General features: G+C 70.6%; 113 protein-coding genes and 1 tRNA gene (1 of these 114 only partly in view). 47 read left to right on the top strand and 67 right to left on the bottom strand.

Annotated elements, in window-relative coordinates; genetic code table 11:
* Positions 1-786: chaperonin GroEL (groEL, locus tag BLW78_RS07945; RefSeq protein WP_139215661.1), on the top strand; the 786-nt coding region annotated here is incomplete at its 5' end.
* Between the two features lie 100 nt (positions 787-886).
* Here the strand turns inward: groEL and BLW78_RS07950 are convergent.
* The 8 genes from BLW78_RS07950 to BLW78_RS07985 form a co-directional block, all read right to left on the bottom strand.
* Positions 887-1,177 carry a hypothetical protein gene (locus tag BLW78_RS07950; protein WP_244526843.1) on the bottom strand — a complete coding sequence of 97 codons (291 nt, stop codon included), beginning with the start codon at positions 1,175-1,177 and terminating at the stop codon, positions 887-889.
* 295 nt (positions 1,178-1,472) lie between these two features.
* Positions 1,473-1,985: a 5,6,7,8-tetrahydromethanopterin hydro-lyase gene (fae, locus tag BLW78_RS07955; RefSeq protein WP_012317540.1), complete on the bottom strand. Its 513-nt coding sequence runs from the start codon at positions 1,983-1,985 to the stop codon at positions 1,473-1,475.
* Positions 1,986-2,223: 238 nt separating this feature from the next.
* The gene (locus tag BLW78_RS07960; protein ID WP_091678329.1) at positions 2,224-3,063 is read right to left on the bottom strand and encodes a triphosphoribosyl-dephospho-CoA synthase; all 840 of its coding nucleotides are present in this window, start codon (positions 3,061-3,063) and stop codon (positions 2,224-2,226) included.
* Entirely contained in the window at positions 3,060-3,968 is a 909-nt protein-coding gene (locus BLW78_RS07965) for an ATP-grasp domain-containing protein (protein WP_020091842.1), read from the bottom strand. Before BLW78_RS07965 ends, BLW78_RS07960 begins: the two co-directional genes overlap by 4 nt.
* Positions 3,969-4,089: 121 nt before the next feature.
* Positions 4,090-5,064, bottom strand: coding sequence for a methenyltetrahydromethanopterin cyclohydrolase (mch, locus tag BLW78_RS07970; RefSeq protein WP_091678331.1), 975 nt, complete (start codon positions 5,062-5,064; stop codon positions 4,090-4,092).
* Positions 5,061-6,212, bottom strand: coding sequence for an ATP-grasp domain-containing protein (locus BLW78_RS07975; protein ID WP_091678334.1), 1,152 nt, complete (start codon positions 6,210-6,212; stop codon positions 5,061-5,063). Before BLW78_RS07975 ends, mch begins: the two co-directional genes overlap by 4 nt.
* A gap of 22 nt (positions 6,213-6,234) precedes the next feature.
* Positions 6,235-7,128, bottom strand: a complete 894-nt coding sequence (locus tag BLW78_RS07980) for an NAD(P)-dependent methylenetetrahydromethanopterin dehydrogenase (protein ID WP_056521160.1) — start codon at positions 7,126-7,128, stop codon at positions 6,235-6,237.
* Positions 7,129-7,217: 89 nt separating this feature from the next.
* Complete coding sequence (locus BLW78_RS07985) at positions 7,218-8,195, bottom strand: beta-ribofuranosylaminobenzene 5'-phosphate synthase family protein (protein ID WP_056521163.1); 978 nt, start codon at positions 8,193-8,195, stop codon at positions 7,218-7,220.
* 398 nt (positions 8,196-8,593) lie between these two features.
* Here BLW78_RS07985 and BLW78_RS07990 point away from each other — a divergent pair, with 398 nt between their 5' ends.
* The 16 genes from BLW78_RS07990 to folK all read left to right on the top strand — a co-directional run bounded on the left by BLW78_RS07990 (position 8,594) and on the right by folK (position 22,313).
* Positions 8,594-9,664, top strand: a complete 1,071-nt coding sequence (locus BLW78_RS07990; protein ID WP_091678337.1) for a molybdopterin-binding domain-containing protein — start codon at positions 8,594-8,596, stop codon at positions 9,662-9,664.
* Positions 9,658-11,304, top strand: coding sequence for a formylmethanofuran dehydrogenase subunit A (locus tag BLW78_RS07995; RefSeq protein ID WP_091678339.1), 1,647 nt, complete (start codon positions 9,658-9,660; stop codon positions 11,302-11,304). The genes BLW78_RS07990 and BLW78_RS07995 overlap by 7 nt, the downstream gene beginning before the upstream one ends.
* Before the next feature lie 27 nt (positions 11,305-11,331).
* On the top strand, positions 11,332-12,279 hold the full coding sequence (gene fhcD, locus BLW78_RS08000) for a formylmethanofuran--tetrahydromethanopterin N-formyltransferase (RefSeq protein ID WP_020091835.1): 948 nt from the start codon (positions 11,332-11,334) through the stop codon (positions 12,277-12,279).
* A 3-nt stretch (positions 12,280-12,282) separates the two neighbouring features.
* Positions 12,283-13,077, top strand: coding sequence for a formylmethanofuran dehydrogenase subunit C (locus tag BLW78_RS08005; protein WP_056521171.1), 795 nt, complete (start codon positions 12,283-12,285; stop codon positions 13,075-13,077).
* 84 nt (positions 13,078-13,161) lie between these two features.
* On the top strand, positions 13,162-13,368 hold the full coding sequence (locus BLW78_RS08010) for a hypothetical protein (RefSeq protein ID WP_012317529.1): 207 nt from the start codon (positions 13,162-13,164) through the stop codon (positions 13,366-13,368).
* Between the two features lie 78 nt (positions 13,369-13,446).
* The gene (locus BLW78_RS08015; RefSeq protein WP_091678342.1) at positions 13,447-15,105 is read left to right on the top strand and encodes a sensor histidine kinase; all 1,659 of its coding nucleotides are present in this window, start codon (positions 13,447-13,449) and stop codon (positions 15,103-15,105) included.
* Positions 15,102-15,806, top strand: a complete 705-nt coding sequence (locus BLW78_RS08020; protein ID WP_020091831.1) for a response regulator transcription factor — start codon at positions 15,102-15,104, stop codon at positions 15,804-15,806. Before BLW78_RS08015 ends, BLW78_RS08020 begins: the two co-directional genes overlap by 4 nt.
* Positions 15,807-16,030: 224 nt before the next feature.
* Positions 16,031-16,120, top strand: a complete 90-nt coding sequence (gene pqqA, locus BLW78_RS08025) for a pyrroloquinoline quinone precursor peptide PqqA (RefSeq protein WP_012317526.1) — start codon at positions 16,031-16,033, stop codon at positions 16,118-16,120.
* Positions 16,121-16,153: 33 nt separating this feature from the next.
* Complete coding sequence (gene pqqB, locus BLW78_RS08030; protein WP_091678345.1) at positions 16,154-17,053, top strand: pyrroloquinoline quinone biosynthesis protein PqqB; 900 nt, start codon at positions 16,154-16,156, stop codon at positions 17,051-17,053.
* A 186-nt stretch (positions 17,054-17,239) separates the two neighbouring features.
* Positions 17,240-18,325 carry a pyrroloquinoline-quinone synthase PqqC gene (gene pqqC, locus BLW78_RS08035; RefSeq protein ID WP_091678348.1) on the top strand — a complete coding sequence of 362 codons (1,086 nt, stop codon included), beginning with the start codon at positions 17,240-17,242 and terminating at the stop codon, positions 18,323-18,325.
* Positions 18,322-19,467 carry a pyrroloquinoline quinone biosynthesis protein PqqE gene (gene pqqE / locus BLW78_RS08040; RefSeq protein ID WP_056521179.1) on the top strand — a complete coding sequence of 382 codons (1,146 nt, stop codon included), beginning with the start codon at positions 18,322-18,324 and terminating at the stop codon, positions 19,465-19,467. The genes pqqC and pqqE overlap by 4 nt, the downstream gene beginning before the upstream one ends.
* The gene (locus tag BLW78_RS08045; protein ID WP_056521183.1) at positions 19,464-20,189 is read left to right on the top strand and encodes a hypothetical protein; all 726 of its coding nucleotides are present in this window, start codon (positions 19,464-19,466) and stop codon (positions 20,187-20,189) included. Before pqqE ends, BLW78_RS08045 begins: the two co-directional genes overlap by 4 nt.
* Complete coding sequence (locus BLW78_RS08050; protein WP_091678351.1) at positions 20,170-20,532, top strand: hypothetical protein; 363 nt, start codon at positions 20,170-20,172, stop codon at positions 20,530-20,532. Before BLW78_RS08045 ends, BLW78_RS08050 begins: the two co-directional genes overlap by 20 nt.
* A gap of 97 nt (positions 20,533-20,629) precedes the next feature.
* Entirely contained in the window at positions 20,630-21,466 is an 837-nt protein-coding gene (folP, locus tag BLW78_RS08055) for a dihydropteroate synthase (protein WP_091678353.1), read from the top strand.
* A 2-nt stretch (positions 21,467-21,468) separates the two neighbouring features.
* Positions 21,469-21,846, top strand: coding sequence for a dihydroneopterin aldolase (gene folB, locus BLW78_RS08060; protein ID WP_091678357.1), 378 nt, complete (start codon positions 21,469-21,471; stop codon positions 21,844-21,846).
* A complete protein-coding gene (gene folK / locus BLW78_RS08065) occupies positions 21,843-22,313 on the top strand; it encodes a 2-amino-4-hydroxy-6-hydroxymethyldihydropteridine diphosphokinase (protein ID WP_091678360.1) in 471 nt (156 codons plus the stop codon). Before folB ends, folK begins: the two co-directional genes overlap by 4 nt.
* 27 nt (positions 22,314-22,340) lie before the next feature.
* Here folK and xoxJ read toward each other — a convergent pair whose 3' ends face one another.
* The 6 genes from xoxJ to BLW78_RS08095 all read right to left on the bottom strand — a co-directional run bounded on the left by xoxJ (position 22,341) and on the right by BLW78_RS08095 (position 28,517).
* Positions 22,341-23,186, bottom strand: a complete 846-nt coding sequence (gene xoxJ, locus BLW78_RS08070) for a rare earth element methanol dehydrogenase accessory protein XoxJ (protein ID WP_244526844.1) — start codon at positions 23,184-23,186, stop codon at positions 22,341-22,343.
* Complete coding sequence (locus tag BLW78_RS08075; RefSeq protein WP_091678363.1) at positions 23,186-23,797, bottom strand: c-type cytochrome, methanol metabolism-related; 612 nt, start codon at positions 23,795-23,797, stop codon at positions 23,186-23,188. The genes xoxJ and BLW78_RS08075 overlap by 1 nt, the downstream gene beginning before the upstream one ends.
* A 133-nt stretch (positions 23,798-23,930) precedes the next feature.
* A complete protein-coding gene (gene xoxF1 / locus BLW78_RS08080; RefSeq protein ID WP_026604740.1) occupies positions 23,931-25,736 on the bottom strand; it encodes a lanthanide-dependent methanol dehydrogenase XoxF1 in 1,806 nt (601 codons plus the stop codon).
* Positions 25,737-26,439: 703 nt separating this feature from the next.
* Complete coding sequence (locus tag BLW78_RS08085; RefSeq protein ID WP_020091819.1) at positions 26,440-26,727, bottom strand: hypothetical protein; 288 nt, start codon at positions 26,725-26,727, stop codon at positions 26,440-26,442.
* Positions 26,728-26,837: 110 nt separating this feature from the next.
* Positions 26,838-28,025, bottom strand: coding sequence for a ribonuclease D (gene rnd / locus BLW78_RS08090; protein WP_056522182.1), 1,188 nt, complete (start codon positions 28,023-28,025; stop codon positions 26,838-26,840).
* Between the two features lie 93 nt (positions 28,026-28,118).
* Positions 28,119-28,517 carry a hypothetical protein gene (locus BLW78_RS08095; RefSeq protein WP_170855122.1) on the bottom strand — a complete coding sequence of 133 codons (399 nt, stop codon included), beginning with the start codon at positions 28,515-28,517 and terminating at the stop codon, positions 28,119-28,121.
* 144 nt (positions 28,518-28,661) lie between these two features.
* On the opposite strand from BLW78_RS08095, the gene aspS reads away from it, so the two are divergent.
* From aspS to BLW78_RS08115, 4 genes are read left to right on the top strand one after another with little or no spacing between them, the layout of a single operon-like run.
* Complete coding sequence (gene aspS, locus BLW78_RS08100) at positions 28,662-30,506, top strand: aspartate--tRNA ligase (RefSeq protein WP_091678366.1); 1,845 nt, start codon at positions 28,662-28,664, stop codon at positions 30,504-30,506.
* A gap of 20 nt (positions 30,507-30,526) precedes the next feature.
* Entirely contained in the window at positions 30,527-31,399 is an 873-nt protein-coding gene (locus BLW78_RS08105) for a glycosyltransferase family 2 protein (RefSeq protein ID WP_091678368.1), read from the top strand.
* Positions 31,396-32,472 (top strand): acyltransferase family protein, encoded by a 1,077-nt coding sequence (locus BLW78_RS08110; RefSeq protein WP_091678371.1) that lies wholly within the window; start codon positions 31,396-31,398, stop codon positions 32,470-32,472. The genes BLW78_RS08105 and BLW78_RS08110 overlap by 4 nt, the downstream gene beginning before the upstream one ends.
* The gene (locus tag BLW78_RS08115; protein ID WP_091678373.1) at positions 32,469-32,801 is read left to right on the top strand and encodes a hypothetical protein; all 333 of its coding nucleotides are present in this window, start codon (positions 32,469-32,471) and stop codon (positions 32,799-32,801) included. Before BLW78_RS08110 ends, BLW78_RS08115 begins: the two co-directional genes overlap by 4 nt.
* Here BLW78_RS08115 and BLW78_RS08120 read toward each other — a convergent pair.
* On the bottom strand, positions 32,771-33,022 hold the full coding sequence (locus BLW78_RS08120; RefSeq protein WP_020091812.1) for a DUF3297 family protein: 252 nt from the start codon (positions 33,020-33,022) through the stop codon (positions 32,771-32,773). The genes BLW78_RS08115 and BLW78_RS08120 overlap by 31 nt on opposite strands.
* Positions 33,019-33,681 carry a CatB-related O-acetyltransferase gene (locus BLW78_RS08125; RefSeq protein ID WP_170855123.1) on the bottom strand — a complete coding sequence of 221 codons (663 nt, stop codon included), beginning with the start codon at positions 33,679-33,681 and terminating at the stop codon, positions 33,019-33,021. Before BLW78_RS08125 ends, BLW78_RS08120 begins: the two co-directional genes overlap by 4 nt.
* A 66-nt stretch (positions 33,682-33,747) precedes the next feature.
* Between BLW78_RS08125 and BLW78_RS08130 the strand changes: the two genes are divergently transcribed.
* The gene (locus BLW78_RS08130; protein ID WP_020091810.1) at positions 33,748-36,075 is read left to right on the top strand and encodes an NADP-dependent malic enzyme; all 2,328 of its coding nucleotides are present in this window, start codon (positions 33,748-33,750) and stop codon (positions 36,073-36,075) included.
* 82 nt (positions 36,076-36,157) lie between these two features.
* Positions 36,158-37,603: an acetamidase/formamidase family protein gene (locus tag BLW78_RS08135; RefSeq protein ID WP_020091809.1), complete on the top strand. Its 1,446-nt coding sequence runs from the start codon at positions 36,158-36,160 to the stop codon at positions 37,601-37,603.
* A gap of 12 nt (positions 37,604-37,615) precedes the next feature.
* Here the strand turns inward: BLW78_RS08135 and BLW78_RS08140 are convergent, their stop codons facing one another.
* The 5 genes from BLW78_RS08140 to BLW78_RS08160 all read right to left on the bottom strand — a co-directional run bounded on the left by BLW78_RS08140 (position 37,616) and on the right by BLW78_RS08160 (position 46,503).
* Complete coding sequence (locus BLW78_RS08140; RefSeq protein WP_091678376.1) at positions 37,616-40,132, bottom strand: methyl-accepting chemotaxis protein; 2,517 nt, start codon at positions 40,130-40,132, stop codon at positions 37,616-37,618.
* Positions 40,133-40,533: 401 nt separating this feature from the next.
* Positions 40,534-42,087, bottom strand: a complete 1,554-nt coding sequence (gene ppx, locus BLW78_RS08145) for an exopolyphosphatase (RefSeq protein WP_020091807.1) — start codon at positions 42,085-42,087, stop codon at positions 40,534-40,536.
* An 81-nt stretch (positions 42,088-42,168) separates the two neighbouring features.
* Positions 42,169-44,556 carry an RNA degradosome polyphosphate kinase gene (locus tag BLW78_RS08150; RefSeq protein WP_091678379.1) on the bottom strand — a complete coding sequence of 796 codons (2,388 nt, stop codon included), beginning with the start codon at positions 44,554-44,556 and terminating at the stop codon, positions 42,169-42,171.
* Between the two features lie 98 nt (positions 44,557-44,654).
* On the bottom strand, positions 44,655-45,365 hold the full coding sequence (locus tag BLW78_RS08155; RefSeq protein ID WP_020091805.1) for a P-loop NTPase family protein: 711 nt from the start codon (positions 45,363-45,365) through the stop codon (positions 44,655-44,657).
* A 13-nt stretch (positions 45,366-45,378) separates the two neighbouring features.
* Positions 45,379-46,503 carry an AI-2E family transporter gene (locus BLW78_RS08160; RefSeq protein ID WP_026604737.1) on the bottom strand — a complete coding sequence of 375 codons (1,125 nt, stop codon included), beginning with the start codon at positions 46,501-46,503 and terminating at the stop codon, positions 45,379-45,381.
* 143 nt (positions 46,504-46,646) lie between these two features.
* On the opposite strand from BLW78_RS08160, the gene purM reads away from it, so the two are divergent.
* Both purM and purN read left to right on the top strand, forming a co-directional pair.
* The gene (gene purM / locus BLW78_RS08165) at positions 46,647-47,726 is read left to right on the top strand and encodes a phosphoribosylformylglycinamidine cyclo-ligase (RefSeq protein WP_091678383.1); all 1,080 of its coding nucleotides are present in this window, start codon (positions 46,647-46,649) and stop codon (positions 47,724-47,726) included.
* On the top strand, positions 47,726-48,376 hold the full coding sequence (gene purN / locus BLW78_RS08170; RefSeq protein WP_056521218.1) for a phosphoribosylglycinamide formyltransferase: 651 nt from the start codon (positions 47,726-47,728) through the stop codon (positions 48,374-48,376). The genes purM and purN overlap by 1 nt, the downstream gene beginning before the upstream one ends.
* Before the next feature lie 141 nt (positions 48,377-48,517).
* Here the strand turns inward: purN and BLW78_RS08175 are convergent, their stop codons facing one another.
* Positions 48,518-48,883, bottom strand: coding sequence for a hypothetical protein (locus tag BLW78_RS08175; protein WP_020091801.1), 366 nt, complete (start codon positions 48,881-48,883; stop codon positions 48,518-48,520).
* A gap of 173 nt (positions 48,884-49,056) precedes the next feature.
* Positions 49,057-49,479 (bottom strand): nucleoside-diphosphate kinase, encoded by a 423-nt coding sequence (ndk, locus tag BLW78_RS08180; RefSeq protein WP_012317495.1) that lies wholly within the window; start codon positions 49,477-49,479, stop codon positions 49,057-49,059.
* Positions 49,480-49,747: 268 nt separating this feature from the next.
* Here ndk and BLW78_RS08185 point away from each other — a divergent pair, with 268 nt between their 5' ends.
* Positions 49,748-50,212 (top strand): DUF2147 domain-containing protein, encoded by a 465-nt coding sequence (locus tag BLW78_RS08185; RefSeq protein WP_020091800.1) that lies wholly within the window; start codon positions 49,748-49,750, stop codon positions 50,210-50,212.
* A gap of 6 nt (positions 50,213-50,218) precedes the next feature.
* Here the strand turns inward: BLW78_RS08185 and BLW78_RS08190 are convergent, their stop codons facing one another.
* Positions 50,219-50,854 (bottom strand): glutathione S-transferase N-terminal domain-containing protein, encoded by a 636-nt coding sequence (locus BLW78_RS08190; RefSeq protein WP_056521224.1) that lies wholly within the window; start codon positions 50,852-50,854, stop codon positions 50,219-50,221.
* 240 nt (positions 50,855-51,094) lie between these two features.
* On the opposite strand from BLW78_RS08190, the gene BLW78_RS08195 reads away from it, so the two are divergent.
* From BLW78_RS08195 to BLW78_RS08215, 5 genes are all read left to right on the top strand, one after another.
* Entirely contained in the window at positions 51,095-51,388 is a 294-nt protein-coding gene (locus tag BLW78_RS08195; protein ID WP_091678385.1) for a hypothetical protein, read from the top strand.
* A 126-nt stretch (positions 51,389-51,514) separates the two neighbouring features.
* Positions 51,515-53,554, top strand: coding sequence for an FUSC family protein (locus BLW78_RS08200; protein WP_091678388.1), 2,040 nt, complete (start codon positions 51,515-51,517; stop codon positions 53,552-53,554).
* A gap of 23 nt (positions 53,555-53,577) precedes the next feature.
* A complete protein-coding gene (locus BLW78_RS08205) occupies positions 53,578-53,772 on the top strand; it encodes a DUF1656 domain-containing protein (RefSeq protein ID WP_020091795.1) in 195 nt (64 codons plus the stop codon).
* Positions 53,772-54,827 carry an efflux RND transporter periplasmic adaptor subunit gene (locus tag BLW78_RS08210; protein WP_091678391.1) on the top strand — a complete coding sequence of 352 codons (1,056 nt, stop codon included), beginning with the start codon at positions 53,772-53,774 and terminating at the stop codon, positions 54,825-54,827. The genes BLW78_RS08205 and BLW78_RS08210 overlap by 1 nt, the downstream gene beginning before the upstream one ends.
* 71 nt (positions 54,828-54,898) lie before the next feature.
* Positions 54,899-55,381 carry a DUF3280 domain-containing protein gene (locus BLW78_RS08215; RefSeq protein ID WP_091678394.1) on the top strand — a complete coding sequence of 161 codons (483 nt, stop codon included), beginning with the start codon at positions 54,899-54,901 and terminating at the stop codon, positions 55,379-55,381.
* 592 nt (positions 55,382-55,973) lie between these two features.
* On the opposite strand, the gene gatB is transcribed toward BLW78_RS08215, so the two are convergent.
* From gatB to BLW78_RS08240, 5 genes are all read right to left on the bottom strand, one after another.
* Positions 55,974-57,446 (bottom strand): Asp-tRNA(Asn)/Glu-tRNA(Gln) amidotransferase subunit GatB, encoded by a 1,473-nt coding sequence (gene gatB, locus BLW78_RS08220; RefSeq protein WP_091678396.1) that lies wholly within the window; start codon positions 57,444-57,446, stop codon positions 55,974-55,976.
* 184 nt (positions 57,447-57,630) lie between these two features.
* The gene (locus tag BLW78_RS08225) at positions 57,631-57,930 is read right to left on the bottom strand and encodes a hypothetical protein (protein ID WP_020091791.1); all 300 of its coding nucleotides are present in this window, start codon (positions 57,928-57,930) and stop codon (positions 57,631-57,633) included.
* Complete coding sequence (gene gatA, locus BLW78_RS08230; protein WP_020091790.1) at positions 57,927-59,405, bottom strand: Asp-tRNA(Asn)/Glu-tRNA(Gln) amidotransferase subunit GatA; 1,479 nt, start codon at positions 59,403-59,405, stop codon at positions 57,927-57,929. The genes BLW78_RS08225 and gatA overlap by 4 nt, the downstream gene beginning before the upstream one ends.
* 78 nt (positions 59,406-59,483) lie before the next feature.
* Positions 59,484-59,771 carry an Asp-tRNA(Asn)/Glu-tRNA(Gln) amidotransferase subunit GatC gene (gene gatC / locus BLW78_RS08235; protein ID WP_091678398.1) on the bottom strand — a complete coding sequence of 96 codons (288 nt, stop codon included), beginning with the start codon at positions 59,769-59,771 and terminating at the stop codon, positions 59,484-59,486.
* Between the two features lie 169 nt (positions 59,772-59,940).
* A complete protein-coding gene (locus tag BLW78_RS08240; protein ID WP_012317484.1) occupies positions 59,941-60,081 on the bottom strand; it encodes a hypothetical protein in 141 nt (46 codons plus the stop codon).
* A gap of 172 nt (positions 60,082-60,253) precedes the next feature.
* On the opposite strand from BLW78_RS08240, the gene BLW78_RS08245 reads away from it, so the two are divergent.
* Positions 60,254-60,823 carry an SMI1/KNR4 family protein gene (locus BLW78_RS08245; protein WP_091678401.1) on the top strand — a complete coding sequence of 190 codons (570 nt, stop codon included), beginning with the start codon at positions 60,254-60,256 and terminating at the stop codon, positions 60,821-60,823.
* Complete coding sequence (gene ruvX, locus BLW78_RS08250) at positions 60,820-61,332, top strand: Holliday junction resolvase RuvX (RefSeq protein WP_020091786.1); 513 nt, start codon at positions 60,820-60,822, stop codon at positions 61,330-61,332. Before BLW78_RS08245 ends, ruvX begins: the two co-directional genes overlap by 4 nt.
* Here ruvX and dprA read toward each other — a convergent pair.
* The 21 genes from dprA to BLW78_RS08355 form a co-directional block, all read right to left on the bottom strand.
* Complete coding sequence (gene dprA, locus BLW78_RS08255; RefSeq protein ID WP_020091785.1) at positions 61,322-62,521, bottom strand: DNA-processing protein DprA; 1,200 nt, start codon at positions 62,519-62,521, stop codon at positions 61,322-61,324. The genes ruvX and dprA overlap by 11 nt on opposite strands.
* A 46-nt stretch (positions 62,522-62,567) precedes the next feature.
* Entirely contained in the window at positions 62,568-63,170 is a 603-nt protein-coding gene (gene plsY / locus BLW78_RS08260) for a glycerol-3-phosphate 1-O-acyltransferase PlsY (protein ID WP_026604735.1), read from the bottom strand.
* A complete protein-coding gene (locus BLW78_RS08265) occupies positions 63,170-64,474 on the bottom strand; it encodes a dihydroorotase (RefSeq protein ID WP_091678403.1) in 1,305 nt (434 codons plus the stop codon). The genes plsY and BLW78_RS08265 overlap by 1 nt, the downstream gene beginning before the upstream one ends.
* Positions 64,471-65,274, bottom strand: a complete 804-nt coding sequence (gene hisF, locus BLW78_RS08270; protein WP_091678406.1) for an imidazole glycerol phosphate synthase subunit HisF — start codon at positions 65,272-65,274, stop codon at positions 64,471-64,473. Before hisF ends, BLW78_RS08265 begins: the two co-directional genes overlap by 4 nt.
* 32 nt (positions 65,275-65,306) lie before the next feature.
* Complete coding sequence (gene hisA / locus BLW78_RS08275; protein WP_020091781.1) at positions 65,307-66,050, bottom strand: 1-(5-phosphoribosyl)-5-[(5-phosphoribosylamino)methylideneamino]imidazole-4-carboxamide isomerase; 744 nt, start codon at positions 66,048-66,050, stop codon at positions 65,307-65,309.
* A gap of 37 nt (positions 66,051-66,087) precedes the next feature.
* A complete protein-coding gene (hisH, locus tag BLW78_RS08280; RefSeq protein WP_056521252.1) occupies positions 66,088-66,747 on the bottom strand; it encodes an imidazole glycerol phosphate synthase subunit HisH in 660 nt (219 codons plus the stop codon).
* 19 nt (positions 66,748-66,766) lie between these two features.
* A complete protein-coding gene (locus BLW78_RS08285) occupies positions 66,767-67,252 on the bottom strand; it encodes a DUF2628 domain-containing protein (RefSeq protein ID WP_091678407.1) in 486 nt (161 codons plus the stop codon).
* 67 nt (positions 67,253-67,319) lie between these two features.
* Positions 67,320-67,907, bottom strand: coding sequence for an imidazoleglycerol-phosphate dehydratase HisB (gene hisB, locus BLW78_RS08290; RefSeq protein ID WP_091678410.1), 588 nt, complete (start codon positions 67,905-67,907; stop codon positions 67,320-67,322).
* Positions 67,908-67,991: 84 nt separating this feature from the next.
* Complete coding sequence (locus BLW78_RS08295; RefSeq protein WP_091678413.1) at positions 67,992-68,867, bottom strand: S-methyl-5'-thioadenosine phosphorylase; 876 nt, start codon at positions 68,865-68,867, stop codon at positions 67,992-67,994.
* A gap of 300 nt (positions 68,868-69,167) precedes the next feature.
* Positions 69,168-70,079, bottom strand: coding sequence for a cytochrome c1 (locus tag BLW78_RS08300; RefSeq protein WP_170855124.1), 912 nt, complete (start codon positions 70,077-70,079; stop codon positions 69,168-69,170).
* Positions 70,080-70,097: 18 nt separating this feature from the next.
* Positions 70,098-71,384 carry a cytochrome b gene (locus tag BLW78_RS08305; protein WP_020091775.1) on the bottom strand — a complete coding sequence of 429 codons (1,287 nt, stop codon included), beginning with the start codon at positions 71,382-71,384 and terminating at the stop codon, positions 70,098-70,100.
* Between the two features lie 13 nt (positions 71,385-71,397).
* Complete coding sequence (gene petA, locus BLW78_RS08310) at positions 71,398-71,967, bottom strand: ubiquinol-cytochrome c reductase iron-sulfur subunit (RefSeq protein ID WP_091678874.1); 570 nt, start codon at positions 71,965-71,967, stop codon at positions 71,398-71,400.
* A 197-nt stretch (positions 71,968-72,164) separates the two neighbouring features.
* Positions 72,165-74,030, bottom strand: a complete 1,866-nt coding sequence (locus BLW78_RS08315; RefSeq protein WP_091678415.1) for an ABC transporter ATP-binding protein — start codon at positions 74,028-74,030, stop codon at positions 72,165-72,167.
* A gap of 88 nt (positions 74,031-74,118) precedes the next feature.
* Entirely contained in the window at positions 74,119-74,706 is a 588-nt protein-coding gene (locus tag BLW78_RS08320; RefSeq protein WP_020091772.1) for an AprI/Inh family metalloprotease inhibitor, read from the bottom strand.
* A 171-nt stretch (positions 74,707-74,877) separates the two neighbouring features.
* Complete coding sequence (locus BLW78_RS08325; protein ID WP_091678418.1) at positions 74,878-75,702, bottom strand: succinate dehydrogenase iron-sulfur subunit; 825 nt, start codon at positions 75,700-75,702, stop codon at positions 74,878-74,880.
* Between the two features lie 85 nt (positions 75,703-75,787).
* A complete protein-coding gene (gene sdhA, locus BLW78_RS08330; RefSeq protein ID WP_056521268.1) occupies positions 75,788-77,605 on the bottom strand; it encodes a succinate dehydrogenase flavoprotein subunit in 1,818 nt (605 codons plus the stop codon).
* 31 nt (positions 77,606-77,636) lie between these two features.
* Complete coding sequence (sdhD, locus tag BLW78_RS08335) at positions 77,637-78,056, bottom strand: succinate dehydrogenase, hydrophobic membrane anchor protein (protein ID WP_042674306.1); 420 nt, start codon at positions 78,054-78,056, stop codon at positions 77,637-77,639.
* A gap of 10 nt (positions 78,057-78,066) precedes the next feature.
* Positions 78,067-78,468: a succinate dehydrogenase, cytochrome b556 subunit gene (gene sdhC / locus BLW78_RS08340; protein WP_026604731.1), complete on the bottom strand. Its 402-nt coding sequence runs from the start codon at positions 78,466-78,468 to the stop codon at positions 78,067-78,069.
* 129 nt (positions 78,469-78,597) lie between these two features.
* On the bottom strand, positions 78,598-79,899 hold the full coding sequence (locus tag BLW78_RS08345) for an SLC13 family permease (RefSeq protein ID WP_091678421.1): 1,302 nt from the start codon (positions 79,897-79,899) through the stop codon (positions 78,598-78,600).
* A gap of 224 nt (positions 79,900-80,123) precedes the next feature.
* On the bottom strand, positions 80,124-80,702 hold the full coding sequence (locus BLW78_RS08350) for a hypothetical protein (RefSeq protein WP_091678423.1): 579 nt from the start codon (positions 80,700-80,702) through the stop codon (positions 80,124-80,126).
* A gap of 155 nt (positions 80,703-80,857) precedes the next feature.
* The gene (locus tag BLW78_RS08355) at positions 80,858-82,351 is read right to left on the bottom strand and encodes an AMP nucleosidase (protein ID WP_091678427.1); all 1,494 of its coding nucleotides are present in this window, start codon (positions 82,349-82,351) and stop codon (positions 80,858-80,860) included.
* Positions 82,352-82,476: 125 nt separating this feature from the next.
* Here BLW78_RS08355 and tsaA point away from each other — a divergent pair, with 125 nt between their 5' ends.
* Together tsaA and BLW78_RS08365 are read left to right on the top strand one after the other, a co-directional pair.
* Entirely contained in the window at positions 82,477-82,986 is a 510-nt protein-coding gene (tsaA, locus tag BLW78_RS08360; RefSeq protein ID WP_091678876.1) for a tRNA (N6-threonylcarbamoyladenosine(37)-N6)-methyltransferase TrmO, read from the top strand.
* Positions 82,983-83,675, top strand: coding sequence for an SGNH/GDSL hydrolase family protein (locus BLW78_RS08365; protein WP_091678430.1), 693 nt, complete (start codon positions 82,983-82,985; stop codon positions 83,673-83,675). Before tsaA ends, BLW78_RS08365 begins: the two co-directional genes overlap by 4 nt.
* 130 nt (positions 83,676-83,805) lie before the next feature.
* Here BLW78_RS08365 and guaA read toward each other — a convergent pair whose 3' ends face one another.
* From guaA to BLW78_RS08405, 8 genes are all read right to left on the bottom strand, one after another.
* The gene (gene guaA / locus BLW78_RS08370; RefSeq protein ID WP_091678432.1) at positions 83,806-85,362 is read right to left on the bottom strand and encodes a glutamine-hydrolyzing GMP synthase; all 1,557 of its coding nucleotides are present in this window, start codon (positions 85,360-85,362) and stop codon (positions 83,806-83,808) included.
* A gap of 187 nt (positions 85,363-85,549) precedes the next feature.
* Positions 85,550-85,969, bottom strand: a complete 420-nt coding sequence (locus BLW78_RS08375; protein ID WP_020091761.1) for a hypothetical protein — start codon at positions 85,967-85,969, stop codon at positions 85,550-85,552.
* Positions 85,966-86,301 carry a hypothetical protein gene (locus BLW78_RS08380; protein ID WP_091678435.1) on the bottom strand — a complete coding sequence of 112 codons (336 nt, stop codon included), beginning with the start codon at positions 86,299-86,301 and terminating at the stop codon, positions 85,966-85,968. The genes BLW78_RS08375 and BLW78_RS08380 overlap by 4 nt, the downstream gene beginning before the upstream one ends.
* Before the next feature lie 296 nt (positions 86,302-86,597).
* Entirely contained in the window at positions 86,598-87,965 is a 1,368-nt protein-coding gene (locus tag BLW78_RS08385) for an NTP/NDP exchange transporter (protein ID WP_091678438.1), read from the bottom strand.
* A gap of 108 nt (positions 87,966-88,073) precedes the next feature.
* Positions 88,074-88,829 (bottom strand): NADPH-dependent F420 reductase, encoded by a 756-nt coding sequence (locus BLW78_RS08390; RefSeq protein WP_091678441.1) that lies wholly within the window; start codon positions 88,827-88,829, stop codon positions 88,074-88,076.
* Complete coding sequence (locus BLW78_RS08395) at positions 88,819-89,724, bottom strand: aldo/keto reductase (protein ID WP_091678444.1); 906 nt, start codon at positions 89,722-89,724, stop codon at positions 88,819-88,821. The genes BLW78_RS08390 and BLW78_RS08395 overlap by 11 nt, the downstream gene beginning before the upstream one ends.
* A gap of 113 nt (positions 89,725-89,837) precedes the next feature.
* Positions 89,838-90,176, bottom strand: coding sequence for a hypothetical protein (locus tag BLW78_RS08400; protein ID WP_091678447.1), 339 nt, complete (start codon positions 90,174-90,176; stop codon positions 89,838-89,840).
* A gap of 75 nt (positions 90,177-90,251) precedes the next feature.
* Entirely contained in the window at positions 90,252-90,707 is a 456-nt protein-coding gene (locus BLW78_RS08405) for a CHRD domain-containing protein (protein WP_056521304.1), read from the bottom strand.
* A 259-nt stretch (positions 90,708-90,966) separates the two neighbouring features.
* Between BLW78_RS08405 and BLW78_RS08410 the strand changes: the two genes are divergently transcribed.
* Positions 90,967-91,043 (top strand) — tRNA-Met (locus BLW78_RS08410).
* On the opposite strand, the gene BLW78_RS08415 is transcribed toward BLW78_RS08410, so the two are convergent.
* The 7 genes from BLW78_RS08415 to BLW78_RS08445 all read right to left on the bottom strand — a co-directional run bounded on the left by BLW78_RS08415 (position 91,022) and on the right by BLW78_RS08445 (position 96,022).
* Entirely contained in the window at positions 91,022-92,176 is a 1,155-nt protein-coding gene (locus BLW78_RS08415) for a tyrosine-type recombinase/integrase (RefSeq protein ID WP_210186881.1), read from the bottom strand. The two genes, BLW78_RS08410 and BLW78_RS08415, sit on opposite strands and share 22 nt — an antisense overlap.
* On the bottom strand, positions 92,173-92,436 hold the full coding sequence (locus tag BLW78_RS08420; RefSeq protein ID WP_170855125.1) for a helix-turn-helix transcriptional regulator: 264 nt from the start codon (positions 92,434-92,436) through the stop codon (positions 92,173-92,175). Before BLW78_RS08420 ends, BLW78_RS08415 begins: the two co-directional genes overlap by 4 nt.
* A 150-nt stretch (positions 92,437-92,586) precedes the next feature.
* A complete protein-coding gene (locus BLW78_RS08425) occupies positions 92,587-93,222 on the bottom strand; it encodes a lambda exonuclease family protein (protein ID WP_091678449.1) in 636 nt (211 codons plus the stop codon).
* Between the two features lies 1 nt (position 93,223).
* Positions 93,224-94,021, bottom strand: a complete 798-nt coding sequence (locus BLW78_RS08430) for an ERF family protein (protein ID WP_091678452.1) — start codon at positions 94,019-94,021, stop codon at positions 93,224-93,226.
* A gap of 33 nt (positions 94,022-94,054) precedes the next feature.
* Positions 94,055-94,360 carry a hypothetical protein gene (locus BLW78_RS08435; protein WP_244526848.1) on the bottom strand — a complete coding sequence of 102 codons (306 nt, stop codon included), beginning with the start codon at positions 94,358-94,360 and terminating at the stop codon, positions 94,055-94,057.
* A gap of 200 nt (positions 94,361-94,560) precedes the next feature.
* Positions 94,561-94,830, bottom strand: coding sequence for a hypothetical protein (locus BLW78_RS08440; RefSeq protein ID WP_139307685.1), 270 nt, complete (start codon positions 94,828-94,830; stop codon positions 94,561-94,563).
* Between the two features lie 343 nt (positions 94,831-95,173).
* Positions 95,174-96,022, bottom strand: a complete 849-nt coding sequence (locus BLW78_RS08445; RefSeq protein WP_091678457.1) for a helix-turn-helix domain-containing protein — start codon at positions 96,020-96,022, stop codon at positions 95,174-95,176.
* A 65-nt stretch (positions 96,023-96,087) separates the two neighbouring features.
* On the opposite strand from BLW78_RS08445, the gene BLW78_RS08450 reads away from it, so the two are divergent.
* Positions 96,088-96,282: a hypothetical protein gene (locus BLW78_RS08450; protein WP_091678460.1), complete on the top strand. Its 195-nt coding sequence runs from the start codon at positions 96,088-96,090 to the stop codon at positions 96,280-96,282.
* 29 nt (positions 96,283-96,311) lie between these two features.
* Here BLW78_RS08450 and BLW78_RS08455 read toward each other — a convergent pair whose 3' ends face one another.
* Positions 96,312-96,539: a hypothetical protein gene (locus BLW78_RS08455; RefSeq protein WP_091678463.1), complete on the bottom strand. Its 228-nt coding sequence runs from the start codon at positions 96,537-96,539 to the stop codon at positions 96,312-96,314.
* 293 nt (positions 96,540-96,832) lie between these two features.
* Here BLW78_RS08455 and BLW78_RS08460 point away from each other — a divergent pair, with 293 nt between their 5' ends.
* The 7 genes from BLW78_RS08460 (at position 96,833) to terL (ending at position 103,081) form a co-directional block, all read left to right on the top strand.
* Positions 96,833-97,234, top strand: a complete 402-nt coding sequence (locus BLW78_RS08460; RefSeq protein ID WP_091678466.1) for a hypothetical protein — start codon at positions 96,833-96,835, stop codon at positions 97,232-97,234.
* Positions 97,235-97,370: 136 nt separating this feature from the next.
* Positions 97,371-97,604 (top strand): hypothetical protein, encoded by a 234-nt coding sequence (locus BLW78_RS08465; RefSeq protein ID WP_091678468.1) that lies wholly within the window; start codon positions 97,371-97,373, stop codon positions 97,602-97,604.
* A complete protein-coding gene (locus BLW78_RS08470; protein WP_091678471.1) occupies positions 97,601-99,064 on the top strand; it encodes a DnaB-like helicase C-terminal domain-containing protein in 1,464 nt (487 codons plus the stop codon). The genes BLW78_RS08465 and BLW78_RS08470 overlap by 4 nt, the downstream gene beginning before the upstream one ends.
* A complete protein-coding gene (locus BLW78_RS31625) occupies positions 99,061-100,176 on the top strand; it encodes a DUF1376 domain-containing protein (RefSeq protein WP_091678473.1) in 1,116 nt (371 codons plus the stop codon). Before BLW78_RS08470 ends, BLW78_RS31625 begins: the two co-directional genes overlap by 4 nt.
* A gap of 66 nt (positions 100,177-100,242) precedes the next feature.
* The gene (locus BLW78_RS08480; protein WP_091678476.1) at positions 100,243-100,833 is read left to right on the top strand and encodes a transcription termination/antitermination protein NusG; all 591 of its coding nucleotides are present in this window, start codon (positions 100,243-100,245) and stop codon (positions 100,831-100,833) included.
* 315 nt (positions 100,834-101,148) lie between these two features.
* On the top strand, positions 101,149-101,412 hold the full coding sequence (locus BLW78_RS08485; RefSeq protein ID WP_139307686.1) for a hypothetical protein: 264 nt from the start codon (positions 101,149-101,151) through the stop codon (positions 101,410-101,412).
* Complete coding sequence (terL, locus tag BLW78_RS08490; protein ID WP_091678481.1) at positions 101,318-103,081, top strand: phage terminase large subunit; 1,764 nt, start codon at positions 101,318-101,320, stop codon at positions 103,079-103,081. The genes BLW78_RS08485 and terL overlap by 95 nt, the downstream gene beginning before the upstream one ends.
* Positions 103,082-103,192: 111 nt before the next feature.
* Here terL and BLW78_RS08495 read toward each other — a convergent pair whose 3' ends face one another.
* Positions 103,193-104,890, bottom strand: coding sequence for a methyl-accepting chemotaxis protein (locus BLW78_RS08495; RefSeq protein ID WP_091678884.1), 1,698 nt, complete (start codon positions 104,888-104,890; stop codon positions 103,193-103,195).
* A 307-nt stretch (positions 104,891-105,197) separates the two neighbouring features.
* Here BLW78_RS08495 and BLW78_RS31630 point away from each other — a divergent pair, with 307 nt between their 5' ends.
* From BLW78_RS31630 to BLW78_RS08510, 3 genes are all read left to right on the top strand, one after another.
* Entirely contained in the window at positions 105,198-108,086 is a 2,889-nt protein-coding gene (locus BLW78_RS31630) for a phage portal protein (protein ID WP_107645851.1), read from the top strand.
* Positions 108,087-108,215: 129 nt separating this feature from the next.
* The gene (locus BLW78_RS31635) at positions 108,216-109,940 is read left to right on the top strand and encodes a hypothetical protein (protein WP_210186882.1); all 1,725 of its coding nucleotides are present in this window, start codon (positions 108,216-108,218) and stop codon (positions 109,938-109,940) included.
* A 224-nt stretch (positions 109,941-110,164) separates the two neighbouring features.
* A protein-coding gene (locus tag BLW78_RS08510; protein ID WP_091678485.1) for a glutathione S-transferase family protein crosses the window boundary here: on the top strand, positions 110,165-110,610 show its 5' portion. 253 nt of this gene lie beyond the right edge of the window; only the first 446 of its 699 coding nucleotides appear in the window; it begins with the start codon at positions 110,165-110,167; its stop codon lies off the right edge, out of view.

The following is a 110,610-nucleotide window of genomic DNA, read 5'->3' on the forward strand; positions in this document are numbered from 1 at the left end:
AAGGCGATGCTCGAGGACATCGCGATCCTGACCAAGGGCCAGATGATCGCCGAGGACCTCGGCATCAAGCTCGAGAACGTGACGCTCCCCATGCTCGGCCGCGCCAAGCGCGTGCGCATCGAGAAGGAGAACACCACGATCATCGACGGCGTCGGCGAGAAGTCCGACATCGAGGGCCGCATCTCGCAGATCAAGGCGCAGATCGAGGAGACCACCTCGGACTACGACCGTGAGAAGCTCCAGGAGCGCCTGGCCAAGCTCGCGGGCGGCGTCGCGGTGATCCGCGTCGGCGGCGCGACCGAGGTCGAGGTGAAGGAGAAGAAGGACCGCGTCGACGACGCCCTCAACGCCACCCGCGCGGCGGTCGAGGAAGGCATCGTCCCGGGCGGCGGCACCGCGCTGCTGCGCGCCAAGAAGGCGGTCGCCGAGCTGAAGTCCGAGATCCCGGACGTGCAGGCCGGCATCAAGATCGTCCTGAAGGCGCTCGAGGCCCCGCTCCGCCAGATCGCCCAGAACGCGGGCGTGGAAGGCTCGATCGTGGTCGGCAAGATCACCGACAACACCTCCTCGGAGACCTTCGGCTTCAACGCCCAGACCGAAGAGTACGTCGACATGATCCAGGCCGGCATCGTCGACCCGGCCAAGGTGGTGCGCACCGCCCTGCAGGACGCGGCCTCGGTCGCCGGTCTGCTGGTGACCACCGAGGCGATGGTCGCCGACGCGCCGAAGAAGGACAGCCCCGCTCCGGCCATGCCGGGCGGCGGCATGGGCGGCATGGACTTCTAAGTCCGAGCCATCCGCTGAGACGAAGGAAGGGGGTCGCCGCGAGGCGGCCCCTTTTCTCTTGGCGCCGGCCTGCCGCGGTGGCCCGCGGGGCGCTGGCTGGTCAGAGGCCGCGACGCGACACTTCGGCCGCGAGACGCGCCCGCACGGTGGCGATCAAGGATTGCCGGACGCGCTCCGTCGCCTGGAACGGGATATCGAAGTTCAGGCTGTGGTAGATCAGGGATCGGATGCTGTCCTGATCGGGATCGTCCGCGCCTGTCTGCATGAAGTTGAGGATCCAGGCATGGATCGCCGCGTGGTCGGACGTGTCGGGATTCGCGGCGAGGACCAAGTGGCCGCCGTGAAACCAGTCATCGCGCAGGGTTGCGGACACTTCGTCCGATGCAGGCATGACCTCACCTCGCGGCTCTGCCCGGTGCGGCCGGGACGATAGAGTTTTCGCGCGCGCCGATCCCGTTCTCCACCGGCGACCGCGGAGCTTCGACGCCGCGTCACCCGTACGTCGGCGCCTCGCCCGGCCGCGATGTGGCGCGGCGGTCCGGGCGGTGGGCGATCAACAAAAAACGGGACGGCTCGCGCCGTCCCGTTCAGGGGCCTAATTATCGGCCAAGGAAGATCGAAGCCAGTCGCTGGAGCAGGCCCCGCGGTGCGGGCGGAGGCTCGCTCTGCCCAGGACCGTCCCCGATCTAAGCGTTGGCGGCGAAGGGGTGCTGCGCCGAGTTGCGCTGCTCGGTGACCGTCGAGGCCTTCGGCTCGCCGTTCACGGCGCGCTGGATCGACAGCTTGGTGGCCTCGTAGTTGTACTTCTGGATCTTGGCGTCGTCGGCCGCCTCCCAGTGGATGAACACGCCGACCAGGATGTACAGGTCGTCGGCCTCGTCCGCCGGGATGATGCCCTCGGCCACCGCGTCCTGCACGGCCTTGGCAACGCCGTGCTGGGCCGGGCCGAACATCTGGACGGCCTGACGGGCGTCGTTGATGGTGACCTTGTTGAACATCAGGGTGTTCGGCTTGCACGGCAGGTTCGGCGCGATGACCGCGAGCAGGCTGGTGAAGCCGTGCTTGTTGTTCACGAGGCCGTTGCAGAAAGCCGTCTCGGCCGGCGAACCGCGCGGTCCGATGATGAGGTCGATGTGGGCGACCTCGTTGCCGTCGCCGACGAGCGCTTCGCCGACCTGAACCTTGGTGATCTTCGCCATTCGGTGTCTCTCCCTGGATTCCGAAATAGAGCCGCGCGCCGGGCGGTGCCGCGGCCGGGAAGCCATCCTTGTTATCGGCGCCCGACCATGCCGGCCGAGCCGGTTGGGCCGAGCCGGTTGGGCCGGACAGCGCGGCGGACCCTACAGCGGGCCCCTGCGGCTCACAACCCGCGCAAGGCCCTGACACGAAGGAATTTCCATCCGCCCGGCGCTATGGACACCGGATCGTGCACGCGGCTCAGGCCAGCCGGGCGCCGGCGCCCGCGAGCGCGTCCCAGAACAGCGTCGCGACGGTGAAATCCGCGCTCGTGCCGGGATTGATCGACCGCGCCTTCAGCGACGCGTCGAGGGCCAGGAGCGCGTCGACCGGCCGCGCGGCGAGATCGATCCCGGCGAGTGCCGCCTCGACTTCCCGGCGGACGCCCTCGGCCGCGGCCGCGCCGTGCTTGCGCGCGACGTGGCTGTCCGGGACGGCGCGCAGGAAGGCGAGGTGGATCGCGGTCGTGCACCAGGTCGGGTCGAGCCCGGCGGCGCGGGCTTCGCGCAGGGCCGCGAGCCCGATCGCCGGCACGTCCGCGAAACCCGTGACGTAGGCGCGGGCGATCCGGTCCCGGTCGGCGGCCTCCGCCATGGCGTCGCGCAGGGCGCCGGGCGCCGCCTCGGCGACGTCGTGCCGGGCGGCCTCGCCGAGGCCGCCCGGATTAGCGCGGCGGATGCCCGCGAAGACGGCCTCCGAATCCGCGCCGTCCAGCGTGTCGAGCACCGCAGCGACGGTCCGATCCCCCTCGGCCGCGACCGCGAGCGGCGCGCAGAGCAGCAGGATGCCGAGATTGGTGTTCTGGCCCACCGCCGCCACGGTGGCGGCGACGCCGTCGCGGACCCGCGCCCCGACGCCCGCGCCCGCCCGGGCCAGGGGCGGGGCCGAGACGTCGGCGCTGGTGACGAAATCCGCCAGCACCATGCGGTGGCCGGGCGCGTAGGCGTGGACGTTGCCGGGCTTGAGGGCGTCGAGCTCCGCGAGGCAGGCCGCCCGGTAGAGCGTGCCGATCAGCGTCGCGTCGAGGCCGGTCCCGCTCATGCCACCACGAGCCGGGGGCGGCTGGCGCCGCGGGCCGCGGCGAGGAAGCCCCGCACCACCGCGGCCGCGATGTCGGCCTCGCAGACGGTCTGGAGCCCCGACCAGGCCGGCATGGAATTGACCTCGAGGACCGAGAACCCGCCCTCCCCGTCCTCGACGAGGTCGACGCCGGAATAGTCGACGCCGACCGCGGCGGCCGCCGCCTCGGCCAGCTCGGCGGCGGCGCGCGGCATCGCCCAGGGCAGCGGCCGGCCGCCCCTGTGGACGTTGGTGATCCAGCCGTCGCCCTCGCGGATCATGCCGGCGATCGCCCGTCCGTCGCAGACGAACACCCGGTAGTCGCGCCACAGGCCGTCCCGGCGCGGCACGTAGCGCTGGAGGTAGTAGACCCGGGCCACCGCCTCCTCGTCGGGCAGGTCCTCCGGGCGCTCGATCAGGGCGAGCCCCTCCCCCTGCGAGCCGAACAGTGGCTTCAGGACCAGCGGCGCGCCCGGACGCGCCTCGGCGGCGACCAGGGCCGCGGCCGCCTCGCGCTTCGAGAACACCCAGGTCGCCGGGGTCGGCAGGCCGGCCCGGTCGATCAGCAGCGAGGTCGCCGCCTTGTCGACCGAGCGCTCGATCGCGGTCGGCGCGTTCCAGACGGTGACCCCCGCGGCGACCAGGGCGTGCAGAACGCCCAGCCGCATCGTCGTCGCCTCGAAGGTGCCGCCCGCGATGGTCCGCATCAGCACGCCGTCCGGCAGCGCGTCGGCGAAGCCCGGCACGCGCAGCGGCTCGCCGCCGCCCGTGACCACGGCCACGTCGGCGAGGGAGAACAGCACCGGCTCCACGCCGCTCGCGCGCAGGGCCGCGAGCAGGCGGTTCTTGTGCCAAGTGCCGTTATCGGCCGCGAGCCCGATGCGCATGGGGGTCCTGATGGGGTCCTGATCGTCACGGGGCCGCCCGCCTCCGGGGCGGCCCGAGGTTCTGTCGCTCGGTGGATCGGACTAGGGTCCCCGCCGCGCGGGAGGGGTGCCCCGCGTGCCCTCAGGCGAAGGACGCGTCGACCAGCGTCGGCTCCAGGCGGCCGCCGCGGTAGGTGGCGCCGGAGCGCACCGACGTGACGATCGCCTCGGCCGGCGAGAACAGGGCGCCGTCGATCTTGTAGAAGTCGCCGTTCACCCGCGCGAAGATGTCGGCGAAGGGCGCGCCGTGGTCGCTCGAGGTCGTCGAGGGCAATTGCTCGGCGAGCTGCTTGGCGTCGGCATCGTCGGCGTCCACGAAGAGCTGGACCCGACCGCCGTAGATGATCGCGTCGTTGGTGCGGCCCATCGCCTTGATGAAGTCCGGGTGCGGCGGCGACAGCGGCGCCGAGCCGATCCCGTCCACGATGGCGTGCAGGTCGAAGCCGACCGTGTGGGCCTTGTGGAGGGCGACTTCCAAGACGCGGGCCACGACCTGCGTGGAGCCGGCGAGGCTCTGGGTCGGCGCGAAGATGAAGGTCAGATCCTCGGGCTTGAGGCCGGAGGCCTCCGCGACCTTGGCGACGACGCTCTCGGGCGGGCCGCCGGCCGCTTCCAGCACGAGGGCGGTCTTGGTGGCGGAATCGCGGAAGCCGAGTTCCTGGTACAGCTCCTCGACGGCCGCCACCGCGCGGCCCGGGCCCGAGCCGAGGGCGAAGAAGCCCGAATCCCCGGTCTCGTCCGCGAGGCTCCAGCCCGCGTACTGGCTGCCGAGGCAGGCGAGCACCGGGTCGGCGGAATGGACCGTCACCGAGTACGGCCAGGACGCGATCGGCCCGCTCGGCGCGATCGTGACGGTGCCGAGGCCGCCGAGGCAGATCTCGGCGATGCGCCGCCCGGCCTCGATCGAGCCCCGCGCCTGCGCGCCGGCATCGACCATGCGGGCGCCGCCGGCGGCCTGTGACACGGCGAGCCGCAGCGTTGCGGCGTCGGCGACGAGCCGCTCGACCAGGGGGCCTGAGAGCGCGTTGATGCTGGGATAGGACGGGCTGGCACTCATGACGGGGCTTCCTCGGGGTGAGTTTTCTTCGCCGCGCAGACGGCCCGCAGGTGTGCCGTCCGCGTTTCCAACAGGGCGAGCACCTCCGCCCGGTCCGCGCCTTCGGCCAGTACCGTGCAGAGCGGCGCGTCACGGCGGACCACCGAGCCGGGGCACGGGCGGTCGCGCACGCAGTCCGGCCAGTCGAGGTCCGGCACAGGCGCAAGCTCACGGTCCGCGTAACAGATCTGCGCGGCCGCCGCACCCGCCGGATGCGGTCCGGTATCTGGCATCGTGCCGAGGCAGGCGGCGATGTGAGCGGCGAGGAGCGGCGTCGAGCGCTGGTCGAGGATGTCGAGCGTCGCGCCGGGCCTCGGGTTGATCTCGGTGAGCCACCAGTCGGTCCCGTCGACCAGCAGGTCGGCGCTGGCGAGGCCGCGCAGGCCGGTCGCGGCGACGATCCGCTCGGTCCCGGCGGCGACGGCCTCCACGACGTGGGCGGGGAGCGCCGGGGCTTCGCCGGCGCCGCGGGCCAGGGCCCCCGCGTAGCGGAACGGGCGGATCGGCGACGGTGCGCACCATTGCTCGGTGACCGCGAGGACACGGATCGTTCGGCCGTCGGCGAGGACGTTCAGAGCGTGGGGCTGCCCCGGCACGCGCGCCTGGAGATAGTGGCCCGCCGGCGCGGGCGACCGGGTGGCCGGCCGGATGTGGCTGCCGCCGGAACCCCCGATCCGCTTGACCAGCCAGCCCGCGGGGTCCGCCGGCGGCGCGGCCGCCACGGCCGGATGCGGCACGCCGAGGCGCGCGCACAGGGCCGCGAAGGCCACGGGATCCTTCAGGGCGGCGACGGTCCCGGCCGAGGCGCCGATGAGCCGGTGCCGCGCGGAGAGGCGCGCGATCAGGTCGGGGGCGTCCTCGAAGCCGCTGCCCAGGATCAGGCCGACCGGGGTCTCGGCCAGCGCCGCGAGGTCGTCGAGCGCCGCCAGGGTGGCGTCGGCGGCGGGGCCGGTGCCGAAGCGGCCCGGCAGTTGCCGGTAGGCCTCGGCCAGCGCGCGGGTGTCAGAATCGCCGAACAGGTCGGCGACGTAGGGCCGAAGCCCCGCGCGCCGCGCCGCCTCGGCCAGGGCGCGCCCGGCCTGCGCGGCGATCAGGACCGCGTCCGCCATCGGCATCCGGTCCGGGAGCGGCCTAGCCGGCGATCTCCACGGCGAGCTCGTAGGCGTCGCGGAAGTCGAGGCACAGCGGCGTGTCGGAGGCGAGCATCCGGTCGAACAGGCGCCGCTGCGTCTTGTACTTCACGTCGCCGACGGCCAGAGCGCCGATGCCGACCCCCTTGCCGGTGGGCAGCGCGACGTCCACCGCGTTGACGTCGATCCCCGCGATGCCGGCGGGCGGCACGGCGTTGACGTCGGACGCCACGAGCAGCTTCGGCGCGGATTTCAGATCCTCCGCGGTGAGGATCGGGATGCCCGCCGGGCCGGCCGAGAGGATGACGTCGGCGTCGCGGATGGCCGCGCGCCGGTCGTCGGGCGTCGTGCCGTCGACGGCGCCGACCTCGATGCCGAAGCGCCACTTCATCGTGAAGGCGATCTTCGAGACGCGCTCCTCGCCGTCGTGGCCGACCAGGACTGTGGTCGCGCCCTGCAGGGCGCCGATCACCGCGGCCACGTAGGCGACGACGCCCGCGCCGCCGAAGATCACGATGCGCTTGCCCTTGAGGTCGGTGTTGAACTTCTGCCGCAGGGCGCGGGAGACCTGCGCCACCATGGCGGCGCCGGTGGTGAACGAGCCCGCCGGGTCGGCGAACACGTGGTTCACGAAGGGCGGCACGAAGGCCTTCTTGGCGCGGTCGACCATGTCGAGGGCGTCCTCGGCGTTCTTGCCGCCGATGAAGATGCCCGTCCGCGTCCCGTCGGCCGGCGACCGCGAGAAGATCGAATCCTGCGTCAGGGTGACGACGTCGGCGAGGCTGACCTCCGCGTAGGTCACCACCGTCTCGAAGCCGGCATCCACGGCCATGTTCACGTCGAACGGGCTCATGTGCCGGAGCGGCGTCAGCATGTGGAGGATCGAGCGGGCCATGGAATCCTCGTGCGGCGCGCGAGAAGAGAGGCGCCTTCCCTCCGTCCAAACCCGGAGCGGCGCCCCGGGTCAAGCCCGGGGCGGCCAGCTCACGCCGGACCGGTTACCGAAGCGCCACCGTTTCGGCCCCGGGCGATGACGAACCGGAGGGGGCCGCCCCGGTCGAGGCCGGCCACCAGGGCGCGGGCCTCCGCCTCGGACGGGACCAGCGCGAATCCGGTCGGCCCCCAGGAGGACTGGCCGTAGCCAGCGACGCCCCGCGCGGCGACACTGGCGAGCGCCTCCGCCACCGCGGCGCTGGCGTAGCGGCCGCCCTGATGGGGCGCGAAATGGTCGCCGATCAGCGTCTGGATCCGGGTGATGCCCGCGCCGAAGCCCTGCGGCTCCGCCAGGGCGACGGCGGGCAGCACCTGCATCAGCGCGATCCGGCAGATCTCGGCAGCCTGGGCCTCGGGGAAGCGCGGCAGGTCGCGGAACGCCTCGACCTCGCGCGTCCCGTGCACGCCCGCCATGCTCGGATCGAGGATCAGGACGATCCGCCAGGCCTCGGGATAGGGCAGGCGCGCGATCACCGGCGGCGGCCCGCCATCCGCGCCGCGGCCGCCGTCGACGATCAGGCCGCCCTCGGTGAAAGCGCACAGGCCGACGCCGGACCGGTTGCCCCGGTCCAGGGTCGCCGCGAAGGCCTCCGCCGCGAAGGGTTCGCCGTTGAGGCGCGCCATCGCGGCCGCCACCGCGAGGGCGAGCTGCGTGCCGGAGCCGAACCCGGCATGGGCCGGGATCACCCGCTCGACATCGATGGCGACGTCCCCGCCGCGCCCGAGATGGGCGGCGGCGGCCTCGACGTAGCCGCGCACCCGGTCGGATTCCGGGCCAGTGACGGTGGGCCGGGCGGCCCGGCGGGCGGTCAGGGCCAGGGATGGCGCGTCGATGGCCAGCCCGATGCTGCCGAAGCGCCGGCCGAGTCCGCCATGCAGGTCCAGGAAGCCGAAATGCAGCCGCGCCGGCGCCTCGACCCGCACGGTACCGTCCGCCGTCGCCTCGTTCCGTTCGGGGACCTCGCCCAACGCTCTTCCCTCGAATCCCGTCTCGAATCCCGCAGGCCCGGCCCCTGCGCGGCGCGCTTGTCACACGCGGCCCGGAACCGGGCAACGTGGACGCGCGCGGATCGTGCCCGCCGACGGCGCAGGACTGATCGATCGCGGAGAGCGCGCGCGGCGGTGAACCGATACCCGCGATTTACTTCCCGACGCGCATCGCCGCCGGACCCCCTTGCCGCGGTGCGCGGATGAAGGCAAACCTAGGCCCGCGACGGCGCGCCGAGTTTGCCGCCTGCCCGGACATGCCGGGCGGATGAGCCATTCCGATTCGGTGGGGAACCCTCGGGCTCGAGGGGCACCCGCTTCGTCCGGTCTTACGGCCGTCGCCCGCTCCGAAACCAAGCAAGAACGTTGCGAGAGGGAGCATGGCAGCCTGGGTGAAGGGTGGCGCGACGGACGCGGGCACCGCCATCGAGGCGGCCGCATCCCTCCTCGCCAAAGCGCGCGCGCCGGTGATCGCCGGCCTCAGCGCCGACGTGGCCGCGATCCGCGCGGCCTACGATCTCGCGGGGCGCATCGGCGCCTCCGTCGACACCGCCGGCGCGGCCGGCACCTACGCGGACCTCGGGGCGCTGAGCCGGGTCGGGGCGCTGACCTCGACGCCCGCCGAGGCCGTCGGGCGCGCCGACGTGGTGCTGGTGGTCGGCGCCGCCCCCTGGCAGGCGCCGCTCCTGAAGCGCCTCGTCGACGGCAAGCCCGGCCGCGGTCGCGCCGCCGGGTCGGACCGCACCCTGCTGGCCGTCGGTGCCAACGCCACCGCGTCCCTGTCCTGGCCGGCCGAGGGCGGGCTGACCGAGGCGGTCGGCGTGCTGCGCGCCCACGCCCGCGGCCACCTCGCCGGCGATGATCTCCCCGGCCAGATCGCCGCGCAGCTCGCCGCCGCGCAGTACGGAATCCTCCTCTACGACGCCGCCGAACTCGGCGAGGTCGGCATCGAGATGCTCCAGGGCCTCGCCATGGAGCTCAGCGAGACGACGCGCTGCTTCACCCTCGCGGTCGGCGGCACCGGTCAGGACCGGGCGGTGGTGCCGGTCTCGGCCTGGCTCACCGGGCAGGCGCCGCGCAGCGGCTTCGGGCGCCGCGTGCCCGAGCACGATCCCTGGCGCTTCGACGCCACCCGGCAGGTCGCCGCCGGCGAGGTCGACGCCGTTCTCTGGCTCGGCGCCGTCCCGGTGTCGCGCCCGGACTGGTTGTCGAGCGTCCCCGCCGTCGCGCTGGTCGCGGACGGTGAGGCCGGGGCCGCCGAGGTGGTGATCGCGGTCGGCCAGCCCGGCCGCGACCACGGCGGCGTGTTGTGGAACGAGCAGCGCGCCGCGCTGACCTTCTGGCCGGCCTCGGCGCCGTCGGATCTGCCGTCGGCCGCGTCGGTGCTGGGCGCCCTGAAGGAGCGCCTGGTCACGGGCCCGGCCGCGTCGAGGAGTGAACCCGCATGCTGAGCGTGATCCGGGGCGGGCGCGTCGTCGATCCGACCGCGTCCCGCGATTCCGTGGGCGACGTCTGGATCGAGGACGGCCACGTCGTCGATCCGCCGGGCCGCGAGCCCGACGCCGTGATCGACGCCGCGGGCTGCGTGGTGATGGCGGGCGGCGTCGAGGTGCACTCGCACATCGCCGGCGGCAACGTGATCACGTCGCGGCTTCTCCTGCCCGACCTCTACGTCAGCGAGGCGGCGCCCGACGGCCATCCCTTCGCCCACGCGGGCGGGGCGGCGGCCTGGATCGGCTCGACCTACGCGCGGATGGGCTACACCACGGCCGTCGAGCCGGCGATGCCGCCGACCCACGCGCTGGGCACGCAGCTCGAGCTCGCCGACATCCCGCTGCTCGACCGCGGCGCACTGACCGTGATGGGCAACGACGACCAGCTCCTGCAGCTCCTGCGCGAGGGCCAGGGCGGCAACGCCGTGCGCGACCTCGTCGCGCTGTCGGTCGCCCAATCGCGCGGCCTCGGGGTCAAGTGCATCAACGCCGGCGGCGCCTCGGCCTTCAAGGACGGGGCCCTGCGCCTGTCGCTCGACGACGAGATCCCCTGCTACGGGCTCTCGACCCGGCAGATCATGGGCTCGCTCCTCGACGCGGTCGAGGAGATCGGCGTCCCGCATCCGCTGCACGTCCACTGCAACAACCTCGGCCTGCCCGGGGCCGACGACAGCTTCATGGCGACGCTGGACGCGGCGGAGGGACGGCGCATCCACTTCGCCCACGCGCAGTTCTACGCCTACGGCGCGGTCGACCCGGCCAATCCCGGAACCGGCGGCTTCCGCTCGGCCGCCGAGCGGATCGCGCAGGCGATCACCGACAACCCGAACGCCACCCTCGATATCGGGCAGGTCGTGTTCGGCCAGACCGTGACGGTGTCCCTCGACATCCTCCGCCAGTTCGCCGGCCGGAAGGGCGCCAAGCCGAAGAAGTGGGTCCTCAACGCGGGCGACGCCGAGGGCGGCGGGGTGGTGCCGTTCCTGTACCGGCCCCGGGGCCCGACCAGCTCGCTGCAATGGGCGATCGGCCTGGAGATCATGCTGCTCTCCACCGACCCGGAGCGGACGATCCTGACCACCGACCACCCGAACGGCGGCCCGTTCACCCAGTATCCCCGCATCATCCACCTGCTGATGGACAAGTCGGAGCGCGACCGCGAGATCGCGACGCTGCCGAGCGTGGTCGGCGAGCGGTCGAGCCTCCCCGGGCTGGAGCGCGAGTACACGCTCTCGGAGATCGCGCAGCTGACCCGGTCCGGACCGGCGAAGCTCCTCGGCCTCGCCGACCGCGGCCACCTGCGGGCCGGCGCCCGGGCCGACGTCGCGGTCTACCGCGACGACGCGAACCGCACCGCGATGTTCACCGCCGCCAAGCTCGTCCTCAAGGACGGCGTGCCGATCGTCGAGGACGGCGAGGTCGTGGAGTGGCGCGCCGGCCGCACGCTGTCGCTGACCGTCGAGTCCGACAAGGCCATGGCGAAGCGCGCCGACACCTACCTCACGGAGCGGTTCGGCGAGGGCCTCGACAGCTTCGCCGTGCCCGACGCGGCCTTCGGCGAGGGCCGGGAGAACTTCGAGGCGGTGCCATGCCGGGCGTGATCAGCGGGGCGAGCCGCGGGAAGTACGATGTCTGACCTCACCCTCAACGGCATCCCGGTCGTCGACACCTTCGCGGAGGCGTTCGACGTGGCCGGCACGGCCATCATCGTCACGAACGACACCGCCAAATGGGCGATGATCGCCGCGACCACGATGACCGGCTTCGCCACCTCGGTGATCGGCTGCGGCGCCGAGGCCGGCATCGACGCCGAGCTGTCGCCCGAGGAGACGCCGGACGGGCGGCCGGGCGTGCGCATCCTGCTGTTCGGCTTCGAGCCGAACGGCCTCAAGGACCAGCTGATCAAGCGCGTCGGCCAGTGCATCCTCACCTGTCCGGGCACCGCCTGCTACGCGGGCGTCGACGGGCCGACCAAGATCAAGCTCGGCGGCGCGATCCGCTATTTCGGCGACGGCTTCGCGGTGGCCAAGCGCCTGCCCGACGCCACCGGCAAGGCCCGGCGCTACTGGCGCATTCCGGTGATGGACGGCGAGTTCCTCTGCGAGGATTCGGTCCGAGCCGTCGACGGCGCGGTCGGCGGCGGCAACCTGCTGTTCCTCGGGCGGAACCACGCCGAGACGCTCAAGGTCGCCGAGATCGCCGTCGAGGCCGCCAAGGCGGTCCCGGGCGCGATCCTGCCGTTCCCGGGCGGCATCGTCCGCTCCGGCTCCAAGGTCGGCGGCCGGACCAAGGGCATGATGGCCTCGACGAACGATGCCTACTGCCCGACCCTGAAGGGCCGCGCCGGCTCGGCGCTTCCGGCCGAGTGCGGCGTGGTGCTGGAGATCGTGATCGACGCCCTCACCTCGCAGGGCGTGTCCGACTCGATGCGCGCCGGCCTGCACGCCGCCACCGAGATCGGCGGCAAGCACGGCCTGATCGCCGTCACGGCCGGCAATTACGGCGGCAATCTCGGCCGCCACCACTACCACCTGCGCGACCTGATCGCGCGCGACAGCGCCAAGCCGGAGGGCTGAGCCGTGAGCACCCTCACCCTGCGCGCGGCCCCGCCCGAGCGCCTGGACCTCCTGAACGTCAACCCGCGGGCGCTCAGCCGCCTGTCCCAGGGCGAGGCCGAGCGCCTCGAGATCGGGACGACCCGGACCGGCGTGCGCCTCGGGGACTGCTTCGCGGTCGCGCTGGACGGCTCCGACACCCTGACCATTGAGGGCGGCCACGAGCGCCTCGACCGGGTCGGAGCGTCGCTGTCCGAAGGTACGATCCGGGTGACCGGCGATGTCGGCCAGCGCCTCGGCGCCGGCATGGCGGGCGGCAGCCTGACCGTCACCGGCCATGCCGGACCCTACGCGGCCTCCGGTGCAACCGGCGGCACGATCACCGTCGAGGGCGATGCCGGGGACTATGCCGGTGGCGCGGTCTACGCCGCGAAGGCCGGCCTCGACGGCGCGACGCTGATCATCCGCGGTAGCGCCGGCGCCCATCTCGGCGACCGGATGCGGCGCGGGACGATCGTGGCCGGGCGCGCGGGCGCCTTCGCGGGCTCGCGCATGATCGCCGGCACCCTGGCGGCGCTCGCGGTGGGCGATCATCCCGGCTTCGGCATGCGCCGCGGGACGCTCCTCGTCGGCAGCCACGGCCGGATGTCGCCGACCTTCGTGGAGACCGGGACGCACGACCTCGTGTTCCTGCGGCTGCTGGCCAAGGCCCTGCGCGGCCTGAGCGCCGAGCACGCCGACCTCCTCGGCAAGCCGCTGCGCCGCTATTCCGGCGACCTCGCGACGATCGCCAAGGGCGAGATCTGGGTCGCGGCCTGACGCCGCCTGGGCAAGGGGCGTGGACGCGTCCTATGCTCCCCGCCAAGCCGGCCCGCACGAGGCCGGCAGCCCGGGGAGGCGCCCATGCTGCTTCTGCTGTCGATCTGTCTCGTCGCCCAGCCCTCGACCTGCCGCGAGGACCGGATCGAGATGTCCTTCGAGAAATCGAGCCCCTTCGTGTGCCTGCGCAACTCGCAGAGCGCGCTCGCGACGTGGCAGGCGGCGCATCCGGAATGGCACGTGGAGCGGTGGCGCTGCGCCGCGAAGGGCAGCCTGCCGAAGGACCTGTGACGGGACCTTGGTTCGGCGCTCCGGCGGTGCCATGCTCGGGCCCGCCTGCACGGCGGGATTGAGGGCGGGACGGGGACGATGCGCTCGCTGAAGGTCCGCTTCGCGCTGCTGCTCGGCGGCACCGCTATCGTGGTGATGCTGGCCGCCGCGGCCGCGTTGGCGGCCATCGGGGCGGCGGAGCGCACCGTCGACCGGACCCTTGAGGCCCAGCGGCGCCTGGAGCTGCTGGCCGAGCTGTCCGGCCGCCTGACGCAGTTCGGTCTCGCGGCGGTGGAGACCGTCGGCAATCCCGATGGCCAGCCCGAGGCGATGGCGATCGCCCGCGACAACGCCGACCGCGCCCTGACCACCGTGGACGAGGCGCTCGCCAAGAGCTTCCCGCCGAGTGACGACCCGGCCGACCGGATGCAGTACGCCGCCCGCACCCGCCCCATGGCGCAGCTGCGCGCGGCGCGCGCGGTGCTGGACCGGCAGGTGTCGCTGATCAGCCGCCAGACCGAGCCGGAGCGGCGTCAGGACGCGATCAAGGGCGCGCTCAACGGTTTCGGTGCCATGACCGGCCAGCCGCTCTCCTTCCTGATCGAGGCCGAGCGGCGCAGCATGGCGCTCGGCTCCGAGGAGGCCCGGGCGCTCTCGGAGCGCCTGCGGGTGGCGGCCGCCGCCGCGGTGGCCGCGGCCCTCGTGCTGCTGGCGATCCTCTACCGCGGCGTCACCCGGCCGACCCTGGCCCGCATCGAGGAGGTCCGCCGCGCCGCGAGCGCCATCGGCCACGGCGCCCTGGACACGCGCCTCTCCGTCGCCACGCGGGACGAGCTCGGCCTGCTCATGACCAACGTCAACCGCATGGCCGCCCGCCTCGCCCGGCGGGAATCGCGGGTCGCGGCCGACCGGGCGGCGCTGGAGGACACCGTGGCGGCCCGCACCGCCGATCTGCGCGCCGCCAACGCCCGGCTCGAGGCCGTCGATCAGTCCCGCCGCCGCTTCTTCGCCGATGTCAGCCACGAGCTGCGCACGCCGCTGACGGTGATCCTGGGCGAGTGCGACCTCGCCCTGCGCGGCGCGTCCCGGGGCACCGATCCGGGACCGGTCTTCGCGACGATCAAGAAGCGGGCGCAGCGCCTCAAGCTGCGCGTCGAGGACCTGCTGCGCGTCGCGCGCTCGGAATCCGGCGAGATCGCGTTCGACAAGCGCCGCCTGGGGCTCGCCCAGGTCCTGGCGGAGGCCGTGGACAACATGAGCTCCGAGGCGGCGCGGCGCCGGGTGGGCCTCACCCTCGATCCCGGCACCCGCGACGTCGAGTGCCTCGCCGACCGCGAGTGGATGCGCCAGACCGTCGAGAGCCTCGTCGACAACGCGCTCCGCCACGCCGCCGGCCTCACCCGGGTCGAGGTCGCCCTGTCGGCAGGGCCCGGACCGGTCGGACGGATCACCATCACGGATGACGGACCGGGCTTCGGCGCGTCGGAGGACGCGCTGTTCGAGCGCTTCAAGCGCGGCTCGGGCGCCGGACCGGACGAGACCGGGTTCGGCATCGGGCTCGCGCTGGCGCGGTGGATCGTGGAGCAGCACGGCGGCACGATCCGCCTCGGCCCCGGGCCGGACGGGCGCGGGGCCCGGGTCACCCTGGACATCCCGGCCTGCGATCCGGCATGGGAGACGGGCCCGGTCGACGGCGCTGCCGTTGGCGCCCAAGTGGGCGCTGAAGTGGGCGCGCAGGTGAAGGAGTCGGCCGCATGACGCGGATCCTGATCGTCGAGGACGATATCGACATCCGCGGCCTCCTCGCCCGGGGTCTCGAGGCCGAGGGATTCGAGGTCGGGACGGCGGCCTGCGTCGACGAGGCCCTGAAGGCCGCCCACGACCCGGCCCCCGGCGCGGTGCTGCTCGACATCAACCTCCCGGACGGTTCGGGCCACGACGTCTGCCGGTCCCTGCGCGAGGGTGGCTTCCCGGGCGCGATCCTGTTCCTCTCGGCCCGCGACGAGATCCGCGACCGGGCCGAGGGCCTGGCTCTCGGCGCCGACGACTACATCATCAAGCCCTTCGAGTTCGACGAGCTGGTCGCGCGCCTGCGGACCCACCTGATGCGCCGGGAGCAGGCGGAGGCGCCGCGCTCGCGCATCACCGCCGGCAAGCTGATGCTCGACCTCGAGACCCGGCAGGCGAGCTGCGGCGAGGCGAGCGCCCGCCTCACGCCCCGCGAGGCCGACCTGCTGGCCATGCTGATGGAGAATATCGGCAAGCCGGTCTCGCGCGCCGACATCTTCGACCGGCTGTGGGCGAGCCAGGGCGGGCTCTCCCTCAACGTGGTCGACGTCTATATCGGCTACCTGCGCTCCAAGATGGCCGATTTCGTGCGCTACGGCGGGCCCGGCCTCGTCACCGTGCGGGGTAAAGGATTCATGCTGGAACTGCGCGGTCCCGACTTCCGCCAGTAGGCCCCTGTACTTTAGTCGCAGGCCCGCCCATTTCGTGATGGTTTCCGGACGCTTAGGAAGTCTCTCACGAAAAATTTGGGAGGATCCGGCAACTTAGTGCTTGAAGCCCGCGCGTGAATCGTCGATACCTCTCCGGCGCCGGAAATGAGAGCGCCATCAGTGTCTTAGGGTCCTCTTAGGAACCGCGTGACACTCGGTGTAGATGTTGCCTGAGGAGAAACACCATGAAGTGGGCTGCCCCGATCGTGTCCGAGATCTGCGTCGGCATGGAAGTGACGAGCTACGAGTCGGCCGAGATCGACACCTTCAACTGAGTTTCACGGGCCGGGGATCTCGGGAGCCGCACCATGCGCGTCGTGATCCTCGGTTCCGCGGCCGGCGGCGGCCTTCCCCAGTGGAATTGCCGCTGCCCCATCTGCACGCTGGCGCGGTCCGAGCCGGACCGGGTGCGGCCCCGGACCCAGTCGAGCATCGCGGTCTCCGCGGACGGGTCGGATTGGCTGCTGATCAACGCCTCGCCGGATATCCGGCAACAGCTCTTCGACAATGCGCAGATGCATCCGCGCGAGGGCCTGCGCCACTCGCCGATCCGCGCCGTGCTCCTGACCAACGGCGACGTCGACCATGTCGCGGGTCTCCTGACCCTGCGCGAAGGTCAGCCCTACACGCTCTACGGCACGCGCGGGATCCTCGATTCGGTCAATGCCAACCGCGTCTTCGACGTGATGGCCGAGGGCGTGGTCGCCCGTCAGCCGATCGGCATGGACCACCGCTTCGAGCCCCTCCCCGGCCTGTCGGTCACCCTCTTCCCGGTTCCCGGCAAGGTGCCGCTCTGGCTGGAGGACGAGACCATGCAGATCGGCGCCGAGACCGAGACCACGGTCGGCGCCCTGATCGAGGCCGGTGGCCGGCGCCTCGCCTACATTCCCGGATGTGCCCGGGTGACGGACGGTCTGCGCGCGCGGATCGCCGGCGTCGACGCGCTGCTGTTCGACGGGACCGTCCTGCACGACGACGACATGATCCGGGCCGGCGTCGGCACCAAGACCGGCTGGCGCATGGGTCACGTGCCGATGCGCGGCGAGAACGGCTCGATCGAGGCCCTGGCTTCGGTCGAGATCGGGCGCCGCGTCTTCGTGCACGTCAACAACACGAACCCGGTCCTGGTCGAGGGCTCGCCGGAGCGGGCCGATGTCGAGGCGGCCGGCTGGACCGTGGCGCATGACGGGCTGGGTCTGACGCTCTAGCACGCCGCGCCGACGGCCTGCCGGATCGCGGCGCCGCGGCCGAATGCGCGACCGACGGTCGCCGTGGACGGTTGGGCGCCCGGGGGGACGGCACTATATCGTGGCTGAGCCCGGACAGTCGCCCCGCGCACGAGGGCGGGATCGGAACACAGGAAACGCGACCTGAGGACGGACGCCGGACACGCCATGAACGCCATTTTCCCGACCCCCGATGCCGCCGACAGCCAGCGTCTCCTGAGTCCCGAGGAACTGGAAGCGGCTCTGCGCGACATCGGCGCGCGCCGCTACCACAACCTGCACCCGTTCCATCGGCTGCTGCACGACGGCAAGCTGTCGAAGGACCAGGTCCGGGCCTGGGCGCTGAATCGCTACTACTACCAGGCGATGATCCCGGTGAAGGACGCCGCCGTGCTGGCGCGGATGACCGACGCGTCGCTGCGGCGGATCTGGCGCCAGCGGATCGTCGACCACGACGGCGACCACGAGGGTGACGGCGGCATCGAGCGCTGGCTCAAGCTGGCCGAGGGCGTCGGCTTTGACCGCGACTACGTGCTGTCGACCCGCGGCATCCTGTCGGCCACGAAGTTCTCGGTGGAGGCCTACGTCCACTTCGTCTGCGAGCGGACGCTCCTGGAGGCGATCGCCTCGTCGCTGACTGAGATGTTCTCGCCGACGATCATCTCCGAGCGCGTCGCCGGGATGCTGAAGAACTACGACTTCATCACCAAGGACACGCTGGCCTATTTCGACAAGCGCCTGACCCAGGCGCCGCGGGACGCGGACTTCGCCCTGGACTACGTCAAGCAGCACGCCACGACGCCGGAGCTGCAGCGGCAGGCGATGGCGGCGCTGACGTTCAAGTGCACCGTGCTGTGGACGCAGCTCGACGCCCTGTACTTCGCCTACGTGGCCCCCGGCATGGTCCCGCCGGACGCGTGGCAGCCCGGCGAGGGTCTGGTGGCCGAGGCGTCTCAGGCCAAGCCTGGAGCGGCCGGCGGGAAGATGGCGGCCGGCGACCGTCCGCGGCTGCCGCGCGGCGTCCGGCTGCGCAACGACGAGACCCGCGGCAAGTGGGTCCTGCTCGCCCCCGAGCGCACCTTCGACCTCGACGACAACGCCGTGGCGGTCCTGAAGCTCGTGGATGGCGCGCGGAGCGTCGCCGACATCGCGGACGAGCTGGGCAAGACCTACGCGGCCGATCCCCGCGCCATCGAGGCCGACATCCTGGTGATGCTCGACGGCCTCGCGGAGAAACGGGTTCTCGAGCGATGAACGCGCTGACGCCGAACCGCCCCGACGCGCCGGCCCCGGTCGGTCTGCTCGCCGAGCTGACCCATCGCTGCCCGCTGCGCTGCCCGTACTGCTCGAACCCGTTGGAGCTCGACCGGCGGTCGGGCGAGCTCGACACGCAGACGTGGCAGCGCGTGCTCGGGGAGGCGGCGGCGCTCGGCGTCCTGCACGTGCACCTGTCCGGCGGCGAGCCGACGGCGCGCAACGACATCGTCGAGATCACCAAGACCTGCGCCGATCTCGGCCTGTACTCGAACCTGATCACATCCGGCGTCGGCGGGGCGCTGGGCAAGCTGCAGGCGCTCTACGATGTCGGGCTCGACCACGTGCAGCTGTCGGTGCAGGGCGTCGACGCGCAGAACGCCGAGAAGATCGGCGGCCTGAAGAACGCGCAGCCGCAGAAGTTCGAGTTCGCCGCCAAGGTGGTCGAGCTCGGCCTGCCCCTCACGCTGAATTCGGTGATCCACCGCGGCAACATCCACGAGGTGGCGGGCTTCATCGATCTCGCGGTGAAGATGGGCGCCAAGCGGCTCGAGGTGGCGCACACGCAGTATTACGGCTGGGCCTACGTCAACCGCGCCGCCCTGATGCCCGACAAGGCGCAGGTGGACGAGTCGATCCGGATCGTCGAGGCGGCCCGTGAGCGCCTGAAGGGCCAGCTCGTCATCGACCTCGTCGTGCCCGACTATTACGCGAAGTACCCGAAGGCCTGCGCGGGCGGCTGGGGCCGCAAGCTGATGAACGTCACGCCCCAGGGCAAGGTCCTGCCCTGCCACGCGGCCGAGACGATCCCGGGGCTGGAGTTCTGGAACGTCAACGACCGCTCGCTCGGCGAGATCTGGCGCGACTCGCCGGCCTTCACGGCCTATCGCGGTACTGACTGGATGAAGGAGCCCTGCCGCTCCTGCGACCGGCGCGAGAAGGATTGGGGCGGCTGCCGCTGCCAGGCGCTCGCGCTCGCCGGCGACGCGGCGGCCACGGACCCGGCCTGCTCGCTCTCGCCGCTCCACGCCAAGGTGCGGGCGCTCGCCACCGAGGAGGCGGCCGAGAACCCGCCCGACTACGTCTACCGGACGATCGGCAGCAACGTCCGGTCGCCGCTCAAGGAGGAAGTGAACTCGTGAGAAGTCTTGTCGTGAGGGGCCTCGCCGCGACGTCGGTCGCGCTGGCTCTGGCCGCGCTGCCGGCCCTCGCCGAGGACGCGCCGAAGCCCGCCACCGTCACCCCGGCGAACGCCGCCGCCCCGCCCTCCGCGGCGGATCTGCTGTTCGACCAGCCGCACATGAAGAACACGGCCGCGGGCTCGACGCTGACCTACGATTACCTGCGCCGCTCGGGGATCTCGAAGGGGCCGTTCGGGGCGCCGCTCGAGGACACGATCCAGCTGAAGGTGACGCCGGGGAAGACCGCCGAGGGCCGCGACATCAGCGTCGTGATGTTCTCCGGGCTGAACCGGATGCCGGCCGGCCCGTTCGAGGACATGGCGGGCAACCCGGTCGTCTCGCTTTTCCTCGAGAACCATCTCCGGGCCGTCGCGAAGGTGCTGGAGGCGAACCCGCGCTACCTCAAGCTCGCGATCCGCAAGGGCCTGCGCGAGAAGGCGACGGTGACGCCGACCAAGGTCGATATCGGCGGCCGCGAGGTCGACGGCTGGCGCGTGGTCACGAAGCCGTTCGCGGGCGACTCGATGGCGCAGCGCATGCGCGGCATGGACGACATGACCTATACCTTCGTGACCGCGCCCTCGGTCCCGGGCGAGATCGTCTCGATCGAGGCGTCGTCGAAGAGCCCCGACGGCGGCGAACTGCTTGAGGAGAAGCTGAGCTATGATCAGAAGGCTGGCTGAACGGGGCGCGCTGGCCGCCCTCGCCCTGACGCTGTCGGGCCTGGCCGGCTGGGCCGCCGAGGAGAACGACTACCCGACCGACGCGCGGGTCGACTACGTGTTCGGCTGCATGGCCGCCAACGGCCAGACCCGCGAGAGCCTGCAGAAATGCTCGTGCTCGCTGGACCAGCTCGCCGCGATCCTCCCCTACGACAAGTACGTTCAGGCGAGCACGGTGCTCTCGATGCGGCAGGGCATCGGCAACCGGGCGAACGAGTTCAAGTCGACCAAGATCTTCGACGACAAGGTCGCGGAGCTGCGCCGCGCCCAGGCCGAGGCCGAAATCCGCTGCTACCACGGCTGACGGGCAGGTCTGAGCCGCACGGCGAGGCCGGCGTTGCGCCGGCCTCCCGATTCGCGCACACCGGCTCCCGAACCGCGCTCGTGAACGGGACCCGCCTGTGACCCCCTCATCCCGCCTGTCCGACCTGCTGCCGGCGCTCGGCGGCCGCACGCTGGTCATGGGCATCCTCAACGTCACACCCGATTCCTTCTCCGACGGCGGGCTGTTCGCCGGGGAGGCCGAGGCCGTGGCCCAGGCCGAGCGGCTGGTCGCCGAGGGGGCGGCGATCCTCGACGTCGGCGGGGAATCGACGCGGCCCGGCCACGTTCCGGTCCCCGCCGAGGAGGAGCAGGCGCGCGTCGTGCCGGTCGTCCGGGCCGTGGCGCCGCGGCTGCCGGTGCCGATCTCGATCGACACCTACAAGGCCTCGACGGCGCGCGCCGCGCTCGAGGCCGGCGCGCGGATCGTGAACGACGTCTGGGGCCTCCAGCGCGAGCCCGACATCGCCAACGTCGCGGCCGCCCACGGCGCGCCGGTCATCATCATGCACAACCGCGAGACGATCGAGCCGGAGCTCGACATCGTCGCCGACATGCTGGCCTTCTTCGAGCGGTCCCTCGCGATCGCCCACCGGGCGGGCCTCGCGGATTCCGAGATCGTGCTCGACCCGGGGGTCGGGTTCGGCAAGACCTGGAACCAGCATCTCGAGGCGCTGCGGCGGCTGCCCGAGATCCGCGCCCTCGGCTTTCCGGTCCTCGTCGGCGTCTCGCGCAAGTCGCTCCTCGGACGCCTGCACGACCGCGAGACCCGTCCGGCGGACCGCCTGCACGGGTCCCTCGCCGCCCACGCCGTCGCGGCGACCCTCGGGGCCGACATCGTGCGCGTGCACGACGTGGCCGCGCATATCGACGCGATGCGCGTCGTCGACGCCGTGATGCGGCCGGAGGCGCGCTGAGCATGGCGGGCGACCTGATCCGCGTCACCCGGATCGCCGTGTTCGGCCGGCACGGCGTGCTGGCCGAGGAGGCGGTGCTCGGTCAGCGCTTCTACATCTCCCTGGAAGCGGAACTCGATCTCGGCCCGGCGGGCCGCTCCGACGACGTGGCCGGCACGGTGAGCTACGCGGATCTCACGGCGGTGGCGGTGGCGATCGCCACCGAGCGCCGGTTCAACCTGATCGAGGCCCTGGCCGAGACGGTCGCCGCGGAGATCCTCTCGCGCTTCGCGCAGGTCGACGCCATCACCGTTCAGGTCGACAAGCCGAGCGCGCCCGTCCCCGCCATCCTGGACAGCGTCGGCGTGGCGATCACGCGCCGCCGCGGGGCCGGTCGATGAGGGCGTATCTCGGCATTGGCAGCAATGTCGGCGACATGGCCGCGATGCTCGACCGCGCGGTCACCGGTCTCGCCGCGATCCCGGGCATCGACGTCGTGGCGCGCTCGGCCGACTACCGGACCCCGCCCTGGGGCAAGACCGATCAGCCGTGGTTCCTGAACGGGGCCGTGGCGGTCGAGACCGACCTCGATCCGCACGGGCTGCTCGACGCCTGCCTGCGGGTGGAGCACGACCTCGGCCGGATCCGCGATGAGCGCTGGGGGCCCCGTGTGATCGACATCGACGTCCTGGCCTATGAGGGCGCCAGCATCGACGACGCGCGCCTTGTCCTGCCGCATCGCTACGTGCGCGAGCGGGCCTTCGTGCTCGTCCCGCTGGCGGAGATCGCGCCCGACCTCGTCATCGGCGGCGAGCGCGTGGTGGACGCCCTGGCGAAGCTCGACTCGACCGGTATCGCGCGCGCCTGATGGCGGCGCGCGCCGCGGCGCTGCGCGTCAGCGCTCGCCGGGGGCGACGAGCTTGTTCTCTTCCTCGTCGAGGAGCGGCACGTCGTAGTCGCGCAGGACCTTGTCGATGTCGGCCTTGCGCTTGCGCAGGATGGTGTTCAGCGAGCGCTTCCAGTCGTTCTCGCCGATCCGGACACCCATGGCGATCCGGTACGCCATCGGTGGACGCTCCGGCTCCTTCAGCAGTGGCACGACGCTCATGGGCGTGCCGGACTGCTTGGCGAGCCAGCCCGCCGCCGGGCCCCAGAGGACGGCCGCGTCGATCTCCTTCGCGGCCAGGGCCGCGACGATCTCGGCAGCGACCGTCTGGTGCTTGCGGGACGGGTCGAGCTGGTAGGGCGCGTAGGCCTTCATGGCCGAGACGAGGCCCAGTTCGCCCATCCGGTTGACCGGCGGCGTCCCGGCGATCACGCCGATGCTCTTGCCCTTCAGCCGCGGGTCGTCGAGAGCCGTCACACCGTCGAGTTCGCCCGCACGGGTGACCAGCGTGTAGGCCGATCGATAATAGGGATTGGTGGTCTGGACGAGGTCGCTGCCGAAGGCCTGGCCCATGATGACGTCGCAGAGGCCGGTTCCGAGCGTGTTGCGCACGAAGCCCGGACCCTGCGTCAGCCAGTAGTAGCGGACCTTGATCTTCAACTCGTCGGCGATGATCGCCGCGATCTTGTTCTCGAAGCCGTCCTCCTTGCGTTCGGAGAACGGCATGTTGCCCGGATCACCGCAGACGCGCAGCACGTCGGTGGTGACGGTATCCGGCAGATGCTGGGCGAGGGCGCCCTGCGCCCCGAAGACGGTCAGGGCGCAGAGAACGGCGATCCGGGCAGGAGACGACATCAGCCGCCCATGCATTCCTTCTCCGCCTTCTTGGCGGTCTCGGGCTTGCCCTCGTGCTCGGAGGGACGGATACGCCCGATCGCGCCGGAAGCGCGCGCCTTGAGATAGACGTAGAGGTCGTCCGAGTAGCACATGACGTTCTTGTTGTCGCCGAAGGCCGGCATGACCTTCTGCTCGGCGGCGTTCACTTCCTGCTTGCCGCCCGCCAGGATGCCGATGAACTCCTCGTAGGAGAGGTGCTTCAGCGAGTCCTTGAGGGCCGGCGCGTAGGTCGAGCCCATGCCGTCCGGGCCGTGGCAGACGTGGCACTCGGCGTGATAGCGGCGGTAGCCCGAGTAGGTGTACCAGTCGAGCATCTTGCCGTCCTGGGTCACGTGGAACGTCGGGTGGCCCTCGGCGTCGAAGTACTTGCCGTCGTCGACCTTCACGGCCGCGTCCTTCTTCAGGAGCTTGTCATCCTGCTCGGCGGTCTTGTCGTTCGCGTTCAGCGAATTCGCCAGCTTGGGGTCGGCGGGCTTGGCATCCTCAGCATGTACGACAACCGTCGAGACGGTCGCTAGGGCGAGGGCGGCGATAACCGGCCGCGTTACGATCTTGCTGAGGTTGAGCAACGCATGTGTCTCCCTTGATCGAGGCTCTTGGTCTCCCTCCGAGACGCAGCCTCTTGCGAGAAAGTCTAATCACAAGGATGCCGGCGCGGGAACCCGCGCCGGCACCATTTTTCACTTCAAACCCTGCGGCCGATTAGTTCGGCAGGGCGAAGACCGTCAGCTGACCGCCGAGGTTGGTGTACTGCGACAGAGCCGCGTAGCCACCCACCGCGCCGAGGCCGGCGTTCGGGTCGGTCAGGCCGGCCGCGAGGCCGATGCCGGCCCAGCCGCCGACGCCCGAGAGGACGCCCACGTACTGCTTGCCCTTGTGCTGGTAGGTCATCACGTTGCCGATGATGCCCGACGGGGTCTTGAACTTGAACAGCTCCTTGCCGGTCTTGTCGTCGACCGCCTTCAGGTAGCCCTCAAGCGTGCCGTAGAACACGACGTCGCCAGCGGTGGCCAGAGCACCGGACCACACCGAGAACTGCTCGGGGTTCGTCCACTTGATCTTGCCGTTGACGCCGTCCCACGCGATGAAGTTGCCCATGCCGCCGTGCGAGTTCGGGGCCGGATACATCGAGAGGGTCGCACCGACGTAGGGCTGGCCCGGGGTGTAGGTCACCCGGAACGGCTCGTAGTCCATGCAGACGTGGTTGGTGGGCACGTAGAACAGGTTGGTCTTCGGCGAGAAGGCCGCAGGCTGCTGATCCTTGGTGCCCAGCGCCGCCGGGCAGATACCCTTGGAGTTCGTGTCCTCACCGTTCTGCTCGGTCGAGTACTTCGACACGACCAGCGGCCGGCCGTAGTTCTTCGAGCCCTTGTCCATGTCGACCTTGGTCGCCCAGTTGACGGCCGGGTCGAACTTCTCGGCGACGAGGAGGGTGCCGTCCGCACGGTTCAGCGTGTAGCCGAAGCCGTTACGGTCGAAGTGGGTCAGGAGCGGCTGCTCCTTGCCGTCGATCTTCTGATCCGTGAGGATCATCTCGTTGATGCCGTCGTAGTCCCACTCGTCGTGGGGGGTCATCTGGTAGACCCACTTGGCCATGCCGGTGTCCGGGTTACGCGCCCAGATGGTCATGGACCACTTGTTGTCGCCCGGACGCTGCTTGGGGTTCCAGGTCGAGGGGTTGCCCGAGCCGTAGTACATCAGGTCGAGCTTGGGGTCGTACGAGAACCAGCCCCAGGTGCAGCCGCCGCCGGTCTTCCACTGATCGCCTTCCCAGGTCTTCAGCGAGGAATCCTTGCCGATCGGCTTGCCGAGCGAGGTGGTCTTCTCCGGGTCGACGATCAGCTGATCGTCCGGGCCCTCGGAGTAGCCGCGCCACACCTTCTTGCCGGTCTTCAGGTCGTAGGCGGTGACGTGGCACTGCACGCCGAACTCGCCGCCCGAGATGCCGACGATGACCTTGTCCTTGACCGGCAGAACCGTCGCGGTGTTGGTCTCGCCCTTCTTCGGGTCGCCGTTCACGACCGACCAGTTGACCTTGCCGGTCTTGGCGTCGAGCGACACGAGGGTGGTGTCGGCCTGGTGCAGGAGGATGGCGCCGTCGGCGTAGGCCAGACCACGGTTGACCGTGTCACAGCACATGACCGGGATCACGGACGGATCCTGCTTCGGCTCGTACTTCCAGACAATCTTCGCGTCGTGGTCGAGGTCGAGGGCGTACACGATGTTCGGGAACGGCGTGTGCACGTACATCATGTTGCCGACGACGAGCGGCGAGCCCTCGTGGCCGCGCAGCACGCCGGTCGAGAACGTCCAGGCGACCTGCAGGTCCTTGACGTTCTTGGCGTTGATCTGGTCGAGCTTCGAGTAGCGCGTATTCGCGTAGTCTACCGTCTGAAGAACCTGTTCCGCCGGGTTGGCGATGCCCTTCATGACGCTTTCATTGGCCAGCGCCGGCGCGGCGACGGCCGCGACACCTGCGCCGAGCGCAAGGAGATGTACCGCTCTCATGGGTTCCTCCGACAAGTCTTGAGAGTTCTCACGGCGCGCGAAGAGAGTGGCGTCGCTCGGACTCCGACCTGACTGTTTGCGACAGGGATGGACGCCTCGGTAGCGGGCATAGTGGACTTCGAGGAGATCTACTGATCCCCTAGCCAGGAGCCGCCATCCCTGAGGCGTCTCCCTCGAAACCGAGGCTTGCCCGGACCTTAAGAGATTTTTGAGCGCCGTCAACTCGCTGTTTGACGCCTGTGGGCACACGGTGAAAGCTTCTTTTCGGGTGACACAGGCACGACGGATGTCATGCGTTTGCGAAAAGAAATGTTGCGACGCACAAGAGATGCTGCCTGCTCTGGCCTCGGTCTCACGGGGTTGTGTCCGTGTCCCATGCAGACCTTGCAAACAGGCGAGCTTTGCTGCGCTTAAGCATGCGTCCCCCGCGCGGTGGGCGGGATTTAGGCGCCCCCGGGCGCGCGGCCTATGTGCGTCGCCGGACTGCAGTGCGAGACGCTTCGGCGGCTATGAGTTGCCGAATTTTCCCGAAAGCCCGCTGTGCGCCCAGTCGCCGCATCCCGTTTTTCCGCGGATCCCGGGCTAATCGGTGGGGTTCGCGCGCGACAAATTGCCGAATCATCCCGCTTCTGAGAATCGGGATGGGTCGCGCGCGCGGACCAGAAGGTCTCTTTCAGGATCAGCGGAACGACTCTTGCCGGCGTCAGACCGCGCCGACCGGCCCGGTGCTCTCGAACTCCGCAGTGTCGCCGATCAGGTCGGTCACGGAGATGTTGAGGCGACGGCCGTTGGACAGGCGGAGCTGGGCATCGGGCTCGAGCCAGACCGGTCGCAGGCCCGCATAGCTGCCGTACAGATTGCCGTAGGCGACGACACCGCCTTCGCGCCTCTCGACCACAACCCGGTAGCGGACGCGGACGGCCTCACACCCTTCGGCCGACACGAGACCGCGCCCGGTCAGCGTCTTGAGGATCTCGTTCGGCTCGAACATACGCGGGACGCAGGGGCGGGATTAAGCGGCAACCGAATTGCCATTTAATCCCGGACCCGCGGCGAGTCACGTCCGCCAGTGCGGATTGTGCGGTCAGTGCCGCCGCGGCGTCATCGGTCCGGGTCGGCGCCGCCGCCGACAGGTTCGGCTTCCAGGGGACGGACCACGATGCGACCGGACTCGACCGAGAGGGCCAGCCGTCCCTGCTTCAGCGCCAGCGCCTTCTCGCCGAACAGCGTCCGGCGCCAGCCCTGCAGCGCCGGGACCTCGGCATCGTCGTCGTCGGCGACCGCTTCCAGATCGTCGACCGTGGCGATGATCTTCGGCGCCACGCCCTCGGCCTCGCAGACCGCCTTCAGCAGGACCTTCAGGAGCTCGACGATCGCGCCGTTGCCGCCGCTCCGCCGCACGCGCTCGGGCATCCGGACGGCGCTCGTGTCGCGGGCAAGACCGCGCTCCACGGCGGCGACGATGTCGGCCCCGGTCCGGGAGCGCTCGAAGCCCGCGGGGATCGTCCGCAGCCGCCCGAGCGCCTCCGCGCTCCGCGGCGCCGCCGAGGCGATATCGATGACCGCCTCGTCCTTCAGGACGCGCCCGCGCGGCACGTTGCGCGTCTGCGCCTCGCTCTCGCGCCAGGCCGCGACCTCCATCAGCACGGCGATCTCCCGCGGCTTGCGCATGCGGCCGGAGAGGCGGCGCCACGCCTGCGCGGGATCGGCGCGGTAGGTCTCGGGAGACGTCAGCACCGCCATCTCCTCGTCGAGCCACGCGCCGCGGTCGGTCCGCAGCAGCTCGGCGACGAGGACTTCGTAGATCTTCACCAAGTGGGTGACGTCGGACAGCGCGTAGGTCAGCTGCGCCTCCGAGAGCGGGCGCCGCGACCAGTCGGTGAAGCGGGAGGACTTGTCGATCTTGGCCTTCGCGACGTCGTTGACGAGCTGCTCGTACGAGACGGAATCGCCGTAGCCGCAGACCATGGCGGCGACCTGCGTGTCGAAGAACGGGTGCGGCAGGATCCCGCCGATCAGCCAGATGATCTCCAGGTCCTGGCGGGCGGAGTGGAACACCTTGACGGTGCCCTCGTCGGCCATGAGGGCGATGAACGGCCCGAGGTCGATCCCCGGCGCCAGCGGATCCACCAGGACGCCGGTCCCGTCCGGTGCCGCCATCTGGATCAGGCACAGTTTCGGATAATACGTCGTCTCGCGCATGAACTCCGTGTCGACGGTCACGAAGGGCTGCTCGGCGAGACGTGTGCAGATCTGGCGCAGCGCGTCAGTGGTGGTGATCAGGTCCATGCACCGGCTATACGCAACCGCGGCGGACATGGGGAGACGCGGCTTCGCAGGTCCCCATCTTTCACGCGTTCACGCGCGGCCCGATGACCGCGATCACGCCACGGCCGCGACCGCCGCCTTCCGGCGCGCCCGCGCCTGCCGGCGAATCCGCAGCGCGTCGGCCCGACGCTGCGCCTCGGCGCGCGCGAGCAGGCGGTCGAGGATGCCGGTCTCGATCCGCTCGCCGGTGGCCCCGTCAACGAGGCGGCGGATCCGGTCGACCCGGAACCCGCGATAGCCGCCGCGCCGGGCATCGATGCCGCCGAGCAGCGTCCGCCCCGGCCCGAGCCTGAGCTCGCGGGCGTCGAGGGAGCGGTTGCTCCAGGCCCCGGCCGCGTCCTCGTAGACGAGGTCGAAACGGCCCTCGAGGGGCAGCGTCCGCCACCCGGCCGCGGTGCGTTCGGGCGCCGCCTTCGCGGGGCGCTCCAGATCGAAAAAGAGGTTGTCGTTCATAGAGATGATATGGGGATTCGGGGTCTTCTGCGGTAGGCCGGCGGGCGAGTCGCGCGCGGCTTTCGGCGCCGTTCTGCGCGCCCCGCGCTTGACTCGGGGGGCCTCGCGTGAATGGTGCCGGCCTTCCCACAGAAGAAGCCCGTCATGCACCGTTACCGTTCCCACACCTGCGGGGCGCTCCGCCCGTCCGACGTCGGGCAGAGTGTCCGCCTCTCCGGCTGGTGCCACCGCATCCGCGACCACGGGGGCGTGCTGTTCGTCGATCTGCGGGACCATTACGGCCTGACCCAGTGCGTGATCGATTCCGATTCCCCGGCCTTCAAGGCCGCCGAGGCCGTGCGCTCGGAATGGGTCGTGCGGATCGACGGGCGCGTGCGCACGCGCCCGGCCGGCACCGAGAATGCCGAGCTGCCGACCGGCGCGGTCGAGGTCTACATCGACGACCTCGAGGTGCTGGGTCCGGCGGGCGAGCTGCCGCTGCCGGTCTTCGGCGACCTCGAGTACCCGGAGGAGACGCGGCTCCGGTACCGCTTCCTCGACCTGCGCCGGGAGAAGCTCCACGCCAACATCATGAAGCGCGGCGCGATCATCGACTCGCTCCGCCGCCGGATGCGGGACGGCGGCTTCTTCGAGTTCCAGACCCCGATCCTGACAGCCTCGTCGCCCGAGGGCGCCCGCGACTACCTCGTGCCGTCGCGGGTCCATCCCGGCAAGTTCTACGCGCTCCCGCAGGCGCCGCAGCAGTTCAAGCAGCTGACGATGATCGCGGGCTTCGACCGCTACTTCCAGATCGCCCCGTGCTTCCGCGACGAGGATGCCCGCGCCGACCGCTCGCCGGGCGAGTTCTACCAGCTCGACATCGAGATGAGCTTCGTCACCCAGGAGGACGTGTTCCAGGCGGTGGAGCCGGTGCTGCGCGGCGTGTTCGAGGAGTTCGCCGAGGGCAAGCGCGTCACCAAGGAATTCCCGCGGATCACCTACGCGGACTCGATGCTGAAATACGGCGTCGACAAGCCGGACCTGCGCAACCCGCTCATCATCGCCGACGTCTCCGACCTGTTCGCCCGCGAGGACGTGGCGTTCAAGGCGTTCAAGGGCGTGGTCGCCTCGGGCGGCGTCGTCCGGGCGATCCCGGCGACCGGCGCGGCGAGCCAGCCGCGCTCGTTCTTCGACAAGCTCAACGACTGGGCCCGCTCCGAGGGCGCGCCCGGCCTCGGCTACGTCGTGTTCGAGGAGGAGAACGGCGCGCTCACCGGCAAGGGGCCGATCGCCAAGTTCGTCCCGGCGGAGGTTCAGGCCCTGATCGCCGAGCGCTCCGGCGCGAAGGCGGGCGACGCCGTGTTCTTCTCCGCCGGTCCGGAGGCCAAGGCGGCCGGGCTCGCCGGCAAGGCGCGCGTCCGGATCGGCGACGAGCTGGGCCTCTGCGACAAGGACCAGTACGCGTTCTGCTGGATCACCGACTTCCCGATGTACGAGTGGAGCGAGGAGGAGAAGCGGATCGACTTCTCCCACAACCCGTTCTCGATGCCGAACATCGACCGCGAGGAGTTCCTCGCGCTCGATCTGGACGCCCTCGCGAGCGAGGACGAGAACGGCGCGAACACCAGGCGGATCCTCGGGATCAAGGCGTTCCAGTACGACATCGTCTGCAACGGCGTGGAGCTGTCCTCGGGCGCGATCCGCAACCACCGTCCGGACGTGATGGAGAAGGCCTTCGCCATCGCGGGCTACGGCCACGAGGTGCTGGAGCAGAAGTTCGGCGGCATGCTCAACGCCCTGCGCATGGGCGCCCCGCCGCACGGCGGCATCGCGCCGGGCGTGGACCGCATCGTCATGCTCCTGTGCAACGAGCCGAACATCCGCGAGGTCGTGCTGTTCCCGATGAACCAGCGCGCCGAGGACCTGATGATGGGCGCGCCCTCCGAGGCGACCCCCAAGCAGCTGCGCGAGCTGCACATCCGCCTCAACCTGCCCGAGAAGAAGGCCTGAGGCGCTCATAGTCCCCCGCGGTGGCGAGCCTCGTCGCGATCGTCGTCGCCCACGACAGCGCCGACGTGCTGCCGGCCTGTCTCGCGGCGCTCGCCGCCGAGCATGTGCCGGCGATCGTCGTGGACAATGCCAGCCGGGACGCCTCCGCGTCGGTCGCGGAGGCGGCCGGCGCGCAGGTGATCCGCAACGCCCGCAACGAGGGCTACGGCCGCGCCAACAACCGGGGCGTCCGCGCGGCCGAGACGGCGGAGCACGTCCTCGTCGTCAACCCGGACGTCGTGCTGCGGCCGGGCACCGTGGACGCCCTGCTGGACGCGGCCCGCACCTGGCCGGATGCCGGGCTTATCGCCCCGCGCCTCGTCGAACCCGACGGGCGCTTCTTCTTCCAGGCGCGGTCCCTGCTCGCGCCCTACCTGGCCAATCCCGCGGGCCGGCTCGCGCTGCCGCAGGGCGATGCCTGCGCGCCGTTCCTCTCCGGGGCCTGCCTGATGATGCCGCGCGCCCTGTTCCTCGACCTCGGCGGCTTCGACGAGAACATCTTCCTGTTCTACGAGGACGATGACCTGTGCCGGCGCGTGGCCGACAGCGGCCGCGCCCTGATCCACGTCCACCGCGCCGAGGCGCTGCACGGTCGCGGCCGATCGTCGGCGCCGGAGCCGGGACGGGTGTTCCGCGCGCGCTGGCATCAGGCGTGGTCGCGCGCCTATGTCAGCCGGAAGTACGGCCTCCCGGACCCGAGCCTCGCCGTCCTGGGCGCCAACCTGCCGAAGGCGCTGCTGTCGGGTCTGGTCCTCCGGCGGGCCGGGCTTGAGCGTTACGGCGGCTCGGCCGCGGGCGCCCTCGCCTTCCTGCGCGGCCGGACCGCGCTGGCCCGCGAGGGTCTGACCGCATGAGCGCGCCGACGATCGCGACCGCGCTGTCGCGCGGGCGCAACGGCTTCACCGGCCTGCGGCTGATGCTGGCTCTGGCCGTCGTGGTGTCCCACGCGTTCAGCGTCGCGACCGGCGCGGCCGGCGACGAGCCCCTCGCCCGGCTCACCGGCTACACGCTGGGCGAGCACGCGGTGAACGGCTTCTTCGCGGTGTCGGGCTTCCTGGTCACCATGAGCTGCGACCGCCGCGGCCTCCGGGACTACGCCCTCGCCCGGACCCTGCGGATCCTCCCGGGACTCGTGGCGGCGACGCTCGTCGTCGCGCTCGGGCTCGGCGCGGCGCTGACCCGCCTGCCCGTCACCGAGTACTGGCGCGATCCCGCCCTGTGGTCGTTCATCCGCGGGACGCTGACGACCTTCAAGAGTAACGCCGCCCTCCCCGGCGTCTTCGAAGCGAATCCCTACCGGGCGCCCCTCGGCACGGTCTGGACGCTCAAGTACGAGGTGCTGTGCTACCTCGGCGTCCTCGTCGCCGCCCTGTGTGGCCTGCTCCGGCGCCGATGGTCGGCGCCCCTGATCGTGGCCGGCCTGGCGCTCGCCCTGACGATCGCCTGCGGTCTCCGCGGTCCGGATCTGCCCAAGGGCACCGAGACGGCGCTGCGCCTGCCGCTGATCTTCGCGGCCGGGGCGTGTCTTTACCTGTGGCGCGACCGCCTGCGTGTCTCGGCGGCGGCCCTCGCCTGCCTGGTCTTCGGCGCCTTCGTCCTCGCGCGGACGCCGGCCTACCCGGCCCTGCTGTTCCTCGCCGAGGCCTACGGCGCGGTCTGGCTCGCCCTCGGCCCCCTCGCGCGCGGCCTTTTCGACCCTGCGGCCGACCTCTCCTACGGGATCTATCTCTACGGCTGGCCGGTCCAGCAGGCCCTGCACGCCCTGTGGCCGGCCGCCTCCGGGCCCGCGCTGCTGGTGCCGGCCCTCGCCCTCACGCTGCCGGTCGCGGCGCTGTCCTGGTACGGGGTCGAGCGGCCGGCCCTGTCGCTGAAGGCGCGCGCGCTCGGGCGGCGGCGCCTCGGCACGATCGAGCCGGCCGGGCCGTGACCGCCGCAGGCCCGCTTCCGCCGCTCGCGGCGCTGGGTCTGGCGGCGCGGATGCTGGAGGCGGACGGCTTCGCGATCGTCGCCCGGAACGAGCGCGGCGACAGCCTCTACCTGCGGCGACCGGACTGCGCCTGGCACCTGCGCGTCTCGAACCACCGGCGCACCGCCAAGCAGCGCGCCCGGCGCTCCGATATCCTCGCGAGCCTCGTCATCGACGGGCCGCGCTCCTCGGATCAGATCGGGAACCTCGTCCGCGAGGCCGTCCGGAACTTCGAGGCCGCCCTGGCGCGGGTGGCGGATCAGGCGTCCGCGGCGGGGTCGCGGAAGTAGGGCTCCACGGTGCCCTTCAGCTTCACGGTCATCGGGTTGCCGGCCCGGTCGAGGGCCTTGCCGGCCGAGAGGCGGACCCATCCTTCGCTCACGCAGTACTCCTCGACGTTCGTCTTCTCGACGCCCTTGAACCGGACACCGACCCCGCGCTCCAGCACCTTCTCGTCGTAGAACGGGCTGTTCGGGTTGGAAGCGAGGCGGTCGGGGGGCGTGTCGGTCATCGTCCGGATCTCGGATGGTCTTCGTGGAGGGCTCCGCCGGTACGGGAATCCGGGCCCGCGCGCAACGCCGCGAGCAGGTCGGCGATCCGCCCGCTCTGGAGCAGCGGTACCAGCCGGGTCACCGCGTCGTGCGGGAGGTCCCACCACGCCGCCGCCACGAGCGCCTCCACGGTCGCCGCGTCGAAGCGGTGGCGCACGACCTTGGCCGGGTTGCCCGCCACCACGGCGTAGGCCGGCACGTCGCGGGTCACCACGGCGCGGGCCGCCACCACGGCCCCGTGCCCGACGGTCACCCCCGAGAGGATCATGCAGCCCGATCCGAGCCAGACATCGTGCCCGATCACCACGTCGCCCCGGGAGGCGTGGAAATCCTCCGGCGCCGCGGCCTCCGGGAACAGCCCGCGCATCGCCGCGAAGGGATAAGTCGACGCCCAGTCGAGGCGGTGATCGCCGCCGAGCAGGATCTCGACCTTGTCAGCGATGGAACAATAGCGGCCGATCGTCAGCCGCCGCCCGCTCTCCGGGAAGCGGACTTTTGGACGCCCGTACGAATAAGCGCCTATGGAGAACCCGTGGGTCCTCGCCAGCTCGGCGAGGTGGATCCGGGTCTCGTTGTGCGGGTTGCGCCCCCTGCGCAGCCGGTGCAACAGACCGGTCATGACGCGAGCCCGCGCGATGCGCGACCGCGTCGTCCTCGGTGAAAAAGGTGAGCGGGAGCGTGGGCGATGGCCGATAACATGTCCGAGGACCTCAAGGCCGGGGCGCTCGTCTACCACCGCCTGCCCAAGCCCGGGAAGCTGGAGATCCAGGCGACCAAGCCGCTCGGCAACCAGCGCGACCTCGCCCTGGCCTACTCGCCCGGCGTCGCCGCGGCCTGCATGGCGATCCACGACGACCCGCAGCAGGCCGCCGAACTCACGGTGCGCCAGAACCTCGTGGCGGTGCTGTCCAACGGTACGGCCGTGCTCGGCCTCGGCGATATCGGCCCGCTGGCCTCGAAGCCCGTGATGGAGGGCAAGGCCGTCCTGTTCAAGAAGTTCGCCGGCATCGACGTCTTCGACATCGAGGTCGACCAGAAGGACGTGTCGAAGCTCGTCGACGTCGTCTGCGCCCTCGAGCCGACCTTCGGCGGCATCAACCTCGAGGACATCAAGGCGCCCGAGTGCTTCGAGGTCGAGGAGCAGTGCCGGGCCCGGATGAACATCCCGGTCTTCCACGACGACCAGCACGGCACCGCGATCATCGTGGCCGCCGCCGTCCTCAACGGCCTGGAACTCGCCGGCAAGAACCTGTCCGACGTCCGGATCGTCACGTCCGGCGCCGGCGCGGCGGCTCTGGCCTGCCTCAACCTCCTCGTGTCGCTCGGAGCGACCCGCGAGAACATCACGGTCACCGACATCAAGGGCGTCGTCTACAAGGGCCGCGCCGAGCTGATGGACCGGTGGAAGGACGTCTACGCCCAGGAGACCGACAAGCGGACGCTCGCCGAGGTGATCCCGGGGGCGGACGTGTTCATCGGCCTGTCGGCCGGCGGCGTGCTCAAGCCCGAGTACCTGAAGGAGATGGCCGAGAAGCCGCTGATCATGGCGCTCGCCAACCCCTACCCGGAGATCATGCCGGATCTGGCCGAGAAGGAGCGGCCTGACGCCATGATCTGCACCGGCCGGTCGGACTTCCCGAACCAGGTCAACAACGTCCTGTGCTTCCCCTACATCTTCCGCGGGGCGCTCGATGTCGGCGCCCACAAGATCAACGAGGAGATGAAGAAGGCCGCCGTCAAGGCGATCGCGGGCCTGGCCCACGAGACCACCTCGGACGTGGTCGCCCGCGCCTACGGCGGCGAGGCCCGGCCGTTCGGACCGAAATCCCTGATCCCGAGCCCGTTCGACCCGCGCCTGATCCTGCGCATCGCCCCGGCGGTGGCCAAGGCCGCGATGGATTCCGGCGTCGCCGGCCGGCCGCTCCCGGACCTCGACGCCTATGTCGAGAGCCTCGACCGGTTCGTGCACCGGTCCGGCCTGATCATGAAGCCGCTGTTCTCGAAGGCGAAGGCCGAGCCCAAGCGCGTGATCTACGCCGAGGGCGAGGACGAGCGCGTGCTCCGCGCCGTCCAGGCGATCGTCGAGGACAAGGTCGCCCTGCCGATCCTGGTCGGCCGGCCGCGGGTGGTCGAGACCCGCCTGAAGCGCTTCGGCCTGTCGATGGTGCACGGCCGCGACTTCGAGCTGATCGATCCCGAGGACGATCCCCGCTACCGCGCCTACGTCCAGACCTATCTGGAAGTCGCCGGTCGCCGCGGCATCACGCCGGACGCGGCCCGGACGCTGGTCCGCACCAACAACACCGTGATCGGCGCCATCGCGGTCCGCCGCGGCGAGGCCGACGCGCTGATCTGCGGCCTGGAGGGCCGGTTCGAGACGCGGCTGCGCATCATCCGCGACGTGATCGGGCTCGCGCCGGGCGTGGAGCAGTGCGCCGCGATGAGCCTCGTGGTGACGCATAACGGCGCGTACTTCCTGGCCGACACCCATGTCCGCCAGAACCCCACGGCCGAGGAGATCGCCGACGTGGCGCAGGCCTGCGCCAGCCACGTCAGCCGGTTCGGAATGACGCCGAAGATCGCGCTCCTCAGCCACTCCGATTTCGGCCAGTCGGATTCGCCCTCCGCGATGAAGATGCGCGACGCCCTCGCGCTCCTGCACACGCGGAATCCCGAGCTGCAGGTCGACGGCGAGATGCAGGCCGATTCCGCCCTCAACGAGATGGTGCGCGAGCGCGTCCTGCCGGGCTCGCGCCTCAAGGGCGCGGCCAACGTCCTGATCTTCCCGAATCTCGACGCCGCCAACATCGCCTTCCAGTTCGCGAAGGTGCTGGCGGACGCGCTGCCGGTCGGCCCGCTCCTGATCGGCCCGGCCAAGCCCGCCCACATCCTGACGCCGTCGGTGACGGCGCGCGGCATCGTCAACGTCACGGCCGCCGCCGTGGTCGAGGCCCAGGCGGACGAGGCCGTCGCGCGCGCCGAGGAGGGCGGCGTCGGCATGCTCTCGGAGTGAGGGGCGCCCGTCGGCGGCCGCCAGCGTGGCCGTCGATTTGCTTGCCCGCCCCGGGACCACGAAACCACCGGGAGACGACGCGATGTGCGCGGGCGACGATCCAACCTGCCACGCCTTCGAGGAGCACCGCCGCCGGTTCCGGCGGGATCTCGAGCCTGAGCGGCGCGCCTTCCTTAAGAGCGGCTTCGCGGCGACCGGCGCCGCGGCCGCGGCCCTCGCGGCCGGCGGTCCGTCGCTCGTGAGCCCGGCCCTGGCCCAGGCGAGCGGCGCCAAGATCGCCGCCACGGCGCATTACCACCTGCCGGCGAATGCCGAGACGGTCCACTGGGGCTTCTTCAGCCGCAGCCTCAAGCCCAAGGTCGAGATCGGCTCGGGCGACTTCGTCACGATCGAGACGCTCACCCACCAGGCGAGCGACGATGCCGAGCGCATGATCCAGGGCGATCCGGGCGCCGAGAGCGTCTATCTCTGGACCAAGGACAAGATGGGCGTCTCGCCCCGCGGAGCCGGCGCCATGGACGCCAAGGTCGGCCCCGGCGGTGGCCTCGGCGTGCACATCTGCACCGGCCCGGTGGCGATCCGCGGCGCCGAGCCCGGCGACGTCCTGGAGGTGCGCATCCTCGACGTCGCCCCCCGCCCCTGCGCCAATCCCAGGTACAAGGGACTGGCCTTCGGCAGCAACGCGGCGGCGTGGTGGGGCTACCACTACAACGACCTGATCACCGGCGATAAACCCCGGGAGGTCGTGACCATCTACGAGGTCGACGCCACCGGCGAGCGCGACTGGGCCCGGGCGGTCTACAGCTTCCGCTGGCCCGGCGTGACCGACCCGTTCGGCGTCTCCCACCCGACCATCGACTATCCCGGCCTGCCGGTGGACCACACGAAGACCCAGAAGACCTTCGAGGTCCTGAAGGGCATCCGCGTGCCGATCCGGCCGCATTTCGGCACGATGGGCGTCGCGCCCGCCGAGGCCGACCGGGTGAACACGATCCCGCCGAGCTACACCGGCGGCAACATCGACAACTGGCGGATCGGCAAGGGCGCGACCCTCTACTACCCGGTGGCGGTGCCGGGCGCCCTGTTCTCCGTGGGCGATCCCCACGCCAGCCAGGGCGATTCCGAACTGTGCGGCACCGCGATCGAGTGCTCGCTCACCGGCACCTTCCAGTTCATCCTGCACAAGAAGGCGGACCTGCCCGGCACGCCGCTGGAGGCGCTCGACTTCCCGATGATCGAGACCCGGGACGACTGGGTTCTGTCCGGCTTCAGCTACCCGAACTACCTGCGGGATCTCGGTCCGGACGCGCAGAGCGCGATCTTCCAGAAATCCTCGATCGACCTCGCCATGCGCGACGCCTTCCGGAAGATGCGCCAGTTCCTGATGCACGCGAAGGGCCTCACGGAGGACGAGGCGATCTCGCTGATGTCGGTGGCAGTCGATTTCGGGATCACGCAGGTCGTGGACGGCAACTGGGGCGTCCACGCCGTGGTCAAGAAGGCGATCTTCTCCGATCGCGTCGCCTGACGCCTGACCCGCTCACGCGGCCTTCGCGGCTCCGGTCATCGTCATGAGGCCGGCGATGACCCGGTAGGTCTCGGTCCAGGCTTCCCGCACCTCCGGCGTGAAGTCCGGGCCGAGCCCCTGCTCCAGGGTCCAGAGCAGTGCCGCCCCGACCGCCTCGAAATGCGCCTGCAGCGCGCCGTAGCCGACGTGCCGGTCCCCGAGATCGCGCACGGTGGCGACGAGGGCCTCCGGCTTGTCGAGGTTGGCCACCGCCAGTGCCAGCATGGCGACGAGTTTGCGCTTCTGCGCGGTCATGTCGTCCGGGAAGAGCGACCGGACCTGTGGCGCGATGTCGAACAGGCGTCCGTAGAACAGCTCTGCCGCGGTGTCGCCGAGCGCCTGCACCGTCGCGAAGCTGCGCTGCACGATCGCGACCTGGGCGGCGGAGACCGCGTAAGACACGCGAACGCTCGCCAGGAACCGTTCGACCTCGGCGGTCAGTCGGTCCGATTGGTCCGACAGGGCAGAGGCCGCCGCGAGAACCTGGCTCGCGGCCAGGCCGGTGCCCTCCGCCGCCTGCGCGACGCCGGTCATGGTCGTGGTGACCTCGCCTGTGCCGGTGGCCGCCTGCCCGACGTTGCGGACGATCTCCTGGGTCGCCGCACCCTGTTCCTCGACGGCCGCCGCGATCGTGGTCGCCGCCCCGTTGATCTCGCGGATCCGCGCGGTGATCGCCGCGATGGCCTCCACCGCCTGCCCGGTGGACGCCTGCACCTGCGCGATCTGACCGGAGATCTCGTCGGTGGCCTTGGCGGTCTGCGCGGCGAGGGCCTTCACCTCGGAAGCCACCACCGCGAAGCCGCGGCCGGCTGCGCCCGCGCGGGCCGCCTCGATGGTGGCGTTGAGCGCCAGCAGGTTGGTCTGCTCGGCGATCGACGAGATCAGCCCCACGACGGCACCGATCTGGTCCACGGCGCTGCTCAAGTCCTGGACGCGCGCGGCGGTCCGGTCGGCCTCGGCCGCGGCCCTCTGCGCGAGATCCGCCGACCCGTCGGCCTGCCGCCCGATCTCCTGGACGGAGGTGCCGAGCTCCTCCGCGGCCGCCGCCACGGTGTTGACGTTGCTCGAGGCCCGCTCGGCGGCGGCCGCGACCGCCGTCGACTGCCCGGCCGTCTGGGTGGCCGTCGCGGTCATCGTCTGCGCCGTGACCTGCAGGGCGTTGGCCGAGGACGCGACCGAGCCGATCATGCCTCCGACGGCCTCCTCGAACCGTTGCGCCATCTGGCGCAGGCTGTCCCGGCGCTGGTCGTCGGCGTCCAGCCGCGCCCGCTCGGCCCCGGCCTCGAGGTCGCGCGTGCGGATCAGATTGTTCCGGAAGGCCTGCACGGCCACCATGATCGGCGCGAACTCGTTCCGGTACGCTTGCACCGGGACGGCGACGGCGGTGTCGCCCCCCGTCAGCGCGCGCATCGCGGTGGCGATGATCCGGAGGGGGCGCAGCACGCCCCCGAACAGAGCCATGAGGCCCAGCCCGACGAGCAGCAGGACGGCCAGCAGCGCCGCGGCACTGTGCAGGAGAACGCGGTCCGCCTGCGCGGCGATGCTCTCGGCCCGCGCCACCATCTCGGCGAGGGCGGCATTAGCGAGATCGACGATCGTCATCTGCTCGACGCTGTTTCGCTTACGGAGGTCTTGGAACGTGATAGGGGACGCGCGATGCTGGCTCAGGGCGTCGAAGATCGCGCGCGCCGCCTCCGCCGCCTCGCCCTCGAAATTGCTGCGCTTGGCCTTCTCGAACGCGGACCGCACGGCGTCCGAGCTCTGGGCGGCGGCCTCGCTGGTGCTCGACCACGCCGACTGGACCCGCGCCCGCTCCTCGGCCGCCGCCACGGTCTCGGGCAGCGACCACGACGTTCCCGCCGCCAGCGAGGTCTGCACGCGCAGGGCGACGTTCCCGATCGCGACACGGGTCGCCCAGGCAGACCGCTTGAGGACGAGGTAGTGCTGCAGGACGGCGTCGGAGCGCGGAATAGCCGAATCCACGGCGTCCGTGGTCGCCGTCAGCGCGTCGAGAAGTTCCTGAAAGGCCGTCAGCACGGCGGGCAGCAGCGCCGGGTCCCGCTTCGGCTTCGGTACGCGCAGGGCTTCATCGATCCGGGGGCGGAGCAGGTTCACGGCGTCCTGAGCCGCGTTGAGCCTCGCCATCGTCGCCGTCACGGAGGGCAGATCCCGGTTCCGCAGCAGGTCCTGAACGCTCGCGAAGCCCGCGACCATCGCGTCCCGGTTCGTCGCGTAGGCCTTCAGGCTCTCCGGGTCGGCGGACGCATCCCCGCTCAGGGCGAGCGCTGCCCCCCGCTCGAGGCGTGTCGGCAGGATCGTCCCGAGCAGCTGGCGACTCGCGCGGGTCAGCGTGACCGCGTCCCGGGCCTGTCGCGCCTGAAGACGCGCGTCGAGCAGAGCATTCCCCGCGTAGGCCAGTAACATCATCGCCATCGCGAGTATCGTCGTGCACATGACGAGTCGAATCGAGACGTAGCCAAGCCATCTCATCGCGTGAACATTCCGATGTGCGAGTGGGATCTGCGTGTTGCTCGCATCATAGGGCGAACGGCGCGCGCGTTCACGCTGCCGCTCGGCAGTGTTCGACAGTCTATCGCGCCGACATATTTTGCGGGCGGCGCGCTCTATTCCGGATTCAGAGGAGAATCGACATCAACCAATAAAAAAGTTGGCTTGGTGAATTAAGCCGACGTTACCGCGGCGATCTCGGTCGACAGGCGCACGCTCACCGTTCCGGCGGCGTGCGGTGAGCGCCGGTGCGACGGTCATGAGGCCGCCGTCGGCCTCGGCCCGCGTGAGCTCTCCCGCGCGACGGGCCCGGGCCATCGTGTGAGACCGGACCGCGGCGACGAGCGAGGCCCTGACCGGGTTCGGCGCCCGCGCCGCGCGGATCAGGGCGCGTCGTCCGCGAGCTCGACCCGCCCGTCCAGGCCGATGATGCGCCCGAGGCCGCGGACGCGGTTCAGCAGCCGGTCCCCGTTCAGGGCCTCCCAGTCCCGCGGCAGGCGCAGCACCACCCGTCCCTCCTCGACGGTGAGCGGCGCCCGTCCGAGGGCGCCGTCCATGCCGGCCGAGATCGGGAAGGCGATCCGGAGCAGGGCGCCCAGGAGGCGGGCGCGCTCGAACAGGCGCGGACCGGCCACGCTCCGGAGCATCGGGTTCGCCTTCTCGGGGGCCAGGCCGGTGTGCCTCAGGGACACCGCCAGGGCGAGATAGGCCCGGCCCGGATGATCCACGCCGACGAACGCGGCATTCTGGATCACCGCGATGCTCTGCTCACCGCGGTAATCCGGATGCGCCCGCCAGCCGACGTCGGACAGCAGGCAGCCGGCGTGCCGCAGACGGCGCTCGTCGGTGGTCTCGTGGCCGTCCAGGGTCGCGACGAACCGGTCCGTCCAGGTAATCAACTCCTCGCCGTGGCGGGGCGAGCGCGCGCGCAGAACGTTGAATTCCGACGCCGAGGCCAGCAGCGGATCGATCAGACGGGTGTCGCGGTCGAGCTGCTCGAACAGCAGGCCCTCGCGCACGCCCGATGCCGAGATCGCCACCTCGCGGGGGCGCCCGACCCGGATGATCTCCTCGAGGACGACGGCGCCGTAGGCGAGGAGCGGGCGCCGCGCCTCGGAGATCGCGTCGACGTCCTGCAGCAGCGCCACGTCGGTCTGCTCGACGACCTGCAGGAAGCTGAGTTCGTCGGTGGGCTCCACCGTGTAGCCGTGCATCACGTGGACGGGGTAGCCGCGGGCCGCCTGATGGAGCCGCGCGATGGCCCGCCACGTGCCGCCGACCGCGTAGAAGGTCCGCCCGCGCAGGGTCTCGAGCTGCGGGGCGGCCTTGCGCATGTACTCGCGGACGATCTTGGCGGCCTTCTTGACCGAGCCGCCGGACAGGTCCTGCAGGGCGAGGCCGCCGAGGGGCATGGTCACCCCCTGTCCGACGACCGCCCCGCGGACGTCTACGAGTTCGAGCGAGCCGCCGCCCATGTCGCCCACGACGCCGTTCGGCGCGTGGAATCCCGAGACCACGCCGAGGGCCGACAGCTCGGCCTCGCGCCGCCCGGAGAGGAGCTGGATCTCCTGGCCACAGGCCGCCTCGGCGGCGCGGAGAAAATCGGGACCGTTCTCGGCGTCCCGCGCCGCCGCCGTAGCGAGGACGTACACCTGCCTGACGCGCATCGTCTGGCACAGCACCCGGAACCGCGCCAGGGCGGCGAGTGCGCGCGTCACCGCCTCCTCGTTCAGGCGGCCGGTCGTCAGGACGTTGCGGCCGAGGCCGCAGAGCACCTTCTCATTGTAGAGCGGCGTCGGCGCCCGGGTCAGTCCGTCGTACGCGACGAGGCGGACCGAGTTGGAGCCGATGTCGATGATCGCCACAGGATGGCGCGCGGTGCTGTCGATCGCCTCCGCGTCGTGCGCGAGTGTGAGGTTGGCAAGAGGGCTGCCCAAACGTCCGAGTCCTTCATCAGCCCGGCGCGCCGCCGGCGCGCCGTGCGGGAGGTTTAGCCCAGCGACGCCGCGCAGCGAAACTCAGCTGCGCTGGGCGCGGCGGCTCAGCGCCCGCGGGCTCGACTTCTTCGAGGCCTTGCCGCGCCCAGAGAGGCTGGGATTGGTCATGAAATACTTGTGGGCGTTGAACGGCTCCTCGCCCTCGGCGGGCTGGATCCGCTCGCAGCCGCCCGAGGCGAGGAGCCGCCAGCTCTGGCGGTTGTCGAGCAGGTTGGCCAGCATGATCTGGTCGAGCACCTGCTGATGCACCGTCGGGTTGGTGATCGGCAGCAGCGCCTCGACGCGGCGGTCGAGGTTCCGGCTCATCAGGTCGGCGGAGGAGATGTAGACCGTCGCCTTGGGGTGCGGCAGCCCGACGCCGTTGCCGAAGGCGTAGATTCGCCCGTGCTCCAGGAAGCGCCCGACGATCGACTTCACCCGGATCGTCTCCGACAGCCCGGGGATGCCCGGGCGCAGGCAGCAGATGCCGCGGACCACGCAGTCGATCTGAACCCCGGCCGCCGAGGCGTCGTAGAGCGCGTCGATGATCTGGCTGTCGACCAGGGAGTTGCACTTGATCCAGATCGCGGCCGGACGCCCGGCCTTCGCGTGGGCGACCTCCGCCTCGATGTGCTCGAGGAGCTTGTTCTTGGCGGTCAGCGGCGAGACCGCCATGCGCTCCAGCTCGGCCGGCTCGGCGTAGCCGGTGATGAAATTGAAGATCCGCGACACGTCCCGCGCGATCGCGGGGTCCGCCGTGAAGAACGACAGGTCCGTGTAGATGCGCGCGGTGATCGGGTGGTAGTTGCCGGTGCCGACGTGGCAGTAGGTGACGAGCTTGTCGCCCTCGCGCCGGACCACCAGCGACAGCTTGGCGTGCGTCTTCAGCTCGACGAAGCCGAACACCACCTGCGCGCCGGCCTTCTCGAGGTTGCGCGCCCAGCGAATATTGGCCTCCTCGTCGAAGCGCGCCTTCAGCTCCACGAGGGCGGTGACGGACTTGCCGAGTTCCGCGGCCTCGGCGAGGGCCGCTACGATCGGCGAGTTGGACGAGGTCCGGTAGAGCGTCTGCTTGATCGCGACCACGTTCGGGTCACGGGCGGCCTGCGCGAGGAACTGCACCACCGAATCGAAGGATTCGTACGGGTGGTGGACGATGAAGTCCTTCTGCCGGATCGCCGCGAAGACGTCGCCGCCGCTCTCGCGGATGCGCTCCGGGAAGCGGGGATTGTAGGGCTTGAACTTCAGGTCGGGACGGTCGATCCCAACGACCTGGGACAGCTCGTTCAGGGCCAGCATGCCCTCCACGAGGAAGATCGCGTCCGCGGCGATCTCCAGCTCGTCGGCGACGAAGCTGCGCAGATCCTCCGACATGCCCGCCTCGACCTCGAGACGGATCACGACGCCGCGCCGCCGCTGCTTCAGCGCCGTCTCGAAATGCAGGACGAGGTCCTCCGCCTCCTCCTCGATCTCCAGGTCGGAATCGCGGACCACGCGGAACGCGCCGCTACCCTTGACGAGGTAGCCGGGGAAGAGCCGCCCGGTGAACATCCCGATCACCTGCTCGATGGTGATCAGACGGGCGGAAGTCTCGCTGTCGCTCACCGGCAGGCGCACGAAGCGGTCGATGACGCCAGGCAGCCGGATCAGCGCGCGCAGCAGCCGGCCGTCCTTCGGCCGCACCAGCATCAGCGCGATGGTGGTGCCGAGATTCGGGATGAACGGGAACGGGTGGGCCGGATCGATCGCCAGCGGCGTCAGGACCGGGAAGACGTGGTTGAGGAAGTACTCCTCCAGCCACGCCGCCTGCTCGGCCGTGAGGGCCGCGGGCTCGACGATGTCGATGTCGCTCGTGTGCAGCTCCGTGCGCAGTTCCCGCCAGCGGGCCTGCTGGTCGGCGGCGAGGCGCGACACCTCGGCGCCGATCCGGACGAGTTGCTCGGACGGCGACAGGCCGTCCTGCGACGGGACCGTGATCCCCGCCCGGACCTGATCGATGAGGCCGGCGACGCGGACCATGAAGAATTCGTCGAGGTTGTTGGCCGAGATCGACAGGAAGCGGAGGCGCTCCAGGAGCGGGTGGTTGGGGTTCGACGCCTCTTCCAGCACCCGCCGGTTGAACTGCAGCCAGGACAGCTCGCGGTTCACGTACCGCTCCGGTGAGTGGCGCAGGGTTCGCCCGGCTTCCACCACCGGCTCGCGGGCCGCGCCGACCGGCGGCTCCGCGGGAGTCGCGGCCGCCGAGGCCGGCCACTCGTCGTTGGCGTCCGGAATGGCTTCCGTCGGAGCCGCCGCCCCCGCGACCGGATCGGCCTGCAGGCGCTTGGGCGCGACCGCCCGCCGCGTCGCCGGACTGGCCGTCGCGCGCCGACGGGGCTCGGGCGCCTCATCGGCGGCGTCGCGGTCCACGGGCTTCTGCGTCGATTCCATCCCGGATCCCTGTCTCTGCTCCTCGCGGCGGCGGAGCGTGTATCACCCTAGACCGGTGGCCTTCACGACAGTTTCGTGACGGCCACTGCATTCCTCCTTCAGGCGTTCGGGTCCGGCTCGTCCTCCAGCCCCATGCGGCGCAGGACGGCCAGCGCGAGCGGCCGGCTGATGCGGCGGCCGCGCCCGAGGGCGTCGCGGTCGAGCTCGGCGACGACGTCGCGGGCTCGGCCCAGCGACCGGTCGATCCGCAGGGCCAGCGCCTCGATGACGCCGAGATCGACCACCAGCTGCCGGTCCACGAACAGCTTGACCAGGACGGCACGCAGGAGCGCGTCGTCCGGCGCCTCGATGGCGATGCGCGGCGCGAGGCGAAGCCGCGAGCGCAGATCCGGCGTCGTGAGGCCGAGGGCGTCGATACCCGTGGCGCTGGTCAGCAGAACCGGGCAGCCTCGCTCGCGGGCGCGGTTGAGTAGGTGGAACAGCGCCGCCTCGTCGCGCCGCTCCGCCCGGTCGATGTCCTCCACGACCAGCGCCCCGTTGGAGACGAGGTGCTGGACCGCGTCGGCACCCAGCTCGGCGGCCGGGAGGGTCCAGGCGTGGGCCCGCTCGGCCCAGATCGCCGCGAGGTGGCTCTTGCCGCTGCCGGAGGGGCCGGTGAGGACCAAGACGCTGTCGGGCCAGTCCGGCCACGCCTCGATCAGCGCGTAGGCGGCCTCGTTGGCCGGTCCGACGAGGAAATCCTCGCGCCCGTAGCGGGGGTCGAGCGGCAGGTCGAAGGCCAGCTGCCGGGGTGGGGCGTTCTCGCGCATAGGCCGCTCAGGATCATCCCGCGCCCGCGGAGGTCAAGGCCGAAGCGTCCTTGCCCTCGTGCTCGATCAGGATCGGCTGCCCGGCGTGGTAGAGGCGGCTCTCCAGGTAGCGGGCCAGGGCGAAGCGGACCAGCACGCCGATCGAGGCCGCGATCGGGACGGCGAGCAGCAGCCCGACGAAGCCGAACAGCGTCCCGAAGGCGAGCAGGGCGAACATTAGCCAGACCGGGTGCAGCCCCGTGGAATCGCCGACGAGCTTCGGCGAGATGACGTTGCCCTCTAGGAACTGGCCGACGAGGAAGACGGCGACGGTCAGGCCGAGATGCAGCCAGTCTCCGGAGGGCCAGAACTGGACGAGCGCGACGCCCACGGAGAGCATGAAGCCGGTGAGCGTGCCGACGTAGGGGATGAAGGTCAGGAACCCGGCGATCAGGCCGATCAGCACGCCGAAGTTGAGGCCGACCAGCCACAGGCCGACGGCGTAGAAGCTGCCCAGGATGAGGCAGACCAGGGTCTGGCCGCGGACGTAGCCGGTGACCGCCCCGTCGATCTGACGCGCCAGCTCGCGCACCGTCGCCCGATGCCGGGGCGGCACCCAGCCGTCGATGGCGGCGACCATCCGGTCCCAGTCGACGAGGATGTAGAAGGCGACGACCGGCGTCACGACCAGCAGGGAGGCGATCGAGATCAGCGCTTGGCTGCCCGACCAGAGCGATTTCAGGAAGGCCAGGAGCCACGTGCCGGCCTGGGTGGCGAGCGTCCCCACGGAGGATTGCAGCTCGTTAAGGACGTTCGCGCCGCCGACGCGCTCGAGCAGGGTCCCGGACCGCTCGGCGATGATCGCCTGGAGCCGCGACACCATTCCGGGCAGCGCGTTGACGAGCGCCACGACCTGGTTGGCCGTGAGCGGGATCAGGATCAGCAGCGTCACGACGAGGACGACGACGAACAGCGCCAGGATCAGCAGGCTGGCCGCCAGACGCCCGAGGCCGAGCCGCTCCAGCCGGTCTGCCAGGGGGTCGAGGAGGTAGGCCAGCGTGATGCCGGCCACGAACGGCAGCATCACCTCCCGCAGGAGGTAGACGATCAATCCCAGGGCCACGACAGCGGCCAGCCCGATCACAGCCCGTGCGCGCACGATGACGCTCCCCCCAGCAGCACACCACGCCAGCGGGCAGAGTGGGTATGCGGAGCGCGCCGATCAAGGCGCCGCCGGCACGACTCGCGCGGCGCGCGGGAAGCCGCTAGAGCGGGGCCAGTATTCAGCGAGGTGGCGCGGGCATGACGGCCAAGGACGGCAACGAGCCGAAGACGGGGCTGACCTACGCGGCGGCGGGCGTCGATATCGATGCCGGCAACGCCATGGTCGAGACGATCAAGCCGCTGGTGCGCTCGACCCGGCGCCCGGGCGCCGACGCCGAGATCGGCGGGTTTGGCGGCCTGTTCGACCTGAAGGCCGCGGGCTTCCGCGACCCGATCTTGGTCGCCGCCAACGACGGCGTCGGCACCAAGGTCAAGATCGCCATCGAGACCGGCCGCCACGACACGATCGGCATCGACCTCGTGGCGATGTGCGTGAACGACATCATCGTCCAGGGCGCCGAGCCGCTGTTCTTCCTCGACTACTACGCGACCGGCAAGCTGGTCCCCGGCGTCGGCGCCGACATCGTGCGCGGCATCGCCGAGGGCTGCCGGCAGGCCGGCTGCGCGCTGATCGGCGGCGAGACCGCCGAGATGCCGGGCCTCTACGACGGGTCCGACTACGACCTCGCGGGCTTCTCGGTCGGCGCCGCCGAGCGCGGCGCGCTTCTGCCGCGGCCCGGCATCCGGCCCGGAGACGTCGTGCTCGGCCTGCCCTCCTCCGGCGTCCATTCCAACGGCTTCTCGCTGGTCCGCCGGATCGTCGCGAAGACGGGTCTCGGCTGGGACGCGCCGGCCCCGTTCGCCCCGGGCCGCAGCCTCGGCGAGGCGCTGCTGGAGCCGACCCGGATCTACGTGAAGCCGCTGCTCGCGGCGCTGGGCGCCACCGACGGGATCCGGGCGCTCGCCCACATCACGGGCGGCGGCTTCCCCGACAACCTCCCCCGGGTCCTGCCGGACGAAGTCGGCATCGCCGTCGACCTCGATGCCGTGACCCCGCCGCCGGTCTTCGGCTGGCTCGCCCGCGAGGGCGGCGTCGCCGAGGCCGAGATGCTGCGGACCTTCAACTGCGGGATCGGCATGGTGGTGATCGCCGCCGCCGACGCGGTCGACGACGTCGACGAGGCCCTGACCCGGGCCGGCGAGACCCCGGTCCGCCTCGGACGGATCACGGCGCGCGGCCCCGAGCCGGTGACCTTCAGCGGCCGCCTCGCCCTGTGATGGCGTCCGCCCGCAAGACCCGCGTCGCGATCCTCATCTCGGGGCGCGGCTCGAACATGCTGGCGCTGCTGGAAGCCGCGAAGGATCCCGCCTTCCCGGCCGAGATCGTGCTGGTCCTGTCGAACCGCCCGGAGGCCGCCGGCCTCGCCCGAGCGGCCGAGGCCGGCATCCCGACGCAGGCCATCGATCACCGGGCCTTCGCCGACCGGGCCGGTTTCGACGCCGCCCTCGACGCGGCGCTGCGGGCGGCCGAGGTCGACCTCGTCTGCCTCGCGGGCTTCATGCGGATCCTGACGACCGACTTCGTTGCGTCCTGGGCCGGCCGGATGCTCAACATCCACCCGTCGCTCCTGCCCCTGTTCAAGGGCACCCACACGCACCGGCAGGCGCTGGACGCGGGCGTGCGCCTTCACGGCTGCACGGTCCACTTCGTGGTGCCGGAACTCGACGCCGGACCGATCGTCGCCCAGGTTGCGGTCCCGGTCCGCCAGGACGACGATCCCGACAGCCTCGCCGACCGCGTGATCGTGCAGGAGCGGCGGCTCTACCCCGCGGTGCTCGCCCTGGTGGCGGGCGGCCGCGCCCGTCTGGACGGCGATCGCGTCGTGATCGACGAGAGGGCGCCAGACGGCGCTCTGTTCAGCCTCTAGGCGGCGGTAGCACGGGCGTTTCCGTCCGCGCGAGCGGGGCGCCGCGATCCGGCCGCGCCACGCTCACCATGTTCCGCCCCCGGGGCTGCTCCGCCGACGAAGACGGTGCGCGGACCCGGAGGCCTTCGAAGCTCTAGGCGCTCAGACCGGGCGCTGGAGCTTGCAGCTGTCCAGGGCCGAGAGCGCCTTGGCGCGGGCGGTGTCGTTGAAGTAGCCGGTGGTCCGGTAGGCCTCGATCTCGGAGGCGTCGAGGCTGCGCAGCGTCTGCCGCGCGTAGCAGCCGCAGGGGCGCTCCAGGGAGGCCTCGCTGGCGCTGGTCATGCGGGCTTGGACGACCGTGCAGGCGTGGCGCACGCGGCCCTCGAGGTTGGTCTTGCTGGCGGTCTTGAGAGCGGGGTCCGGCTCGTACTGCTGGAACGGGGCCGAGGATCCGCCCGCGAGGGCGGCGGTCGCGCCGAGGGCGAACAGGCCGGTCGCGATCAGCAGGGGCAGGCGGCGCATCGTCATGGTCGGGGTCGTCCGGGGGCTGAGATTGGCTAAGCTCGGCCGTTGGACGCTCCCGGGCTCCGTCCCGTCAAGGACGACCCGGTCACACAGGGCGGCATTCCCGGCGCCGCCGGGTACGGGGCGCGCGAATGGCGGGTCAGTGTGCCCAACCCGCCACCGCGCGTCGCCTCGCCTCAGGCGGCGATGTCGGAATCCTTGAAGAACTGCGCGATCTCGAGCTTGGCGTTCTCGGCGCTGTCGGAGCCGTGGACGGTGTTCTCGCCGACGGACTCGGCGAACTTCTTGCGGATCGTGCCCTCGGCGGCCTGGGCCGGGTTCGTGGCACCCATCACCTCACGGTACTTGGCGACGGCGTTCTCGCCCTCGAGGACCTGAACCACCACCGGGCCCGAGGTCATGAACGTCACGAGCTCGCCGAAGAACGGGCGCTCCTTGTGCACCTCGTAGAACTTCTCGGCCTGCTCCTTGGTCATGCGGATGCGGCGCTGGCCGACGATGCGCAGGCCGGCCTCCTCGATGACGGCGTTGACCGCGCCGGTCAGGTTCCGCCGCGTCGCGTCGGGCTTCAGGATCGAGAAGGTGCGCTCGGTGGCCATGGTGCGTCCGGTCTGTCTGTGGAAAAGATCTGCGGCGCACCGGCGATCCGGACACGCCGCGGCAGCGAGAATTTCGCTTCGGCGCCGGGCTTATAGCGGGCGCCCCCCGGTGCCTCAAGCGGCCCGGCGCGCCCTGGCGGGGCAAGCGCGGCCGTGGCTCTGCCGCAACACCGCCGAAAAATCGCCCGATTGCGGCGGCTCAGTCGCGCACCAACCGACTTCGTCCACCCCTCGGGCGCCCGCGGCGCCCCAATCCCGGAGACGAACCATGCGACTCGCTCTCAGCGCCAGCCTGCTTCTCGCCGGCCTCACCGCCGCCTCCGCCGACACGGGCAAGGACCCGTCCGGCACCTGGCTCACCGGCGACGGCCGCGCCAAGATCCGGATCGACCGCTGCGGCCCTGGCCAGAAGCTGGTCTGCGGCAAGGTCGTCTGGCTCAAGACGCCGACCTTCGACAACGGCGCCCCGCGCACCGACCTCAAGAATCCCGACCCGAAGAAGCGCGCCCGTCCGGTAATCGGTCTCCAGCTGATCGAAGGTCTGAAGCCGGACGACGCGAAGTTCACCGGCGAACTCTACAATATCGAGGAAGGCAAGATCTACACGGTCAGCCTCGAGCGGGAGAGCGAGGCCGAGCTCAACGTGTCGGGCTGCATGCTCAAGATCCTGTGCGGGTCGCAGACCTGGACCCGCGTGCCGGACGTGAACCAGCAGGCCGCCAACAAGAACTGAGCTTCGTCAGATCGCCGCGAGGCCGCGCTGCACTGCCGGCCTCGCCAGGATGCTCTCGAGCCACCGGGCGACGTTCGGGAGGGTGTCGATGTCGACACCCTGCTTGAAGTTGAGCTTCGCCCAAGTGAACGTCGCGATGTCGGCGACGGAGTAGTCCTCGGCCAGGAAGGCGCGCCCCTCGAGGCGCCGCTCCAGCACGCCGTAGAGGCGCTTGGCCTCGGCGGTGAACCGGTCGATCGCGTAAGGCAGCTTCTCGGGCGCGTAGATCTTGAAGTGGTGTGTCTGCCCGAGCATCGGCCCGAAGCCCGCCACCTGCCAGAACAGCCACTCGTCGACCGCCACGCGGGCGCGCTCGTCGGTCGGGTAGAACTGCCCGGTCTTCCGGCCGAGATACTGCAGGATCGCGCCTGATTCGAAGACCGAGATCGGCTGTCCGCCCGGACCGTCCGGATCGACGATGGCCGGGATCTTGTTGTTGGGCGAAATCGCAAGGAAGTCGGGCGCGAACTGCTCGTTCTTCGCGATGTCCACCGGAACGATCCGATAGGGGAGCCCGCACTCCTCCAGCATGATCGGGATCTTCCAGCCGTTCGGCGTACTCCATGTGTGGACGTCGATCGGCCGCCCGGACACCGCTGCCATGCTCTGCCTGCTCCTGGACCCGATCGTCGGCGGCGCGGTGGTCCTCCGCCGTTTCCGAATTGCCCCGGCAGTGAAGACGATTTCCCGGCCGCGCTCAAGGGCACCGCGCCCGTAGACGCGGTCGCACGGCGAAGCTGCGCCGGGGCTGGCGGCGGCGGCGCGGCCGGACTTGCCGGCGCCGCGGGAGAGCGGCGAGATTGCGGCTCGGGCGCCGGAACGGCGCCCGAGGGGGAACATCCGATGATCGATCGTCTCGTCAGGATCGCGGTCCTGTCCGCGCCGCTGCTCGCCGCCTGCCCGGCTCTCGCCAAGGAGCCACCCGCCAAGGAGGCACCCACGAAGGCGCCGCCCGCCGCCGAGGCGCCGGCCGCCAGGGCGCCGAGCGCGGGCCAGTCCGCCGCCCGCGATCGCCAGAAGACCTGCGGCACCGAGTGGCGCGCCCTGACCGACGCGCAGAAGGCGGCGCAGGGACCGAAGTGGCCGCAGTACTGGAGCAAGTGCAACAAGCGCCTGAAAGGTGGCGACAAGGCCTGATCGGCTAGAACCGCGGGGCGTTCCGTTCGTTCGAACATCCGCGGCGGGTTGGCAGGAGGCACGAGGCGATGACGGACCCTTCTCCGTCCGGTCGGGCGGTGGACAGCGCGCCGCGCGGGGTCCGGCATGGCTAAGGCCCCCGCCGGCTCCGTCGCGGATCGCCGCCCCGAACCGCTCGGCGACCGCGTCCTGGCGTTCCTCGATGCCTGGGTGCCGAAGCCGGCCGCCTGGGCCTTCGCGCTGCGGATCTGGATCGCCATGATGCTGGCGCTGGCCGCCGCATTCTGGCTCCAGCTCGACAGCGCCTCGTCCGCCGCCACCTGCGTGGCGATCCTCGCCCAGCCCAAGCGGGGGCAGGCGATCTCGAAGGCGGTTTACCGCCTGCTCGGCACGCTCGTCGGCGCGGCGGTGGCGCTCGTCTTCATGGCGCTCTTCGGCCAGGACCGGGTGCTGCTGCTCCTCAGCTTCACCGTCTGGCTCGGCCTCTGCGTCTTCGTCGCCCAGTTTCTGCAGGACACGCGGGCCTACGGCGCGATGCTGTCCGGCTACACCGTGGCGATCATCGCGCTCGGCCAGATCGACGATCCGCAGGGGACCTTCGACGCCGCCGTGTCCCGCGTCGCCGCGATCGTGCTCGGCATCGTCGTGATCACCTTCATCAACGACGCCCTCGCCTCGCCGAGCACGTGGCGGGCGCTGCTGCCGCAGCTGCGCGCTGCCTGGGACCAGACGCGCGGCTACGCCCGCGAGACTCTGGCGTCGGGGGATCTCGGCGCCCCGCGCACCGCCGCGCTGATCCGCGCCATCGCGCCGATGCGGGCCGATGCCAGCGCCATCGCGGGCGAGCTGGACGACGGCCGGTACCGCGCGGCCGGCGCGCGCAGCTGCATCGCCGCGCTCTACGTGATGGCGGCGTCGATCCGCGGCCTCGGGGCCGCGGCCGCGTCCCTGCGCGATCCGAGCCCGGCCGTCGCGGAGGCGACGGCGATCTGCCGGCGGGTGGCCGACGCGCCCGATCCCGATGCCCTGGACCGCGACGACGAGCGCCTGCGCGACTTGGTCGACGCGGCCATCCGCGACGGGACCCGTCCCCTCGACGAGGTCGTTGTGCTCCAGCGCGCCCTCGACTTCGTCTGCGCCGCGACTTTCGCGCAGGACGGCATCCGCGCCGTGGCCGACGGCCACAGGCCCCTGCGCGACGCCGAACTGCCGACCCATCGCGACTTCCCCGTCGCCCTCCGCGGCGCCCTGCGGGTGGCCCTGAGTTTCGCGGTCACCGCCGCCACCTTCGCGGCGCTCGGCCTGCCCCAGGCCTCGTTCGCACTGGTCCAGGTGGCCGCCACCGCGGCACTGTCGTCGATGACGCCGGACCCGAAGAAGTTCGCGAACGGCGTCGTCGTCGGCATGACGCTGGCCGCCGCCCTGGCGGGCATCGCACGGTTCGCGCTCCTCAACGGCGTCCAGGGCTTCCCGATGCTGGCGCTCGTGATGGCGCCGGTGATCTTCCTGGGCTGCTTCCTCTCGCTGAACCCGAAGACCTTCGGAGTCGGCTTCATCCTGATCGTGTTCTTCCCCGTCCTGCTGGGGCCGTCGAACCCGCAGACCTACGACGCCCTGAGCTTCCTGCTGAACGCGTTCCTCGTCGTCGTGGCGGCCGTGATCCTGTCGATCATCGTCCGCCTCATCCTGCCGATCTCGCCGGCCCAGCAGCGGGTCTTCGCCCTCGGTTCGGCGCGGCGGGCGCTCGCCGACGCCCTCGTCGGCCAGGGCGGCGACGCCACCACCCGCACGAGCCTGAATGCCGACCGGCTGTTCCAGTTCGCCGCCTACAGCTCGGGGAGCGCGGCGGTGCGGCAAGCGAACCTGCACCACGCCTTCGCCCTCGCCCGCCTGGAGGCCGCCGCCGCCCGGGCCCACGCGGAACTGCGCCGCCTCTGGTCGGTCGGAGCCCTGCGCGGCGCGATCCCGCGGGCGCGGGACGCCCTCGCGGCAGGCGACGATCGCGGGCTCGAGATGGCGGCGCGCGACCTGATCCGCGCCGCCTCCAGCCAGGACCGGGCGGTGCGGCTCACGACGGCCCGTGCCGCCAGCGACCTCGTCACCGCGTCGCGAACCATCGCCCGCCACAGGCGATTCCTCCAACGCCTCGACATCGCGCTATTCTGATTGCCGCTTCTTCCGGGGTAACCATGCACGAGGACATCCATGTCGGCGGGGTGCTGGTCACGGCCTTCGTCGCTTACGCGCTCGCCGCGTTCGTGATCCTGGTCGTCCTTCGCCTCGTCTTCGCCCGCATCCGCTTCAGCCGCTACGTCGCCAACGCCCCGCTCGCCGAAGCCGGCCTCTACGTCTGTGTCCTCGCCCTCCTGATCGCGTTCATCTGATGCCCGACACGACCGCCGACGAGGACGATCCGAAGTCCGCCGCCCGCGACGGCGCGCCCGGGCGGAGCGACCCCCTGCCCGCAGTGCCGCGCCGGGGCCGGGCCGCCAAGGTGTTCCGCCTCGCGGCCACCGGCGTGATCCTGCTCGCGGCGATCCTGGCGGGAGCCTTCGTGTGGGAATTCTACGTAGCGGCGCCCTGGACGCGCGACGGCACGGTCCGGGTCCAGGTCGCCAACATCGCCCCGCAGGTCGCGGGTCAGATCGTCGAGGTCCGGGTCCAGGACAACCAGAACGTCCGCAAGGGCGACGTCCTCTACGTCATCGACCCGGTCGATTTCGAGGTCGCCGTCACCTCGGCGGATGCCGAGGTCAAGAATTGCGAAGCCGATCTGCAGGTGAAGAACGCCGAGTCGGCCCGGCGCCAAGCGCTCTCGACCGTGTCGACCTCGATCGAGGAGAAGCAGCGATTCGCAGGCGCCGCGAAGATCGCCGAGGCGTCGCTGGATAGCGCGCAGGCGCAGCTGCGGCAGGCCAAGGTGAATCTGGAGCGCACCCAGGTGAGGTCGACCGTCAACGGACGGGTGACTAACCTGCTGATGCGGGTCGGCGACTACGCCCGGACCGGCACCTCGAACATCAACGTGGTCGACACCGACTCCTTCTGGATCGACGGCTATTTCGAGGAGACCAAGATGTCCAACATCCGCGTCGGTGACCCCGCCGACGTGAAGCTGATGGGCTTCGATCCGCACCTGACCGGCACGGTCCACAGCATCACGCTCGGCATCTCCACGGCGAACGCCGCCGCCAGCACGCAGGGGCTGCCGGACGTCAACCCCGTCTACACCTGGGTGCGCCTCGCCCAGCGGGTGCCGGTCCGCATCCGCATCGACCACGTCCCGGCGGGCGTCCCGCTCATCGCCGGCATGACCGCGACGGTGTTCGTCAACGGCGGCCGCGGCCCGGCACCGAGCTGGTTCATGGACCTGCGCGACCGCGTCTCCGGCCTGGCAAAGCCTGCGGCCAGCCCCACCCGGGAGGCCGACCGGCGCTGAATCGCCGCGCGGACGCGATCCGGTTGGCGGGGGCGCGGTTTCCCGGACACGCATCCGCGCCGGAGATCACGATGAACCGACTGCTCGCACTCGCCACCGTCCTGCTGACCGCGGGACCGGCCGCGGCCGCGCCCCCGCGGGCCGCGGTATTCGATTTCCAGTTCTCGAACCTATCGCCGGTGCCGGGTGACGCCGCCGACACCGCGCGGCTGAAGCGGGTCAGCGCCGAACTGCGCGACCTCCTCCAGAAGAAGGGCCTGTTCGTCGTGGTCTCGACCGAGCCGGTGCGGGACGAGGTCACCAGAAGTGCCGACCTGCGCCGCTGCAATGGCTGCGCGGATGACTTCGCCCGCAAGCTCGGCGCGGATGTCGCGATCACCGGCGAGGTGCAGAAGGTCTCGAACCTGATCCTCAACCTCACCGTCTACGTGAAGTCCCTCACCGGCGACGCGCCCGAGAAGGCCTACAGCGTGGACCTGCGCGGCGACACGGATGAGTCCTTCGACCGCGGCATCCGCTTCCTGGTCGAGAACAATATGGGCGCCGGCAAGTAGCTTGCGGGCCAATCAATATTTCGCAGCGCCACGGGATCGATCCAAGTGATTGAGCTCGCACGCGCTGCGGTGCGGCGGCGGGGGCAAGTGGATCGAAAAAGCCTTTTGCCGAGAAAATAGCTATTGACCGACTTGGAGGACGGGCGCAGTCTCCATCTGTGCTTAGCGAGAGCGGGCACGGACCGGCACGAAATCTTGACGCGATCAGGTTTCGCAGCGGTGTCGGTCGTCGGAAGCTGGAGGAGACAGGGATGACTCCACCGCAGCGGAATGCCGCCTAGACGGTTCAGGGACAGGTTCGGCCCGAGACCTAGCGGCACAACACGAACAGCCGGACGGACGCGGCTCCAGGGGCGCAGAAGCGGCCACGCATGGCACGCCTTCGAATGCGCGAAAGGCCCCACTTCGAGCCGTTCCGCCGCGGTTTCTCTTCGAGGATCTGTTCGTGGCCCACCTGCCCGGCATCGCCGCGGCGGGATCTCGTCGTGGCTTTGGCGAGCATGGGACTGGCCGGCGACGTCGAAGCGACGGCCAGCCGATCCCGGCACTCATCCTGAGGCCGGGCGCGGACTGGCCGCTCGCCGCGGAAGGCTCACTCGATCCCGAGCTTCGCCTTGAGCAGCGCGTTCACCGCCGCGGGGTTCGCCTTGCCGCCGGTGGCCTTCATGGTCTGGCCGACGAACCAGCCGAGCAGGGTCGGCTTCTCTTTGGCCTGGGCAACCTTGTCGGGATTCGCCGCGATGATCTGGTCCACCGCCGCCTCGATGGCGCCCGTGTCGGTCACCTGCTTCATGCCGCGGCTCTCGACGACGGCGCGCGGGTCGCCGCCCTCGGTCCAGACGATCTCGAACAGGTCCTTGGCGATCTTGCCGGAGATGACGCCCTCGCCGATCAGGTCGATGATCGCGCCGAGCTGGTCCGCCGAGACCGGGGTCGCGTCGATGGACAGACCCTCCTTGTTGAGGCGCCCGAACAGCTCGTTGATCACCCAGTTGGCCGCGGCCTTGCCGTCCCGGCCCTTCGCCACCGCCTCGTAGTAGTCCGCGGAGGCGCGCTCGGCGACCAGCACGCCGGCATCGTAGGGCGAGAGGCCGAACGCCGAGACGAACCGCGCCTTCTTGGCGTCCGGCAGCTCTGGCAGCACCTCGGCCAGGGCGTCGACGTAGGCCTGGTCGAATTCCAGCGGCAGCAGGTCCGGATCGGGGAAGTAGCGGTAATCGTGCGCCTCTTCCTTCGAGCGCATCGAGCGCGTCTCGCCCTTGGTCGGGTCGAACAGGCGCGTCTCCTGGTCGATCTTGCCGCCGTCCTCGAGGATGGCGATCTGGCGCCGCGCCTCCGTCTCGATCGCCTGCCCGATGAAGCGGATCGAGTTGACGTTCTTGATCTCGCAGCGCGTGCCCAGCGGCTCGCCGGGGCGGCGCACCGAGACGTTCACGTCGGCGCGGAGCGAGCCCTTCTCCATGTCGCCGTCGCAGGTGCCGAGATAGCGCAGGATCGTGCGCAGCTTGGTCACGTAGGCCTTCGCCTCCTCGGAGGAGCGCAGGTCGGGCCGGGAGACGATCTCCATCAGCGCCACGCCCGACCGGTTGAGGTCGACGAAGCTCCGGGTCGGATCCTGGTCGTGCAGCGACTTGCCCGCATCCTGCTCGAGGTGCAGGCGCTCGATGCCCACGGTGATCGAGGCGCCGTCGGCCAGATCCACCAGAACCTCGCCCTCGCCGACGATCGGGTCCTTGTACTGCGAGATCTGGTAGCCCTGCGGCAGGTCCGGATAGAAGTAGTTCTTCCGGTCAAACACGGAGCGCAGGTTGATCTTGGCCTTCAGGCCGAGGCCGGTGCGCACCGCCTGGGCGACGCACTCGGCGTTGATCACCGGCAGCATCCCGGGCATCGCGGCGTCGACCAGCGAGACGTGGTCGTTCGGCTCGGCCCCGAACTCCGTCGAGGCGCCGGAGAACAGCTTCGCCCGGCTGGACACCTGGGCGTGGATCTCCATGCCGACGATCACCTCCCAATCGTGGAGGCCGCCCTTGATCAGCTTCTTGGGGTCGACGGGTGCGTTCATGGTCGGTCCGAAAGGCGGCTGGCGTTCGAGGCGTCGCCGTCTTCGCGAGCGCAGCGAAGCGATCCAGGGAAGCGCGAGGCTTCCAGGCGTTGCACCGCCGGATCGCTTCGCTGCGCTCGCAGAGACGGCGGAGGCGCCGCATGCGTCGAGCGAGAGATTTTCTAGGAGGCCCCTGCCCGCAGGGTCAAGCGCGGCGTCCGACCGCCTGCCGGGCGCCGTAGCCCACGACGGCCCAGAGCAGGGCCGCGACGGCGCGGACCGGGAAGAAGGTCGGGCCGTCGCGGGTGATCGGCGCCGGCCACGGGATGCCGGCCGCGCTGACCGCGTAGGAGAACAGCACCGAGAAGCCGAGCGCCGCGATCGCCGCGATGAAGACCTTGCCGAACTGGCTGGCGGTCCAACCGAGATAGACCGCCACCACGATCAGCGCCGGATCGAACGCGGCCCAGATCCAGACCGTCCAGGGATAGTACGGGACGGTCATGACCACCACGGCTCGGGCAGGACGGTGCGACCGGCCGCGTCCTCGATCACCTGCGCGACCGCGAACAGCGTCTCCTCGTCGAAGGGCCGGCCGATGAGCTGGAGGCCCAGCGGGAGGCCCTGGCCGTCGAGCCCCGCCGGCACGGCGATGCCCGGCAGCCCGGCCATGTTCACCGTAACGGTGAACACGTCGTTGAGGTACATCTCCACCGGGTCGGCCGAGGCCTTCTCGCCGATGCCGAAGGCGGCCGACGGCGTCGCCGGCGTCAGGATCGCGTCGACCCCGGCCGCGTAGGCGGCCTCGAAGTCGCGCTTGATCAGCGTGCGGATCTTCTGCGCGCGGACGTAGTAGGCGTCGTAGTATCCGGCCGAGAGCACGTAGGTGCCGATCATGATCCGGCGCTTCACCTCGCGGCCGAAGCCGGCAGCGCGGGTGTTCTCGTACATCCCGGCGATGTCCTTGCCGGGCACGCGCAGGCCGTAGCGGACGCCGTCGTAGCGGGCGAGGTTCGAGGAGGCCTCGGCCGGGGCCACGATGTAGTAGGCCGGCAGCGCGTAGGCGGTGTGCGGCAGCGAGATCTCCCGGATCGTCGCGCCGGCGGCCTTGAGCCACGCCGCGCCCTCGTCCCAGAGCTTCTGGATTTCCGCGGGCATCCCATCGACCCGGTACTCCTTCGGGATGCCGATGGTCAGGCCCTTCACGCCGCGCGACACGGCGGCCTCGAAATCGGGCACCGCGAGGTCGGCGCAGGTCGTGTCCCGGGCGTCGGCGCCCGCCATGGAGCCGAGCAGGATGGCGCAGTCGCGCACCGTCCGGGCGATCGGGCCGGCCTGATCGAGGGAGGAGGCGAAGGCCACCGTGCCCCAGCGCGAGCAGCGCCCGTAGGTCGGCTTGATCCCGACCGTGCCGGTGAAGGCGGCGGGCTGCCGGATGGAGCCGCCGGTATCGGTCGCGGTGGCGCCGAGGCAGAGGCGCGCGGCGACCGCCGCGGCGGAGCCGCCCGACGAGCCACCGGGCACGATCGGCGCGTCCGATCCGGCGCGCCGCCAGGGCGAGACCACGTTGCCGTAGGCGCTGGTCTCGTTCGACGAGCCCATGGCGAACTCGTCGAGGTTCAGCTTGCCGAGCATCACGGCGCCGTCGCGCCACAGATTGGCCGACACGGCCGATTCGTAGTGCGGCTCGAAGGTCTCGAGGATCTTGGAGCCCGCCGTAGTCGTCACGCCGTGCGTGCAGAACAGGTCCTTGATGCCGAGGGGAATGCCCTCGAGCGGCCGCGCCTCGCCGGACGCGATCTTCTGGTCCGAGGCCTCGGCCATCGCCAGGGCGCGGTCCGGGGTCTCCCGGATATACGCGTTCAGGACGCGGGCCTTGGCCATGGCGTCCAGATGGGCCTGGGTCAGCTCGCGGGCCGAGATCCGCTTCGCCTTCAGGGCGTCGCGCGCTTCGGCCAGGGTAAGTTCGTTCGGATCCACGCTGTTCACGTCCCCGCGCGCGCCGCCGCGCGCCTGCCCGCCAGAAATCCGGTCCGCAAGGTTTGGGCCGTCCTCGGCCTACTCGACCACCTTCGGGACCAGGAAGTAATTGTCCTCGGTCTCGGGTGCGTTGGCGACGACGTCGGCGGCGCGGCCGCCCTCCGTGACGACGTCCTCGCGCTTCTTCATCGCCATCGGCGTCACCGAGGTCATCGGCTCGACGCCCGCGACGTCGACCGTGCTGAGCTGCTCGACGAAGGACAGGATGGCGTTCAGCTCGCCCTGCAGGGGCCCGACTTCGTCGTCGGTGACCGCGATCCGCGCCAGATGCGCGATGCGCCGAACCGTCTTCTCGTCGACCGACATGCCGTCCCGTTCGTCCCTGCCCGGGAGCGCTCTCCCGAAGTCGGTCGCGCTATAGCATCGGCGCTCGACGCGCCGCAACGCGGGTGGGCTATGCCGCGCCGCCCGCAGGGCGGCCGGCCGTGCTGGACCCGGCTGACCGCGCGCTCGGCGCGGGCGGGCGACGGGCGGATCAGGTCACGACGTGGTGGGGCGTCACCGACATCTCGATCGTGATTCCCGGTTGCCGGACCGGCTGGATCATGGCTTGGGTGAAGCCCGCGACCAGCACCTCGAAGGCGAGGAGCAGCATCCAGCGGTGCTTGCGCGGCATCGCCCGCCGGCGGCCGGACGGAGCGGAAGAGGAGAGCTGGCCGTTCGTCGACAAGGCGGACCCCTGCAGCGTGGTTTAACGGAACATTAACCTACCTAGACGCGAACGGCTCCGCGCGCACCGGGGGCGATCTGCGGAGGAACCGAAGTCTGTGGACGGTGGAGCGGTAGCGATGTGGGAGACGGTCTTCGAGGAGCTCGCGCCGGGCTTCGTGCCGGACGAGGCGGCCCTCGACCGTGCAGCGGAGGCGCTGGGCTTCGCCCTTCCGGCCTCCTACCGCGACTTTTGCCGGACCTGCGGCGTCGGCCTCGCGGGCGGGCAGTTTCGCGTCGCCGTGCCGGCACCGTTCGAGGCCTGCGATCTGGTGAGCCAGGCGGCCCTCATCGCCCACAGCGTCGGCGCCGCGGTCGCCATGCTGGAGGACGGGGCGGAGCCGCACCGCTTCGACGTCGAGGGCGGCGACGCCGGCGTCGTCGAGCGCGCCTGCTTCTTCGGCGCGGGCGAGGACGGCAGCTTCCTGTTCTGGGACGTCACCGGGACCGACGGCGAGTACGACGTCTGGCTGCTGGCGCCTGACCTGGAGACGGTGCGGTTCGGCGGCGATAGCCTCGACGACTTCTTCACCCGGGTCACGGCGCCGTCCGCGGTCCTGGTCCTGGGACCGGGCTCGGAGCCCCTCCCCGCCCGGTTCGAGGGCGTCACCGAGGCCATTCTGGCGCGCGTCGCGCGGGCGGAACCATGAATTTCGACGCGATCCGCGCCTTCGCGGCCGAGTCTCGCGGCGGCGCCCGCCTGATCGGCATCGATCTCGGCACCAAGACGATCGGCCTCGCCCTGTCGGATCTCGGCCGCCAGATCGCGACGCCGCTGGAGACGATCCGCCGGGTGAAGTTCACCCCCGACGCGCAGCGGCTCGCCGCCCTGTGCCGGCAGCACGCGGTCGGCGGCCTCGTCGTCGGGCTGCCGCTCAACATGGACGGGAGCGAAGGGCCGCGGGTGCAGTCGACCCGCGCCTTCATGCGCAACCTCGCGCCGATCCTCCCCCTGCCCCACGTCTTCTTCGACGAACGCCTCTCGACCGCCGTGGTCACCCGCGCGCTGATCGAGGCCGACGCCTCGCGGGCGCGGCGCGGCGAACTCGTGGACAAGCTCGCCGCCGCCTACATCCTCCAGGGCTGCCTCGACGTCATGCGCAACCTCGCGGACGCCGATGCGGACGACGATCCCGAAGAGGACTCCCTCAGCGGCTGACCAGCGAGACGGTGCCGCTGCCGTGGCGCTCGATCCGTCCGTCGAGCTCCAGTTCCAGCAGCACGCTCTGCACGGTCCGGGCACCGACCCCGGCGCTCCGCGCCAGCTCATCGGTGCCGACCGGGCTCGGGCCGAGCAGGGCCACGATCCGCGCCCGGTCGTCCTCGGCCTCGGGCGGCTCGTCGCGCGCGGGATTGTCGGCGGACGCGCCGTCGGCTCGCTCCGGTCCCGGGTCGAGAGCCGCGTCGAGCGCGATCTCGTCCCAGAAATCCGGCTGCTCGGCCAGGTCCGGCCGCCCGCGCGCCGGGGCCGCCTCGGCGTCCGGGCCGCGCTCGATGATCGGTCCCAGCACCTCCAGCACGTGGTCCACCTCGGAGACCAGGGTGGCGCCCTGGCGGATCAGGTCGTTGGTGCCCTCGGCGCGCGGGTCGAGCGGCGAGCCGGGAACCGCGAAGACCTCCCGGTTCTGCTCCAGGGCGTAGCGCGCCGTGATCAGCGAGCCGGAGCGGCGGGCGGCCTCCACCACCACCGTCCCGTAGGACAGCCCGGAGATGATCCGGTTGCGCCTCGGGAAGTCCCGCCCCCGGGGCTCCCAGCCCATGGGCATCTCCGCGAGGACCGCGCCGCCCTCCGCCAGGATGGCCTCGACCAGGGTCGCATGGCTCGCCGGGTAGATCCGGTCCTGGCCGCCGGCCATGACGGCGATCGTGCCGGTCCGGAGGCTCGCCCTGTGGGCGCGCGCGTCGATCCCGCGGGCGAGGCCCGAGACCACCGTGAGGCCTGCCTCGCCGAGCCCGCGGGCGAGCCGCTCCGTGAAGGCGAGCCCCGCCGACGATGCGTTCCGCGAGCCGACGAGGGCGGCGGCCGGCCGGTTGAGGATCGGTGCGCCGCGCAAGGCCAGAAGCGGAGGCGCCGCGTCGACCTGTGTTAGGAGCCGCGGGTATTCCGCCTCGCCGGTGGCGATCAGCCGGCCGCCGAGGCAAGTCAGGGCCGCCAGCTCGGCCTCGGCCTCAGCGCGGGTTGGTGGCACGATCCGCCGCCCCTGGCGGCCGGAGAGCTCCGGCAGGGCGTCGATGGCGGCGGCCGCGCCGCCGAAACGGTTCACGAGCCTCCGGAAGGTGCGGGGGCCGACGCCCTCGGTCCGGATCAGCCGCAGCCAGTCGAGCCGCTGGGCCTCGGTGAGCTGCATCCACCACCCCCACACCTGCCCGAAGGTCGGCGCGGCGCGCCGGCACTCAGCCCTTCTGGCCGATGCGCCCCTCGGTGCCGGACGCGAGTCGGCGGATGTTGGGCGCGTGCTTCCACCATAGCAGCAGGCCGAGGAGCAGGAACAGCAACGCCTGCGTCGGGGCACCCAGCGCCCAGAGGACGAGGGGTGTGGCCGCGGAGGCGGCGAGCGCCGCCAGCGACGAGTACTTGAGCGCGAAGGCGAGACCGAGCCAGATCGCCGCGAACGCCGCGAGGGCGGGCGGGCTGAAGGCGAGGAGCACCCCGATGAAGGTCGCGACGCCCTTGCCGCCCTTGAAGCCCAGCCAGACCGGGAAGAGGTGGCCGAGGAAGGCGCCGAGCCCGGCCGCGAGCGCCGGGCCCTCGCCCAACTGCCGGGCGATGAGGACGGCCGCCGTGCCCTTGAGGGCGTCGCCCAGGAGCGTCGCCGCGGCGAGGCCCTTGCGGCCGGTGCGGAGCACGTTGGTGGCGCCGATATTGCCGGAGCCGATCGCCCGCACGTCGCCGAGGCCGGCGAACTTCGTGAGGATCAGCCCGAACGGGATCGAGCCCAGGGCGTAGCCGAGGGCGAGGCCGCCGAGGGCGGCCGGGGTCGCGAGATCGGGGAACATCATGCGGCGGCCGCGAGGTCGTCGGCCGCGTGGACGATCCGGCCACCGACCAGCGTCAGCACCGCCGCGCCCTGGAGGCGCGCCTCGTCGAAGGGGGAGTTCTTGGAGCGCGACTTCAGCCGGCGCTTGTCGAGGACGTAGGGGAGATCGGGATCGATCAGCACGAGGTCGGCGGGGGCGCCGACCGCCAGCCGGCCGGCCTCGCGGCCGAGGATGCGCGCCGGATTCACGGTGAGCGCGGCGACGAGCTTGGGCAGCGCGAGGTCGCCGGTGTGGACGAGGCGCATGGCGGCGCCGAACAGCGTCTCGATGCCCAGCGCCCCGTCCGCCGCCTCGGCGAAGGGCAGGCGCTTGGTCTCCACGTCCTGCGGGTTGTGGTCGGACACGATCACGTCGATCACGCCCTCGTCGAGGGCGTGCACCACAGCCTGACGGTCGGTCTCGTGGCGCAGGGGCGGCGAGAGCCGGCAGAAGGTGCGGTAATGGCCGATGTCGTTCTCATTGAGGACGAGGTTGTTCACCGAGACGCCGCAGGTCACCGGCAGGCCGTCCTGCTTGGCGCGGCGGACGATCTCCACCGAATCGGCGCAGGAGATCATCGCCGCGTGGTAGCGGGCGCCGGTCAGCCGCACGAGGCGGATGTCGCGCTCCAGCATCACGGTCTCGGCCTCGCGGGGGATGCCCATGAGCCCGAGGCGCGAGGCGAGCTCGCCCTCGTTCATGACGCCCTCGGCGACGAGGGCGGATTCCTCCACGTGCTGCACGATCAGCGCGTCGAAATCCCGGGCGTAGGTCAGGGCGCGGCGCAGAACCTGGGCATTCGCCACGGCCCTGAGCCCGTCGGTGAACGCGACCGCGCCGGCCTCCTTGAGCAGGCCGAACTCGGTCATCTCCCGGCCGGCCAAGCCCTTGGTGATGGCGGCCGCCGGCAGGACGTTGACGCTCGCCGTGTCGCGGGCGCGGCGGAGCACGAAGTCGACGATGGCCGGCTCGTCGATCACCGGATTGGTGTCGGGCATGCAGACGAGCGTCGTGACGCCGCCCGCGGCCGCCGCGGCGCTCGCCGAGGCCAGGGTCTCGCGGTGCTCCGCCCCCGGCTCGCCCACGAAGGCGCGCATGTCGATCAGCCCGGGGGTCAGCACGCGGCCGGCGCAGTCGACGCGCTTCGCGTCGGCCGGGGCGCCCGGCGCCGCGCCGGCGGCGATATCGGCGATGCGGCCGTCCCTCACCAGCACCGCGCCGGCGGTCTGGCGACCGGTCACGGGATCGAGGAGGTCGGCGTTCGCCAGAAGGTAGCTGCTCACTGGGGCGCCCTCGCGGAAGAGGCCGGGTCGTCGAGGCGCATGGCGAGGCCGGCCGCCGCCATGTGCGCCTTCGCCTCGGCGACGCTCGCCTGCCCGAAATGGAAGATGGAGGCCGCCAGGACGGCGCTGGCGCCGCCCTCGGCCACGCCGGCCACGAGGTCGTCGAGGCCGCCGACGCCGCCCGAGGCGATCACCGGCACGGTGACGGCATCGCTGATCGCTCGCGTCAAAGCGAGATCGTAGCCGGAGCGCGTCCCGTCCTTGTCCATGGAGGTGACGAGCAGCTCGCCGGCGCCCTTTTCGGCCACCAGCCGCGCGAAGGCCACGGCGTCGATCCCGGTCGGGTCGCGGCCGCCATGGGTGAAGATCTCCCAGGCGGCCGGCGTGCCGGGGGGCGAGACGCGCTTGGCGTCGATCGCCACCACGATGCACTGCGCGCCGAACTTCTCGGCGGCCCGGGCCACGAGGTCGGGATCCTTCACCGCGGCGGTGTTGATCGCGACCTTGTCGGCGCCGGCGAGCAGCAGCGCGCGCACGTCCTCGACGGTGCGCACGCCGCCGCCGACGGTCAGCGGCATGAAGCAGGCCTCGGCGGTCCGGCTGACGATGTCGAGCAGGGTGCCTCGGGCCTCGCGGCTCGCGGTGATGTCGAGGAAGCACAGCTCGTCTGCCCCGGCCGCGTCGTAGACCTTGGCGGCCTCGACGGGGTCGCCGGCGTCGCGCAGGCCCTCGAAGCGCACGCCCTTCACGACGCGCCCGTCCTTCACGTCGAGGCAGGGGATGATGCGGGTCTTCAGCACGGGCGGCGTCTCATGTCGCGAGCCTCTGGATATCACGCCGTCGGGCCGCGCGCCGCAGCGATCGCCGCCAGGGCCGCCTCCGGATCGATGCGGCCGTCGTAGAGCGCCCGGCCGGTGATCGCGCCCGCGATCAGGGCGCAGTCGGGCTGCAGCAGCCGGTGGACGTCGTCGATCGACGCGAGGCCGCCCGAGGCGATGACCGGGATGCGCACGGCCTGGGCGAGCGCCAGGGTCATCTCGACGTTGAGGCCCTTCAGGATCCCGTCGCGGGCGATGTCGGTGTAGATGATCGCCGCGACGCCCGCGTCCTCGAATCGGCGCCCTAGCTCCTCCGCGGTCATGCTGGAGGTCTGGGCCCAGCCCTCGACGGCGACGCGGCCGTCCTTGGCGTCGATTCCGACCGCGATCTTCCCGGGATACTTGCGGGCCGCTTCCCGGACGAAGCCGGGATCGCGCACCGCCGCGGTGCCGATGATCGCGCGGGCGACGCCCTTGCTCAGCCATCCCTCCAGCGTCTTCATCTCGCGGATCCCGCCGCCGAGCTGGACCGGGATCGTGACCCGCGCGAGGATCGCGTCGACGGCCTCGGCGTTCCGCGGGGCGCCCGCGAAGGCGCCGTCGAGATCGACGACGTGGAGCCAGGAGAAGCCCTGCGCCTCGAAGATCGCGGCCTGCGCGGCCGGATCGTCGCCGAAGACCTTGGCCTGCGCCATGTCCCCCTGGATGAGGCGAACGCAACGCCCCTCTTTCAGGTCGATCGCCGGGTACAGGATCACGGGCGCTTCCGTCCTTCTTGCCTGGGCCGAACGGCGCTCACGGGCGCCAGTTCAGGAAGTTGGCGATGAGCGCGAGGCCCAGCCGCTGGCTCTTCTCGGGGTGGAACTGCGTGCCGGCGACGTTGCCGCGGGCGACGAGGGCGGTGACCGGGCCGCCGTACTCGGCGCGCGCGACGACGTCGTCCGGACGCTCCGCCTGCAGCGCGTAGCTGTGCACGAAGTAGGCGTGCAGCCCGTCCTCGCCGGTGGGAATGCCGCCGAGCAGCGGGTGGTCGCGCTCGGTCCGCAGGGTGTTCCAGCCCATGTGGGGAACCTTGAGGGCCGGATCCGACGGCCGGATCGGACCGACGTCGCCGGGAATCCAGCCGAGCCCCGGCGTGGTCGTGTACTCGAGCCCGCGGCTCGCCAGGAGCTGCATCCCCACGCAGATGCCGAGGAACGGGCGGCCCGCCCCGTGGGCGACCCGCGTCATCGCCTCGACCATGCCGGGGACGGCATCGAGCCCGCGGCGGCAATCCGCGAAGGCGCCGACGCCGGGCAGCACGACGCGGTCGGCCGCGGCCACCACCTCCGGGTCCGAGGTCAGGCAGATCCGCGCGTCGCGCCCGCTCTCGCGGGCGGCGCGCTCGAAGGCCTTGGCGGCGGAGTGGAGGTTGCCCGACCCGTAATCGATGATCGCGACGGTCTCGGTGGTCATGCGCGTCTCGCCCGGGAACTCACCGGGCGCCTTCCTGGACGGGGAACAGCCCGATCACCGGCTCGGCCCGCCGGCTGGGGCCGCTCGGGAACGGGGCCCGGGGGGTGCCCGGGACCGCCTCGATCCAGCGGTTCAGCGCCCGGGCCTCGGCCTCCTCGGGCGTCGCGGCGACCACCGCGTCGCGCGCCGGCCAGCCGCGCCGCGCCAGGGTCCAGCGGCGCAGGCTGGAGGCCTCGAGGCCGATCAGCCAAGCGGCCAGCAGGGTGACGATCAGGCCGGCACCGGCCGGGAGCCCGAGGGCAATGCCGGCAGCGGCCAGCGCCACGAGGCCGACGAGGACGAGCAGGGCGGCGAGCCAGAGGCGGTGGAACAGGAACCACAGCACCGTGAAGGCGAAGGCCGGCCAGGAGAAGCCGTCACGTACCAGGAGAGCCCGGTCGAGCCCGACCGTCTCGCCGGGCCGCGCATCGGCCGGCAGGTGGAGCGTGTAGCTGCGCATCCGCATCGCGAAACTCCGACAGCGCGCGCCGCGACGGCCGTGTGGCCGATCCGGGCGCCCGCAGACAACGGGTCTACAGGGAGCCCTTGGTTGAGGGAACGCGCCCCTCCTCCCGCGGATCGATCGCCACGGCCTTCCGCAAGGCGCGGGCCAGCCCCTTGTAGCAGCTCTCCGCGATGTGGTGGGCGTTGTCGCCGTAGATGGTCTCCACGTGGAGCGTCAGGCCGGCATTCATCGCGAAGGCCTGGAACCACTCGCGCACCAGCTCGGTGTCGAACTGTCCGATCTTCTCCACGCGGAACGTCGTGCGGAACACCAGGAAGGGCCGGCCGGAGATGTCGACGCAGACCCGGGTCAGCGCCTCGTCCATCGGCAGGTGGATGTCGGCGTAGCGCGTGACCCCGCGCTTGTCGCCGAGCGCCTTGGCGAAGGCCTGCCCCAGGGCGATGCCGCAATCCTCGGCCGAGTGGTGCTGGTCGATGTGCAGGTCGCCGTCGACCTTCACGTCCAGGTCGAACAGGGCGTGCCGCGCCAGCAGATCCAGCATATGGTCGAGGAAGCCGATGCCGGTGGCGATCTTCGACCGCCCGGTCCCGTCGAGATTGACGGTGACCGCGATATCGGTCTCCGCGGTCTTCCGGCTGATGGAGGCGCTGCGCATTTCGGTCTGGACTTCGCGTCGGGGGCGGCCCGGGCCGCCCGCGCCTTCTAGAGGGACTCGTCGCCGAATGGAAAGGCCGGCCGGCTAGCCGTTGAGAACACGCCCCGCCACGGCGTCGAGCTTGGCGAGGAGCGCCGGATCCCGGACGGCGGGCGCCGTCATGATCGCGCCGTCCAGGGCCCGGTGCGAGCCCGCCGGGCACGGCTCCCGCTCGCCCGGGAAATCGCGGGCGAGACGGGCGACGAGCCGCGCCGCCTTGTCGGCGTTGGCCCGGGCGACGGCGATCACCGCGGCGACGTCGACGGCATCGTGGCCCGGGTGCCAGCAATCGTAGTCGGTCACCATCGCGATGGTCGCGTAGGTGATCTCCGCCTCGCGGGCGAGCTTGGCCTCGGGCATGTTGGTCATGCCGATCACGTCGAAGCCCTGGGCCTTGTAGGCGCGGGATTCGGCCAGCGACGAGAATTGCGGCCCCTCCATGCACACGTACGTGCCGCCGCGATGGACCGCGATGTCCTCGGCCTTCGCGGCCTGAGCGATCCGCGCCTGCAGGCCGGGGCCCACCGGATGGGCGAGGGAGACGTGGGCGACGCAGCCGTCGCCGAAGAACGACGAGGCGCGGCCGTGGGTGCGGTCGACGAACTGGTCGACGAGCACGAAGAGGCCCGGGGGCAGGTCCTCGCGGAAGGAGCCGCAGGCCGAGAGGGCGACGAGGTCGGTGACCCCGGCCCGTTTCAGGGCGTCGATATTGGCGCGGTAGTTGATGCCCGAAGGCGACAGCCGGTGCCCCCGCCCGTGGCGCGCCAGGAACACGACCTTGGTGTCGCCGATGCGCCCGATCCGCAGGGCGTCCGAGGGCTCGCCCCAGGGCGACGCCACGCGCTCCTCGCGGACGTCCTCGAGACCCGGCAGGTCGTAGACGCCGGACCCACCCATGACACCCAGTACCGCGGCGCTCATGCCGGACTCCCTCAACGCGCGACGCCTCGGCAGCGCGGCCTATCCCAACCGGCACCTCGTCCTCGGGTGCCGGAGCCATGCGCAGGCCTCGACGGAGACCTCCGGACGCCGCTCTGATCCCTGAAGCCCTCCTGCGAGGCCCGCCGACGCGGTCACCTCAGGATGAGGTGGTGCAGGGGGCGGCCAGTCTCGGGAGGCGGACCGTCGCGGCGGGCGAGCGGTAGCATGGAGCGCCGGCCGAAAAAAAGATGGGCCTCCGCGAGGGAGGCCCATCCGAACTGCGAACCGATCCGGCCCGCCTCAGTAGGTCTTGTGCAGCTCCGGCTGGAGGCCGTGGACCTCGCCGCCGACATCCGCCCAGATCTTCTTCTTCACGTAGTAGAGCAGGCCCGACAGGATAATCAGGAACAGGATCACCCGGAAGCCCAGGGCCTTGCGATCCATCATGTGCGGCTCGGCCGCCCACATCAGGAAGGCCGAGACGTCCTTGCCGTACTGGTCCAGTGTCTCGGGCACGACCGGCTGGCCCTGATCGTTCTTCGGGTAGGAGACCTGCCCGTCGGTGATCGGCGGCGGCATCGCGATGATGTGGCCCGGATAGTACTTGTTGTAGTGGCCGCCCTCCGGCAGCGCGAAGTCCTTCGGCGGATCCTGGTAGCCGTTGATCAGGGCGTGGATGTAGTCCGGCCCTTGTTCCGAGTAGCCGACGAGCGGCAACCAGTCGGTCAGGAAGTAGAGCGAGCCGCGGGAGAAGGTCCGCGCCTTGGCGATGACCGAGAAGTCCGGCGGAGCCTTGCCGCCGTTGGCCGCGGCCGCAGCCTGATCGTTCGGGAAGGGCGGCGGGAAGGTGTCGGCCGGGCGGCCCGGCCGCTCGAACATGTCGCCGGCGTCGTTCGGCCCGTCCTTCACCTGGTAGGTCGCGGCCAGCGCCTTGACCTGCCCGGCCGAGAAGTGCGGCCCGCCCTCCTGCGCGAGGTTGCGGAAGGAGACCAGCTTCATCGAGTGGCAGGCGGAGCAGACCTCCTTGTAGACCTGGAATCCGCGCTGCAGCTGCGCGGTGTCGAAGCGGCCGAACACGCCGGCGAAGCTCCAGTTCACGCGGGCCGGGATCGGCCCGCCATGCCCTTCCTGGGCGGAGACCGGCACGGCGCCGATCAGCAGGGCCGCCAGGGCGGCCGCGGCGGTCGTCGGGAGGACGCGGGTCATCATCATGGTCCTGTCGTCAGCCCGTCAGCCTTTGGTGGTCGGAGCGGCGGCGGCGCCCGCCGGCATGCCGGATCCGGTCACCTGCTTGCCCGGTCCGGTCACGCTCTCGAGGATCGAGCCCGGCAACTTCTTCGGCGTCTCGAACAGGCCGCAGAGCGGCATGACGATCAGGAAGTGCGCGAAGTAGTAGGCGGTGCAGACCTGGGCGGCGAGCACGTAGCCGCCCTCCGGGGGCTGCGAGCCGAGCCAGCCGAGGAGGAGGGTCGCGCCGATGAACACCCAGAAGAACTGGCGGTAGATCGGCCGGTAGTTGCACGACCGGATCCGCGACGTGTCGAGCCACGGCGCGAACGCCAGGATGATCACCGCCGAGAACATCAGGATAACGCCGCCGAGCTTGCTCGGGACCGCGCGCAGGATCGCGTAGAACGGCAGGAAGTACCATTCCGGCACGATGTGCGCGGGCGTCACCGCCGGGTTCGCCTGGATGTAGTTGTCGGCGTGGCCGAGATAGTTCGGCTGGTAGAACAGGAACCACGCGAACAGGATCATGAACACGCAGGTCGCGAACACGTCCTTGACCGTCGCGTAGGGCGTGAACGGCACCGCGTCCTTGCCCGATTTGATCGGGATGCCGGCCGGGTTGTTCTGCCCGGTGACGTGCAGGGCCCAGACGTGCAGCACGACAACGCCGGCGATCATCCACGGCAGCAGGTAGTGCAGCGAGAAGAAGCGGTTCACGGTCGGGTTGCCCACCGAGTAGCCCCCCCACAGCAGGGTCTGGATCGTGTCGCCGACCACCGGGATCGCCGCCAGGATGTTGGTGATGACGGTCGCGCCCCAGAAGCTCATCTGGCCCCACGGCAGCGTGTAGCCGAGGAAGGCGGTCGCCATCATCAGGAGGTAGATGACGACGCCGAGGATGTAGAGCACCTCGCGCGGCGCCTTGTACGACCCGTAATAGAGGGCGCGGAACATGTGCACGTAGACGGCCACGAAGAACATCGAGGCACCGTTGGCGTGCGCGTAGCGCAGCAGCCAGCCGTAGTTCACGTCGCGCATGATCTTCTCGACGGAGGTGAAGGCACCTGTCGCCGAGGGCTCGTAGTGCATCGCCAGCCAGATGCCGGTGACGATCTGGATTCCCAGGAAGGCGGCGAGGATCGCCCCGAAGGTCCAGAAGTAGTTGAGGTTCCGCGGAACCGGGTAGGCGATGAAGGACGAGTGCACCAGCCCGGCGATGGGCAGGCGCGCCTCGAACCATTTGGCCACGCGGCTCTTCGGGACGTAGGTGCTGGCTGTTCCGCTCATGCTTCCGTCCTCCTCAGGCCGCTTCCTTGCCGCCTTCGCCGATCCGGATCTTGGTATCGGTCTGGAAGGCGTAGGGCGGGATCGGCAGGTTGATGGGCGCCGGTCCGTGGCGCACGCGACCCACCGCGTCGAATTGCGAGCCGTGGCACGGGCAGGCCCAGCCCTCGAAATTGCCCTGGTGGCCGATCGGCACGCAGCCGAGATGCGTGCAGTTGCCGTAGACCACCAGCCACTGGTCGTGGCCGCTCTTGACCCGCGTCGGGAAGGCGGCCGGGTCGATCATGGCCGAGAGCGGGACCGCCTTCATGTCGGTCACTTCCTTGGCGGTCAGCTTGCGCACGAAGATCAGCTTGCCGCGCCAGAAGACGTTGATGATCTGACCGTCCTGGATCGGTGTCAGATCGACCTCGATCGGCGCGCCGGCGGCGATCGTGTCGGCGTCGGGCGCCATGGAGGAGATCAGCGGCCAGACGACGGCCCCCGCCCCGACCGCCAAGCCGGCGCCGGTCGCCAGGAACAGGAAGTCACGGCGGCTGCCCTCATGACCAGAGACCGCGGCAGCGGCGGCTGATGTGTTCGCCAAGGTTCGGAACTCCATGCGTCGGCGTCAGGGCCGCAGGTGCCCTCGTCCCGGCTCGTCCCGGGAACAAAGCATTATGGTTCTAATCTGAGCAATGAGACCGTCTGCCGCCCCCGAGTCAAGCCGCAGTGTGCGGCGCGGCGATAAGGTCGCCCCTCGATCGTAGCGGTATGTTGCCGGCAATCTCGCTCCTCCGACGCTCAGGCGACGGCGCTGTCGTATCCGGCCGTCCCGTCGTCGAGAAAACCGCCCGACTGCCGCGACCACAGCCCGGCATAGACGCCGGCGGCGGCGACCAGTTCGGCGTGAGTCCCCTCCTCGATGATCCGGCCGCGGTCGATCACGACCAGCCGGTCGAGCGCCGCGATCGTCGACAGGCGGTGCGCGATGGCCAACACGGTCTTGCCGGCCATCAGCGTGTCGAGGGATTCCTGGATCGCCGCCTCGACCTGGCTGTCGAGCGCCGAGGTCGCCTCGTCGAGAATCAGGATCGGCGCGTCCTTCAAAATGACGCGGGCGATGGCGATGCGCTGGCGCTGGCCGCCGGACAGCTTGACGCCGCGCTCGCCGACCTGGGCATCGTAGCCGCGCCGGCCCTTGTGGTCGACGAGATCGGCGATGAACGTGTCCGCGTGGGCAAGCCGCGCGGCCCGCTCGATCTCCGCCTGGGTGGCGCCGGGGCGGCCGTAGGCGATGTTGTCGCGGATGGATCGGTGCAGCAGGGAGGTGTCCTGGCTGACCATCGCGATGGCCTCGCGCAGGGATTGCTGGGTCACCGTCGCAATGTTCTGGCCGTCCACCAGGATCCGCCCGCTCTCCACGTCGTAGAGCCGCAGGAGCAGGCCCGCCAGGGTCGACTTGCCGGCGCCGCTGACGCCGACCAGCCCGACCTTCTCGCCCGGACGGATCGTCAGGGAGAAATCCTCGATTACGGTGGCGTCGCCGCGCCCGTAGTGGAAGCCGACCTCCTCGAACCGGATCTCGCCGCCGGTGACGGCGAGCGTCCGCGCGTCCGGCGCGTCGACGAGGGCGTGCGGCCGGGCCATCGTCTGCATGCTCTCCTGGACCACGCCGACATTCTCGAAGACGCCGCGCACGGTCTGCATGACCCAGCCCGACATGGCGATGAGCCGCAGCACCAGGGCGAGCCCCGCCGACGCCTCGCCGGTCGTCATGCCGCCGTCACGCCACAGCACGAGGCAGGCCGCGCCGGTGGCGATCAGGAGCCCGCTGTTGAGCAGGCCGAGGAGGCTCGTCGTCAGGGTGACCAGCCGGAACTGGTGGAGATAGGCGGCGGTGTGGACTTCCACGGCGTCCTGCACCGCGGCCCGCTCCTCGCGGTCGCGGGCGAAGAGCTTCACCGTCAGAATGTTGGTGTAGCTGTCGACGATGCGGCCGATCAGCGTCGAGCGGGTGTCGGCGGTCTTGTGCGAGCGTGCGCGGGCCCGGGGCACGAACCACGCGGTCAGGGCCGCGTAGGCGGCGATCCAGAGCAGCACCGGGACGGCGAGCCACGGCGAGATCGCGCTGAACAGCCCGACCGCGGTGATCGCGTAGATCGCCACGTACAGGAGCGTGTCGATGAAGACGACGGCGAGTTCCCGCACCGCCGGGCCCACCTGGACGACGCGGTTGGCGAGCCGTCCCGAGAAGTCGCCCTGGAAATACGAGAGCGCGTGCCCGAGGGTGTAGAGATGCGCCCGCCAGCGGATCTGGCTGGTCGATTGCGGCACGACGAGCTGGTTGGACAGCACCTCGTGGGCCCAGATCGACAGCGGTCGCACCACGGCGATCAGCAGGACCACCAGCCCGAGCTCGACCGCGTGGTCCGACAGCACCGTCGCCCGGTCGGCCGAGCCGAGCAGGTCGATGAACCAGCGCATCACGAGGTAGAGGGAGGCCTCGACCGTGCCGGCGATCACCGCGATGACGAACAGCGCCGCCAGGGCGGCGCGGATCGGGCGCAGGTAGAACCAGGCGAAGCCGAGCACCGACCGCGGCGGCATCCGCGCCTCGTCGAAGGGCGCGAAGGGGTCGACGCGGCGTTCAAGCCAATCGAGGAACATGTTGACGGGGGCGTGACGCGGCGGGAGCCCCTCATGTAAGCGCCTCCCGCCGCGCGCCAACCGCGCGGCGTGGTCGCGCCGCCCAGCCTCAGCGGTTCAGGGCGAGGGCCGCGCCGGACTTGGTGAGGGCGCCTTCCAGGCCGCCGCCGCCCTGGCGCAGCCGCGCCGCCACCGAGCCGCCCGGCTGGTAGAGGTAGACCTCGCCGTCGCGGAAGTCCCAGGCCGAGACCCGCGCGAGATCCTTGTTGGCGCAGCCCGCGGCCGTCGCCCGGTAGAGGTCGAGGGCCGGGGTGCTCGAGAGCGTGACCTTGCAGTTCGCACCGGTCGCGTCCCGCGCATCCCAGCTTCCGACCACCGACGAGCGGCCGCCCGTGGCGACCGGCGGCGGCGGCGCCGGCGGGGCGACCGGCTCGGCGATCACGGTGGGGCCGCCGGCGGGCGGCGCGGCCGCCTGGGCACCGGGCGGGGGCGGCGCGTCGGGGCTCGCCGCGACGCCGGGCGGCGGCGCCAGCGGGGCCGCCGTCACCGTGCCCGACGGCATGGCCGGCACCGTGTCCAGGGACGCCTGGGGCGACGGTCCCCGGGTGCGCGGCCCGTCGAGGCGGCTGGAGGCGCAGGCGCCGAGGCTGGCGGCCAGACAGAGAACGGCGAACGTCGACAGGCTCGGGCGCAGCATCGGTCCACTTCGGGTCAGGATTCACGGCGCGGAGGCGCTTCGATCCTGAGTCCGTGGCAATTGCGCTGTCCGCAAGGCAGCCCTCTCAGCCCGGACCGACTCTGCTGCGGAGAGCCGGCCTTTTCGGCCGGGTGTGGCCCTCAGGCCTCAACACCCGACTCGACTGCGCGATCAGAGCGTGCGCTCGACCATCATCTTCTTGATCTCGGCGATGGCCTTCGCCGGGTTCAGGCTCTTCGGGCACGTGTTGGCGCAGTTCATGATCGTGTGGCAGCGGTACAGGCGGAACGGGTCGTGCAGGCCGTCGAGGCGGTGGCCCGTGTTCTCGTCGCGCGAGTCGATCAGCCAGCGATAGGCCTGCAGCAGGGCCGCCGGGCCGAGGAACTTGTCGCCGTTCCACCAGTAGCTCGGGCACGACGTGGTGCAGCACGCGCACAAGATGCACTCGTAGAGGCCGTCGAGGCGGGAGCGGTCCTCCGGCGTCTGGCGCCACTCCTTCTCGGGCGCGGGCGTCTCGGTCTGGAGCCAGGGCTCGATGGCGGCGTGCTGGGCGTAGAAATTCGTCAGGTCCGGCACGAGATCCTTGAGGACCGGCATGTGCGGCAGCGGGTAGATCCGGATCGCACCGTCCTTGTCCTTGCGGGTCATCACCGGCAGGGCGTTGTCGGGGCTCTTGCACTCGTCGATGCCCATCGTGCAGGCGAGCGCGTTCTGCCCCTCGATGTTCATCGCGCAGGAGCCGCAGATGCCCTCGCGGCAGGAGCGGCGGAAGACCAGCGTCGAGTCGACCTTGTTCTTGATCCAAAGCAGCGCGTCGAGGACCATCGGGCCGCAATCCTCGCGGTCGACCTGATAGGTGTCGATCCGCGGGTTGGCCCCGTCATCCGGGTTCCAGCGGTAGATCTTGAAGGTCTGCAGGTTCCTGGCGCCGGGTGGGGCCGGCCAGGACTTGCCCTGGCTGATCTGGGAATTCTTCGGAAGGTTGAACTGAGCCATGGTTCTCGACGGCTTCCGCTGGAGCAGGACGCGGCGGCCGGAGGGGTAAGGCCCCGCCGCCGCAGTCGTTGTGCAGAGTTGCAGATCAGTACACGCGCGCCTTGGGCTCGATGTACTGGATCTCGTTGGACATCGTGTAGGTGTGGACCGGGCGGTAATCGATGACCACTTGGTGCTGGCCCTCGTCGAGCCAGGACAGTGTGTGCTTCATCCAGTCCTTGTCGTCCCGGTCCGGGAAGTCCTCGCGCGCGTGGGCACCGCGGGATTCCGTGCGGTTGGCGGCCGATTCCATCGTCACCACCGCCTGGCCGATCAGGTTGTCGAACTCCAGGGTCTCCAGGAGGTCGGTGTTCCAGACCAGCGACCGGTCGGTGATCTTCACGTCGGCGGCGGCGTTCCAGACCTTGTGGATCAGGCCCTTGCCCTCCTCCAGCACCTCGCCGGTGCGGAACACGGCGCAGTTGTTCTGCATCGTCTTCTGCATCTCGGCACGGAGTTCGGCGGTCGGCGTCGAGCCGTTGGCGTAGCGGAACCGGTCGAGGCGCTCGAGGGCCTTGTCGGTCGCGCCCTTGGGCAGCTCCATGGCCCGGCCGTTCGGCTCGACGATCTCGGCGCAGCGCTTGCCGGCGGCGCGGCCGAAGACCACGAGGTCGATCAGCGAGTTCGAGCCGAGGCGATTGGCGCCGTGGACGGAGACGCAGGCCGCCTCGCCGATCGCCATCAGCCCCGGGACCACCGTGTCGGGGTTGCCGTCGCGCAGCGTCAGCACCTCGCCGTGATAGTTCGTGGGGATGCCGCCCATGTTGTAGTGGACGGTCGGGATGACCGGGATCGGCTCCTTGGTCACGTCGACGCCCGCGAAGATCCGCGCGGATTCCGAGATGCCCGGCAGGCGCTCGTGCAGGATCTTCGGGTCCAGGTGGTCGAGGTGCAGGTAGATGTGGTCCTTGTTCTTGCCGACGCCGCGGCCGTCGCGGATCTCCATGGTCATGGAGCGCGAGACCACGTCGCGCGAGGCGAGGTCCTTCGCCGACGGCGCGTAGCGCTCCATGAAGCGCTCGCCCTCGGAATTGGTGAGGTAGCCGCCCTCGCCGCGGGAGCCTTCGGTGATCAGGCAGCCCGCGCCGTAGATGCCGGTTGGGTGAAACTGCACGAACTCCATGTCCTGCAGCGGCAGGCCGGCGCGCAGCACCATGGCGTTGCCGTCGCCCGTGCAGGTATGGGCGGAGGTCGCCGAGAAGTAGGCGCGGCCGTAGCCGCCGGTCGCCAGGATGGTCATCTGGGCGCGGAAGCGGTGGATCTCGCCAGTGGCCTGATCGAGGGCGATGACGCCGCGGCAGCGGCCCTCGTCGTCCATGATCAGGTCGAGGGCGAAGTACTCGATGAAGAAATCGGTCTGGTTCTTCACCGCCTGCCCGTAGAGGGTGTGCAGCATCGCGTGGCCGGTCCGGTCGGCCGCCGCGCAGGTGCGCTGGGCGGTGCCCTTGCCGTAATCGGTCGTCATGCCGCCGAACGGGCGCTGGTAGATCTTGCCCTCCTCCGTGCGGGAGAACGGTACGCCCCAGTGCTCCAGCTCGTAGACGGCGGCGGGCGCGTTGCGCACGAGGTACTCGATGGCGTCCTGGTCGCCGAGCCAGTCCGATCCCTTCACGGTGTCGTACATGTGCCAGCGCCAGTCGTCCGGGCCCATGTTGCCCAGCGAGGCCGAGATGCCGCCCTGCGCCGCCACCGTGTGCGAGCGCGTCGGGAACACCTTGGTGATGCAGGCGGTGCGCAGGCCCGCTTCCGAGCAGCCCACCGTGGCGCGCAGTCCCGCGCCGCCCGCGCCGACGATCACGACGTCGAAGGCGTGATCGTGGATGGTGTAGGCAGGCCCGCTGCCGTTGGTGCCGTTGGCGGCCATGTTCGGCTCCTCGAGATCGATGTTGGCGGTGTCAGGCCGGCTGTCCGAAGCCGATGCGCAGGACCGCGTAGAGGCAGGCGACGGCCACGACGACCGCGTAGGCATTGTTGGCGAACACCGCCGCGATCTTCGTCGCCGGCGCGTGCACGTAGTCCTCGATGATCACCTGCATGCCGAGGCGCATGTGGACCGTGACCGACAGTAGCGCCAGGATCAGGAGGATCGACACGAGAGGGGTCGCGACGAGGAGCCGCGCCTCCGGGTAGCCGCGGCCCGCCATCTTGGCGATGATCACCACGAAGCTCAGCATCAGCACGACGTTGGCGACGGCGGTCAGCCGCTGCAGCCACCAGTGCCCGGCGCCGTGATGGGAGACGCCGAGGCCGCGTACGCGGGCGCGCGGCGTGCGGATCGAGACGCGCGTGTCCTGCCGGACCTCTTCCTTAGCCATGTCGTCCTCCTCAGCGGACCAAAAGGGCGACCGCCCAGATGACGAGGGTGAGGGCCACCGAGCCGATCAGCGTCAGCCGGGCCATCGAGAGGCGCTTCTCCCGGTCGAAGCCGACGCCGGTGTCCCAGATCAGGTGCCGGATGCCGCCGAGCATGTGGTGCATCAGGATCCACGTGTAGACGAACAGGATCAGGCGCCCGAAGATCGAGCCGAAGAACCCGGCCACGTAAGAGTAGCCGGCCGGTCCCGAGGCCAGAGCCACGAGCCAGATCGCGACGAGAGCAGTCCCGCCGTAGAGCGCGGTGCCGGTGATGCGGTGGAACACCGACATCGCCATCGTCCAGGTCCAGCGATAGATCTGGAGATGCGGCGACATGGGCTGAGCCACTGTCGGGCGGGCGGTGGGTGCCATCGTGTTGAAGCCTCGCAGCTGCGAACTGGACCGTCTCTAATCTGGTAGCGCTAGAGCCTGAGCGGGCAACCCGCAATCCGTCATGGTGCGGCGCAATGTGCCCTCTGGGGCGACACTTTGCCGATTCTGTCACTTCAGCTGTCCCAGGAGGCGCCACCACGCGTAGTCGAGCGGCGCCGCCACGAGGAGCGACAGGAAACCGAAGCTCAGGGTGAGCCGGGTCGCGTCCCGGAGACGGACCCGCCCGAGCTCGCTGGCGAACACGATCGGGGGCGCCTGATAGGGGAAGAACAGGGTCGAGTAGCCGATCACCTGCAGCGAGACGACCGCGAAGGGTGACAGGTCGCTCGCCTCCGACATCTCGCCCGCGAGCGCCGTGTACAGGGCCGGGGCGCCGTTGGCGGTGACGAGGAGGGTCAGCACCGTGGCGATGCCGGTGAGCACCGCGAAGTTCTGCGTCGGCGCGTCGTGCGCCAGGGGGGCGACGGTCAGCAGCAGATGGCCGAGGCGCTCGCCGAGCCCGGTCTCGTTGACGAGGGCGACGAGGCCGAGCAGCGCCGCGATGTAGAAGCAGGTCCGCAGGTTCACCTGTTGGAACGCCTCCGGCGGCAGGACCCCGATCCGCGGCAGCAGGCAGACGACCGCGGCGGCGAGGCCGACCCAGGCGGGGGCAAGGCCGTGGAGGCTGTCGGTCATCCAGAGGATCAGCGTGCAGGCGAGGATCACCGCGAGGCGCCGCTCGGGCGCGGACAGCGGGGGAAGGTCCGGCAGGGCCGGAGCGGCGGAGCCGAGGTTGTCCGGGAACAGCCGGACGATGAGGCCGACGAGCAGGACGCCCTTCACCAGCGCCAGGACCGGGGCATGCAGGAGGAAGTAAGAGAGGTACGACAGGTGCAGGCCGAGCAGGTGCTCGGCCGAGCCGGCCATCACGAGGTTCGGGACGTTGGCGGGCAGGATCGCCGCAGAGAGGATCGGGGTGGCGAGGCCGACGGCCAGGACCGCACCCGTCCGCCCCGGGCGCCCGGCCGCGAGGCCGAAGGCGTCGCAGAGTGCGAGGGTGACGGGGATCATCAGGGCAATGCGGCCCAGATTCGACGGCATGACGAAGGCGATGAGGAAGCTCAGCGTCACCAGCCCAGCGATGAAGCGGCCGTAGGAGCCGGAGAGCCGCAGGGCGAGGGTGCGCGCCATCCGGGCGCCCAAGCCGGTCCGGGTCATGCCCTGCCCCACTACCATGCCGGACAGGACCAGCCAGAACGCGGAGGACGAGAAGCCCGAGAACACCGTCGCGGCCGAGCCGAGACGCAGCAGCATCGCCAGTCCGAAGAAGGCGAGTGCCGTGACGATCTCGGGCAGCAGCGCGGTCGCCCACAGGCCCATGCACAGCACGAGCAGCCCCGCCGTCGCCGCAACCAGTCCCTCGCCGCTCACCGCGATCGTCCCCGCACCACGCTACGCCGGAAGCGGCATCCTCATCGGATTGGAACGGTTCGCAATTCGGGACTTGTTGAGCGAGCCTTCGCCTGCGGCGAAGGCTGTGGATCCGGTGGGCCGATCTGGCCCAGGGGGCCTCACGACATTGCCCGACCGAAGGCCGGCCGGGCGTCGCGCGGTTTCGAGGATGCGCCGCGGGGACGAGACCCGCGCCGCCTGACTCAGTAGCCGTAGCCGTAGGAGCCGTTGCAGGCAGCCGGGTCGTAGGCGCCGTAGCCGTAAGTGTAGGCGCAATTGTCGTAACCGTAGTCGAGACCGCCCAGGCCGTAACCGACGCCGAGGCCGAGCCCGAGGCCGGCGAGTCCGTAGCCGACGCCGCGTCCGTAGCGGTGGCCGTAATAGCCGCGGTTGACGAAGCCGCGACCGGCGATCCCGCGGTTCCCGACCCCGCCGAACCGGCCGGCCTGGTTATATCCGCCGGCCCGCAGGCCGCCGGTCCGGACGCCGCCGACGCCGGCCACGCCGAGCCCGGCCCCGCGGAAGCCGCCGCCCAGTCCGCCGACCCGCGCCCCGCCGACGCCGTTCTGGAAGGCGCCGCCGCCGAAGCCGCCGTTCCGGAACGCTCCGCCGCCGACACTGCCGCCGCGTGAGCCGCCGCCGAAACCGCCACCGTGGAAACTGCCCCCGCCGAATCCGCCGCCGCGGAAGCCACCGCCGCCGAAGCCGCGGGCATCGGCGACGGTCGGCGCGAACGCGACGGTCGCCAGGAGGGCGGTGGAGACGAGTGCGATACGAGTCATGGGAAAGCTCAGCCTGATGTGTGGTGCTTTAACCACTCAACCCGGCTCTAAGGCGGCTGTATCCAAGCTTGAGTATGACCGATGGCGTGGCAGTCGGTCGCTGAGTTGGCGATATGTACGTCGGGCTCGAACGTCACCCTGGACTTCATGAAGTCTCACCGGAAGGGCGGTTCATCGAAACTGCGCAGCTTGCGCGAGTGGAGACCTTGCCGATCGGCCCGAAGAACGTCGAGGGCCGCCAGCCCGACCCGGAGGTGCTCCGAGACGGCCCGATCGTAGAAGGCGTTGGCGGCACCCGGCAGCTTGATCTCGCCGTGGAGCGGCTTGTCTGAGACGCAGAGCAGCGCGCCGTAGGGAACGCGCAGGCGGAAGCCCTGGGCGGCGACCGTGCCGCTCTCCATGTCCACCGCCACGGCGCGGGACTGGTTGATCCGACGCCGCTCCTGGCTGAAGCGCAGTTCCCAGTTGCGATCGTCGTAGGTCACCACCGTGCCGGTGCGCAGGCGCCGCTTGAGCGCGTCAGCCTGCTCGCCCGTCACCGCGGCGGCGGCGTCCTGAAGGGCGACCTGCACCTCGGCGAGGGCCGGCACCGGCACGTCCGGCGGCACGAGCTCGTCGAGGATCCGGTCGCGGCGGAGGTAGGCGTGCGCCAGCACGTAGTCGCCGATGGTCTGCGACTGCCGCAGGCCGCCGCAATGGCCGACCATCAGCCAGCAGTCTGGGCGCAGCACCGCGAGGTGGTCGGTGATCGTCTTCGCGTTCGAGGGGCCGACGCCGATATTGACCAGCGTCGTGCCCTGCTGGGTCCCGTCGGAATCGCGCGCCACCAAGTGGTAGGCCGGCATCTGATGGCGGTGCCAGGGCGAGGCGGCGATCACAGCGGCCGGGTCTGCATCGGCCGCCTCGGCACGGGTCACGGACACGCCGCCCGGCAGGACCAGCCGCTCGAACCCCTCCGCGCCCGAAGCGAGCCGCTCCAAGCCGTGGCGGACGAACTGGTCGACGTAGCGGTGATAGTTGGTGAGCAGGATCCAGGGCTGGACGTCGCGCCAGTCGCAGCCGGTGTAATGGACGAGCCGCCGGAGCGAGTAATCGACCCGAACCGCGTCGAACAGCGCCAGGGGCAGCGGCTCGCCAGGGATCTGGTCGAACAGCCCGTCCGCGATCTCGTCGCCCACGAGCGACAGGAGCGGCACCGGGAAATAGGTGGCGAGGTCCGCGCCATCGACGCTCCGCCCGCGCGCGTCCAGCCCGGCCTCCAGCACGTAGGGATAGGGAATCTCCTGCGCGCTGAGACCGACCTCGAGGGCGATGCCGTAGTCGGCGATCAGCGGCTCCAGCTGGCGGGTCAGGTACGTCCGGAAGAATCCCGGATGCGTGATTGTGGTGGCGTAGGTGCCGGCGGCCTGGAGCTTGGCGGTGGCGCGCCGGACCCGGGGCAGCGGCCCGTCCGGGCGGTAGCTGATCCGTAGTTCCGGGTAGCGGAAGGCGAGACGCTCCGTGGCGTCCGGCGGCGGCCCGCCGGCGAGGTAGCGCTCCAGCGCGGTCCGCAGGGCGCCGGCCGCGTCGTCGTAGAGTTCGACCAGCCGGTCGATGGCGGTCGCGGCATCCGCCACCGCCTGCATCGGCCGCAATTCCCGCTCGATCATGTCGCCTCCGTTCCTGCTGCCGGATCTACACCCCGCGCCATCCGGGGGCGAGATGCGGGGTTGCGAGCCGCGGACACATGGCCGACAAGCCGACCGGCGCGGAGCGCGGCGGCGAGGACGCGGGCATGGACACGGGGCTGGACGCGGATGAGTTCGGGACCCGTCCCGGTGAAGAGAGGGCCGCCCTGCCCGCGACCTTCGACGCGGGCCTCCACTTCATCGGCCGGCTGCGCACGCCCTGGCAGGCGCGGTCCGACTGTCCGAAGAACGGCCTGCAGGCCGACGGAATCTGCACCGTCGAGGTCGATCCGGCCTACGCCCCCGGCCTGCGCAACGTCACGGGCTGCACGCACCTGATCCTCCTCTACTGGATGGACCGAGCGACCCGCGGCCTCGTGATCCAGCGGCCGCGCCACGCCGACGGCCCCAGGGGCACGTTCTCTCTGCGCTCGCCCGCCCGTCCCAACCCGATCGCCCTGTCGGTCGTGGAACTGCTCGGCCGCGACGGTGACACGCTCCGCGTGCACGGGCTTGATTGCCTCGACGGCACGCCGCTCCTCGACATCAAGCCCTACTACGCCTCGACGGACGCGCGGCCCGACGCCCGGGTCGACCGGGTCGGGGCCGAGCCGTGAAGCGCGTCGTTTCACTCGTTCTCGGCGGGCTCGCCCTCCTGGCGATCGGCGGCTTCGCCGGGTGGCGCCTGCACCGGCCGGGGGCCGACGCGCGGGCCTACGCCGAGATGCGCCTGATCGCCGTGCAGGTCAGCCTCGACGAGGCGCCGCCGGACTACGTGTTCTGGGCCGGCGATTCCCAGGTGGAGCTGCAGCCCGGTAGCCAGCGCCCCTGCGGGCTCGATTTCCTCAACGGCGGGATCAGCGGCGCGACCGCGGGCAGCTACGCGGACTATCTCGCGCGCCTGACCTTCAAGGTGCAGCCGCGGCTCGCGGTCCTGACCATCGGGACCAACGACATCCTGGTGAAGAACAACCCGCAGCTGCACAAGCCGACGGAGCAGTTCGAGGCCGCCGCCGAGACGATCGTCAAGCGGCTGCAGACCCTCAGCTCGCGCATCGTGGTGACCGCCCTCCCCCCGGTGGGTCGCGAGATCGGCAAGCTGGTCGATGCCGGCGCGGTCGCGGATTACTCGCGCCGGTTGCAGAACCTCTGCGGGCGGCTCGGCTGCGTCTTCACGGATCCGTTCGCCGCCCTGCGCGACGGCGATACGGGTTACGCCAAGCCCGGCGCCCTGCGCGACGGGCTGCACCTCGCGGCGTTCCGGCCGGCGCTGAAGGCGGTCGAGCCGGCGCTCTGCACCCCGTGAGGATCGGCGCCGCGTCATCGCGAGCGGAGCGAAGCAATCCAGGAGCGCGACACGGATCGAAGCGTCACGTTGCCCTGGGTCGCTTCGCTCCGCTCGCGATGACGGCGCGGGAATCGGGCCGTCCGCCGGCTCACTCCCACTCGATCGTGCCGGGCGGCTTCGAGGTGATGTCGTAGGTCACCCGGTTGATGCCCTTCACCTCGTTGATGATCCGGGTCGCGACCCGGCCCAGGAAGGCCATGTCGAACGGGTAGAAGTCGGCGGTCATGCCGTCGACCGAGGTGACGGCGCGCAGCGCGCAGACGTGGTCGTAGGTGCGCCCGTCGCCCATCACGCCGACGGTCTTGACCGGCAGGATCACCGCGAAGGCCTGCCAGATCGTGTCGTAGAGGCCGGCCTGCCGGATCTCGTCGAGGTAGATCGCGTCGGCCTTGCGCAGGGCCTCCAGCTTCTCGCCGGTGATCGTGCCGGGGCAGCGGATCGCCAGGCCCGGGCCCGGGAACGGGTGGCGGCCGACGAAGCCCTCGGGCAGGCCGAGCTCCTTGCCGAGCACCCGGACCTCGTCCTTGAAAAGCTCGCGCAGCGGCTCCACGAGCTTCATGTTCATGCGCTCGGGCAGGCCGCCGACGTTGTGGTGGCTCTTGATGGTCACGGACGGGCCGCCGGTGAACGACACGCTCTCGATCACGTCGGGGTAGAGCGTGCCCTGAGCGAGGAACTTCGCCCCGCCGATCTTCTTCGATTCGGCCTCGAAAACGTCGATGAACAGGCGGCCGATCGTCTTGCGCTTGATTTCCGGGTCGCTGACGCCCTCCAGAGCCGCGAGGAACATCCCCGACGCCTCCACGTGGACCAGCGGGATGTTGTAGTGGTCGCGGAACAGTGCCACGACCTGCTCGGCCTCGCCGAGGCGCAGGAGACCGTGGTCGACGAACACGCAGGTCAGCTGATCGCCGATCGCCTCGTGGATCAGCACCGCCGCCACGGCCGAATCGACGCCGCCCGAAAGGCCGCAGATCACCTTCTCGGAGCCGACCTGCTCGCGGATCTTGGCGATTGCCTCTTCGCGGTAGGCGCCCATGGTCCAGTCGCCCGAGCAGCCCGCGACGTCGCGCACGAAGTTGCGGATCAGCAGGGCGCCGTGGGGCGTGTGCGCCACCTCCGGGTGGAACTGGACCGCGTAGTAGTTGCGGGCCTCGTCGGCAACCGCCGCGAAGGGCGCGTTCCTGGAGATCGCCACGGTGGTGAAGCCGTCCGGCAGCTTGGTGACGCGATCACCGTGGCTCATCCAGACCGTGTACTTCTCGCCCTTGTGCCAGACGCCCTTGAACAGCGGGCAGTCGGCCAGGATCTCGACCTCGGCGCGGCCGAACTCCGCGTGGTGGCCGCCCTCGACGGCGCCGCCGAGCTGGGCCGCCATGGTCTGCTGGCCGTAGCAGATGCCGAAGACCGGGACGCCCGAATCGAACACGAGCTGGGGCGCGCGGGGCGAGGCCTCGACGGTAACCGATTCGGGGCCGCCGGAGAGGATCACGCCCTTGGGCTTCTGCTCGCGGAACGCGGCCTCGGCCTTCGTGAAGGGCACGATCTCGCAGTAGACGCCCTCCTCCCGCACGCGGCGGGCGATGAGCTGCGTCACCTGAGAGCCGAAATCGACGATCAGGATCTTGTCGTGGTCGGTGTTCATCGCGGGCGATTATCCGAAGCCCGCGGCGCGTGCAACGCACAAGTCCGGATTGTCCGGCCTTCCGACGTGCCGTCACCGACGGAATGCCGGACCCGGCCGTCAGGTCCCGCGCGTCGCCGTCGCCCCGTCGGTGCCGGCGCGGCCAGCCGCGCGCGGCGGTCTCGGCTGGCCCGACGCGCGCCAGCTCTCAATCGAAGTTGCGGACCTTGGCCGAGCCACCGAGGCTGATCGCGGGCTTCGCGGCGGCGCCGGCGAGGCTCACCTTCTTCTGGCCGGGCGGGGTCTTGGCGCGCAGCTGCGGGGCGGGCTCGGGAGTCGGTCGCGACGGCTTCAAGTGCGCCTGGCCGTGGATCACCGAGCCGATCTCCCCCGCCACGCGGATCAGGTCGTCGCGCTCGCAGGAACGAGCGACCTTCAGCCCGAGCTTGTGCATGTGGCTCTTGCCGTAGAGGTAGGCGGCGAGCTGCGCGCGCTTCAGCGGCGGGATCTGCTCCAGGATCAGCGGCAGGTCGAAGTCGTCGGCCCGGTACACGGAGCCCAGAACCTCGAGGGTCACCGGGCAATCGACTTCGGGCTCGGCGCCGCTGGTCGGATGCGCTTGCGTCATGGATGCCTCTCGGAGGTCGATGGATCGGGACCGGGCTCGGATGCCCCGGAGCCGGGGTCGAGTTCAACCCCTATCGGAACGGTGAGGTTCGCAATCCTGTCCTGCGCGGGTCCGGGCGTCGGTGGCGGGACTGGTTCGGGCTTCCAGGCGCCCAGGCAGCCGGTGCAGACCGATTCGATCACCGCGCGGGCATGGGCCTGCCGACGGGCCCAGAGCATCTCCCGGGCGAGGCGCGCCGCCTCAGCGTCCGGCAGCGGGCGGATGCGGATGAAGAGCGGCTCCTGCGCGGCGACGGGTGCCGGTGTGAGGGCGAGGAGCCCGAGCAGCGCCATCGCGGGATCGGCGGCACGCCACCGGCGCCGCGGCGCCGACCATGCAGGTCCCGCCATGTCACTCTCCCGCCCGGAACGAGCGCGATACCTCACCCGTCAGGGTAAACCGCCTCTTAACGGCCGCCGCGGCCGCGCGGAACTTCACCTCGGGAAGCCGGTAGAACCAGGGGGGACCGAGCGGGAGACGGCTTGATGCCTCAGATGTTCGACTGGATCTTCTTCGCGATCATGCTGCCGTTCCCGGCCTATCTGGTCTGGGACTTCATGCGGCATCGATAGGCGGGGCGAAACGGCGCTCACCCGCCGGGCGAAGCGGCCGCGCGGCCGACCGGCGCGGTCCGTTGAGGCTCGATGCCCGGCTCCGCCGCCTGCTCGGCCCGCCGCCGCTCCTGCGCGCGCCCGAGCCAGACGCTGTTCACGAGCCACGCCATCGACAGCGGGATCGCGGCGCCGGCCACGCTGGCGCTGCCGAGCCCCATGCCCTGGATGCCGGTGAACGACCACGCGCCGACCTGATCGCCCAACCGGTAGACCACCGTGTCGATGAAGCTCTTCGCCTTATAGCGGTCCTCCCGGGGGACGACGGTGAACAGCACCTCGCGCACCGGCCGGGCGATCGCGAAGTTCCCGGCCCGGCGGAGCACCTGGAACGCCACGATGACGCCGATCGTCGGCCAGAGCGCGAGCGCCGCGAAGCCGAGGATGCTGAAGGCCGGGAGGATCGCCAGCGTCAGGGCGACGCCGATTCGGTTCACGATCCGGCCTGTGAGGAACAGCTGGATGCCCAGCGTGAGGACGTTCACCGCGAAGTCGACGCTGGCGAAGAACGCCGTCTGCGCGCCGCGGTCCGGGAAGCTCCGCTTCGCGATGCCCGCCTGCTCGAAGTACAGGAACGTCGAGGTCACCGAGAACAGCAGCAGGAACAGCGAGATGTTGAGCAGGTAGGGCGACGCGAGAGTCCGGGTGACGCCGGCGAGCACGCTTCCGCCGATCGTCCGGTCCTGCCCGTCCTCGGCGCCCCCGTCGCGGCCCGGCACCTCGTGCAGCTGCGTCGACAGCGCGGCGAGCCCGCGCATGCAGAACACCGCGACCTCGAGGAGCGCCACCGCGCAGAGCATCAGGCCCCAGGTCGGGACGTTCTTGGCCAGGATCGCGGTGGTCGCCGAGCCCGCGATGGCGCCGAGAGTCGCGCCGGCCGCGATGAAGCCGAACAGCCGCTTGCCCTGGGCGTTCGAGAACACGTCGACGATCGTCGCCCAGAAGATCGAGACCACGAACAGGTTGAAGATCGACAGCCAGACGAAGAACACCCGGCCGATCCACACGCCCCACTCGGCGGGCGCGAGGTAGAGCGTCAGCGCGAAGGCCAGGATGTTGGCCGCGAAGAACCGATAGGTGATCGGCACGAACCGCGCCCGCGGCATCCGTTTCACCAGGTAGGCGAAGGGCAGGTTGAGGGCGAGCATCCCCACGAGGGTGGCGGTGAACAGCCAGGGCAGGTTCTCGATGCCGCCGGCGACGCCCATCTGGTCCCGGATCGGGCGCAGCACGTAGTAGGCGGCCAAGATCGAGAAGATGTAGGCCCATGACCAAGCCAGCGCCCGGCCCTCGCCGGGCTTAACATCGATCAGGCGCGCGAGCGTGCCGCGGGCGGGTTCAGGCATGGGCCGATCTCACCGGAATGGGCTTCTTCCCCGGACGGGCCTCCCTCGGGGAAGGCTCGGTCGGACCCCTCGCCGTTGCGGGGCCCGGCGAGGGGCCGGGCGACGCGCCTACTTCGCCAGTCCGAGTTTCTCGCGCATCTCCGGCGCGGTGACGTCGTGACCGAAGCCCGGGCTGCCCATGGCGAACTTGTCGGCATCCTTCAGCGGGCCGACCACCACCGGGTCGAACCCGGCATCGCGGACGAGGCCCTCGGCGACCTTCAGCGCCTCGGGGTCGTCCCCGGCGATCGGGATCGCCATCCGCCCGCCCGCACGACCCTTGCCGCCGTCCGCGCCCTCCTTGGCGAAGATCTTGTAATTGGCCGCGTTGAAGGCGCGCACGATCTTGGCGCCGGGGAAGTACTTGGCCGAGGTCGCGCCGATCCCGCTGGCCTGGACCTCGTCGTAGAGCGCGCCGTCGCGCTTCTGCGTGGCGTTGCCGGCATCGAGGACGACCTTCCCCTTGAGGGACGGGCCGATCTCCTTCGCGAGGTCCGGATAGGCCTTGTAGGGGACGGCGATGAACATGGCGTCGCCGAACTTGATCGCCTCCTCGGGCGTGCCGGCCCTGGCCTTGGGTCCGAGCTCCGAGACCATCGCGGCGAGCTGCTCCGGGTGGCGGGAGGCGAACATGACCTCGTGGCCGTCCTTGACCCAGAGCGTCCCGATCGTGCCGCCGATGTTCCCGGCGCCGATCACGCCGATCCGGATCTTCTTCGCGCCGTCCTGGGCTGCGGCGGGCACGGCCGCGGGAAGAGCGGCGGCCACGGCGAGGCCGGCCGCGAGGGCGAGCGCCGCGCGGCGCGAGATGAGATCAAACCGCATCGATGAACGTCTCCATCTGCTTGCGCTGCGCCGCGTCGGGCAGCTTGCCCCGCGCGGCCCCGAGGTTGTCCTCGACATAGGCGGCCTTCGCCATGCCGGGGATCGGGCAGGTCACGGCCGGGTTGCCGAGCACGTATTTCAGGAAGAACTGCGGCCAGCTCGCGCAGCCGAGATCCTTGGCGACCGCCGGCAACTCCTTGCCCTGGACCGCCTTGAACAGGCGATCGCGGCCGAACGGCACGTTGGTCATCACCGCCACGCCGCGATCCGCGGCCAGCGGGAGCACGCGCTCCGCGGCGGCACGGTTGTCGATGGCGTAGTTCACCTGAATGAAGTCGAGGCTCTCGCGCCTCATGACGGCCTCCAGGGCGTCGAGCTGGTTGTCGCGCCAGACCGTGACGCCGACGTACCGGACGCGCTTCTGCGCCTTCAGATCGCGCAGGACCGCCAGATTCCCGGTCACGTCGATCAGGTTGTGGACCGCCACCAGGTCGAGGGTGTCCACTTTCATGCGCTTCAGCGATCGGTCGAACTCCGCGAGCGTCGCGTCGCGGCCGGTCGTGTCGACCTTGCTGGCGAGGAAGATCTTCTGGCGCAGGCCGGGCTCCGCCAGGATCAGGCCGAGGACGTCCTCGGCGGTGCCGTAGCTCGGGGCCGTGTCGATCACCGATCCGCCGAGTGCGACGAAGGTCTTAACCGCCTCCTTCAGGGGCGCCACCGCCTCGGGCGTCGGCTCGACCTCGTAGCGCCGCGACGTGCCGATCCCGATGGCCGGGAGCGTCTCGCCGGTGGAGGGTATCGGGCGGCGGATCAGCGGCTCGGCCGCCGCGGCGAGGCGGCCGGCGAGCGGGGCGATAGCGGCTGCGGCGATGACGGCGCGACGGGATACGGGCATGGCCGGCCTCCGACGGATTCAGGACCCGCCGGGAGATAGGGCGCGTCCGCGCTCTGTGTATTCTTAATTCTCCGCTTCCGCGAGGGATGCGCGCTGCACCTTCGAGGCTCGGTCTAATCTTCCTCGGGCGGGTCCTCGAATTCCGCGCCGTCGGTATCGGGGGCGATGCGGAACCGGTACTCGTCGATCGCCAGGAACGCCCGGTGGGCGACCTGCGGATCGATCCCGTCGCGGACGACCAGGGTCTGGAAGTCGATGAACAGGCGCGCGACTCGGGCCTCCTCCGACAGGGTGGTAAGGGCGGACGAGCTCGCGCCGGCGCGCATCATGTAGCGCTTGGCCTCTCCGGCCGCGTCTGGCGCGGGCAGGACGACGACCTGCCCGGCGGTTTCCGGCTTCAGTTCCGCCCAGCGGACGGGCGTCCAGGCGATGATGGCGTCGGTGTGCTTCATCGAAGGCTCCGGCAGGTGGACGGGGATCCGCCTACCGGGCGCGGCCGGGAACGTCGAGGCTCCCGGCGTTCCGGATCAGGGTGCGCGCTCCATCTGGCCACGGATCTCGCCCTTCGGGTTCGCGGCGGTGTGGAGGTTGAAGTAGACCTTCCCCGCCTCGAGATCGGCGGCCTTGGCGTCGTCGAGGGTCGCCTCGCCGGTGAAGGGGCTGCTCGCCGCCGTCACCGGCACGAGCACGCCGGCATTCTCGCCCGCCTTGGCTGGCCCGTGGAAATGGGCGGCCGTGACCGGCCCGGTGAGGCCGCTGTACTGGCCCGACCAGCTCAGGCGCTTGGTGGCGGGATCGAAGGTCGCGGTGATCTCGCCCTTGCCGGAGGACGCGGTTGCCGGCACCTCGCTACCGCCGGTGAGCGCCGCGCGGTAGGTGACGTCCTTGCCCGCGGCGAATGCCGGACCCGTGGCGAGCGGCACCCCGAGGACGAGAAGGGCGGCGAGGCTGGTGGTCCAGCGATGGCTCTTGCGCGCTGTCATCGAACGCTCCGCGATCTGACGGGCCGTCGAGCGGCCCGTGCCAAACCTAGCGGGCCGGGACGGGTCGGACATGGCGGACGGGCTGTCGCCGAGCGATTCTCGGTGACAGCCAAGCGTTTCCCTCCCGCGCGCGACGGCACGCGGCCTGCCCGACCTCCGGAGGCGCGATTTGCTCACGGGAAGACGTTGACACGGCACGCCCGCTCTTCCTATACCGCCGCCACTGCACGCATCGTCTCGATGGACGGTGGCGGCTCGTGGCGGGGTAGCTCAGCTGGTTAGAGCAGAGGAATCATAATCCTTGTGTCGGGGGTTCAAATCCCTCCCTCGCTACCATCTAACTCCTTGTTTTTTCTTGCTAGACCGAACCCGCCCTTCGGCGGGTTTGACGTTTTTGGCGCCAAGGTTTGACGCCCATTCGCCCTGCGACGCGCGAATTCGGCGTCCAAGGAGGCCACCAGCGCCCGCATCTTCGGAGCCAGATCGGCCCCCTTCGCGTAGTGGCGCGCCATCTCGATCGTGCGCTGGCCGAGGGCGTCGGCGATCGCACGTTCATCGTGCCCGATCTCGCGCAGTACGACGGCCAGGGTGTGCCGTAGCCCGTACAGGGTGAGACCCGGCTGGACTTTTTCAGCCTTCTCCAGCTTCAGCCGTATCGGTCGCCAGGACGCGCGGAATCCGCTGAGTGTCCAGGGTTTGCCCTCGGAGTTTGCGCACAGAGTCGGTGCTGTGTGCTCCGGCGCGGCAGCCAGGATCATCGTGAGCGGTAACGGAGCGGGCCAGAACACAGGCTCGCCCGTTTTGGCGCGGCTCGTCGACAACTCGCCATCGCGGAAGGCCTCCCGCGGCAGGCCGAGCGCCTCTTTTGGTCCGAGACCGGTAAACATCATCAAGGCGACCGGAGTGAGGATGTGCGGCGGGGCAGCGGCCAGCACAGCTTCGCGCTCGGCGTCCGACCAAGGCCGATTGGCGTCGGGTTCGCCCTTTTTCTTGCGCAGATCCTTGATGCCGGCGGCAGTGTTCGCCGGCAGGTGACCGCGCTCCGACCCCCAGGCGAAGAGCAGCGACAGCACCGCCTTCACGTAGTTGCCGAACCGACGGCCCTTCCGCTCAGCTGCGCGGTCTCTGACCTTCACCACGAACGGGCGCGTGAACCGAGAAAGATCTGTGCCGTCGATGTCTTTCAGGTAGTCGAGGACCTTCTGGTAGTCTGCGCGTGTCTGCGGAGCTAAGTCGGTGAAAGCCGCGTGCGCGCGGTAGGCGACGATCAGGCTGCAGAGCGTGCCGGCCTTGGGCGCGGCGGCCGACTCGGCGCTCTTCCCGATCCGGGCCACCTCCGCGAAGAACGCAGCGGATCCGAGCGGCGCCTTCTTCAGGTCGATCTTTTCGCCAGTCTTCCGGTGGTAGCATCGCATAACGCCGTGCCGGTCCGCGAAAATCTTGAACCCTTTCACTCGGATGCGGGTCACCCGAGCCTCGCCAAGATATCCTCGTCGCTCTCCTGAATTGGCTCGCGTTCCGGCAGCGCCTCGAAGAAGAGGTCGACCTGGGTACGGTCCCAGAGCACGCGTGTGCCTACGAGCTTGGGCCGCGGCATCAGCCGTTCGCGCACCATCTCGTCGAAGGTCGTCGTAGACACCCCGACGTAGCGGGCTACCTCTTGGCGAGAGAGGCCTTTGGGCGCGAACGGAATTGTGGTCCGCCCGGGCGGGCGACCGCTATGTCGCACTTTGCCCTCCTAGGCGCTTCATCGCAGGTTCGTGTTGGTGATCCCGAAGATCGAGGAGGGCATCAGCGCGTACGGTCTGGCGCTCGGCAGGCAATCTCGGTGTGATGCTCGAGGAGCCGGCGCGGCTGTCGATAGTGCAGCGGCCGGGCATCAAGCGGCCTCGACCGTTCCGATGGCCAGGAGGGCCGCCATCCGCGCCTCGACTTCGCCAAGGAAAGCGTTCACGGCAACTTCGTCCCTGGCGATCTGCCTGTCGTCGCGGTGCAGCCGCTTGACCCACAGCCGCAGGGCCGATGGTACGCTCGGGTGCCACGAGGCGAAGTCGCACCACATTCGGCCCGTGCAGGCCATCTGCCAGCGCATCTGCGGCCGGTGCGCCTCCGGGATCTCCTCCGCGAGCAGCGTCTCCAGATGGGTGCGCAGCGTCGGGCACTTGAACTCGACCAGGCCGTCCGTACCGACGAGTCGGTCCGGGCTGGCCCCGGCCATTTCGATCGTCGGATGGTCGACGAACCCGACTTTCACGGTGTCGACGCCGTACAGGAACTCGTAGGCGTCGCAGGCCTGGGGCTCCCGTTCCGAGCCCTCGATCATCGCGGCCGTGAGATGGTGCTGCGTCGCGAGGCCGGTCAGGCGCTCGCCCACGAGCTCCATCAGATAGCGCTCGCGCTCCGCAGTCGGCTTGCCGTCGCGCTTGACCGCCAGCACGTCGGCCACGCGCGAAGCCGTGACCTTGCCGCAGCGGGCGTCCAACCACGCGGCGCTGCCCTGGATCATTTCCGCCATGTCAGCGGCCCTCCGGCCGGGCACGCCGGGCGACGGCGCGCTCGATGGCGTCCAGGGCCTCGCCGTAGAGGCTGGCTGGAAGGTCGGGCACGCTCTCGACGGCGAAGACGCGCAGGAACTTGGCCGGGGCGATCCCGTGCTTGGTGAGGAGATTGCGCAGCGTCTCGGCCTGCGCGTCCGAGATCACGTCCGCGGACGCGTCCGCCCCGGACGCCCCGTCGGTGTCGTCCGGATCGTTGGTCAGGGCGATGTTGAAGACCTGCAGGACGAGGTAGCGACGCGCGTAGGTGATCGTCGACCCGATGCCCTGGATGGGCGTCTTGTTGGCCTTCCCCTGTGCGCCCGCCGTGTCGGGCGGCAGATCCAGATGGTAGGCGCGCTCGTGTCCGGCCTCGTGGGCGCAGGTGCATTTCACCCGCAGATGCCCCTGGATCGGCGACGCCTCGGTGTCGAACGAGAGCGAGAAGCCGCGCCGCGCGATGACCGGCTGCGTGGCCCGCGCGATCGTCTCCAGGCGCGCGTAGGGTGCGCCGGAATGCGTGTTCCGGGCATCGCGCAGGACGCGCGGCAGCTCGGCCTGACAGGCCGCCATGGCGGCGATGAAGGCCACCCGGGCGCGCTCAGCCCGATCCTCCCTCGCCATGACCAGGAACCGTTCGACCCGGTCGGGATCGACGTTCGGATCGCGCGCCATCCGCTCGATGATCGAGAGGACCGTGGCACCCTCGCTCGGCGAGGCCGCTGTCACGGCCTGGGACGCCGCATCGGTGGCGACGATCTGCATCTGCGGCTGGCTCACCGGCTCCTCTCCTCTCTCTCTTGCTGCTGGCGGTCACCGGCGCCGCCCGGTCGTGACGGTGCCGAGATCGGCGAGGATGGCGGCGCGGTCGGCGTCGGTCTGGGCCAGCCGGTGCGCGTGCAGTTCGGTCACGGCTGGCGGCAGGCCATCGATCAGGGCCTGCGCGGAAGCGAGGCCGCGGACGATCGAGACGCCGCGGATCTCGGCGAGGCCGGAGTCGTCCCGGCCCACCAGCATCACGACGGCGTCGCACAGCTCCTCGGCATCGCCGGCCGGGACGGGCAGGACCCGCACGACGTAGCGGCGGCCGGAGCGGCCGCGCCAAGCGGACAGGGGCATGATGGGGCTCCCGCGGAGGCCTGCTGTGGAGCGGAGGCGCTCCTCGCGCGGTAGGCATTCAGCGGCCGCCCGATCGGCTGGCGCGATCTGGAGGGCGAAGCGGCGGGCCGCCTGCTGGTTGGCGATGACGGCCGCCTGCGCGTCCAGTCGATCACGGCGTTCCTCGAGGGTCATATGATCGAAGGCATGGCCGGCCATGGTCAGGCGGCCTCGCGGATCTGGTCGGCTTCACAATCCGCGATTGCCGCCAGCTCTTCGGCCTCCTCGGCTTCGCGCTCCTCGATCCAGTGGCGCGCTGCCGCGATGCAGTCGAAGCCTTCGGCTTCGAGCCCGCGAGGACTGCGGACCGCGTAGGTGCGATCCAGAATGACGACCCAGCGGTCGTCGGACTTGAATGGGAGGTGGACGCTTCCGCCCGAAGCGGAGGCCTCGAAGGTGAGGTTGACGTGAGACTGGGCGGCTTCGGACACGAGAAGCTCCATCGCGGCGGGCGATGCAGCGTTGTACGCATACAGCGTACGTTTTGTCAACGCATAACGCGTACGAATGGGCAAAACGTACGAATGGTCGGTCCGTTTGGCCTGCCGGTACGTCAATCCCTTGTTGAGGTCCGCGCATAGGCCTGCGATCGGCCGGAACGGGCTGACCACCCGTCAGAGAGAGCGGCGGCCCATGGGATTCGGCCACGCTCTGAAGCCTCTGCTCCGCCGAGCGGCGCGCAGGCGGTGGCGGAGAGCGTCGCGGGGGAGCCAGCAACGTCGAGGGTATCGCGGAGGCTGCCCTGCGCGTCCTCTCCGGATCGTGGCGCCGGACCTATGCCGGTCGATACCAGCCCGTGACGATCCCGAGGATGCGGACCTGGTCCTCGCTGGCGCCGAGATCGAGCACTTGCTGGTGATCTGGATGCGTGCTGTCCGGGCACAGGAGGACCTGGTCTCCGTCGGACCGGACCTTCCTGATGGTCCACTCGATGAAGTCGCCGCGCCACCGCTCGACATGAACGTATTTTCCGTTCGGCGGAGTATGCCGGCCCTCACCGTAGCGCTGGCAGATGGCATAATGCCCGTCCGGTGCGACTTTATTGAGTGAAGGCCCAACAATTCGAAGGACGTACTGCCCAACTTTATTGACGTAATGCTCATTCGGGACGGAGATCCAGTCCTCCGGCTCGTCCAAAGACGGGCTTCGCTCCATCCAATTGCTCGCATGTGCTGGTCCCATGACGGGCAACATGCCGGAACGAATCAGGAGGACGCTAGATGCTGCGTCCCGGGGCTCATGGGGCGGCAGCTTCAAAATTGTGGACGCCGCGAGAGGCATGATCTCGAGCTGCGCCATCCACGCGCCGTGATCCGCGTCGCCGTGAACGAGCACGATCAGTTCGGCCGGCTGAATCGGCGGCGTCCCCTTGCCAACAAGAGCGCGGGCGAGCTTGGCCGCCACCTTCGGCTGCAGCGACTCTATCGTCTGATCCTCGAAGTAGCGCTGGATGCTAGATCGGCCCCGGTAACCGGCCTCCCGGGCTACCTGCTCGAGGGACATGCCGGCACGCTCGCGCAGGTGGGCGAGACGTTCCGCGACGGGCCGGGCGCTGGTTGTGACCATTGCGCAGCTATGACGCACAGAGTCGTACGCTTTCCACGTTGACGTACGTACGTTCATTGCGTACGTATCGATGCATGACGCCCGCAGAGCGCATCATCCGGCGATTCGGTGGCATTCGACCCATGGCGTCGAAGCTCCGCGACACGCCGCCCTCGACCATCCAGGGCTGGATGGAGCGCGGCCTCATCCCGATCCGCCGAGCGCCCCAGATCATCGCCGCCTCCCGCGACCTCCCGCGCCCGGTGACGGCCGCCGATTTCATCCCGCGCCGCGACGCGGATGATCCGGTCGATGCCGCACGGGAGGAGGCTGTCTGATGCCGCCCGGTCCGCGCCCGCGCAATTGGCTACCGGTCGCCCGAGGCCTCGGCCGCATTGGCGGCCTCGAGCAGGGCTGCTGCGAGGTCGCGAGCCTGACCGACGCGCATCCCGACCGTGTGCAGTACGGGCCCCGCACGAGCGCGCGGATCCTGAACGCGGCCGCCGGTGGTCATCAGCACGTAGGGGCCGCCCGGCCCAGGCAACGGCGCCACCAGGAAGCCGTTCAGCGCGTGGATCTCCGGTCCAGTCTCCATCCCGCTTCCCTCTCCCGCGGCACGGCCGCCGGCACCCGCGAATCCCTGCGCGCGCGGGCCGCGCACCGCACCCGCAGACACCGCGCCGGCCCTGCCCGGAGCTTGCCGCTCGCCGGACCTCATGCCGGCTTCGTCCTCACGCCCCGGCTGCCTCGCTGGCCGCATTGCAGCCGGGGTGTCGCCGTTCTTCTCCGCCGCTTCCGTCGCCTCCCGTCCGCACGCCGTGCTTCGGCCCCGCCGAGGATCTCGCATGGAGGGCTGATCGAATGCGGTCAAAATCGCGGTGGCGTCGCATGGTGACGGTGGAGCAGGCCAACGAGGTCGCCCGGGATCCGCTTCTGCGGCTCGTGCTGGATCGGAAGGATCGCACGGGCTCGCTGATGGCAGCCTACGATGATGTCGGGGGATGCCTCGGCCGCTCGCCGTCGTGGGTGCGCAAGGTGATCGGGCGCGCGGCCGACGTCTCGGTCGGTCTCCATGACTGGCTCAACATCAACACGCTCTGCGCGAGGCTCGACGCGGCGAGCGCGCGGCTGGAGGCCGCGACAGCGGCCCGGGAGGAGGCGCGACGTGCGGTTCGTGAAGCTGCTGCGGTCGCTGGGCCGCTTCGGTCTGGCCGCGATTCGGGACCTGCGGTCGCGCCTGCGTGCGTGATGCCGGGGACGCTGGCCGAATTGCCCCGCGCCCCGGGCTGAGGATTTCCGCCCCTGCGCGGCGTGCCCCGCGCAACCTGGAGGCCCGCGATGGCCGAGAACCCGGACAGCCCCCGGCCAAGGGGCGACGCGCGTCCGCTCGTGTCCCTGGCCGCGCTCGCAGTCGCGGAATAGCCCGATGCGCTGGATCCTCATCCGCGCCGGCGCGGTTCTCGGCCGGGGCAGCCGCGAGACCGTGCTGACGCTCGCCGAGCACCACGGTCTCGTCTGGCACGCGACCTCGGGACGTTCGCCCGAGCCCGGCCGGGGCTACCATCCCGACGGCACGGAACTGCCGCCGCGGCTCGTCCAGGGCGCCCTGATCCTGCCGGAGGCCATGCTGCCGGCGCGAGCCCGGAGGCGCGCGGCATGAATCTCCCGAGCGCACTCACGGCACGCCTGGAGGCGGTCCGACCGGAATACCGCGTGCTCCCGCACAATATCGACGCAGAGCAGGCGCTGCTGGGCGCGATCCTGGTGAACAACGACGCCTACCACCGGGTGGCCGCCTTCCTCCTGCCCGAGCACTTTATGGAGGAGGCGCACCGCAAGATTTTCACGGTGGCGGGTGCACTGATCCGGGCTGGCTCGGTCGCCACGCCGATCACCCTGAAGACCTATCTGGGCGACGCCGATTTCGGCGGCCAGACGGTGATGCAGTACCTCGCGAGGCTCGCTGCCGATGCGACCACCGTCTGCAACGCGGGCGCCTACGCCCGCACGATCCATGACCTCGCGATGCGCCGCCGTCTGATCACCGTCGGCGAGGAACTGGTGAGCGGTGCCTACGAGGCGCCGGTGGAGCATGCGCCCCGCGACCTGATCGAGGCCACCGAGGCCCACCTGCTCGACCTGATCGATACCGAGCCGGGCTTGGCTTCGACGGCGCAGAGCGCGGCGCAGTCCGCCGCCTGGATGCGCGAGCGGATCGACGGCCTGCGCTCAGGACTCATCCGTTCCACCGCGATCCCGACCGGCCTGTCCGACCTCGACCGCGCCACCAACGGCGGGTTCCAGCGCGGCCAGCTCTGGATCCTCGCCGGGCGCCCCGGGATGGGCAAGACCGTGGCGATGACGACGCTCAGCCGCCTCGCCGCTCGCGCGTCCGGCGTGCTCGCATTCCAATGCGAGGTGACCCGGGACCAGCAGATGGCCCGCTACCTCGCCGACCTGTCCTACCGGCACAACCGGCCGCTGCCCTTCGGCCGAATCATGGCCGCCGTCGACCTCGACGAGGAGGAGATGTGGCGGCTCGACGAGGCGATGCGGCGGTTCGAGCGCCTCCACCTCACCCTGACCTGCGAGCCTACGGTCAGCCTCGCGCAGATCGCCGCGGCGTTGAAGGTGGAGAAGCGGCGCCTCGCGCGGCTGGGCATCCCGCTCGGCGTCGTGTTCATCGACTATCTGAAGTTCATCAAGGTCTCGGACCGGTACCAGGGCAACCGGGTGCTGGAGATCGGCGAGATCACCGGCGGGCTGAAGCAGCTCGCCAAGGCCGAGGACATCTGCGTGGTGCTGCTGACGCAGCTCAACCGCGCCGTCGAGGCCAAGGACAGGACCGACCGCCGCCCGAACGTCGCGGACCTGCGCGATTCCGGAGAGATCGAGCAGGACGCCGACGCGGTGCTGATGCTGTACCGCGAGGCCTACTACCTGGAGCGCAAGCTGAAGGCCTCCGGCGGCGATCCCGAGATCGGCGCGCGCCTGATCGAGCGGCAGAACGCCCTCGAGCTCATCCTCGCCAAGAACCGCTCCGGCCCCTGCCCCACCCTCGACCTGTGGTGCGACGTGGCCGCCTCCGCCATCGCCCAGACCGCACGAGGCCCGCTATGAGCCAGCATTCCGCCGCGTCCACGCCCTTGCCCGATCCGCTCGTGCCGGCAGACATCGACGTGGACGGGATCCACGGCTTCCTGCTGCACACCGATCGGCTGTTCCATTCGGAGCTGTGGGCGCTCTCGACCGGCGACGAGTTCAAGGCCGCGGTCGCCCTGTGGTGCCACGCCTGGCGCCAGCGCCCGGCGGGCTCGCTGCCCGACGACGACCGGCTGCTCGCCGCTTTCTCCGGGGCGGGCTCACGCTGGAAAAAGGTGCGGACGATGGCCCTGCGCGGCTTCGTCCTGTGCGCGGACGGCCGCTACTATCACCGGGTCCTGTGCGAGGACGTGCTGCGCGCCGCCGAGGCGAAGGACGCGCGGCGCGAGCGGACCGCCGCAGCCACGCGTGCCCGTCAGCGCAAGGGGGATCCCGAGACGACCCCGGCCGGCGGCGAAAAACCCAATCTTCTCAACGAAACGGCCGATCGTAACGATGGTCGTCACGATCAACGTCACGACCCACGCGACGATCGACGTGACGATACCGTCACGGTCGCCACGCGCGGACCGTTACGTTCACCAAGGGAAGGGGAAGAAGAAGGGAAGAAGAAAGATATACCGGCGGCCGCCTGTGATCCTGTACCCCGCGCGGAACGCGCGCCGCCCTGGAACAACCGGGCGAACTTCGACCGCGTCGAGCATCGGTGCCGGACCGCCCTGCCCCCGGGCTGGTGCCTGGACCCCGTCGTCGGTCCGATGGCGCGGCTGGAGGCGGACGGCCTCGACCTCGAGCGGGAGATCGTCCCGGCGATCCTCGACCTCGCGGTCAGTCGCCGCGTGCCGATCAGGACCTGGGCGCTGCTGGCCAACGCGGTCGCCGAGTACGTGGCCGCCCAGCGCCGGAGCCGCGCCGCGCAGGGCCTGCCCGCCGTGCCGCCGGCGCCGGTACCGCCCGACGAGATGATCGACCTGCCCGGCGGCCTGCGCTGGCCCGAGGCCGACCTGCGGACCTGGATCGCCCGATTCCGCGAGAACCCGGCGACGTGGTCGGAATCGCTGTTCGGCCCGCCCCCGGGCCAGCCCGGATGCCGGATTCCGCCGCGGCTGCTGATCGGAGAGGCCGCGTGACGGCGCCGCGCAGAGCCGGCTCGCGCCCTGCGGCCGAGGTCATCGCGTGCGATCGAGGAGCGTGACATGGGTCGGAAGCGCGGAACGAACGGATCCCGGATCAGGGCCGAGCACGCGGTGATCGACCAGAGCCTGACGTGGTTCGTGGTCCACACCCTGCCGCTGCACGAGGCCTCGGCCGCCGAGGAGTTCGGGACGCTGGCCATGGACTGGTGGCTGCCACGCTACCGCGTCACCGTGGTCCGGCGCGGGCGCAAGATTGACACGCAGGCGATCTTCTTCGCCTCGTACCTGTTCGTCGGGCTCGACAGGCAGCGCCATGCGCGGCGCTGGACCGAGCCGCTGTTCGACAGCCGCCACGTCATCGACGTGCTCGGCCGGCGCGCGCCGCTGGAGATCCCGGGTTCGGTCCTGCAGGCCCTGTCCGATCGGATCGCGGGCGTCGACGAGACGGACCGGGCGAAGCGGCGCCGGGAGGCCGCGTTGCTCCAGGTCGGCGAGCTGCGCCGGATCTTGAACGGGCCGTTCATGTCGTTCTTCGCAGAGGTCCAGGATGTTCTCAGCAACGGGATCGTGCGCGCAGAGGTCGGCATCTTCGGCCGCGCCACGCCGGTCGAATTCACACCCGACCAACTTGGCGATCCGGTGGCGGCTTGACTTGGAAACCTGGATCTGAGTCTATCCCGATGTGGACGGCCGGATCGTGAGCTGCGCTCGGTGGAGGGTGCGCCTGCCGGAACTACCGGATCACGTGTCAGCGTCGGGATGATCTGCCCACGCGCGACATGCACAGCCTGGATTGTGCGCTCGATCGAGCACCGCTGCTCCGCAGAGCCATAGTGCCCCGAATCTCGCCGCCGCGATCCCGAATTAAATAGCCTCGGAAATTCGATGCCCCGTGGAAGGCCGAAGGGCGCGCGCAACAAGGCCACGGCGGAGATCAAGACGCTCTGCCAGGAGCACGGCCCGAAGATGGTCGAGCGCCTCGTGGCCATCGCCAGCAGCGCGAAGACGCCGGAGGGCGCGGCGGTCGCGGCGATCCGGGAGATCCTCGACCGCGGCTACGGCAAGCCGACCCAGGCGCACGAGCACGGCGGCCTCGGCGGTGGTCCGATCGCGGTCGACCTGACGGGCGCAACCGATGAGCAACTGGCCGCGCTCGGCGCTCTCTTCGGTCCGCTTGCCGCCGCCGGCGCAGCTGCTGGCGGCGATCCGGGCGGAACAGGCGCGGCGTAGCGAGAGGGCCGAGCGCGAGCGGATCCGGACCCGCAGCGCGTCGCTCGCTGGCTTCGTCCAGGAGGCCTGGCACGTCCTGGAGCCCAATCAGCCCTACGTGCACGGTTGGCACATCGAGGCGATCTGCGCGCATCTCGAGGCGATCACCCACGGGCGCTTCCTCGCCCTCGGGCTGGAGAACCGCCTGCTGATAAACGTCCCGCCGGGCACGATGAAGTCGCTCATCGTCTCGGTGTTCTGGCCGGCCTGGGAATGGGGGCCGTGCGGCCTTGCCGGCCTGCGCTACCTCACGACCTCGTACAAGGAGGACTTCGTCAAGCGCGACGCGCGCCGCATGCGCGACCTCGTGTCGAGCGCGTGGTACCGGGCACTCTGGCCGCACGTCGCGCTGTCCCGCTCGGGCGAGATCTCCTTCGCCAACACGGCGACCGGCTCGCGCGAGGGTATGCCGTTCGCCTCGCTGACCGCGGGCCGCGGCGACCGGGTCATCATCGACGATCCGCACTCCACCGAGACGGCCGAGAGCGAGACGGAGCGCGAGCGGACGCTGCGCATCTTCCGCGAATCGGTGACGACGCGCCTCAACGATCCCGCGCGCTCGGCGATCGTGGTGATCATGCAGCGCCTGCACGAGCGCGACGTCTCGGGCGAGATCCTGCGGCTCGGCCTGGGCTACGTCCACCTGATGCTGCCGATGGAGTTCGAGCCGGACCGCGCCTGCCGGACGCCGATCTTCGCCGACCCGCGCACGCTGGACGGCGAGCTGCTGTTCCCCGAGCGCTTCCCGCGGGCCGTGGTCGAGCGCGACAAGGTCCCGCTCGGCGCCTACGCGGTGGCCGGGCAGTTCCAGCAGCGGCCGGCGCCGCGCGAGGGCGGGTTGTTCGACCGGGCGGGGTTCGGGATCGTCGACGCGCTGCCGCCGATCGAGAAGTGGGTGCGCGCCTGGGACTTCGCCGGCACGAGGAAGCGGCCGGGCGCCGATCCGGACTGGACCGTCGGCGTGAAGATGGGCCGCGGGGCGGACAAGCGGTTCTACATCGCCGACGTGGTTCGGGTGCGCGAGACGCCCGGCAAGGTCCGCCAGCGGCTGATCAACACCGCCGGCCAGGACGGGGCCGCGGTCGGCATCCGGATCCCGAAGGATGCGGGGCAGGCCGGCATCGCGCAGGCTGAGGACTACGTCACGGCACTCGCGGGCTTCATCGTCAGCGCCGTGGCGCCGACCGGGTCGAAAGAGGTGCGCGCCAAGCCGCTGGCCAGCCAAGTCGAGGTCGGCAACGTGCTGCTCCTGCGCGGACCGTGGAACGAGGCGTTCCTCGAGGAGCTGGGGATGTTCCCGGCCGGCAGCCACGACGATCAGGTGGACGCGGCCGCCGACGCGTTCAACGAGCTGGCCGGCGTCCTGCCGGGCGAGGGGCTGATCGAGTTCTACCGTCGGCAGACCGCGGCAAGCTCAGTTTCGGAGAGCCCTCGCCACGGGTGGTCGATGCCGAGCGGCGCGGCCGAGGGCTCGACAATCGAGCTGGTGGCACCGGGCGGCACAGGGTCAGTGATCGGCTTGTCGGGGGCACGCTATACGCCTGACACTCATGGGCGTATCGCGGTCGTGACCACGGACGCCGGGCCGCTGCTGGCCTTTGGCTTCAGCTATGCAGCCGAGGCGACCTGAAGGTCCCCTTTTGGGTGGTTTTCTGCCCGTCCGCTTCCACTCGTAGATGAGGCGGAAGCGGACGTCCGATTGTTCGATCAATCTATGCACGCGAGCGGCGATAGGCTCGTGTCAGGCTGCCCGGACGGTTTCGAGGAAGCGGCCGACCTCGGCACCGAGATGCTCGGATTGCCGCGACAGCTCAGAGGCCGCCGACAGAACCTGCGCGGCGGCCGCCCCCGTCTCCTCCGAGGCCTGCGCCACGCCCGCGATGTTGCCCGTCACCTCGTTCGTCCCTGCCGAGGCCTGCGCCACGTTGCGGACGATCTCCTGCGTGGCTGCGCCCTGCTGCTCCACCGCCGACGCGATCGAGGTGGCCACGCTGTCGATCTCGCGAATCCGGCCGGTGATCCCGCCGATCGCCGTCACCGCCTGATCCGTCACCCCCTGGATCTCGCCGATCTGGCTCGCGATCTCCTGGGTGGCGCGGGCCGTCTGCTCGGCCAGAGCTTTCACCTCCGTTGCCACAACCGCGAAGCCCTTGCCGGCCGCACCGGCTCGGGCTGCTTCTATCGTGGCGTTGAGCGCCAGCAGGTTGGTCTGGCCGGCAATACCGGAGATCAAGCCGACCATCTCGCCGATCTTGCTGGAGGTTGTCTTCAGGGCCTGAACAAGATGAGCCGTCTGGGCTGCTTCGCCGACCGCGGCCTGGGCGAGATGGGCGGAGCCCTGCACCTGCCGGCCGATCTCCTGCACGGACGAGCCGAGTTCCTCGGCCGCGGCCGCGACCGTGTTGACGTTGGTCGACGCCTCTTCCGCGGCTGCGGCCACGCCGGTGGACTGCGCGGCGGTCTCCTGGGCGGTGGCGGTCATCTGCTGGGCGGTGGCCTGGAGCTCGGTGGCCGAGGACGAGACCAGGCCGACGATGCCGCCGACGGCGCGCTCGAAGCCGTCGGCGAGCTCGATCATGGTGCGGCGGCGCTCGGCGGCGGCGGCCTCGTCGGCGCGGCGCTTCACCTCGGCCTCCTCGGCGGCCTTGCGGGCGACCATGGCCTTGATCCCCTCGACCGCCTGGCCGACGGCGCCGATCTCGTCGCCGCGGGTGGCCTCGCGGATCTCGGCGTCGACCTCGCCACGGGCCATGCGCTGCAGGACCCCGACGAGGCTGCCCAGTGGGCGGGTGATCCCGAAGATCACGATCAGCCCGGCCAAAGTGATGGCGCCGAGCAGACCGAGAGCAGCAGATCCAACCAGCATGTAGGTCCCGTGGTCGGCATTCTGAGCCGCCTGAGCCTTCGCGGCGGCGAGTTCCTCAGCCAGGAGCTGGGATCGCGCCTGCATCCATTCATTGATCTTGAGCCGAGCGGGAATGCCCACGTCACGGGCTAATCGGAATGCGTCATCCCCCTGCTGACGCATGCTCAGGTCATACACAGTGTCGAGCGTCTTGAAGAAGCCCTCGACGGACTCGCGCACGGCGGCGTTGCCACTCCGTCGCTCAGGTGTGTCCGCCAAAGTCACGAGCCGATCCGATGCCTCACGGGCCTCGGTCATTGCGGTTTGTTGAAGTATCCGGAAGCGTGCTTTCTTCGTTGGATCGGTTTCCAGAAGCATATTCCGGTCCATAGCGGTGGCTTCTGTGATGCCGCCGCGCATATGGAGGAGCGCATCCAGTCGGCTGGCCTGGAAGTCGACGATCTTAGCCGTCTGTTCTGCAAGCCCTTGCATCACAGATCGAGCATAGACGATCAGTCCTGCGCTGATCATTAACGTCAGAACGAGCGGTAACGATATCTTAATTATTATTTTCCCGTCCCGGAAAAGTTGCATCTCGGCCCCCAATAAATAGGCAAATGCCCATTTTTGAGACAGCGCATAAGGGGTAAATTTCTACTTAAACATTGTATCTGCCAAGCATCGAAACTGATCTATCGAGAGGTTTTGACATCCACTGAGTGTTGGCATCGAATCAAAGACTACTTCTGGATGCGCCGTCCGCGTCTGCTTTCGGCGATGTGAAACGGACGCCTTACCGACTGATGTGGGTCGCAATCAGACGACCCTGATCATCCGTCTTGGATCGTAGGCTCAGCACTTGCCAAGCGCCTCTTCGGGCTCCGCCAAAGGGCTACCGCATTTGGCCTCACTCTCGCGCGGCGGCGTGGCGGGCCTCTCGCTCGGGCCGCTCGCCTACACCCTCACCTATGGAAGCGCGGGCTCAGGCTCGACGATCGGCCAGGGCTCGGGTTGGTTCGGTCCGTCCGCGCCGATGCGCCCGTCCGCGCCAGCAGAAGTCGCCGGCCGCCGCTTCGACTACTCGACCGGCTACAACCTCAACACCACCGCGCGTGCCCACGAGCCGGTCTCGTTCGCGCAGCTGCGCCGCCTCGCCGACGGCTACGACCTGCTACGGCTCGTAATCGAGACGCGGAAGGACCAGGCCGCCCGGATGAAGTGGGCGATCAAGCCGCGCGACAGCGGAAAGCCGGCCGCCGCGAAGACCGCGGCGATCACCGCGTTCCTCGCCAAGCCCGACGGCGTCCACCCCTGGACCGACTGGCTGCGCATGGGCCTGGAGGACGTGTTGGTCCTCGACGCCTGGACGACCTTCAAGCAGCGCTCTCGTGCCGGCGACCTCCTGGCCTTGGAGCCGATCGACGGCGCCACCATCAAGCCGATCCTCGGCGAGGACGGCCGCGTGCCGATGCCGTGGGTGAAGGGTGGCACGACCGTCTGGCCGGAGGCCTATCAGCAGATCCTCAAGGGCCTGCCGGCGGTGAACTACACCGCTCGCGAGTTGCTCTACCGCCCGCGCAACCTGCGCACCGACCGCGTCTACGGCTTCTCGCCGGTCGAACAGGTGATGACCACCGTCAACATCGCCCTGCGCCGGCAGGTCATGACCCTGGAGTACTTCACCAGCGGCACCGTGCCGGACGCCCTGATCGGCGTCCCTGAGACCTGGGGCCCGGACCAGATCGCGACCTACCAGACCTACTGGGACTCGCTCTTCACCGACAACTTGGCCGCGCGCCGGCGCGCCCGCTTCGTGCCCGGCAAGGTGGCGCTCCACCAGACCGGCGAGCCCCAGCTCAAGGGCGAGTTCGACGAGTGGCTGTCGCGGGTGGTGTGCTTCGCCTTCTCGATCTCGCCCCAGGCGCTGATCAAGCAGATGAACCGCGCCTCGGCCGACACGCAGAAGGAACTCGCCGAGGAGGAAGGCCTCGCCCCGCTGCTCGACTGGATCAAGGGCGTCCTCGACGAGGTGATCGCCGACGACCTCGGCGCGCCCGAGCTGGAGTTCGCGTGGCAGGAGGACGAGCAGATCGACGAGGCCGCGCAGGCCGAGCGCCTGCGCGGGCTGACCGCGGGCGGGCTGATGCGCCTCAACGAGGGCCGGAAGATCCTGGGCCTCGATCCCGATCCGAGCCCGGCCGCCGACGTCCTGATGGTGATGACCGGCGCGGGCCTCGTGCCGATCGACGCGAACACGCTGGCGGGCAAGAAGGCGGCGCTCGACGCGTTCGGGCCGCCGCCCGGGGCGAACGGATCCGGTAGCTCCGGGCAGGCGGCCGAGGAAGAGGACGACGGACCGTCGGACTCGATCGCCAAGTTGCTCAGTGAGTTCGACGAGGCTCAGCCGCGGGACGCGCGCGGCCGCTGGACCGATCGAAGTGCAGGCGGCGATGCGGATGAGGCCGCGGAGCGCGCCGCGTTCAAGCGCACCGTCCTGCGCACCGCGATCGGTGGGGCGGTGATCGCCGGAGGCGCGATCGTCACGGCCGCGTCCGGCGGCACCGTGCCGGCCGCGGTCGAAGCGGCGGTCTGGATTGCCGAGAACTACCTGCTCGGCGACGCGCTGGTCACGGCTGGCCGTCACATCGGCGCGCATCTCGGCTATGACGACGAAGAGGTCGCGCGCATGCTCGACCACCTCGCCGGCGTGGTCGGGTTCGGCAAGGCGTCTGGGAACGCCGCCGCGGGCGAACGGATCCGGGACCGGCTCGCCGAGGTGGTGGACGCCGTGCTCGACGCGATGATCGGCACCGTCCGCGACTCCGGCCTCGACGCCGACCGTCGCAGCGCCGTCGTGGCCGCCCTGGAGGATCTGCGCGGTCGCCTCGCGACGCGCATCGCGCATCTGCCGGCGCCGCGCCACGAGACCGCCGGTGCGGAACTCACCAAGCGCCGGGTGTGGAGGCCGGCAGACCCCGTCCCTTTCGATCGGTCGGCGACCCGCCGGGCCATGCGTGCGATTGCGGGGCGGCTGGAGACAGCCCTGGCGGCTACCCGCTCTGACGTGGTCGCCGGGCTGCGCGGGCTCGGCAAGCTCGCCAAGGCCGGCCCGGATCCCGACGATGCCGACGCGCTGCGCCAGGCGCTGAACGCCTTTCTCGACGAGTTCGACTTCACGGATCTACGCGCGGTCGCGCCGGAGGTGGCCGAGGAGCTGGAGGCCGTCGCCGCCGATGCGGGCCGCCGCGCGCTGGCGCAGGTCGGTGCCGCAAGCCGTGAAGAGCTGGTCGACCGCGTCAACGCGCGGGCGGTCGCTGCGGCCAGGACCCGGGCGGCCGAGATGGTCGGGATGCGCTTCGACGCCGACGGGCGACTCGTGCCGTCGGCCGACGCGCGGATGGTGATCACAGAGGCGACCCGCGACCGGCTGCGCGAGACCATCGCGTCGGGCCTGGAGCGCAACCTCGGCCTCGACGCCATCGCGGAGGCGATCGAGACCGACTACGCTTTCTCGGAAGAACGGGCGGCGCGCATCGCCGAGTACGAGGTGGCCAGCGCCAACGGTGCGGCGTCGCTGGAGAGCTACCGGGGGGCGGTCGCGGACGGCATCGCGGTCCGCAAGGCCTGGTGGGCCGAGGAGGGCTGCTGCGCGGTCTGCCAGGCCAACGCGGATGCCGGCGCGCTCGCCCTCGACGAGGCGTTTCCGAGCGGGGACCACGCGACACCCGCGCATCCGTCCTGCCGCTGCGTCGTGGTGCCGGTCGTCGCGGAAGACGCGGCCGTCGACTAGGGGCGCAGCCCGCTGAAGCTCCCGCGGGGCAAGCCTTCCCGGCCCCAAGTCGACACCGCTTCCACGACCGCCGCGCGCCTCGGCCAGGTCTTGAGCCGCGGCACCACCACGTTTCCGCCGGAGCCTCGCATGCCCGAGCTGTCCCTGTTCCTGCCGCTGACGAAGGTCGATGCGGCCAACCGGCTCGTCTACGGCCTGGCCACCGCCGAGACCCCGGACCGGGCCGGCGAGGTCTGCGACTACGCCTCGACGAAGCCGCTCTACGAGAAATGGTCGGGCAGCATCGCCAAGGCGACCGACGGCCGATCGCTCGGCAACCTGCGGGCGATGCACGGCAAGGTCGCGGCCGGCAAGGTCACGCAGATCGCCTTCAACGACGACGCCAAGCAGATCGAGATCTGCGCGAAGGTGGTCGACGACGAGGAGTGGCGGAAGGTCGAGGAGGGCGTCTACACCGGCTTCTCGCAGGGCGGCGCCTACGCCAAGCGCTGGCGGGGCGAGGACGGCCTGCTGCGCTACACCGCCGATCCGAGCGAGGTCAGCCTCGTCGATCTGCCCTGCCTGCCCTCGGCGACGTTCCAGGTGCTGAAGGCCGATGGTGCGGCCGAGACGCGGGCGTTCGCGGAGTCGGTGCGGATCGCCGCGCCGCCCGAGCCGACCAACGCGGACGTCTTCGCCAAGGCGGGCGAGTTGGCCGCGGCGGCCGGTCGGCCGGGCGAGGTAGGCGACTTCGTGGCACCGGCGCTCAAGGCCCTCATGAAGGCGGCCGAGGTGGCGACGCTGGCCCAGGCGCAACCCGCCCCCGAGCCGCCGCCTGGATCCGCGCCCGCGAGCGAGGGCGAGGTCGAGCAAGTCTGGAAGGCCAAGGACGGCAGCACCTTCGCCAAGAAGGCGGACGCGCTGGCGCACAACGCCCGCACCGAGGCCGAGGCGTCCGCGAGAGCCGCGGCCGGCCCGGTGCTCGACGCGCTGTCCGACCTGGGCAAGCGGCTCGGGGCCGGGAACGGCGAAGCGGCCGCCTCCGGCAGCGCGGAACAGCCTCCGGAGCGACCGCGCAGGCGCGCCCACGACGAAGTCGGCAAAGCGGCTGACGGTCCGGACCTCGCCAAGGATCTCTACGGCGTGTCGCGATTGGCGGTGCTGCTGAGCGAGATTAAGAGCATGGTCGGCTCGGCGGTGTTCGACGTGGTCTACGCCGACGGCGATGCGGCGCTGCCCCGGCAGATGAAGGCCTGGGCCACGCAGGGCGTGGCGCTCCTGCAGGCCATGGTCGCGGCCGAGATGGCGGACCTGATGGACGATGCGCCGACCGACGAGGCGATCGCGTTGGCCGCCGGCCCACTGTCGGACGCCACCTACGACGCGCTGGTGAAGGCAGTCGCGTCCGATAGCCCCGCCGGTCGGGCGCTCGCCAAGATCGGAGCGCGCAACAGCCAGGCGGACCAGGAGCGGATCCAGCGCATGCACGACGATGCTTGTGGCCTCGGGGCGACCTGCGGCGCGGCGGAGAAGGCGGCCGGCGGCAGCCTCGACAAGGGCGGCGCGGCGATCGAGGCGGTGCGCGCCGAACTCGCCAAGATGACAGGCCAGCGCGACGCGCTCCAGAAGACGCTGACCGACGAGGTACTGCCGCAGATCGCGGCGCTCGCGAAGATGGTGGGGGATCAGCCCGTGCCGCGCCATCTCGTGGGCCGCGCGATCACGAAGGGTACCGAGGGCAGCTCGGTCGGCTCAGACGCCCCATCAGCCGAGGCGATCTGCGACCATCTCGCCAAGATGAGCCCGGAGGCGCGCGCGGATCTGCTGATCAAGGTCTCGCACCAGAACCCGCAGCAACTCGCGCTCGCACGCTGATCCGCTCGAATCCGCTGCACGCATATGGTCACTCACGACCGCTTGCGACCCATCACAGACGGTGGGAACGTCGTTTGCGTTTCTCCAAAGCGGTCGTTTGCCGGAACTACGGCACGTTCGGCAGGGTGGAGAGCAGGCACGAAGCCAACGTCTACGTCCCTCTGTTGCTGCTCAGAACCAACCCCACCTGTGGTGACGTCGAAAGCGCGCTCTGCTGAGGAATTATGGACAAGCTTACCCTCTACACCTCGCCGTCAGCCTTCCCGAATCCGCAGCGGGTGCGCCTGCTCATGTACGAGAAGGGTATTGCGCAGCATGTCGAGGAGCGTGTGCTCGACATGGCACCGGGCGGTGAGCAGCGCGGCTGGCGACATCTCAAGCGCAATCCGTGGGGCGAGACCCCGACCCTTGAGCTCCCGGGTGGCGGTTATCTGGCCGAAAGCGTCGCGATCGCGCGCTACCTCGACGAGAGCTTTCCGGGCCGCAAGATCATGGGCGAAGGCGCATTGGAGCAGGCACAGGACGTGATGTGGAACGACCGGATCTGGGTGCAGATCCTGTACCGGCTCACAACGCTGTTCCACGTGCTCCACCAGGGCCTTGGGCCGAAGCTGGAACTGACTAACAACCCGCAATGGGGCGAGCATTGCCGTAAGGAGGCGCTCTCCCA

The organism is Methylobacterium sp. 275MFSha3.1, assembly GCF_900108435.1.
Lineage (GTDB): Bacteria > Pseudomonadota > Alphaproteobacteria > Rhizobiales > Beijerinckiaceae > Methylobacterium.

What these genes read in the sequence shown, in the direction of transcription:
- BLW78_RS07950 (WP_244526843.1), bottom strand. Translation starts at nt 1,177, where the DNA reads ATGCCTGCATCGGACGAAGTGTCCGCAACCCTGCGCGATGACTGGTTT.
- fae (WP_012317540.1), bottom strand. Translation starts at nt 1,985, where the DNA reads ATGGCGAAGATCACCAAGGTTCAGGTCGGCGAAGCGCTCGTCGGCGAC.
- BLW78_RS07960 (WP_091678329.1), bottom strand. Translation starts at nt 3,063, where the DNA reads ATGAGCGGGACCGGCCTCGACGCGACGCTGATCGGCACGCTCTACCGG.
- BLW78_RS07965 (WP_020091842.1), bottom strand. Translation starts at nt 3,968, where the DNA reads ATGCGCATCGGGCTCGCGGCCGATAACGGCACTTGGCACAAGAACCGC.
- mch (WP_091678331.1), bottom strand. Translation starts at nt 5,064, where the DNA reads ATGAGTGCCAGCCCGTCCTATCCCAGCATCAACGCGCTCTCAGGCCCC.
- BLW78_RS07975 (WP_091678334.1), bottom strand. Translation starts at nt 6,212, where the DNA reads ATGGCGGACGCGGTCCTGATCGCCGCGCAGGCCGGGCGCGCCCTGGCC.
- BLW78_RS07980 (WP_056521160.1), bottom strand. Translation starts at nt 7,128, where the DNA reads ATGGCCCGCTCGATCCTCCACATGCTGACGCCGCTCCGGCACATGAGC.
- BLW78_RS07990 (WP_091678337.1), top strand. Translation starts at nt 8,594, where the DNA reads ATGGCAGCCTGGGTGAAGGGTGGCGCGACGGACGCGGGCACCGCCATC.
- BLW78_RS07995 (WP_091678339.1), top strand. Translation starts at nt 9,658, where the DNA reads ATGCTGAGCGTGATCCGGGGCGGGCGCGTCGTCGATCCGACCGCGTCC.
- fhcD (WP_020091835.1), top strand. Translation starts at nt 11,332, where the DNA reads ATGTCTGACCTCACCCTCAACGGCATCCCGGTCGTCGACACCTTCGCG.
- BLW78_RS08010 (WP_012317529.1), top strand. Translation starts at nt 13,162, where the DNA reads ATGCTGCTTCTGCTGTCGATCTGTCTCGTCGCCCAGCCCTCGACCTGC.
- BLW78_RS08015 (WP_091678342.1), top strand. Translation starts at nt 13,447, where the DNA reads ATGCGCTCGCTGAAGGTCCGCTTCGCGCTGCTGCTCGGCGGCACCGCT.
- BLW78_RS08020 (WP_020091831.1), top strand. Translation starts at nt 15,102, where the DNA reads ATGACGCGGATCCTGATCGTCGAGGACGATATCGACATCCGCGGCCTC.
- pqqA (WP_012317526.1), top strand. Translation starts at nt 16,031, where the DNA reads ATGAAGTGGGCTGCCCCGATCGTGTCCGAGATCTGCGTCGGCATGGAA.
- pqqB (WP_091678345.1), top strand. Translation starts at nt 16,154, where the DNA reads ATGCGCGTCGTGATCCTCGGTTCCGCGGCCGGCGGCGGCCTTCCCCAG.
- pqqC (WP_091678348.1), top strand. Translation starts at nt 17,240, where the DNA reads ATGAACGCCATTTTCCCGACCCCCGATGCCGCCGACAGCCAGCGTCTC.
- pqqE (WP_056521179.1), top strand. Translation starts at nt 18,322, where the DNA reads ATGAACGCGCTGACGCCGAACCGCCCCGACGCGCCGGCCCCGGTCGGT.
- BLW78_RS08050 (WP_091678351.1), top strand. Translation starts at nt 20,170, where the DNA reads ATGATCAGAAGGCTGGCTGAACGGGGCGCGCTGGCCGCCCTCGCCCTG.
- folB (WP_091678357.1), top strand. Translation starts at nt 21,469, where the DNA reads ATGGCGGGCGACCTGATCCGCGTCACCCGGATCGCCGTGTTCGGCCGG.
- folK (WP_091678360.1), top strand. Translation starts at nt 21,843, where the DNA reads ATGAGGGCGTATCTCGGCATTGGCAGCAATGTCGGCGACATGGCCGCG.
- xoxJ (WP_244526844.1), bottom strand. Translation starts at nt 23,186, where the DNA reads ATGTCGTCTCCTGCCCGGATCGCCGTTCTCTGCGCCCTGACCGTCTTC.
- xoxF1 (WP_026604740.1), bottom strand. Translation starts at nt 25,736, where the DNA reads ATGAGAGCGGTACATCTCCTTGCGCTCGGCGCAGGTGTCGCGGCCGTC.
- BLW78_RS08085 (WP_020091819.1), bottom strand. Translation starts at nt 26,727, where the DNA reads ATGTTCGAGCCGAACGAGATCCTCAAGACGCTGACCGGGCGCGGTCTC.
- rnd (WP_056522182.1), bottom strand. Translation starts at nt 28,025, where the DNA reads ATGGACCTGATCACCACCACTGACGCGCTGCGCCAGATCTGCACACGT.
- BLW78_RS08095 (WP_170855122.1), bottom strand. Translation starts at nt 28,517, where the DNA reads ATGAACGACAACCTCTTTTTCGATCTGGAGCGCCCCGCGAAGGCGGCG.
- aspS (WP_091678366.1), top strand. Translation starts at nt 28,662, where the DNA reads ATGCACCGTTACCGTTCCCACACCTGCGGGGCGCTCCGCCCGTCCGAC.
- BLW78_RS08110 (WP_091678371.1), top strand. Translation starts at nt 31,396, where the DNA reads ATGAGCGCGCCGACGATCGCGACCGCGCTGTCGCGCGGGCGCAACGGC.
- BLW78_RS08120 (WP_020091812.1), bottom strand. Translation starts at nt 33,022, where the DNA reads ATGACCGACACGCCCCCCGACCGCCTCGCTTCCAACCCGAACAGCCCG.
- BLW78_RS08125 (WP_170855123.1), bottom strand. Translation starts at nt 33,681, where the DNA reads ATGACCGGTCTGTTGCACCGGCTGCGCAGGGGGCGCAACCCGCACAAC.
- BLW78_RS08130 (WP_020091810.1), top strand. Translation starts at nt 33,748, where the DNA reads ATGGCCGATAACATGTCCGAGGACCTCAAGGCCGGGGCGCTCGTCTAC.
- BLW78_RS08135 (WP_020091809.1), top strand. Translation starts at nt 36,158, where the DNA reads ATGTGCGCGGGCGACGATCCAACCTGCCACGCCTTCGAGGAGCACCGC.
- BLW78_RS08140 (WP_091678376.1), bottom strand. Translation starts at nt 40,132, where the DNA reads ATGAGATGGCTTGGCTACGTCTCGATTCGACTCGTCATGTGCACGACG.
- BLW78_RS08150 (WP_091678379.1), bottom strand. Translation starts at nt 44,556, where the DNA reads ATGGAATCGACGCAGAAGCCCGTGGACCGCGACGCCGCCGATGAGGCG.
- BLW78_RS08155 (WP_020091805.1), bottom strand. Translation starts at nt 45,365, where the DNA reads ATGCGCGAGAACGCCCCACCCCGGCAGCTGGCCTTCGACCTGCCGCTC.
- purM (WP_091678383.1), top strand. Translation starts at nt 46,647, where the DNA reads ATGACGGCCAAGGACGGCAACGAGCCGAAGACGGGGCTGACCTACGCG.
- purN (WP_056521218.1), top strand. Translation starts at nt 47,726, where the DNA reads ATGGCGTCCGCCCGCAAGACCCGCGTCGCGATCCTCATCTCGGGGCGC.
- BLW78_RS08175 (WP_020091801.1), bottom strand. Translation starts at nt 48,883, where the DNA reads ATGACGATGCGCCGCCTGCCCCTGCTGATCGCGACCGGCCTGTTCGCC.
- ndk (WP_012317495.1), bottom strand. Translation starts at nt 49,479, where the DNA reads ATGGCCACCGAGCGCACCTTCTCGATCCTGAAGCCCGACGCGACGCGG.
- BLW78_RS08185 (WP_020091800.1), top strand. Translation starts at nt 49,748, where the DNA reads ATGCGACTCGCTCTCAGCGCCAGCCTGCTTCTCGCCGGCCTCACCGCC.
- BLW78_RS08190 (WP_056521224.1), bottom strand. Translation starts at nt 50,854, where the DNA reads ATGGCAGCGGTGTCCGGGCGGCCGATCGACGTCCACACATGGAGTACG.
- BLW78_RS08195 (WP_091678385.1), top strand. Translation starts at nt 51,095, where the DNA reads ATGATCGATCGTCTCGTCAGGATCGCGGTCCTGTCCGCGCCGCTGCTC.
- BLW78_RS08200 (WP_091678388.1), top strand. Translation starts at nt 51,515, where the DNA reads ATGGCTAAGGCCCCCGCCGGCTCCGTCGCGGATCGCCGCCCCGAACCG.
- BLW78_RS08205 (WP_020091795.1), top strand. Translation starts at nt 53,578, where the DNA reads ATGCACGAGGACATCCATGTCGGCGGGGTGCTGGTCACGGCCTTCGTC.
- BLW78_RS08210 (WP_091678391.1), top strand. Translation starts at nt 53,772, where the DNA reads ATGCCCGACACGACCGCCGACGAGGACGATCCGAAGTCCGCCGCCCGC.
- BLW78_RS08215 (WP_091678394.1), top strand. Translation starts at nt 54,899, where the DNA reads ATGAACCGACTGCTCGCACTCGCCACCGTCCTGCTGACCGCGGGACCG.
- gatB (WP_091678396.1), bottom strand. Translation starts at nt 57,446, where the DNA reads ATGAACGCACCCGTCGACCCCAAGAAGCTGATCAAGGGCGGCCTCCAC.
- BLW78_RS08225 (WP_020091791.1), bottom strand. Translation starts at nt 57,930, where the DNA reads ATGACCGTCCCGTACTATCCCTGGACGGTCTGGATCTGGGCCGCGTTC.
- gatC (WP_091678398.1), bottom strand. Translation starts at nt 59,771, where the DNA reads ATGTCGGTCGACGAGAAGACGGTTCGGCGCATCGCGCATCTGGCGCGG.
- BLW78_RS08240 (WP_012317484.1), bottom strand. Translation starts at nt 60,081, where the DNA reads ATGCCGCGCAAGCACCGCTGGATGCTGCTCCTCGCCTTCGAGGTGCTG.
- BLW78_RS08245 (WP_091678401.1), top strand. Translation starts at nt 60,254, where the DNA reads ATGTGGGAGACGGTCTTCGAGGAGCTCGCGCCGGGCTTCGTGCCGGAC.
- ruvX (WP_020091786.1), top strand. Translation starts at nt 60,820, where the DNA reads ATGAATTTCGACGCGATCCGCGCCTTCGCGGCCGAGTCTCGCGGCGGC.
- dprA (WP_020091785.1), bottom strand. Translation starts at nt 62,521, where the DNA reads ATGCAGCTCACCGAGGCCCAGCGGCTCGACTGGCTGCGGCTGATCCGG.
- plsY (WP_026604735.1), bottom strand. Translation starts at nt 63,170, where the DNA reads ATGTTCCCCGATCTCGCGACCCCGGCCGCCCTCGGCGGCCTCGCCCTC.
- hisH (WP_056521252.1), bottom strand. Translation starts at nt 66,747, where the DNA reads ATGACCACCGAGACCGTCGCGATCATCGATTACGGGTCGGGCAACCTC.
- BLW78_RS08285 (WP_091678407.1), bottom strand. Translation starts at nt 67,252, where the DNA reads ATGCGGATGCGCAGCTACACGCTCCACCTGCCGGCCGATGCGCGGCCC.
- hisB (WP_091678410.1), bottom strand. Translation starts at nt 67,907, where the DNA reads ATGCGCAGCGCCTCCATCAGCCGGAAGACCGCGGAGACCGATATCGCG.
- BLW78_RS08295 (WP_091678413.1), bottom strand. Translation starts at nt 68,867, where the DNA reads ATGAGCGCCGCGGTACTGGGTGTCATGGGTGGGTCCGGCGTCTACGAC.
- BLW78_RS08300 (WP_170855124.1), bottom strand. Translation starts at nt 70,079, where the DNA reads ATGATGATGACCCGCGTCCTCCCGACGACCGCCGCGGCCGCCCTGGCG.
- BLW78_RS08305 (WP_020091775.1), bottom strand. Translation starts at nt 71,384, where the DNA reads ATGAGCGGAACAGCCAGCACCTACGTCCCGAAGAGCCGCGTGGCCAAA.
- BLW78_RS08315 (WP_091678415.1), bottom strand. Translation starts at nt 74,030, where the DNA reads ATGTTCCTCGATTGGCTTGAACGCCGCGTCGACCCCTTCGCGCCCTTC.
- BLW78_RS08320 (WP_020091772.1), bottom strand. Translation starts at nt 74,706, where the DNA reads ATGCTGCGCCCGAGCCTGTCGACGTTCGCCGTTCTCTGTCTGGCCGCC.
- BLW78_RS08325 (WP_091678418.1), bottom strand. Translation starts at nt 75,702, where the DNA reads ATGGCTCAGTTCAACCTTCCGAAGAATTCCCAGATCAGCCAGGGCAAG.
- sdhA (WP_056521268.1), bottom strand. Translation starts at nt 77,605, where the DNA reads ATGGCCGCCAACGGCACCAACGGCAGCGGGCCTGCCTACACCATCCAC.
- sdhD (WP_042674306.1), bottom strand. Translation starts at nt 78,056, where the DNA reads ATGGCTAAGGAAGAGGTCCGGCAGGACACGCGCGTCTCGATCCGCACG.
- sdhC (WP_026604731.1), bottom strand. Translation starts at nt 78,468, where the DNA reads ATGGCACCCACCGCCCGCCCGACAGTGGCTCAGCCCATGTCGCCGCAT.
- BLW78_RS08350 (WP_091678423.1), bottom strand. Translation starts at nt 80,702, where the DNA reads ATGACTCGTATCGCACTCGTCTCCACCGCCCTCCTGGCGACCGTCGCG.
- BLW78_RS08355 (WP_091678427.1), bottom strand. Translation starts at nt 82,351, where the DNA reads ATGATCGAGCGGGAATTGCGGCCGATGCAGGCGGTGGCGGATGCCGCG.
- tsaA (WP_091678876.1), top strand. Translation starts at nt 82,477, where the DNA reads ATGGACACGGGGCTGGACGCGGATGAGTTCGGGACCCGTCCCGGTGAA.
- guaA (WP_091678432.1), bottom strand. Translation starts at nt 85,362, where the DNA reads ATGAACACCGACCACGACAAGATCCTGATCGTCGATTTCGGCTCTCAG.
- BLW78_RS08375 (WP_020091761.1), bottom strand. Translation starts at nt 85,969, where the DNA reads ATGACGCAAGCGCATCCGACCAGCGGCGCCGAGCCCGAAGTCGATTGC.
- BLW78_RS08380 (WP_091678435.1), bottom strand. Translation starts at nt 86,301, where the DNA reads ATGGCGCTGCTCGGGCTCCTCGCCCTCACACCGGCACCCGTCGCCGCG.
- BLW78_RS08385 (WP_091678438.1), bottom strand. Translation starts at nt 87,965, where the DNA reads ATGCCTGAACCCGCCCGCGGCACGCTCGCGCGCCTGATCGATGTTAAG.
- BLW78_RS08390 (WP_091678441.1), bottom strand. Translation starts at nt 88,829, where the DNA reads ATGCGGTTTGATCTCATCTCGCGCCGCGCGGCGCTCGCCCTCGCGGCC.
- BLW78_RS08395 (WP_091678444.1), bottom strand. Translation starts at nt 89,724, where the DNA reads ATGCCCGTATCCCGTCGCGCCGTCATCGCCGCAGCCGCTATCGCCCCG.
- BLW78_RS08400 (WP_091678447.1), bottom strand. Translation starts at nt 90,176, where the DNA reads ATGAAGCACACCGACGCCATCATCGCCTGGACGCCCGTCCGCTGGGCG.
- BLW78_RS08405 (WP_056521304.1), bottom strand. Translation starts at nt 90,707, where the DNA reads ATGACAGCGCGCAAGAGCCATCGCTGGACCACCAGCCTCGCCGCCCTT.
- BLW78_RS08425 (WP_091678449.1), bottom strand. Translation starts at nt 93,222, where the DNA reads ATGGCGGAAATGATCCAGGGCAGCGCCGCGTGGTTGGACGCCCGCTGC.
- BLW78_RS08435 (WP_244526848.1), bottom strand. Translation starts at nt 94,360, where the DNA reads ATGCCCCTGTCCGCTTGGCGCGGCCGCTCCGGCCGCCGCTACGTCGTG.
- BLW78_RS08445 (WP_091678457.1), bottom strand. Translation starts at nt 96,022, where the DNA reads ATGAACGTACGTACGTCAACGTGGAAAGCGTACGACTCTGTGCGTCAT.
- BLW78_RS08450 (WP_091678460.1), top strand. Translation starts at nt 96,088, where the DNA reads ATGGCGTCGAAGCTCCGCGACACGCCGCCCTCGACCATCCAGGGCTGG.
- BLW78_RS08455 (WP_091678463.1), bottom strand. Translation starts at nt 96,539, where the DNA reads ATGGAGACTGGACCGGAGATCCACGCGCTGAACGGCTTCCTGGTGGCG.
- BLW78_RS08460 (WP_091678466.1), top strand. Translation starts at nt 96,833, where the DNA reads ATGGTGACGGTGGAGCAGGCCAACGAGGTCGCCCGGGATCCGCTTCTG.
- BLW78_RS08465 (WP_091678468.1), top strand. Translation starts at nt 97,371, where the DNA reads ATGCGCTGGATCCTCATCCGCGCCGGCGCGGTTCTCGGCCGGGGCAGC.
- BLW78_RS08470 (WP_091678471.1), top strand. Translation starts at nt 97,601, where the DNA reads ATGAATCTCCCGAGCGCACTCACGGCACGCCTGGAGGCGGTCCGACCG.
- BLW78_RS31625 (WP_091678473.1), top strand. Translation starts at nt 99,061, where the DNA reads ATGAGCCAGCATTCCGCCGCGTCCACGCCCTTGCCCGATCCGCTCGTG.
- BLW78_RS08480 (WP_091678476.1), top strand. Translation starts at nt 100,243, where the DNA reads ATGGGTCGGAAGCGCGGAACGAACGGATCCCGGATCAGGGCCGAGCAC.
- BLW78_RS08485 (WP_139307686.1), top strand. Translation starts at nt 101,149, where the DNA reads ATGGTCGAGCGCCTCGTGGCCATCGCCAGCAGCGCGAAGACGCCGGAG.
- terL (WP_091678481.1), top strand. Translation starts at nt 101,318, where the DNA reads ATGAGCAACTGGCCGCGCTCGGCGCTCTCTTCGGTCCGCTTGCCGCCG.
- BLW78_RS08495 (WP_091678884.1), bottom strand. Translation starts at nt 104,890, where the DNA reads ATGCAACTTTTCCGGGACGGGAAAATAATAATTAAGATATCGTTACCG.
- BLW78_RS31635 (WP_210186882.1), top strand. Translation starts at nt 108,216, where the DNA reads ATGCCCGAGCTGTCCCTGTTCCTGCCGCTGACGAAGGTCGATGCGGCC.